89 protein-coding genes, 2 tRNA genes, 1 pseudogene and 1 riboswitch are annotated in these 98,097 nt (G+C 58.9%); of the genes and pseudogenes, 72 read left to right on the forward strand and 20 right to left on the reverse strand.

What is annotated here, in order from left to right; translation table 11 throughout:
- The 21 genes and pseudogenes from B9Z49_RS16720 to B9Z49_RS16815 form a co-directional block, all read left to right on the forward strand.
- A pseudogene (locus tag B9Z49_RS16720) lies at positions 1 to 126 on the forward strand (elongation factor Tu); the annotation flags it as partial.
- A gap of 12 nt (positions 127 to 138) precedes the next feature.
- A tRNA-Trp gene (locus B9Z49_RS16725) sits at positions 139 to 214 on the forward strand.
- 98 nt (positions 215 to 312) lie between these two features.
- Positions 313 to 696, forward strand: a complete 384-nt coding sequence (secE, locus tag B9Z49_RS16730) for a preprotein translocase subunit SecE (protein WP_108354580.1) — start codon at positions 313 to 315, stop codon at positions 694 to 696.
- Positions 696 to 1,277 (forward strand): transcription termination/antitermination protein NusG, encoded by a 582-nt coding sequence (nusG, locus tag B9Z49_RS16735; RefSeq protein WP_108354581.1) that lies wholly within the window; start codon positions 696 to 698, stop codon positions 1,275 to 1,277. Before secE ends, nusG begins: the two co-directional genes overlap by 1 nt.
- A 121-nt stretch (positions 1,278 to 1,398) precedes the next feature.
- On the forward strand, positions 1,399 to 1,830 hold the full coding sequence (gene rplK / locus B9Z49_RS16740; protein WP_100120361.1) for a 50S ribosomal protein L11: 432 nt from the start codon (positions 1,399 to 1,401) through the stop codon (positions 1,828 to 1,830).
- Positions 1,831 to 2,526, forward strand: a complete 696-nt coding sequence (rplA, locus tag B9Z49_RS16745; protein ID WP_108354582.1) for a 50S ribosomal protein L1 — start codon at positions 1,831 to 1,833, stop codon at positions 2,524 to 2,526. It begins immediately after the preceding gene.
- A gap of 258 nt (positions 2,527 to 2,784) precedes the next feature.
- Complete coding sequence (gene rplJ / locus B9Z49_RS16750) at positions 2,785 to 3,291, forward strand: 50S ribosomal protein L10 (protein WP_108354583.1); 507 nt, start codon at positions 2,785 to 2,787, stop codon at positions 3,289 to 3,291.
- Positions 3,292 to 3,331: 40 nt separating this feature from the next.
- The gene (gene rplL, locus B9Z49_RS16755) at positions 3,332 to 3,706 is read left to right on the forward strand and encodes a 50S ribosomal protein L7/L12 (protein ID WP_108354584.1); all 375 of its coding nucleotides are present in this window, start codon (positions 3,332 to 3,334) and stop codon (positions 3,704 to 3,706) included.
- Between the two features lie 252 nt (positions 3,707 to 3,958).
- A complete protein-coding gene (gene rpoB, locus B9Z49_RS16760) occupies positions 3,959 to 8,083 on the forward strand; it encodes a DNA-directed RNA polymerase subunit beta (protein ID WP_108354585.1) in 4,125 nt (1,374 codons plus the stop codon).
- A 23-nt stretch (positions 8,084 to 8,106) separates the two neighbouring features.
- A complete protein-coding gene (gene rpoC / locus B9Z49_RS16765; protein WP_108354586.1) occupies positions 8,107 to 12,321 on the forward strand; it encodes a DNA-directed RNA polymerase subunit beta' in 4,215 nt (1,404 codons plus the stop codon).
- Between the two features lie 101 nt (positions 12,322 to 12,422).
- The gene (locus B9Z49_RS16770; protein ID WP_146188551.1) at positions 12,423 to 12,965 is read left to right on the forward strand and encodes a LemA family protein; all 543 of its coding nucleotides are present in this window, start codon (positions 12,423 to 12,425) and stop codon (positions 12,963 to 12,965) included.
- An 11-nt stretch (positions 12,966 to 12,976) separates the two neighbouring features.
- Positions 12,977 to 14,398 (forward strand): 16S rRNA (cytosine(967)-C(5))-methyltransferase RsmB, encoded by a 1,422-nt coding sequence (gene rsmB, locus B9Z49_RS16775; protein WP_108354588.1) that lies wholly within the window; start codon positions 12,977 to 12,979, stop codon positions 14,396 to 14,398.
- Positions 14,355 to 14,993, forward strand: coding sequence for a DUF4390 domain-containing protein (locus B9Z49_RS16780; RefSeq protein WP_108354589.1), 639 nt, complete (start codon positions 14,355 to 14,357; stop codon positions 14,991 to 14,993). Before rsmB ends, B9Z49_RS16780 begins: the two co-directional genes overlap by 44 nt.
- A 1-nt stretch (position 14,994) precedes the next feature.
- Positions 14,995 to 17,292 carry an ATP-binding protein gene (locus B9Z49_RS16785; RefSeq protein ID WP_108354590.1) on the forward strand — a complete coding sequence of 766 codons (2,298 nt, stop codon included), beginning with the start codon at positions 14,995 to 14,997 and terminating at the stop codon, positions 17,290 to 17,292.
- Between the two features lie 19 nt (positions 17,293 to 17,311).
- Positions 17,312 to 17,974: a response regulator gene (locus B9Z49_RS16790; protein ID WP_108354591.1), complete on the forward strand. Its 663-nt coding sequence runs from the start codon at positions 17,312 to 17,314 to the stop codon at positions 17,972 to 17,974.
- Between the two features lie 136 nt (positions 17,975 to 18,110).
- Positions 18,111 to 18,186, forward strand: a tRNA-Phe gene (locus tag B9Z49_RS16795).
- Positions 18,187 to 18,297: 111 nt separating this feature from the next.
- Complete coding sequence (locus B9Z49_RS16800) at positions 18,298 to 19,590, forward strand: tyrosine-type recombinase/integrase (RefSeq protein ID WP_108354592.1); 1,293 nt, start codon at positions 18,298 to 18,300, stop codon at positions 19,588 to 19,590.
- A gap of 63 nt (positions 19,591 to 19,653) precedes the next feature.
- The gene (locus tag B9Z49_RS21660; RefSeq protein ID WP_146188552.1) at positions 19,654 to 19,950 is read left to right on the forward strand and encodes a hypothetical protein; all 297 of its coding nucleotides are present in this window, start codon (positions 19,654 to 19,656) and stop codon (positions 19,948 to 19,950) included.
- Between the two features lie 12 nt (positions 19,951 to 19,962).
- Complete coding sequence (locus B9Z49_RS16805; protein WP_108354593.1) at positions 19,963 to 20,220, forward strand: hypothetical protein; 258 nt, start codon at positions 19,963 to 19,965, stop codon at positions 20,218 to 20,220.
- Positions 20,221 to 20,274: 54 nt separating this feature from the next.
- Positions 20,275 to 20,886: a hypothetical protein gene (locus B9Z49_RS16810; RefSeq protein ID WP_108354594.1), complete on the forward strand. Its 612-nt coding sequence runs from the start codon at positions 20,275 to 20,277 to the stop codon at positions 20,884 to 20,886.
- A gap of 158 nt (positions 20,887 to 21,044) precedes the next feature.
- A complete protein-coding gene (locus B9Z49_RS16815) occupies positions 21,045 to 21,713 on the forward strand; it encodes a hypothetical protein (RefSeq protein ID WP_146188553.1) in 669 nt (222 codons plus the stop codon).
- Here B9Z49_RS16815 and B9Z49_RS16820 read toward each other — a convergent pair whose 3' ends face one another.
- Entirely contained in the window at positions 21,714 to 22,286 is a 573-nt protein-coding gene (locus B9Z49_RS16820) for a site-specific integrase (protein ID WP_108354596.1), read from the reverse strand.
- Between the two features lie 880 nt (positions 22,287 to 23,166).
- Positions 23,167 to 23,490 (reverse strand): hypothetical protein, encoded by a 324-nt coding sequence (locus tag B9Z49_RS16825; protein WP_108354597.1) that lies wholly within the window; start codon positions 23,488 to 23,490, stop codon positions 23,167 to 23,169.
- A 153-nt stretch (positions 23,491 to 23,643) separates the two neighbouring features.
- Between B9Z49_RS16825 and B9Z49_RS16830 the strand changes: the two genes are divergently transcribed.
- The 9 genes from B9Z49_RS16830 to B9Z49_RS16860 all read left to right on the forward strand — a co-directional run bounded on the left by B9Z49_RS16830 (position 23,644) and on the right by B9Z49_RS16860 (position 31,930).
- On the forward strand, positions 23,644 to 24,084 hold the full coding sequence (locus tag B9Z49_RS16830; protein ID WP_108354598.1) for a DUF6641 family protein: 441 nt from the start codon (positions 23,644 to 23,646) through the stop codon (positions 24,082 to 24,084).
- A gap of 73 nt (positions 24,085 to 24,157) precedes the next feature.
- Positions 24,158 to 24,553, forward strand: a complete 396-nt coding sequence (locus tag B9Z49_RS16835; protein ID WP_233254675.1) for a hypothetical protein — start codon at positions 24,158 to 24,160, stop codon at positions 24,551 to 24,553.
- Between the two features lie 461 nt (positions 24,554 to 25,014).
- Positions 25,015 to 25,539 (forward strand): hypothetical protein, encoded by a 525-nt coding sequence (locus B9Z49_RS22280; RefSeq protein ID WP_233254676.1) that lies wholly within the window; start codon positions 25,015 to 25,017, stop codon positions 25,537 to 25,539.
- 6 nt (positions 25,540 to 25,545) lie between these two features.
- Positions 25,546 to 26,205, forward strand: a complete 660-nt coding sequence (gene xerC / locus B9Z49_RS16840; protein WP_233254677.1) for a tyrosine recombinase XerC — start codon at positions 25,546 to 25,548, stop codon at positions 26,203 to 26,205.
- Between the two features lie 94 nt (positions 26,206 to 26,299).
- Positions 26,300 to 26,632: a hypothetical protein gene (locus tag B9Z49_RS16845; RefSeq protein WP_108354600.1), complete on the forward strand. Its 333-nt coding sequence runs from the start codon at positions 26,300 to 26,302 to the stop codon at positions 26,630 to 26,632.
- 79 nt (positions 26,633 to 26,711) lie between these two features.
- Positions 26,712 to 27,416 (forward strand): hypothetical protein, encoded by a 705-nt coding sequence (locus tag B9Z49_RS21665; RefSeq protein ID WP_146188554.1) that lies wholly within the window; start codon positions 26,712 to 26,714, stop codon positions 27,414 to 27,416.
- Positions 27,417 to 27,586: 170 nt separating this feature from the next.
- Positions 27,587 to 28,795, forward strand: a complete 1,209-nt coding sequence (locus tag B9Z49_RS16850) for an IS256 family transposase (RefSeq protein WP_108354601.1) — start codon at positions 27,587 to 27,589, stop codon at positions 28,793 to 28,795.
- Between the two features lie 458 nt (positions 28,796 to 29,253).
- Positions 29,254 to 30,216 (forward strand): tripartite tricarboxylate transporter substrate binding protein, encoded by a 963-nt coding sequence (locus B9Z49_RS16855; protein ID WP_158273527.1) that lies wholly within the window; start codon positions 29,254 to 29,256, stop codon positions 30,214 to 30,216.
- 4 nt (positions 30,217 to 30,220) lie between these two features.
- The gene (locus tag B9Z49_RS16860; protein ID WP_108354603.1) at positions 30,221 to 31,930 is read left to right on the forward strand and encodes an amidohydrolase family protein; all 1,710 of its coding nucleotides are present in this window, start codon (positions 30,221 to 30,223) and stop codon (positions 31,928 to 31,930) included.
- A 77-nt stretch (positions 31,931 to 32,007) separates the two neighbouring features.
- Here the strand turns inward: B9Z49_RS16860 and B9Z49_RS16865 are convergent, their stop codons facing one another.
- Positions 32,008 to 32,931 carry an MBL fold metallo-hydrolase gene (locus B9Z49_RS16865; RefSeq protein WP_108354604.1) on the reverse strand — a complete coding sequence of 308 codons (924 nt, stop codon included), beginning with the start codon at positions 32,929 to 32,931 and terminating at the stop codon, positions 32,008 to 32,010.
- On the reverse strand, positions 32,928 to 34,613 hold the full coding sequence (locus B9Z49_RS16870; protein ID WP_108354605.1) for an AMP-binding protein: 1,686 nt from the start codon (positions 34,611 to 34,613) through the stop codon (positions 32,928 to 32,930). The genes B9Z49_RS16865 and B9Z49_RS16870 overlap by 4 nt, the downstream gene beginning before the upstream one ends.
- Positions 34,614 to 34,772: 159 nt before the next feature.
- Between B9Z49_RS16870 and B9Z49_RS16875 the strand changes: the two genes are divergently transcribed.
- The 8 genes from B9Z49_RS16875 (at position 34,773) to B9Z49_RS16910 (ending at position 43,569) form a co-directional block, all read left to right on the forward strand.
- Positions 34,773 to 35,525 carry a GNAT family N-acetyltransferase gene (locus tag B9Z49_RS16875; RefSeq protein WP_233254678.1) on the forward strand — a complete coding sequence of 251 codons (753 nt, stop codon included), beginning with the start codon at positions 34,773 to 34,775 and terminating at the stop codon, positions 35,523 to 35,525.
- 83 nt (positions 35,526 to 35,608) lie between these two features.
- Positions 35,609 to 36,535 carry an HlyC/CorC family transporter gene (locus B9Z49_RS16880; RefSeq protein ID WP_108354607.1) on the forward strand — a complete coding sequence of 309 codons (927 nt, stop codon included), beginning with the start codon at positions 35,609 to 35,611 and terminating at the stop codon, positions 36,533 to 36,535.
- Positions 36,532 to 38,112: an apolipoprotein N-acyltransferase gene (lnt, locus tag B9Z49_RS16885; RefSeq protein WP_108354608.1), complete on the forward strand. Its 1,581-nt coding sequence runs from the start codon at positions 36,532 to 36,534 to the stop codon at positions 38,110 to 38,112. The genes B9Z49_RS16880 and lnt overlap by 4 nt, the downstream gene beginning before the upstream one ends.
- 69 nt (positions 38,113 to 38,181) lie before the next feature.
- Positions 38,182 to 39,087, forward strand: a complete 906-nt coding sequence (glyQ, locus tag B9Z49_RS16890) for a glycine--tRNA ligase subunit alpha (RefSeq protein WP_108354609.1) — start codon at positions 38,182 to 38,184, stop codon at positions 39,085 to 39,087.
- Between the two features lie 10 nt (positions 39,088 to 39,097).
- A complete protein-coding gene (glyS, locus tag B9Z49_RS16895; RefSeq protein ID WP_108354610.1) occupies positions 39,098 to 41,230 on the forward strand; it encodes a glycine--tRNA ligase subunit beta in 2,133 nt (710 codons plus the stop codon).
- Positions 41,231 to 41,267: 37 nt separating this feature from the next.
- A complete protein-coding gene (gmhB, locus tag B9Z49_RS16900; protein WP_108354611.1) occupies positions 41,268 to 41,864 on the forward strand; it encodes a D-glycero-beta-D-manno-heptose 1,7-bisphosphate 7-phosphatase in 597 nt (198 codons plus the stop codon).
- On the forward strand, positions 41,861 to 42,610 hold the full coding sequence (locus B9Z49_RS16905) for a 1-acyl-sn-glycerol-3-phosphate acyltransferase (RefSeq protein WP_108354612.1): 750 nt from the start codon (positions 41,861 to 41,863) through the stop codon (positions 42,608 to 42,610). Before gmhB ends, B9Z49_RS16905 begins: the two co-directional genes overlap by 4 nt.
- 17 nt (positions 42,611 to 42,627) lie before the next feature.
- Entirely contained in the window at positions 42,628 to 43,569 is a 942-nt protein-coding gene (locus tag B9Z49_RS16910; RefSeq protein ID WP_108354655.1) for a M48 family metallopeptidase, read from the forward strand.
- On the opposite strand, the gene B9Z49_RS16915 is transcribed toward B9Z49_RS16910, so the two are convergent.
- Positions 43,556 to 44,710 carry an MBL fold metallo-hydrolase gene (locus B9Z49_RS16915; protein WP_108354656.1) on the reverse strand — a complete coding sequence of 385 codons (1,155 nt, stop codon included), beginning with the start codon at positions 44,708 to 44,710 and terminating at the stop codon, positions 43,556 to 43,558. The two genes, B9Z49_RS16910 and B9Z49_RS16915, sit on opposite strands and share 14 nt — an antisense overlap.
- Before the next feature lie 129 nt (positions 44,711 to 44,839).
- Here B9Z49_RS16915 and B9Z49_RS16920 point away from each other — a divergent pair, with 129 nt between their 5' ends.
- From B9Z49_RS16920 to B9Z49_RS16985, 14 genes are all read left to right on the forward strand, one after another.
- Positions 44,840 to 45,244 carry a MerR family DNA-binding transcriptional regulator gene (locus tag B9Z49_RS16920; RefSeq protein ID WP_108354613.1) on the forward strand — a complete coding sequence of 135 codons (405 nt, stop codon included), beginning with the start codon at positions 44,840 to 44,842 and terminating at the stop codon, positions 45,242 to 45,244.
- A gap of 121 nt (positions 45,245 to 45,365) precedes the next feature.
- The gene (locus B9Z49_RS16925; protein WP_108354614.1) at positions 45,366 to 45,800 is read left to right on the forward strand and encodes a PaaI family thioesterase; all 435 of its coding nucleotides are present in this window, start codon (positions 45,366 to 45,368) and stop codon (positions 45,798 to 45,800) included.
- Positions 45,801 to 45,887: 87 nt separating this feature from the next.
- Positions 45,888 to 47,069, forward strand: coding sequence for an isovaleryl-CoA dehydrogenase (locus B9Z49_RS16930; RefSeq protein ID WP_108354615.1), 1,182 nt, complete (start codon positions 45,888 to 45,890; stop codon positions 47,067 to 47,069).
- A gap of 46 nt (positions 47,070 to 47,115) precedes the next feature.
- Positions 47,116 to 47,772: a carbonate dehydratase gene (gene can / locus B9Z49_RS16935; RefSeq protein WP_108354616.1), complete on the forward strand. Its 657-nt coding sequence runs from the start codon at positions 47,116 to 47,118 to the stop codon at positions 47,770 to 47,772.
- A 97-nt stretch (positions 47,773 to 47,869) separates the two neighbouring features.
- Positions 47,870 to 49,051: an acetyl-CoA C-acyltransferase gene (locus B9Z49_RS16940; protein WP_108354657.1), complete on the forward strand. Its 1,182-nt coding sequence runs from the start codon at positions 47,870 to 47,872 to the stop codon at positions 49,049 to 49,051.
- A 3-nt stretch (positions 49,052 to 49,054) separates the two neighbouring features.
- Positions 49,055 to 49,732 carry an SDR family oxidoreductase gene (locus tag B9Z49_RS16945; RefSeq protein ID WP_108354617.1) on the forward strand — a complete coding sequence of 226 codons (678 nt, stop codon included), beginning with the start codon at positions 49,055 to 49,057 and terminating at the stop codon, positions 49,730 to 49,732.
- A gap of 20 nt (positions 49,733 to 49,752) precedes the next feature.
- Positions 49,753 to 50,880, forward strand: a complete 1,128-nt coding sequence (locus tag B9Z49_RS16950; RefSeq protein ID WP_108354618.1) for an acyl-CoA dehydrogenase family protein — start codon at positions 49,753 to 49,755, stop codon at positions 50,878 to 50,880.
- 49 nt (positions 50,881 to 50,929) lie between these two features.
- Positions 50,930 to 52,321: a Trk system potassium transporter TrkA gene (gene trkA / locus B9Z49_RS16955; RefSeq protein WP_108354619.1), complete on the forward strand. Its 1,392-nt coding sequence runs from the start codon at positions 50,930 to 50,932 to the stop codon at positions 52,319 to 52,321.
- Positions 52,322 to 52,323: 2 nt separating this feature from the next.
- Complete coding sequence (locus B9Z49_RS16960; RefSeq protein ID WP_369913764.1) at positions 52,324 to 53,784, forward strand: TrkH family potassium uptake protein; 1,461 nt, start codon at positions 52,324 to 52,326, stop codon at positions 53,782 to 53,784.
- Between the two features lie 45 nt (positions 53,785 to 53,829).
- The gene (locus B9Z49_RS16965) at positions 53,830 to 54,261 is read left to right on the forward strand and encodes a rhodanese-like domain-containing protein (RefSeq protein ID WP_108354621.1); all 432 of its coding nucleotides are present in this window, start codon (positions 53,830 to 53,832) and stop codon (positions 54,259 to 54,261) included.
- Positions 54,262 to 54,354: 93 nt separating this feature from the next.
- Positions 54,355 to 54,747: a YchJ family protein gene (locus tag B9Z49_RS16970; RefSeq protein WP_108354622.1), complete on the forward strand. Its 393-nt coding sequence runs from the start codon at positions 54,355 to 54,357 to the stop codon at positions 54,745 to 54,747.
- Positions 54,748 to 54,794: 47 nt separating this feature from the next.
- On the forward strand, positions 54,795 to 55,442 hold the full coding sequence (locus tag B9Z49_RS16975) for an HAD family phosphatase (protein WP_108354658.1): 648 nt from the start codon (positions 54,795 to 54,797) through the stop codon (positions 55,440 to 55,442).
- A gap of 115 nt (positions 55,443 to 55,557) precedes the next feature.
- Positions 55,558 to 55,830 (forward strand): type II toxin-antitoxin system Phd/YefM family antitoxin, encoded by a 273-nt coding sequence (locus tag B9Z49_RS16980; RefSeq protein ID WP_108354623.1) that lies wholly within the window; start codon positions 55,558 to 55,560, stop codon positions 55,828 to 55,830.
- Complete coding sequence (locus B9Z49_RS16985; protein WP_108354624.1) at positions 55,827 to 56,246, forward strand: putative toxin-antitoxin system toxin component, PIN family; 420 nt, start codon at positions 55,827 to 55,829, stop codon at positions 56,244 to 56,246. The genes B9Z49_RS16980 and B9Z49_RS16985 overlap by 4 nt, the downstream gene beginning before the upstream one ends.
- Positions 56,247 to 56,425: 179 nt before the next feature.
- Here B9Z49_RS16985 and B9Z49_RS16990 read toward each other — a convergent pair whose 3' ends face one another.
- Positions 56,426 to 57,478, reverse strand: a complete 1,053-nt coding sequence (locus B9Z49_RS16990) for an AraC family transcriptional regulator (RefSeq protein ID WP_108354625.1) — start codon at positions 57,476 to 57,478, stop codon at positions 56,426 to 56,428.
- A gap of 132 nt (positions 57,479 to 57,610) precedes the next feature.
- On the opposite strand from B9Z49_RS16990, the gene B9Z49_RS16995 reads away from it, so the two are divergent.
- From B9Z49_RS16995 to B9Z49_RS17045, 11 genes are all read left to right on the forward strand, one after another.
- Positions 57,611 to 59,218, forward strand: coding sequence for a carboxyl transferase domain-containing protein (locus tag B9Z49_RS16995; RefSeq protein WP_108354626.1), 1,608 nt, complete (start codon positions 57,611 to 57,613; stop codon positions 59,216 to 59,218).
- A gap of 44 nt (positions 59,219 to 59,262) precedes the next feature.
- Complete coding sequence (locus B9Z49_RS17000) at positions 59,263 to 59,583, forward strand: type II toxin-antitoxin system VapB family antitoxin (protein WP_108354627.1); 321 nt, start codon at positions 59,263 to 59,265, stop codon at positions 59,581 to 59,583.
- The gene (locus tag B9Z49_RS17005) at positions 59,580 to 59,987 is read left to right on the forward strand and encodes a PIN domain-containing protein (protein ID WP_108354628.1); all 408 of its coding nucleotides are present in this window, start codon (positions 59,580 to 59,582) and stop codon (positions 59,985 to 59,987) included. The genes B9Z49_RS17000 and B9Z49_RS17005 overlap by 4 nt, the downstream gene beginning before the upstream one ends.
- Positions 59,975 to 60,508 carry a DinB family protein gene (locus B9Z49_RS17010; RefSeq protein ID WP_233254679.1) on the forward strand — a complete coding sequence of 178 codons (534 nt, stop codon included), beginning with the start codon at positions 59,975 to 59,977 and terminating at the stop codon, positions 60,506 to 60,508. The genes B9Z49_RS17005 and B9Z49_RS17010 overlap by 13 nt, the downstream gene beginning before the upstream one ends.
- Positions 60,505 to 61,290 carry an enoyl-CoA hydratase/isomerase family protein gene (locus B9Z49_RS17015; RefSeq protein WP_108354630.1) on the forward strand — a complete coding sequence of 262 codons (786 nt, stop codon included), beginning with the start codon at positions 60,505 to 60,507 and terminating at the stop codon, positions 61,288 to 61,290. Before B9Z49_RS17010 ends, B9Z49_RS17015 begins: the two co-directional genes overlap by 4 nt.
- 10 nt (positions 61,291 to 61,300) lie before the next feature.
- The gene (locus B9Z49_RS17020) at positions 61,301 to 62,458 is read left to right on the forward strand and encodes a S9 family peptidase (RefSeq protein ID WP_108354631.1); all 1,158 of its coding nucleotides are present in this window, start codon (positions 61,301 to 61,303) and stop codon (positions 62,456 to 62,458) included.
- Position 62,459: 1 nt separating this feature from the next.
- Entirely contained in the window at positions 62,460 to 64,472 is a 2,013-nt protein-coding gene (locus tag B9Z49_RS17025) for an acetyl/propionyl/methylcrotonyl-CoA carboxylase subunit alpha (RefSeq protein ID WP_108354632.1), read from the forward strand.
- 152 nt (positions 64,473 to 64,624) lie between these two features.
- Complete coding sequence (locus tag B9Z49_RS17030) at positions 64,625 to 65,545, forward strand: glyoxylate/hydroxypyruvate reductase A (protein ID WP_108354633.1); 921 nt, start codon at positions 64,625 to 64,627, stop codon at positions 65,543 to 65,545.
- A 16-nt stretch (positions 65,546 to 65,561) separates the two neighbouring features.
- The gene (locus B9Z49_RS17035; protein ID WP_108354634.1) at positions 65,562 to 66,470 is read left to right on the forward strand and encodes a hydroxymethylglutaryl-CoA lyase; all 909 of its coding nucleotides are present in this window, start codon (positions 65,562 to 65,564) and stop codon (positions 66,468 to 66,470) included.
- Between the two features lie 3 nt (positions 66,471 to 66,473).
- Positions 66,474 to 67,028: a YbaK/EbsC family protein gene (locus B9Z49_RS17040; protein WP_108354635.1), complete on the forward strand. Its 555-nt coding sequence runs from the start codon at positions 66,474 to 66,476 to the stop codon at positions 67,026 to 67,028.
- Entirely contained in the window at positions 67,025 to 67,264 is a 240-nt protein-coding gene (locus B9Z49_RS17045) for a DUF1289 domain-containing protein (protein WP_108354636.1), read from the forward strand. The genes B9Z49_RS17040 and B9Z49_RS17045 overlap by 4 nt, the downstream gene beginning before the upstream one ends.
- Positions 67,265 to 67,323: 59 nt before the next feature.
- Here B9Z49_RS17045 and B9Z49_RS17050 read toward each other — a convergent pair whose 3' ends face one another.
- On the reverse strand, positions 67,324 to 67,779 hold the full coding sequence (locus tag B9Z49_RS17050) for a universal stress protein (protein WP_108354637.1): 456 nt from the start codon (positions 67,777 to 67,779) through the stop codon (positions 67,324 to 67,326).
- Between the two features lie 171 nt (positions 67,780 to 67,950).
- Between B9Z49_RS17050 and B9Z49_RS17055 the strand changes: the two genes are divergently transcribed.
- On the forward strand, positions 67,951 to 68,589 hold the full coding sequence (locus B9Z49_RS17055; protein WP_108354638.1) for a 2-hydroxychromene-2-carboxylate isomerase: 639 nt from the start codon (positions 67,951 to 67,953) through the stop codon (positions 68,587 to 68,589).
- A gap of 104 nt (positions 68,590 to 68,693) precedes the next feature.
- Here B9Z49_RS17055 and B9Z49_RS17060 read toward each other — a convergent pair whose 3' ends face one another.
- From B9Z49_RS17060 to B9Z49_RS17085, 6 genes are all read right to left on the reverse strand, one after another.
- Complete coding sequence (locus B9Z49_RS17060; RefSeq protein ID WP_108354639.1) at positions 68,694 to 70,808, reverse strand: sodium:solute symporter family protein; 2,115 nt, start codon at positions 70,806 to 70,808, stop codon at positions 68,694 to 68,696.
- Positions 70,805 to 71,068: a DUF4212 domain-containing protein gene (locus B9Z49_RS17065; protein ID WP_108354659.1), complete on the reverse strand. Its 264-nt coding sequence runs from the start codon at positions 71,066 to 71,068 to the stop codon at positions 70,805 to 70,807. Before B9Z49_RS17065 ends, B9Z49_RS17060 begins: the two co-directional genes overlap by 4 nt.
- An 83-nt stretch (positions 71,069 to 71,151) precedes the next feature.
- Positions 71,152 to 71,667, reverse strand: coding sequence for a tetratricopeptide repeat protein (locus B9Z49_RS17070; protein ID WP_233254680.1), 516 nt, complete (start codon positions 71,665 to 71,667; stop codon positions 71,152 to 71,154).
- A 92-nt stretch (positions 71,668 to 71,759) separates the two neighbouring features.
- Positions 71,760 to 72,056 (reverse strand): hypothetical protein, encoded by a 297-nt coding sequence (locus tag B9Z49_RS17075; protein WP_108354641.1) that lies wholly within the window; start codon positions 72,054 to 72,056, stop codon positions 71,760 to 71,762.
- 291 nt (positions 72,057 to 72,347) lie between these two features.
- Positions 72,348 to 72,596, reverse strand: a complete 249-nt coding sequence (locus B9Z49_RS17080; protein WP_108354642.1) for a DUF4212 domain-containing protein — start codon at positions 72,594 to 72,596, stop codon at positions 72,348 to 72,350.
- A 13-nt stretch (positions 72,597 to 72,609) separates the two neighbouring features.
- The gene (locus tag B9Z49_RS17085; RefSeq protein ID WP_108354643.1) at positions 72,610 to 74,325 is read right to left on the reverse strand and encodes a GMC family oxidoreductase; all 1,716 of its coding nucleotides are present in this window, start codon (positions 74,323 to 74,325) and stop codon (positions 72,610 to 72,612) included.
- Between the two features lie 351 nt (positions 74,326 to 74,676).
- Here B9Z49_RS17085 and B9Z49_RS17090 point away from each other — a divergent pair, with 351 nt between their 5' ends.
- The 3 genes from B9Z49_RS17090 to B9Z49_RS17100 all read left to right on the forward strand — a co-directional run bounded on the left by B9Z49_RS17090 (position 74,677) and on the right by B9Z49_RS17100 (position 83,308).
- On the forward strand, positions 74,677 to 76,437 hold the full coding sequence (locus tag B9Z49_RS17090; protein ID WP_108354644.1) for an MFS transporter: 1,761 nt from the start codon (positions 74,677 to 74,679) through the stop codon (positions 76,435 to 76,437).
- Positions 76,438 to 76,525: 88 nt separating this feature from the next.
- Positions 76,526 to 76,723: a hypothetical protein gene (locus tag B9Z49_RS17095; protein ID WP_108354660.1), complete on the forward strand. Its 198-nt coding sequence runs from the start codon at positions 76,526 to 76,528 to the stop codon at positions 76,721 to 76,723.
- Between the two features lie 441 nt (positions 76,724 to 77,164).
- Complete coding sequence (locus B9Z49_RS17100) at positions 77,165 to 83,308, forward strand: excinuclease ABC subunit A (RefSeq protein WP_369913766.1); 6,144 nt, start codon at positions 77,165 to 77,167, stop codon at positions 83,306 to 83,308.
- Between the two features lie 63 nt (positions 83,309 to 83,371).
- On the opposite strand, the gene B9Z49_RS17105 is transcribed toward B9Z49_RS17100, so the two are convergent.
- On the reverse strand, positions 83,372 to 84,541 hold the full coding sequence (locus tag B9Z49_RS17105) for a class I SAM-dependent methyltransferase (RefSeq protein ID WP_108354646.1): 1,170 nt from the start codon (positions 84,539 to 84,541) through the stop codon (positions 83,372 to 83,374).
- Positions 84,542 to 84,690: 149 nt separating this feature from the next.
- Here B9Z49_RS17105 and B9Z49_RS17110 point away from each other — a divergent pair, with 149 nt between their 5' ends.
- Both B9Z49_RS17110 and wbaP read left to right on the forward strand, forming a co-directional pair.
- Positions 84,691 to 85,638: a glycosyltransferase family 2 protein gene (locus B9Z49_RS17110; protein WP_199225091.1), complete on the forward strand. Its 948-nt coding sequence runs from the start codon at positions 84,691 to 84,693 to the stop codon at positions 85,636 to 85,638.
- Between the two features lie 5 nt (positions 85,639 to 85,643).
- Positions 85,644 to 87,116, forward strand: a complete 1,473-nt coding sequence (gene wbaP / locus B9Z49_RS17115) for an undecaprenyl-phosphate galactose phosphotransferase WbaP (protein ID WP_233254681.1) — start codon at positions 85,644 to 85,646, stop codon at positions 87,114 to 87,116.
- A gap of 9 nt (positions 87,117 to 87,125) precedes the next feature.
- Here wbaP and B9Z49_RS17120 read toward each other — a convergent pair whose 3' ends face one another.
- The 6 genes from B9Z49_RS17120 to B9Z49_RS17145 all read right to left on the reverse strand — a co-directional run bounded on the left by B9Z49_RS17120 (position 87,126) and on the right by B9Z49_RS17145 (position 93,140).
- The gene (locus tag B9Z49_RS17120) at positions 87,126 to 87,920 is read right to left on the reverse strand and encodes an HAD-IIB family hydrolase (RefSeq protein ID WP_108354648.1); all 795 of its coding nucleotides are present in this window, start codon (positions 87,918 to 87,920) and stop codon (positions 87,126 to 87,128) included.
- Between the two features lie 11 nt (positions 87,921 to 87,931).
- On the reverse strand, positions 87,932 to 88,777 hold the full coding sequence (gene metF / locus B9Z49_RS17125) for a methylenetetrahydrofolate reductase [NAD(P)H] (protein WP_108354662.1): 846 nt from the start codon (positions 88,775 to 88,777) through the stop codon (positions 87,932 to 87,934).
- A gap of 16 nt (positions 88,778 to 88,793) precedes the next feature.
- Entirely contained in the window at positions 88,794 to 89,642 is an 849-nt protein-coding gene (locus B9Z49_RS17130; RefSeq protein ID WP_108354649.1) for a TlyA family RNA methyltransferase, read from the reverse strand.
- A 10-nt stretch (positions 89,643 to 89,652) separates the two neighbouring features.
- The gene (gene ahcY / locus B9Z49_RS17135; protein WP_108354650.1) at positions 89,653 to 91,086 is read right to left on the reverse strand and encodes an adenosylhomocysteinase; all 1,434 of its coding nucleotides are present in this window, start codon (positions 91,084 to 91,086) and stop codon (positions 89,653 to 89,655) included.
- Positions 91,087 to 91,166: 80 nt separating this feature from the next.
- Positions 91,167 to 91,263: riboswitch (S-adenosyl-L-homocysteine riboswitch) on the reverse strand.
- A 60-nt stretch (positions 91,264 to 91,323) separates the two neighbouring features.
- Positions 91,324 to 92,025, reverse strand: coding sequence for a 16S rRNA (uracil(1498)-N(3))-methyltransferase (locus tag B9Z49_RS17140; RefSeq protein ID WP_108354651.1), 702 nt, complete (start codon positions 92,023 to 92,025; stop codon positions 91,324 to 91,326).
- Positions 92,026 to 92,027: 2 nt separating this feature from the next.
- A complete protein-coding gene (locus B9Z49_RS17145; protein ID WP_108354652.1) occupies positions 92,028 to 93,140 on the reverse strand; it encodes an aminoglycoside phosphotransferase family protein in 1,113 nt (370 codons plus the stop codon).
- A 140-nt stretch (positions 93,141 to 93,280) separates the two neighbouring features.
- On the opposite strand from B9Z49_RS17145, the gene B9Z49_RS17150 reads away from it, so the two are divergent.
- Genes B9Z49_RS17150 through rsmA form a run of 3 tightly spaced genes read left to right on the forward strand, consistent with a single transcriptional unit; the run spans position 93,281 to position 97,819 of the window.
- Positions 93,281 to 95,689, forward strand: coding sequence for an LPS-assembly protein LptD (locus B9Z49_RS17150; protein ID WP_233254682.1), 2,409 nt, complete (start codon positions 93,281 to 93,283; stop codon positions 95,687 to 95,689).
- Positions 95,682 to 97,043 (forward strand): peptidylprolyl isomerase, encoded by a 1,362-nt coding sequence (locus tag B9Z49_RS17155; protein WP_108354653.1) that lies wholly within the window; start codon positions 95,682 to 95,684, stop codon positions 97,041 to 97,043. The genes B9Z49_RS17150 and B9Z49_RS17155 overlap by 8 nt, the downstream gene beginning before the upstream one ends.
- On the forward strand, positions 97,040 to 97,819 hold the full coding sequence (gene rsmA / locus B9Z49_RS17160; RefSeq protein ID WP_108354654.1) for a 16S rRNA (adenine(1518)-N(6)/adenine(1519)-N(6))-dimethyltransferase RsmA: 780 nt from the start codon (positions 97,040 to 97,042) through the stop codon (positions 97,817 to 97,819). Before B9Z49_RS17155 ends, rsmA begins: the two co-directional genes overlap by 4 nt.
- Positions 97,820 to 98,097 lie beyond the last annotated feature (278 nt).

Genomic DNA, 98,097 nt, shown 5'->3' on the forward strand with positions numbered 1-98,097 from the left:
GGTGACAACGTGTCGATCACTGTGAAGTTGATCAACCCCATTGCGATGGAAGAGGGCTTGCGCTTTGCCATCCGCGAAGGTGGCCGCACGGTTGGCGCTGGCGTCGTTGCCAAGATCATCGCTTAATCAATTTGCCGTAGGGGTATAGCTCAATTGGCAGAGCGTCGGTCTCCAAAACCGAAGGTTGTAGGTTCGATTCCTACTGCCCCTGCCACCTGAAAAGGTGCATTTTCAAGCCCGCTAGACCCTAGCGGGCTTCCTTGTCTGATCAGGGCCTCTTGAAAACAAGGCTCAACAAAGGTTATCAGCCGTATGGCAACATCTGAAGTTCAAACAGTCGGTACCACTGGCGAGAAAATCCGTTTGGCCCTGGTGGCTGTGCTGGTGATTGCCGGTTTGGCGGCTTACTACATGTTGTCTGCACAAGGCGTGTGGGTGCAGTGGGGTGGTTTGTTGGTTGGCGTCGTGGCCGCAGTGGTGGTTTTTTTCACGGCGGAGTCGGGTCGACAGTTGGTGGCCTTTGGCCGCGACGCTGTGCGCGAAACCAAAAAAGTGGTGTGGCCTGAACGTAAAGAAGCCTTGCAAATCACTTTGTATGTTTTCGCTTTTGTGGTGGTCATGGCCTTGTTCTTGTGGCTGACCGACAAAACTCTGGAATGGGTTTTTTACGATCTGATTCTTGGGTGGAAAAAATAATGAACGATGTTGTTATCAACGCGCCATTGGCGGGCTCTTCGACCAACCCGGACCTGAAATGGTACGTGGTGCATGCTTATTCGGGCATGGAAAAAGCGGTTGAGCGCAACATTATCGAGCGCATTACACGCTTGGGGATGGAATCCAAGTTTGGTCGCATCTTGGTGCCCACCGAAGAAGTGGTGGAAATCAAGAACGGTCAAAAGCGCACGACAGAGCGCAAGTTTTTCCCTGGCTATGTGCTGGTGGAAATGGTCATGGACGACGAGAGCTGGCACCTGGTTAAGCACACCAACAAAGTCACCGGCTTTGTGGGGGGTGCCAAGAACCGTCCAGCCCCCATCTCCGAAGCCGATGTCGCCAAAATCGTCAGCCAGATGCAAGAAGGCACTGACAAACCCCGCCACAAGGTGGAGTTTGAGGTCGGTGAATACATTCGTGTCAAGGAAGGCCCTTTCACCGACTTCAATGGCACGGTGGAAGAAGTCAACTACGAGCGCAACAAGATGCGTGTTTCGGTGACCATTTTTGGTCGCGCCACGCCGGTTGAGTTGGAGTTCGGTCAAGTCGAAAAGACCTGACCTGTACCCGTTTTCTGTTTGGTGCTTACCGACTCGGTGCCAAACAATATTTCAGAGTCGTCAACCCCGGGGAGCTCAAGCGCGATGCGTCTTGAGCGATTGAACCCGAAAGGAGAAAAGCATGGCGAAAAAAATCGTCGGCTTCATCAAGCTGCAAGTGCCAGCTGGTAAAGCCAACCCATCACCACCCATTGGTCCAGCATTGGGCCAGCGTGGTTTGAACATCATGGAATTCTGCAAGGCGTTCAACGCCCAGACCCAAGGCGTCGAGCCAGGTCTGCCATTGCCTGTGGTCATCACAGCGTTTGCAGACAAGTCCTTTACCTTCATCATCAAAACGCCGCCAGCGGCCACTTTGATCAAGAAGTCCTTGAAGCTTGACAAGGCTTCGACCAAGCCAGGGTTGGAAAAAGTGGGCAAGATCACCCGCGCCCAACTGGAAGAAATCGCCAAAACCAAGATGAAAGACCTGACTGCAGCCGACATGGACGCTGCCGTTCGCACCATCGCTGGTACTGCCCGTTCCATGGGCGTGAATGTGGAGGGCGTGTAAATGTCCAAACTCACTAAAAAGCAAAAAGCCTTCGCAGGTAAAGTCGACAGCAACAAGCTGTACGCATTGACCGATGCTTTGACCATGGTCAAAGAGTGCGCAACGGCCAAGTTCGATGAATCCATCGATGTGGCTGTTCAACTCGGCATCGATGCCAAGAAATCTGACCAAGTGGTTCGTGGTGCTGTCGTCCTGCCTAACGGCACTGGCAAAACAGCACGCGTGGCCGTTTTCGCGCAGGGTGCAAAAGCTGAAGAAGCTTTGGCTGCTGGCGCTGACGTGGTCGGCATGGACGATCTGGCTGCACGCGTGAAGGCTGGCGACATGCCCTTCGACGTGGTCATTGCTGCACCCGACGCGATGCGCGTTGTGGGTACTTTGGGTCAGATTTTGGGTCCGCGTGGCCTGATGCCTAATCCCAAAGTTGGCACCGTGACACCCGATGTGGCGACTGCTGTGCGCAATGCCAAAGCCGGTCAAGTTCAATTCCGTGTGGACAAAGCCGGTATCGTGCACGGCACGATCGGTCGCCGCTCGTTCGACACCGACAAGCTGCAGGGCAACCTGGCCGCTTTGGTTGAGGCTTTGGTCAAAGCCAAGCCCGCGACCAGCAAAGGTGTTTACCTGCGCAAAATCGCGGTGTCATCAACCATGGGTGTGGGCGTTCGCGTCGACACACAATCCATCGCAGCTTGATCGCGATAGAAATTTGAGCCATCCGAAAGGCTGGCTCAATGTGGTGGGCTGCAGCCCTTTCCAAAGGACTGCAGGCCATCCAAGACCGTTGGCGCACACACCGCTGTGCTTAATCAACAAACCCACAAGTTCGCTTGAAGGTTTGGGCCAACGCAGATGGCGATCCCGCTGCAGATGGATGAATATCTTGAACAGTTGGTCGCTGCAAATAGGCGTGTTCAAGGGGCAACCCGGACAACACATATAAAGGAGTAGACCTTGAGTCTGAATCGCAGTGAGAAAGAAGCGGTCATTTCCGAAGTGACCGACCTCGCCGGTAAAGCTCAAACGCTTGTGATGGCGGAATACCGTGGAATCACGGTCGCTGACATGACCAACCTGCGTGTCAAAGCTCGCAGCCTCGGCGTATCGCTGACGGTGTTGAAAAACACCTTGGCTCGCCGTGCTGTGACAGGTACGCAGTTTGAAGTTGTCGCCGACCAGATGACCGGTCCGCTGATCTATGGCTTCTCTGTCGATGCTGTTGCCGCCGCTAAGGTGGTGGCTGACTTCGCGAAAACCAACGACAAGTTGGTCATTCGCGCAGGTGCATTTGCAGGCAAAGCTTTAGACGTGAATGGCGTTAAGCAATTGGCAAACATCCCTTCAAAAGAGGTTTTGTTGGCCCAGTTGTGTGGCTTGTTGATGTCGCCCATGTCGCGTACCGCCGTGGTGCTGGGTGCGCTGGCGGCCAAAAAAGGCGAAGGCGAAGCTGTTGCCGCATAAGGCCAGCATTCGTGTTTTAACCAATTGTTAGGAAATAAAAATGGCATTCGATAAAGACGCATTTTTGACCGCGCTGGACAGCATGACGGTCATGGAACTCAACGACCTGGTGAAAGCCATCGAAGAGAAGTTTGGCGTGAGCGCTGCCGCTATGGCCGCTCCTGCTGGCGGTGGTGGTGCTGCTGCTGCTGTTGTGGAAGAGAAGACTGAGTTCAACGTCATGTTGCTCGAAGTCGGCGCCAACAAAGTGTCCGTCATTAAAGCAGTGCGCGAAATCACCGGTCTGGGCTTGAAAGAAGCCAAAGACTTGGTGGACGGCGCTCCTAAGGCGGTCAAAGAAGCTATCCCTAAAGCTGACGCTGAAGCTGCCAAGAAGAAGTTGGAAGAAGCTGGTGCTAAGGCCGAACTGAAGTAATTCGGTTCTGTACCAAGGCTGGAGTGTCCGAAAGGGCCTCCAGCCTTTGGTGCTTGAAGAACACACCGAAAAGTAGATTGACCATAGTCTTCTTTCCAGTGTTTTCTGACCCGACTGCAGAAAACCCTTGGTTCGGGTTGCGTGCAATGCGCAATCGTCCGCCAACGCTGGTAGAGGCCAGCCGCCAAGACCGCTGAACGAGCTACAAACTCGCTCAGCACTCAGTTCTGAAAGATCAAGCCCGGAGATCTCATGGCCTATTCATATACCGAACGCAAGCGCATCCGAAAAAGTTTCGGCAGCCGCGAAAGCGTGCTCGAAGTCCCTTACCTGCTGCAAATGCAAAAAGACGCGTACACGTCCTTCTTGCAGGCGGGTGTGGTTTCATCCAAACGCACACACGAAGGCTTACAAGCCGCATTTGAGTCGGCATTTCCCATCGTGTCCCACAACGGTTTTGTGGAGATGAAATTCATCGAGTACAACCTGGCCAAACCAGCGTTCGACGTTCGTGAGTGTCAAACCCGTGGTTTGACATTTTCTTCGGCTGTTCGCGCACGCGTGCAGCTCATCATTTACGACCGTGACTCTTCGACCTCACAAAACAAAGTGGTCAAGGAAGTGAAAGAGCAAGAAGTCTACATGGGCGAAGTGCCTTTGATGACCGACAAAGGCTCATTCATCATCAACGGTACTGAGCGCGTGATCGTGTCCCAGTTGCACCGTTCTCCTGGCGTGTTCTTTGAACACGACAAGGGCAAGACCCACAGCTCGGGCAAATTGCTGTTTTCTGCCCGCATCATCCCTTATCGCGGCTCTTGGCTCGACTTCGAATTCGACCCCAAAGACATCTTGTATTTCCGCGTCGACCGTCGCCGCAAGATGCCTGTCTCGATCTTGCTCAAGGCCATTGGCCTGAACCCTGAATCGATTCTGGCGAACTTCTTCGTTAACGACAACTTCCGTCTGATGGACAGCGGTGCACAAATGGAATTTGTGGCCGAGCGTCTGCGCGGCGAAGTGGCTCGTTTCGACATCACCGACAAGTCCGGCAAAGTCGTGGTCGCCAAAGACAAGCGCATCACTGTGCGGCACACACGTGAGCTTGAGCAATCGGGCACCACGCACATCAGCGTGCCAGAAGACTACCTCTTGGGTCGTGTGGTCGCTCGCAGCATTGTCGAAGCCGACACGGGCGAGATCATTGCCAAGGCCAACGAAGAGTTGACCGAAGCCTTGCTGAAAAAGCTGCGCACTTCCGGCATTCTGGATTTGCCATGCATCTACACGAACGAACTCGACCAGGGCGCGTACATTTCGCAAACCTTGCGTATCGATGAAACCGTGGACGAATTCGCCGCACGCGTCGCCATCTACCGCATGATGCGCCCAGGCGAGCCGCCAACAGAAGATGCGGTTCAGGCCCTCTTCCAGCGTTTGTTCTACAACCCCGATACGTACGACTTGTCACGCGTGGGTCGCATGAAGTTCAACGCCCGAGTTGGTCGCGGTGAGTCCACGGGTCCGATGGTACTGACCAACGAAGACATCCTGGCTGTGGTCAAAATTCTCGTGGACTTGCGCAACGGCAACGGCGAAGTCGATGACATCGACCACTTGGGCAACCGCCGCGTGCGTTGCGTGGGCGAGTTGGCCGAAAACCAATACCGCACCGGTTTGGCGCGGATCGAAAAGGCCGTGAAAGAGCGTTTGGGCCAAGCTGAGCAAGAGCCGCTCATGCCGCACGACCTGATCAACTCCAAGCCAATTTCTGCGGCTCTGAAAGAGTTCTTTGGTGCATCGCAGCTGTCCCAGTTCATGGACCAGACCAACCCCTTGGCTGAAATCACCCATAAGCGCCGCGTCTCGGCCCTTGGCCCAGGTGGTTTGACCCGCGAGCGTGCTGGCTTTGAAGTGCGTGACGTGCACGTGACCCATTACGGTCGCGTCTGCCCGATTGAAACGCCAGAAGGTCCAAACATCGGCTTGATCAACTCGCTGGCTTTGTACGCCCGCTTGAACGAATACGGTTTCATTGAAACCCCGTACCGTCAAGTGCGCGAGGGCAAAGTCACTATGAACATCGACTACTTATCGGCCATCGAAGAGGGCAAATACGTCATCGCCCAAGCCAATGCCACGTTGGACAAAGAAGGCAAGCTGACCGGTGACTTGGTGTCGGCCCGTGAAAAGGGTGAATCCATCCTGTGCGGTGCCGAACGTATCCAATACATGGATGTGTCACCAGCCCAGATCGTGTCGGTTGCAGCCTCTTTGGTTCCGTTCCTGGAGCACGACGACGCCAACCGCGCTTTGATGGGTGCCAACATGTCGCGTCAGGCCGTGCCTGTACTGCGTCCTGAAAAGCCCATGGTCGGTACCGGCATCGAGCGTGTTGCGGCAGTCGACTCGGGCACCGTGGTGACCGCCACCCGTGGCGGAATCGTGGACTATGTCGATGCCACCCGCATCGTGATCCGCGTGAACGATGCCGAAGCCTTGGCCGGTGAAGTGGGTGTGGACATCTACAAACTGATCAAGTACCAGCGTTCCAACCAGAACACCAACATCCACCAGCGCCCCATCGTCAAGCGTGGCGACAAGCTGGCCAAGGGTGACGTGATTGCCGACGGCGCATCGACCGACCTGGGCGAAATCGCCATCGGTCAGAACATGCTGATCGCCTTCATGCCCTGGAACGGCTACAACTTCGAAGACTCGATTTTGATCTCTGAGCGTGTGGTTTCAGAAGACCGTTACACCTCGATCCACATCGAAGAACTCGTGGTCATGGCCCGTGACACCAAGTTGGGTGCCGAAGAAATTTCTCGCGACATCCCCAATTTGTCCGAGCAGCAGCTGGGCCGTCTGGACGACTCCGGCATCATCTACGTGGGTGCAGAAGTGCAACCTGGCGATGTGCTGGTGGGCAAAGTGACCCCCAAAGGTGAGACCACCCTCACGCCTGAAGAGAAACTGCTGCGCGCCATCTTCGGTGAAAAAGCCAGCGATGTGAAAGACACCTCGCTGCGTGTGGATCAGGGCTCTCAAGGCACCGTGATCGATGTGCAAGTCTTCACCCGTGAAGGCATCGTGCGCGACAAGCGCGCACAGCAGATCATCGACGACGAACTCAAGCGTTTCCGCCTGGACCTGAACGACCAGCTGCGCATCGTGGAAGCCGACGCATTTGACCGTATCGAGAAGTTGCTGATTGGCCGTGTGGCCAATGGCGGCCCGCAAAAGCTGGCCAAAGGCACCAAACTCGACAAGGCGTACATGGAATCCGTGGACAAGTTCCATTGGTTCGATATTCGCCCGGCGGAAGACGAAGTGGCCATGCAACTCGAGTCGATCAAGAACTCTCTGGAGCAAACCCGTCACAGCTTCGACTTGTCTTTTGAAGAAAAGCGCAAGAAGCTCACCCAAGGCGACGAGTTGCCAGCTGGCGTGCTCAAGATGGTCAAGGTCTACTTGGCTGTCAAGCGCCGCTTGCAACCCGGTGACAAGATGGCCGGTCGCCACGGCAACAAAGGTGTGGTCTCCAAGATCGTGCCCGTGGAAGACATGCCCTTCATGGCTGACGGCACACCCGCTGACATCGTGCTCAACCCGCTGGGCGTGCCTTCGCGCATGAACGTGGGTCAGGTGCTCGAAGTTCACCTGGGTTGGGCCGGCAAAGGCATTGGCCAACGCATTGGCAACATGCTGCAAGCCGAAACCCAGCGCATGGAAAAGATTGCCGACCTGCGCAAGCTGTTCGAGCAGTTGTACAACAGCATGGGCCGCAAGGAAGACTTGTCTCAATTGAGCGATGACGAAGTGCTGGACATGGCGGGCAACCTGAAAGAGGGTTTCCCATTCGCCACGCCCGTGTTCGACGGTGCGGCGGAAGAAGAAATCCGCGCCATGCTGCACCTGGCTTACCCAGAAGACCTGGCAAAGGCCAAGGGTCTGACAGCCACTCGCACACAAGCCAACTTGTTTGACGGCCGCACAGGCGACGCCTTTGACCGTCCAACCACCATTGGCTACATGCACTTCTTGAAACTGCACCACTTGGTAGACGACAAGATGCACGCCCGTTCGACAGGTCCTTACAGCTTGGTCACGCAGCAGCCGCTGGGTGGTAAAGCGCAGTTCGGTGGTCAGCGTTTCGGTGAGATGGAAGTGTGGGCGCTGGAAGCGTACGGCGCCTCTTACGTTTTGCAAGAGATGCTCACCGTGAAGTCCGACGACGTGCAGGGCCGTACCAAGGTGTACGAAAGCATTGTCAAAGGCGAACACTCCATCGAAGCGGGCATGCCCGAGTCGTTCAACGTGCTGGTCAAGGAAATCCGTTCGCTGGGCCTTGACATCGAGCTCGAGCGTTCTTAATTCACAGGCAAAGGATTTAAACCATGAAATCACTACTCGACCTGTTCAAGCAGTTCACGCCCGATGACCACTTCGATGCCATCCGCATCGGTTTGGCCTCGCCCGAGAAGATCCGCTCGTGGTCTTTCGGCGAAGTGAAAAAGCCCGAAACCATCAACTACCGCACCTTCAAGCCTGAGCGCGATGGTCTCTTTTGCGCCAAGATTTTTGGCCCTATCAAAGACTACGAATGCCTTTGCGGCAAGTACAAACGCCTCAAGCACCGCGGCGTGATCTGCGAGAAGTGCGGCGTTGAAGTCACTCAGACTAAAGTGCGTCGCGAGCGCATGGGTCACATCGACCTGGCCGCACCTTGCGCCCACATCTGGTTCCTGAAGTCATTGCCATCGCGTTTGGGCCTGGTGCTCGACATGACCTTGCGTGACATCGAACGCGTGCTGTACTTTGAAGCCTACGTCGTGACCGATCCCGGCATGACCCCGCTGAAAAAGTTCGGCATCATGACCGAAGACGACTACGACGCCAAGATCAAGGAATACGGTGACGAATTCACCGCCAAGATGGGCGCCGAAGGCATCAAGGAATTGCTGCAGAGCATCGACATCGAAAGCGAAATCGAGCGCCTGCGCGGTGACTTGACCGGATCCGAACTCAAGGTTAAGAAAAATTCCAAGCGCCTCAAAGTGCTGGAAGCGTTCAAGAAGTCGGGCATCAAGCCCGAGTGGATGGTGCTCGAAGTGCTGCCCGTGTTGCCACCGGACCTGCGTCCCTTGGTGCCGCTGGACGGCGGCCGTTTTGCAACATCCGACCTGAACGACCTGTACCGCCGCGTCATCAACCGCAACAGCCGTCTGCGCCGTTTGCTGGAACTCAAAGCTCCAGAGATCATCGCCCGCAACGAAAAGCGCATGCTGCAAGAGGCCGTGGACAGCTTGCTGGACAACGGGCGCCGCGGCAAGGCCATGACCGGTGCCAACAAGCGCGCCCTCAAGTCGCTGGCCGACATGATCAAAGGCAAGAGCGGTCGTTTCCGTCAGAACTTGCTGGGCAAGCGCGTGGACTACTCGGGTCGTTCCGTGATCACCGTGGGCCCAACCCTCAAGCTGCACCAGTGCGGTTTGCCCAAGCTGATGGCGATTGAGCTGTTCAAGCCTTTCATCTTTGCGCGCCTCGAAGCCATGGGCATCGCGACCACCATCAAGGCCGCCAAGAAAGAAGTCGAAGCCGGCACGCCAGTGGTGTGGGACATCCTGGAAGAGGTCATCAAAGAGCACCCCGTGATGCTCAACCGTGCGCCTACGCTGCACCGTTTGGGCATCCAGGCGTTTGAGCCGCTGTTGATCGAAGGCAAAGCCATTCAGCTACACCCCCTCGTTTGCGCGGCCTTCAACGCCGACTTCGACGGTGACCAGATGGCTGTGCACATTCCACTGTCGGTGGAAGCCCAGATGGAAGCGCGCACTTTGATGCTGGCCTCCAACAACATCTTGTTCCCCGCATCGGGTGAGCCTTCCATCGTGCCTTCTCAAGACGTGGTGTTGGGCCTGTACTACGCCACGCGTGACCGCATCAACGCCAAAGGTGAAGGCCTGATGTTCGCGGACATCGGCGAAGTGCAGCGCGCACTCGATGCAGATGCTGTCGAGTTGGCTGCCAAGATCAACGTGCGCATGACCGAGTGGACCAAGGACAAAGTCACGGGTGAATTCACTTCATCGGTGTCGATGGTCGAAACAACCGTTGGCCGCGCCTTGCTGTCGGAAATCTTGCCCAAGGGCCTGCCTTTCTCGAACCTGAACAAGGCTTTGAAGAAGAAAGAAATTTCCAAGCTGATCAACACCTCGTTCCGCAAGTGCGGTTTGAAAGAGACCGTGGTGTTCGCCGACAAGCTGTTGCAAAACGGATTCCGTCTGGCCACCCGCGCAGGCATCTCGATCGGTATCGATGACATGTTGGTGCCGCCCGAGAAACCCGCCATCATTGAAGCGGCTGAAAAAGAAGTCAAAGACATCGAGCAGCAATACGTCTCCGGTCTCGTGACCGCTGGCGAGCGCTACAACAAGGTCGTTGACATCTGGGGCAAAGCCGGTGATGTCGTGTCAAAGGTGATGATGGACCAATTGCGCAAAGAACGCACCATTGACCGTCACGGCAATGAAGTCGATCAGGAATCGTTCAATTCGATTTACATGATGGCTGACTCTGGTGCGCGCGGATCTGCGGCGCAGATTCGTCAGCTGGCCGGTATGCGTGGCCTGATGGCCAAGCCCGACGGCTCCATCATCGAGACCCCCATCACGGCGAACTTCCGTGAAGGTCTGAACGTGTTGCAGTACTTCATCTCGACACACGGTGCACGTAAAGGCCTGGCTGACACGGCTTTGAAGACCGCCAACTCGGGTTACCTGACCCGCCGTTTGGTGGACGTGACCCAAGACTTGGTCGTGACCGAGCTCGATTGCGGCACCACCGACGGCTCGCTCATGCGCGCCATCGTTGAAGGTGGTGAAGTGATCGAATCGCTGCGAGACCGTATCCTGGGCCGTACCGTCGTCGAAGACGTCCTGCACCCTGAAAACCGTGCGGTGCTGGCCGAAGCGGGCGTCTTGCTTGACGAAGACATGCTCGACGAACTCGAAGCCGCGGGCGTTGACGAAGTCAAAGTGCGCACCGCATTGACTTGCGCCACACGTTTCGGATTGTGCGCCAAGTGCTACGGCCGCGATCTGGGCCGTGGTGGCTTGGTCAATAACGGCGAAGCCGTCGGTGTGATCGCGGCCCAGTCGATTGGCGAGCCCGGTACACAGTTGACCATGCGCACCTTCCACATTGGTGGTGCGGCTTCGCGTGCAGCTGTGGCGTCCAGTGTGGACGCCAAGTCCAACGGCACCATTGGCTTCAATGCCACGATGCGCTATGTGACCAACACCAAAGGCGAGTTGGTGGTGATTTCTCGTTCAGGCGAAATCGTGATCAGTGAACACGGCCGTGAGCGTGAGCGCCACAAGGTTCCCTACGGTGCGATCCTGTCGGTCAAGGCCGACCAGACCATCAAGGCAGGCACCATCTTGGCCAACTGGGATCCGCTGACCCGTCCGATCATCACCGAGTACGCAGGTACCGTGAGGTTCGAGAACGTCGAAGAAGGTCTGACAGTGGCCAAGCAGCTGGACGAAGTGACCGGGTTGTCGACCTTGGTGGTCATTGACCCCAAGCGCCGCGGCGCTGCCAAGGTCATCCGCCCACAGGTCAAGCTGATCGATGCCGCAGGCAAAGAAGTCAAGATCCCCGGTACCGATCACTCGGTGACGATTGGCTTCCAGATTGGCTCTCTGATTCAAGTGCGCGACGGCATGGATGTGGGCCCAGGCGAAGTCTTGGCACGTATCCCGGTCGAAGGTCAAAAGACCCGAGACATCACCGGCGGTTTGCCCCGTGTGGCCGAACTGTTCGAAGCCCGCACACCCAAAGACAAGGGCATGTTGGCCGAAATCACCGGTACGGTGTCGTTTGGTAAAGAGACCAAAGGCAAAGTCCGCTTGCAGATCACCGACCCTGAAGGCAAGGTCTGGGATGAACTGATCCCCAAAGAGAAGAACATCCTGGTGCACGAAGGCCAAGTGGTCAACAAGGGCGAGAGCATTGTGGACGGCCCAGCCGACCCACAAGACATCTTGCGTTTGTTGGGCATCGAAGAGCTGGCCCGCTACATCGTGGACGAAGTGCAGGACGTTTACCGTTTGCAAGGCGTGAAGATCAACGATAAGCACATCGAAGTGATTGTTCGCCAGATGCTGCGCCGCGTGGTGGTCGAGAACATCGGTGAGTCGACTTACATCTCGGGTGAGCAAGTGGAGCGCTCCGAAATGCTCAACACCAACGACGCACTGCAAGCTGAGGGCAAGATCCCTGCGACATTCAGCAACTTGTTGCTGGGTATCACCAAGGCTTCTTTGTCGACCGACTCGTTCATCTCGGCCGCTTCCTTCCAGGAAACGACGCGTGTGTTGACCGAAGCTGCCATCATGGGCAAGCGCGACGAATTGCGTGGTCTGAAAGAAAACGTGATCGTGGGTCGTTTGATTCCTGCAGGAACTGGCTTGGCTTATCACAAAGCCCGTGCTGTGAAGGACGCCATGGACGACGCCGAACGCAAAGCCATTGCCGATGCAGAAGCAGCGGATTTGGCTGGCGACACAGCTGAAGACACCGTCACGGACGCTGGCGAAGCTGCCTGAGCGATGCATTCACCGCCTGCGCGGTGAAGCCCATTCAGCCCCTGTACCGCCATGTGGTCAGGGGCTGTTTTTGTTTGGACGTGACCTGCGAGGAAAGCAACATGGGTGCTCTGGTGGTGGGTGTGGTGCTGGCTTTGTGCCTGTTCTGGTCGGTGGGTGCGCACAACCGCCTGGTGCGCTTGCGCTCTGAAGTCGTGCGCCAATGGAGCAGTGTGGATGCCGTTTGGCTGCGCCTCTTGGTGCGTTTGCAAGGAGGCTTGGCGGCACGCCAAAGCTTGGTCAGCGAGGACGAGGCGTTGGAACTGCAAGCCCTGCAAAATGCCAGCGACCAGATGTTGGAAGCCCTCACGCAGGCCCGAATGCAGCCTTTAGACGAAGTGGTGCAAAAACAGGTGATCAGCCAGCACCTGTTGCTGGTCAGTGAAATCCGTTTGTTGCAGCAACAGGCCAACGAAGCCATACGCCCAGACCTGGACATCGCGCTCAACCGCATGCGCCAGACCCTGCCCGCAGCCATGATTCCTTACCATGTGGCTGTCGGTGCGTACAACGATGCCTTGGTCATGCGACCGGCCTCTTGGCTGGCGCGGCGTTTGAATTTCAAACCCGCTGTGCGCATGGACTTGACCATGGCGTTCAACTGAGATTCGCAGCCATGAGCCACAAGCCCCAAACGCACCAGGCGGGAGCCTCACCACGGCCAGCAGCCGCACGACCTCAAAGCCCAAGAACAGGCGATTCAAGCACTGCCCAGTCCTTGCCGCTGTGGCGGCAGCTGCAGGTCGCGGCTGCGGTGGTCCAGGCGGTGCGGGCCGGGCGCTCCTTGACCGCGGAATTGGCCAGCGTGACGCCCGAGCTGCGGCCGGGGGTTCAAGCCCTCACTTTTCAGGTGATGCGGCAACTGGGCCGGGCCATGGCGTTGCGCGAGAAGTTGGCCAACAAGGCACCGCCCCCTGCTGCCGACGCCTTGTTGTGCACAGCCCTGGCCCTGAGCTGGCAGGGCGACGACGCGCCCTACCCGGTGCACACCTTGGTCAACCAAGCGGTCGAGGCCGCCCGGCAGCAAAGGCAGACGCAGCCACAAAGCGGGTTCATTAACGGCTGTTTGCGGCGTTTCCTCCGCGAACGTGAAACCTTGGTGGCAGAAACGGACAACGACCCACAGGCACGCTGGAACCATCCGCGCTGGTGGGTGACTCGTGTGCAGGACGAATACCCAGAAGACTGGCAAAAACTTCTCGACATGGCGCAACAACCGGCCCCCATGAGTTTGCGCGTGGACACCCGTCACCACAGCGTGGCCGAGTACCAAGCGCAGCTGCTGGTTATTGGGTTGGCCACCCAGGCCGTGGGCGCATCGGGTTTGCAACTCGAGCGCGCGGTGCCCGTGCACCAATTGCCCGGCTTTGCTCAGGGCCATGTGTCGGTGCAGGACGCCGCCGCGCAAGTGGCAGCCCCACTGCTGCTGCAAGGGCGCGAGGCAGGGCAAGCGTGGCGCATTCTGGATGCCTGCGCGGCACCTGGCGGCAAAACAGGTCACTTGCTGGCCTGCTATCCCAACGCACAGGTGTTGGCTCTCGATGTGGACGCAGAGCGGTGTCAACGCATCGCAGAAAATTTGCAGCGCTTGGGTGCACAAAATGAGGCCCGTGCCGAGGTACGCGCCGCCGATGCCGCTCAGCCTGCGCAGTGGTGGGATGGCGTGGCTTTCGACGCAATCTTGCTGGATGCACCCTGCACCGCCTCTGGCATCGTGCGCAGGCACCCCGACGTGCGCTGGCTGCGCCGCCCTGGCGACAGCGCACAACTGGCCCAAACGCAGGCACGGCTGCTCAAGGCCCTGTGGCCCTTGCTATCTCCAGGGGGCCGTTTGCTGTATTGCACTTGCTCAGTTTTTCGATCAGAGGGAGAAGACACCGTACAAGCGTTTCTTCAGCACAACACCGATGCACGAATGCTGCCCTCACCCGGACATTTGATACCCGGCAAAATACCCACAGGCCTTCCTGTCAAGCACAATGCACTGGGTGAACATGACGGTTTTTATTACGCACTGCTGGAGAAGGATCGGGATTGAGCTTGGCGCTTGGTTGGCCCGGGCTTTCGCCATTGCACTGTTGGGCCTAAGCGGTGCCTGGGCTCAAACCTCCAGCGTGGAGCTGACTGAGTTGATTCCGGTGCGCAAGGACAGTGCCCTGATGATCAATGCCCAACTCAAACTGGAGCTGGGTCCGGCCGTAGAAGACGCCCTCATCAAAGGTCTGGCGGTGCACTTTGTGGCCGAAGCCGAAGTGTTTCGCGAGCGCTGGTACTGGACCGATAAAAAAATCGGCGTGGCCAGTCGTTACTACCGTCTGGCTTTTCAGCCGCTGACCCGACGCTGGCGTTTGAATGTTTCCAGCGAACCGATTGCAGGCACCGGCTTGGCGGGGAGTATTTCACAGAACTTTGAAACGCTGGCCGAGGCCCTGAGCGTGATTCGTCGCCAATCGGCCTGGAAAATCGCCGATGCCCAGAACCTGGACCCTGATGCCCGACAACGCCTGCGCTACGAATTCAAGCTGGATGTCTCGCAGCTGCCCCGCCCCTTCCAGATTGCTGCAGGAAACCAGGCCGATTGGAACCTGCAGGTCAACAAGACACTGCGCCTGAGCGAAGAGTTGGTGCGCTGACATGTCGTGGCTCAAAGCCTCCCTTGACCAAATACCCGAGCGACCTTCCCGGACTGGCCAGTGGTTGATACTGGTGGGCGCCGTGAGCTTGGCTGCGATCGGCATTGGCTTGCTGGTGCTCATGACGCAGGCCACGGGCAACCGGGAAAGTTACAACCAGAACTACGAATGGCTGGTGATCATCAATACCGTGGTGGCCAGTGGTTTGTTGATCACCATTTTGTGGGGCATGGTGCGATTGCTGCGCAGCATGTACAAAGGCCAGTTCGGTTCACGCTTGCTGGTCAAACTGGCGGGCATCTTTGCTTTGGTGGGCGTCATTCCCGGTTTGCTCATTTATGTGGTGTCTTACCAGTTTGTCTCGCGTTCGATTGAAAGCTGGTTTGACGTCAAAGTGGAGGCGGCCTTGGTGGCGGGTCTCAACTTGGGGCGGGCGACGCTGGACACCCTCAGTGAAGATCTGAACAAACAAGGCAAGGCAGCCGCCGCCAATTGGGCCGAAGCCAGTGAACTCAACCCCGCTTTGGCGGCTGAAAAAATCCGTACCCAGCTGGGCGCGATTGATGTCGCCATCTGGACCCAGGGCGGGCAAATGGTGGCCAACGCCGGGCCATCGCGCTTTCAATTGAGTGCCGATCGGCCTGCGCCGCAGCAACTGCGTGAGGCCCGTCAAAATGGCTCCATGTCCTGGGTGGAGGGTTTGGACGAAGCCAACCCCGGCGGCGACAAGGGTCGGATCAAGGTCCTGGTGCTGTTTCCCCAATGGAGCCTGGCTTTGGACGAAGAACGGCGCTTGCTCATGGTGACCCAGGACCTGCCCCCCACACTGGTCAACAATGCGCTGGAGGTGCAAGCGGCCTACCGCGAATACCAAGAGCGGGCCCTGGCGCGTGACGGCCTGCGGCGCATGTACATCGGCACCCTGACGCTGAGCCTCTTTCTGGCTGTGTTGGGGGCTATTTTGCTGGCCGTGCTGTTGGGCAAACAGCTGGCCAGACCCTTGCTGTTGCTGGCCCATGGCATGCGCCAAGTGGCGGACGGCGACCTGCGGCCCAAACTGGCGCTGCAAGGCAAAGACGAGCTGGGTGGACTGACCCGATCTTTTGCCGAGATGACCCAGCAACTGGCCGATGCCCGTGTCAGTGGCGAACGCAGCCTGAGCCACCTCGACCAAGCCAGAGGCAAATTGCAAACTATCCTGGACAATCTCACGGCTGGTGTCATGGTGCTTGACGCACAAGGCACCATCGAATCGACCAACCCAGGGGCCACGCGCATTTTGCGCGTGCCGGTCAGCGCGCACGAAGGCAAGGGCCTGCAAGGCCTGCCTGGTCTGCAGGCGTTTGCCCACGAGGTGGATGCCCAATTCAAAGCCTTGCATGCCGGCACAGACGTACACGAATTGGACCACTGGCAAAAATCCTTTGACATCCATGCTGCAGGCCAGGGGCTGAGCCAAACCAGCGTGACCTTGCTCGCGCGCGGAGCTGTCTTGCCAGACGGCAAGCGCTTGTTGGTGTTTGACGATATCTCGGAAATCGTCTCGGCTGAACGCGCCCAGGCCTGGGGGGAAGTGGCCCGAAGGTTGGCGCACGAAATCAAGAACCCCCTCACGCCCATCCAGCTGTCGGCCGAGCGCCTGCAAAGACGCCTGATCGGTAAATTGGAAGCGCAAGACGACGCAGTGCTGACCAAATCTGTCAAGACGATCGTCGACCAGGTGGATGCGATGAAGCGCTTGGTCAATGAGTTTCGCGACTATGCCCGTTTACCATCGGCTGAGCTCAAGCCTCTGCAGCTCAACACACTGATCAGCGATGTGCTGGCCCTGTACGCCAGTGAGCCTCATGACAACGAGACGCGAGCCCAAATCCACACTGAGCTCGATGCAGCATGCCCTGCCATCCTGGGAGACGAACAGCAATTGCGCCAGGTCATCCACAACCTGCTGCAAAACGCTCAAGACGCCTGCGAAACGCGTGGCCACGGGCTGGCTACAGCCCGCGTACACGTGCGCACCGAGTGGCGCGAGCAGCGTCAACGGGTGCGAATGACGGTGACCGACACCGGCCCCGGCTTTGCCCCCAATATCCTGCAACGGGCCTTTGAACCCTACGTCACCACCAAGGCCAAGGGCACGGGCCTTGGCCTGGCCGTGGTCAAAAAAATAGCCGATGAACACGGCGCAAACATCAAGCTGGGTAACGTGTCAGAAGGTGGCGACATTCAAGGTGCGCAAGTCTCGTTATCATTCGCTGTGGCGCAAACCGCACAGGGGCTGGAACAGCCCCCTTCATGAACAGAGACAAAACAGGCATATGGCAAATATTTTGGTGGTGGACGACGAGCTGGGCATACGAGACCTGCTCTCAGAAATCCTCTTTGACGAGGGGCACCAGGTGGAGCTTGCCGAAAACGCCGCGCAAGCGCGTGAGGCTCGCCAGAACATGCGCCCCGACCTCGTGTTGCTCGACATCTGGATGCCCGACACCGATGGCGTGAGCCTGCTCAAGGAATGGGCGGCTACCGGCCTGTTGAACATGCCCGTGATCATGATGAGTGGCCACGCCACCATCGACACTGCGGTTGACGCCGTCAAGATCGGCGCGCATGCCTTTCTGGAAAAGCCCATTACCCTGCAAAAACTGCTCAAGGCGGTTGAACAAGCACTGGCCCGCGATCAAGTGCAGCAAGCCATGCTGGCCGCTACCCCGCCTCCGCCGCCCAGCGTGCTGTCCATGTCCTCGGTGGTCGTGACCAAAAACATTTCGGCCCCCGATGTGCAGCAAAGCTTCGAACTTGACCGACCGCTGCGCGAAGCACGTGATGCCTTTGAAAAAGCCTACTTTGAATTTCACCTGTCCCAAGAAGGTGGATCGATGACCCGAGTGGCCGAAAAAACAGGTCTGGAGCGCACCCACCTTTACCGTAAGCTCAAGCAACTTGGCGTGGACCTCACACGCAGCAAACGCAGCCATTGACTCTGGTGCCAGAGACGCTTGGAGACCAATGGCTGTCCCTGGAACGCAGCGGGCATTGACATCGGTGTTTGACGCAGTATTTTTTTGAGTTTTGCTCTCGGGCGCCCCCAAAAGACCTGCTAGAATTCATGGCTTCGGCCCGGTAGCTCAGTTGGTAGAGCAGCGGATTGAAAATCCGCGTGTCACTGGTTCGATTCCAGTCCAGGCCACCAGTTCTACACCGTAAGTGCGAAAGTGCTTACGGTGTTTTACTTTGTAGTGTTAGCGTAATACATATGCTGCCAACGCTGCCTCAACTTGCCGCACGCAGAGAGGCTTGCTAAATGCAGCAGCCACCGCACTCCACCTTGTATTTAGACAACGAGCGACACGCGGATGGAAAAAAGTCTGCTTTTCAAAAAACCACCCTCCGCAGCACCCTCACAGCCCTCCACGCTGCTCAACCGCAGTCCATCTACTTGCGTGACGGCGAACTTGTCTTGTATCGCCGCAGCCGCAGTCTGCTGTATCAATGTCGCTACCGTTTGGCTGACGGCAGTTGGGTGAGACAAACAACGGGTAAAGCAGCGTTAGAACACGCCATTGTTCGTGCTTGCGACATTTACGACGAAGCCAGATACAGACAAAGGTTGGGATTAGCACACCGCACACACTCTGTAGCACTGATTGCTGCTGTTTGCTGTGCTGACTTGCGGCAGCAGATTGACGGCAAAGGCAAGAAAACGGCGTTGAATGACTATGTCAGCATCATTGAACGCTACTTCGTGCCTTACTTTGGTGAGCGTCAGTTGGAGTCATTGACGCATACGGACATACGAGAGTTTGAACTGTGGCGGGACAGGCAAATGACACGCAAGCCCAAAACCAGCACCCTCAACAACTTCACCAGTGCGTGGAACCGTGTGATTGCCACTGCTGTAGAACAAGGCTACATCTCAGAGCGTGTGCCAGTGCCAAAACTCACAAGCAAGGGCGAGAAGGGTAAAACACGCCCAGCGTTCAGCAAGGAAGAGATAGAACAGTTGTTGGCGTTTGTGGAAACTTGGCAGCACAAAGGGCGAATGGCAGTTGAGCAAGAGATACGCCCCTTGCTGCGTGATTACATTGAGATGTTGCTTTACACGGGTATGCGGCACGGCACAGAGGCAATGGGCATACGCTGGCGGGACTTGGAGTGGCACACAAAGGATGGTGTGCGGTATTTGCGTGTGTGGGTGGATGGCAAAACGGGCGGACGCTGGCTCATTGCCAAGCACAAGGCAGTGGATGTACTGCGTAGGCTACACGCACGGCAGCGAGATATTGCTGATGTGCCGTTTGAGGATGTGCTCACAACACGAGTGCCGCACTTGCTGTTCCGCTTCAGTGACGGACACCAGCCGCACAGTTTGGTGGGAACTTTTAGGCGGCTGATGCGGGACAGCGGCTTGTTAGTGGATAGTGCAGGGCAAACGCGAACCTTGTATTCGCTGCGGCACACCTACGCCACGCTGGCATTGTTGGAGGGTGGGGCTGACATACACACGCTCAGCAAGCAGATGGGCAACTCAGCGGCAATGATTGAGCGGCACTACAGCAAATTGACAGCGACTATGGCAGCAGACAGGTTGGCTTGATGGGGTTGATTATTTTATTGAGATGTTTATGATAAAAGACGGACTACACTGAAAGGAAGTAATATGCGATTTCGAATTATGGGCTTGATGCTTGGTGTTGCGTTGCTAGCAACAGGATGTGCGGCACCAAAATATGATGGTCCTGGAACATTTCAAGACTTTGCGAATGCACGCTATCAATGTGTTCGCGAAACATCTGCCCGAGTCAGTGGTGCCGCAATAAATCAATATGGTGGAGCAGCAAGTAGTTCCGTAATGCCAAGTTGTTCAGCATTCCAAGCCTGCCTAGCATCAAAAGGATACTATGAATCACCAAATGGACGGTTGGATGCCTCATCAATTGGTGTTCGTTGCAATTAAGGAGCAACTGAAATGAGCACACCACAACAACGACTTGAAGAAATCGCAGAACAAGAAAAGAAACTTGCTGAAGAGAAGAAAAAACTGCTGGAAGCAAGTAAAGATGCTGACTTGGAACTGGTGAAGAAGTTGTGCAAGCAACACGGATTTACAGCAACACAACTGCGTGGAAGTTTGAAAGCCAAGGGCAGTAAGAAGACTTCTGCTGCAACTGAAAAGAAGCCTGCAGCAAAGAAGCCTGCAGCGAAGAAAACAGCCAAATCCAAGTAATCTCAACTTGATGTAGCAAGAGCAGCGTGGGCTAACAACTCACGCTGTTTTTTTATGCCCAAACTTGATGGAACACACATACTTGAGCGTTTGACGAAACGCATTGAACAACTGGAAGCGGGTGATGAAATTGCTGACAAAGAAATCCGCAGTCTGCTCAACGATGCACAACGAGCAGAGTTAGATAGTGCTTGGGAACAGCAGCAGCAACTGCGAAAGAACAAAAGAGCAAGAACAGAACAAGAACAGCAAGCACTGGGATGGAAGAGCAAACGACAGGTGCGGATTGAAGTGTTGAAGGCTGCATTGAAAACTGCTTGGGATGGGATTGAAGCAGAGTTTGATAGGTTGAAAGATCAAGCAGAAATACGCGGTGCCAAAATCTACTTTGATACGCTGAACCAAGCATTGAAAGATGGCAAAGATAAGAGTGTTGCTACGAACTTGGCAAACAACGCAATGACACGGGCAGGCTTGCGGCGAATGGATAAGCAACCGATTGGACTGCAGGGGCTGAACAAGCGAGACAGAGAAATAAGAGCGATGGAAGATGCGATACAGCAGAAGGCAGAGAGCGAAATGGATGACTATGAGCGTGAGCAACTTGAATTGCTACGAGAGCACGAAAGGGCTGTGCTTGCGAACAGGAAGAAACAAGGCAGGTAGGCTGGAAGGCAGGTGAATAGGGGCTTTGCAGGCTTTTGGTAGGGTGGAAGGGTATGGTTTATTAAAAAGCACGGTTTTAGTCAGAGTAGGTTTGATGTAGTGAAAAACCGTGCTTTTTGTTAAACCCAGTGTGTCCAGCATAACAAGTGGAGTAAAAAATGGCAGCGGCAGCGAGAACGACAAAAGATATCATTCAAGCATACCGAACGGTGCGGCAAGTTGAAGCATTAGCACAAGCAAAGTTGGATGCGCTGCTTGAGACAAACGCACTCTACAAGTTGTTTGAACCAGATACAAAGCATCCTTACTATGCGTTGGCAAGTGCTGGTAAAAATATGCTTGCTGCTTTTGAATCGAGTATCGCTGGTGTAAGGGAATGGACGATTGGCAGTGGAACAATTAGCGAAGAACTGGACAAAGTCAAAGCACGGCAGATAGTAAATGAAGAAGAAGAAGATGCTGAATTGGATGCATTGCGAATAATTCAGCCAGTTGCAATGACCGAAGCAGAAGTAGCAGATAAATTGATGTCAGCCTACTACTCTGCTTGTGCTGTTTGGATCAAAGTAAAAGAAAGTGTATTAAAAGCAGAATTGTCCGATTTGTATGGCAAAAAGAACATCAATTTGCACAAAGAAAAACCTGAAGTAAAACTAACAAAAGAAGCAAATGCTGCGATTCGTCAAATCTTGAAAATTGCCAAACAACTGAGAGACTATGGAAATGGCAGCAGCACTATTCTAGTAGAACTGGAAAAGAAACAGGTTATGCGTGGATTGTCTGGACAAGGAAAAGATGCGTTGATTGAATTGATGTTGAAGCCGTAATCAAACCAACTCAACTGCACGCCGTTTGACATCGTCATTGACGGTGATGTAGCGTTGTGTAGTTGAAATGCTCTTGTGTCCAGCAAGTGATGCAAGAACGAACACTGAAACGCCTTGACTTGCAAGTGAAGTGAGAAATGTCTTGCGACCACTGTGCGAACTGGCACCACTAACGCCAGCCTTTCGATACAGCCAATAAAAGTGTTGTGCCAGTGTGTTGGGTGAGAAACTGCAGCGTGGTCCGCGATGTGTGGGGAACAAAGGCAATGCTGGGTCTTTGTTGGTGCGTGTAGCAATGTAGTCTGCCAACTCTTGTTGCAAACGGCTGTTGATGTAGATAGTGCGAGCGTGTTGGTGTTTGACACGATGAGCAGCAAGAAAAACCTCACTACGCACACAGCCCTTGCTGTCTAAAACATCACCCAGTGTCAGTCCTGCAACTTCTGAAACACGAAGTCCTGCTGCAACCGTCATCATCAGCATTGCCCTGTTGCGTTTTGCGTAGGGTTGAGTTGATGTGTAAGTGAGCACTCGATCAAGTTCTGCGGGTGTAAGTGATTTTGCTGTTGCCATATGTTGCTCCAAATAATGTGCGTGAAATAAGTGTGCGTTCTTATCGGTGATGAGGACAAGTGAAACCCGATGCTTTGGCGGGTTGATAGCGATCTGTTCAAAAACAAGAGGTTGCGTTGCCGTCCAAGTAGTTTGTGTATTCTGTTATCTCTCAAGTATTTACGCTGCAGCGTGGGTAGTGAGCAACGAAACGAGCAAGAACGCATAAAACGCCCTGCAACGGCGTTTTGACCGCCGCCAGCATCGCAGCGAGCAAGGACGAAAAGATCACCGCGTGTAGGGCTGATTTGAGGTGCTGCTGCGTGTTTGTGCCCAAAAGTCAGTTGCTGCACCAAAAAATCTGCTGCGTAATTTCTGCGTGGTTGCGAGATCTCACCACCTGGTGATTTGCACTAACACGGGTGTTGAACAAGAGTGTGGTCATACTTTCGTTTGACCGATGTTTTGCTGACAGATGAAACAAGGGTGTAGAGCGAACTGGCGTTCGCTGTGCTGTCGTAATGCTCAAGTCGCTTCGCTCCATCGCATTACTCAGCACCACTTGCTTCGCGTTCGGTGTTTGGTATTGACTGGTTTGGGAAAGTTTTGAGCAAACGACGGCTATGTCATCGAAAGATGAACAGAAGCCGCCGTGTCGTTCTGGTCAGTGCAAAGCCCATCGCAGGACGAGATTGAAAGAGTTTGACGCAAGACGAATGTATTGAAACTTGCAAACTGCTTCTGCATTGATTTGCATTGCAGCAACTCTGCGGCTCACTCAATGCAACAAGCCTCCAATCCAACCTGTTGCGAGTGCGGGGTCATTAGCCGTCATATTACAACCCGCGTTTGTTCCCTTTGTTTGAGCAGTGGAGTATCTGCTGTAGTAGTGCCTGAATGTTTAGTGTTGTGCCTGTGCCAAATGTCGGTGCTGTTTGAATAGTTGTCTGTTGATTTTGCTGCTGATGTTGAGAATGGGATTGGCTGCTGTGGGTTTGAGTTTTATTCTTGTGTTCTTGTGTGCCATTTGATGCTGAAATGTTTCCAGTGTCGTGCGTTGATATTGGGTCAGTAGGTTGCTGTGTTGTGTGAGTAGAGCGTGTGCCTGTTGTTGTGCCTGTAGTAGTCGAATGTGCGTAGTGCCAAATGTCTGGACAGCAATGCCGTTGTCTCGCAACCAGTCTGCTGTCAGTCCGTCATCCATAAAGTTCTTGTATTTGTTCATACAAGTATTTAGCAACGACCAAACAATGCCTGTGTAAAAGTGAATGATTGTTTGGTGTGTGTGGCACTTTGACACTGGACGGCATAAAGAGGTTGTCCAGATGTTGGTGATGAAAATAAAGTTAGTTCATTGCTACACAGAAAGGACAACGCAATGACAGCACTGACAGGTTTGAAATTGACGGCGGCACAGAAGCCCACGCAAATGAGCCCCGTTCAACAACGCCGCAACAAGTTGGCAAAACGCTTGTGGGAGCAAGCAGAGTTGGCGAAAGCACAGCAAACGGGTGGCACATTTGCACCCAAAAAGTTCCGCTCGATTACAGATGCGAACACTGGCGAACGCAAGCAAGTGGAAATGAGCAAACGGGTGAAGGCTTGGTGGTTTGTTGGTGATAACGGTAAGTTGGTATTGAGCGTGAGATACGGCACCAAAGTGCTTGAGTTGGCAAAGGGTAAGTGGGCAGTGGAAGTGGGTAGTGAAAAGGATTTGGTGCCCACGCTTGAACTGCTGAAGGGTGCGGTATTGGGTGGTGAGTTGGATGCACAGATTGAAGCAGCGTCCAACAAATTGCGTGAGGGCTTTGGAGGGTAAGGATTGGGGGTAGAGGGTATGGTTTATTGAAAAGCACGGTTTTTGCCACGCTGCTTGGGTAGGGTGAAAAACCGTGCTTATCGATAAACAGGGGCTGTTGATGCAGCAATATGTGGGCACTAAATACTTGATGAACAAATATTTGGTGACCGTGCGTTTAGGTGGGCAGTTGGTGAAAACAGCGGTCTTTGCTAACAGCACCATCCACGCGAGACTGCTGTGTCAATACAAGTATGGGATGAACAGCATTGCTGTCAGTCCTGTGCGTGTAGATGAAGCAGAAGATGACAGCACATTACTTGACAACACCATCAAGCCCAAGCCACCAACGACACCAGCCCAAGCCCGTATCAACTCGCTCAAGCAAGGCGTGGAGCGTAGTAGAGACCAACTACACGCAGAACGCGAGCGACAACGACAGCAGCGTGAAGCAGAACGCAAACGCAAGCAACAACAGCAACGCTTCTAACGCTGCGTAGTGCTGTGCTTGACAGCGTAGTGCAATGCTGAAATGTTGCAAAACGGCGTGAAAACGCTGGTTATGACGGCGAAATGAAGTGATTAAAAATTCTCGGCGACACGGATGAGAGGTATAGTAAAAATGGTGCGAGATACATTGACAGCAGCGTTTTACGAAACGCAGCAAAAACACGCACACCCCACTTTTGTCACGCTGCAAATGCTTGAGCAAATACGGTTTGCAGTTTGGAGAGGTGCGTTGAAAATCCGCGTGTCGATGGTTCGATTCCGTCCCAGGCCACCAGATTCACCCCACAGTTTCGCAAGAGGCTGTGGGGTTTTTCTTTTTCCGAAGCGTAAAACACACGTTGCTGCCTACGCTGTTGGAACTTTACGTTTACGTTGCTGTGACTTTGCCCTATGACGCACAGCACAGACACAGAGGTAGTGACACAGAACACGCGACTCCGCGTGTCAGTTGCCGCACTCGCAGCAGCACAGCCCAACATTTTGTATTTGCGTGACGGTGACGTGGTGTTGTACAGACGCAGCCGCAGTCTGCTGTATCAGTGCCGTTACCGACTTGCTGACGGTACTTGGCACAGAGTCAGCACACGCAAAGCGTCAGTTGAACACGCCGTTACCGTTGCGTGTGATTTGTATGACGAGTCACGCTACAGACAACGGCTGGGTTTAGCACACCGTACACACACAGTCGCACAGATTGCTGCTGTTTGCTGTGCTGAACTGCGTACAAAAATAGACGGCAGCACTGGCAAAACAGCAAGTCACGATTACCTGTCGTGTATTGAACGCTACTTTGTGCCGTACTTTGGCGAAAAATGTCTTGAACAGTTGACGCACACAGACGTGCGTGAGTTTGAGTTGTGGCGTGACAGACAGATGCGACGAAAACCAGCAACGTCAACACTCAACAACTTTACAAGTGCGTGGAACAAGTTGATTGAAACTGCGGTGTCGCGTGGCTACATTTAAGAACGTGTGCCCGTTCCCAAGTTGACAGCACGTGGCGAGAAAGGGCGAACACGTCCAGCATTTACAGAACAAGAAGTTCAACAGTTGCTGACATTTATGGACGTGTGGCAAACGCAGGGACGTATGGAAGTTGAGAAGGAAATACGTCCGTTGCTGCGTGACTACATTGAACTGCTGCTGTTGACAGGAATGCGACACGGCACAGAAGCAATGAACATCTGTTGGCAGCACATTGAGTGGCACACGCACAAAGACGTACGTTACATACGCATATGGGTTGACGGCAAAACTGGCGGACGTTGGCTCATAGCAAAACACCGTGCTGTTGACGTGCTGCTGCGGCTACAGCAACGGCAAGCAGACATTAAACATTTGACGTTGGACACAGTGCTGTCAACACGTGCCACACACAAAATCTTTCGCTTCAGCAACGCCTACCACCCGCACAGTTTTGTGGGCACGTTTAGACGCTTGATGCGTGATTCGGGTTTAGCACGGACAGCAGAGGGTGAAAACAGAACCTTGTACAGCCTACGTCACACCTACGCTACGTTGGAACTGCTGAACAACAGCACAGACATACACACGTTGTCGAAGCAGATGGGCAACTCAGCAGCAATGATTGAGCGGCACTACTCAAAGTTGACGGCAACTATGGCGGCGTAGAGGTTGGCTTGACAAATTTGTTGATTCTTTTTTTGAGATGTATAAGATGACGAACAGACACTAACAAATTCAACCAAACCTACTAAGGAAAAATATGAAAAATCTCATCAAATTGACATTGGCGGCAAGTGCTGTTGCTCTGCTGGCGGGCTGTGCTACGCCGACAGTAACGCAGGTTGTAAAGCCAGGTGATACAGGTCTTACTTGTGCTCAGATGCAAAACGAATTTGCTGATGTGCAGCGATTGAAAAAAGAAGCAGATGCCGAAAAAAGTGTAACAGGTGGAAATGTGGTCCGTGCATTATTTTTCTGGCCCGCAATCATCGGCACTGCTATGAATGCAAATGAAGCGATTGCTGCTGCTGACAACCGTAGCGTTCACTTAAGCAACTTGATGGCGCAAAAGAAATGCGAAGTTCCAAAGTAAAAAATTGAGTGTTGACTATGACAGCGTATGAATAATACACATTTAGAAATACGCTGTTCAACATAATCGAAAGTCAGAAATGAAAAACACAATCAAACTCTTACTCGCAACTGCCAGTGTTACGTTGCTCGCAGCATGTGGAGGTGGTGGCGGTGGAACTCCTGCTCCTGTTGCATCAACATCTACGTTCGATCTTCGAGCAGCCTACGTTGCTTTATACACAACGCCTTCATCAAATCAATTTACTTTGAATGGCACAGTCAATGGAGTAAGTGTCACAGGATCTGGCACGGCAACTTCGGGTGCTGTGACGACAGGAACTTTTGAAGGTTTGCAATCTTTACAACGTTCACAAACAATTTCCGCAACACTCTCAGGTAACGGTCAAACCTTACCATTGACCGTTACATCAACTGACTGGACTGACAGCAACTATGTGCCGCGAGGCTCAACTGGTGATGAATATGAAGTTGTTGTAGGGACACCAACCATTCCAACAACTGCACGTGTAAACGACACAGGTGTTTTGTATACGGCAACCTTGTATCCGGACAGCCGTAAGCAGTATCGAACTGGTAGTGTGGTTGCTTCTTATGTTGTAGAACCTGAAACAGCAACAACGGCAATAGTGAAGTTGATTCGTACATCTCGCGATACAAACTCAACTATTACAGACATCTCAACAGGTTCTTTTAGAATCGATGCGACAAACAGATTTGTTCGGTTGAATGAGTCACTGATTTCTATATCTGATGCATCAACCCTGACCGTGACGTATCGATAATATGTTTACCGCAACTCATTATTGTAGTGAGTTGCGGCTACAGACTTTACAAACATAGGAACTGAAATGGCAACAGAAAAACTTGACCCACGTGCTGCTCTGAGGGTGTCCTAAATTTTGTGTAAACGGTCAAATGGCAGGAAACTGCCGAACATCCAGAAAGATGAACCATGACCGTAAGCAACGAATTGATCGACCAGCTGCTGGCTGGCTACAAAAAGCCTGAAGACCTCATTAGCGAGAACGGCCTGCTCAAGCAGCTGACCAAGCGCCTGGTTGAGCGTGCCTTGGAGGCCGAGATGACCGAGCACCTGGGCCACACCAAGAACGCCAGCGTGGCCAACGCCGCTGGCAACGCCCGCAACGGCAAAAGCAAAAAGACTCTCAAAGGCGACTTTGGCGAACTGCCCATCGACGTCCCCCGTGACCGCCATGCCAGCTTTGAGCCTCAGATCGTGCCCAAGCACCAGACTCGCTGGACGGGCTTTGACGACAAGATCCTGTCCCTGTACGCCCGTGGCATGACCGTTCGGGAGATACAGGGGCATCTGCAAGAGATGTACGGCGCCGAGGTCTCGCCCAGCCTGATCTCCACTGTCACTGATGCCGTGATGGACGAAGCCAAGGCGTGGCAGGGCAGGCCACTGGAGTCGTTGTACCCGATCGTTTATCTGGACTGCATCCATGTCAAAACTCGCGACTCAGGCGCGGTCAGAGCCAAGGCGGTTTACCTGGCGCTGGGCATCAACATTGCGGGCGAGAAGGAAATCCTGGGCCTATGGATCGCCCAAACCGAAGGCGCCAAGTTCTGGCTGCAGGTGGTCACGGAGCTCAAAAACCGGGGGGTGGCCGACATCTTCATCGCCTGCGTGGATGGTTTGGAGGGCTTTCCAGAGGCAATTGAGGCGGTGTATCCGCAAACGGCGGTGCAGCTGTGCGTGGTGCACATGGTGCGCCACAGCCTGAACTATGTGAGCTGGAAAATGCGCAAAGAGGTGGCCGCTGATTTGAAGGCCATCTATAGCGCTGCAACTGCAGACGAAGCGCTGCAGCGGCTGCAAGAGTTCGAGGACCAGTGGGGCCAAGGCTACCCGACCATTGTGAAATCGTGGCGCAGCAACTGGCAGCGGATCGTGCCGTTCTTTGAGTATCCGCCAGAGATTCAGCAAATCATTTACACGACCAACGCCATCGAGTCGGTGAACATGAGCCTGCGCAAGGTGACCAAGAGCCGTAGCTCGTTCCCCAGCGATGAGGCGTTGCTCAAATTGTTTTACTTGGCGCTGAACAACATCAGCAAGAAGTGGACGATGCCGCTCAGAGATTGGAAAGCCGCCTTAACCCGGTTTACCATTCAGTTCGAAGGCAGGATGCCCTAAGACTGATCCCAGCCCCGTTTACACAAAACTCTACACCCTCGCGTGTCAGTGGTTCGATTCCACTCCAGGCCACCAGATTCACCCCACAGTTTCGCAAGAGCTGTGGGGTTTTTCTTTTTGGGTTCACCGTTCTGCACACGAACCCTGCGCAGTTCCAAAGCTACCATCACCCTCAAAACGGGGCTGGGCTTGCTGAATGACACAGCCACAGCAAGCCGACCAATATGGGTACAAAAACGACGCGCGGATGGGAAAAGGCTGCGTTTCCAAAAACCACCCAACCCTCTCTGCCCAGAGCCCGGCAACCTGCCCAACCCACTGTCATTTATGGGTGAGAGGGGAAACTTGCTTTGCTTCTAAATTGATAAAAGCTATAGTATTACTGTGACCATTCACCCTCGAATGCTCGTCCTGTCACCCTGTCCAGCCCTAAAGGAAATCGTCTGATGTCCCTTTCCATGAGATCCGCTCTTGCCGCTGTTGCCATGATGGCGGCGGCTTTTGGTGTCAATGCCCAGTCCGATTGGCCCAACCGTCCGCTCAAGTGGGTGGTTCCTTTCGCCCCTGGCGGGCCAACCGACTCGATCTCCCGGGTGCTGTCTGCTCGTCTGGCTGAATCACTGGGACAGGGCGTGGCGGTGGAAAATCGAGCAGGTGCGTCGGGCGCCATTGGCTCGGAGTTCGTAGCCCGTGCCGCGCCAGACGGTTACACGCTCGTCTTTGGCACACAAAGCACGCACGCGTCGAACCTGATTTTTTTCCCCAACATGGCCTTCGACCCGATTCGTGATTTTCAGCCCTTGACGCTGGTGGGTACCGCCTGCCTGGCGCTGATCGTGCCGCCGAGCGTTCCGGCCACCAACGTGCGTGAACTGGTGGACTGGATTGCGCGGCAATCGGGCGCGGCCAGCTATGGTACAGCCGCTGCAGGCAGTTCACAGCACGTGGCGGCTGAGCTGCTGCTGCGAAACAGCAATGTCAAAGCCATTCATGTGCCTTATAAAGGCAGCGGTGCTGCCATGCCGGACCTGCTTTCGGGCCGGCTGAGTTTCATGTTTGATAACTTGCCTTCGTCCTTGCCTTTGGCGCGCTCTGGCAAGGTGCGGGCGCTGGCCCAGACCTGCGCCAAGCGCTCGCCGGCGGCACCTGACCTGCCGACCATGGTGGAAGCCGGTTTCAAAGACTTTGTGATCGAGGGTTGGTACGGCGTCTTTGCGCCGGCCCGCACGCCGCGCCCCGTTGCTGAGCGTTTGTCGGCAGAAATCAACAAGGCTTTGCGCCATCCTGAATCGATGGAGCGTTGGAAGACCTTGGGTTTTGACCCCATTGGCAGCAGCCCCGACGCACTGGCCGAGCGACAGCGCGGTGATCTCGATTACTGGCGCCGCATGATCGAATTTACCGGCGTGAAGGTGGAATGAAGTCATGCCTGATTTCGACCTGAAAATCACCGGCGGTATGCTGGTGGACGGTACCGGCAGCCCGCGGCGCCGGTGCGATGTGGGCATCAAGGACGGCCGTGTCGTCGCGCTGGGTGAAGGGCTCGGTGCGGCGCACCAGACGTTCGATGCGCAGGGCTTGGTGGTGGCCCCGGGCTTTGTGGACATCCACACCCACTACGATGCTCAAGTGTTGTGGGACCCCGAACTGACGGTCTCACCCTGGCACGGGGTGACCACCGTAGTGATGGGCAACTGCGGCTTTGGGGTGGCACCGACCCGCCCCGAGCACCGCGACCTGATCTTGCGCACGCTGGAGCGTGTCGAGGGCATGAGCCTGTCGGCTCTGGAGGAGGGACTGGGCAGTCCTTGGCCTTTCCAGACCTTTCCTGAATACATGGACTTGCTTGAGCGCACTGCGCTGGGCATCAATGTGGCGGTGATGGTTGGGCACACGCCGGTGCGGCTGTGGGTGATGGGTGACGAAGCCACGACGCGTGCGGCCAGTGCAGCAGAGGTGGCCCAGATGAAAACACTGGTTCGCCAGGCCATGGACGTTGGCGCCGTAGGCTTTGCCACTTCGGTCTCCAAGGTCCATGTGGGCTATGCGGGCAGACCCGTGCCCAGTCGTCTGGCCGATTTCGAAGAAATGCTCGAGCTCGCACGAGCGGTCGGTGAGTCCGGCCACGGATTGATCCATTACAACGTCGGGCGCGAGCCACTCTGGGCGGCCTATGAACAGCTCTACGAGGTCAGCGGCCGGCCCGTGGTGTGGACTTCGCTGTTGGCCGGCTCGCTGGGGCCGGGCTCTCACCGTCTGCAGCTCGAACGCGCCGCGCAGCAACGATTGAAGGGCCTGCCTATTTACGCCCAAGGCGCTTGTCGGCCGATACAGTTTGAGTTTGACTTTAGATCACCTGTGGTGTTTGACACTTGGGCATCTTTCGAGCCGGTGCGCCTGGCGGACGACGAGGCGCAGCGGCGTGCTGTCTACGCAGACCCGGCGTTTCGCGCCCGCCTGAAGCGACAGGTCGCAGGTCGCGGACCGGACGACGCTTGGTTTGCTGGCAAAGAGGCTGAAGGCGACACGCGAAGGGCGTCCTTTCTGGAGATGGTGATTTCTGGGACGAACGATGCCAGCCTGCTCGAGCGCAAGCTGGTCGATCTGGCGCAAGAGCGGCAGGTGGATCCGGTCGACCTGATGCTGGATCTGGCCCTGGCCAGCGATTTGCAAATGCGCTGGCGAATTGCCCTGCTCAATTTTGATGAAAGTGAGGTCGGCGAGATATTGGCCGACGCCCATGTGGTGCTGGGTCTGGGCGACGGCGGCGCGCACATGAGCCAGTTATGCGACGCATGCCATCCCACTTACCTCCTTGGCCATTGGGTTCGTGAACGTGGTGCTTTGAGTCTGGAAGAGGCGGTGCGGCGTCTGACCTCGCACCCTGCCGATGTATTTGGCTTGTATGACCGTGGGCGGGTGGCCTTGGGATTGCCTGCCGATCTGGTGGTCTTCGACCCTGAGCGTGTCGGTGCCGAACCGCTAGAGCGGGTCTATGACCTGCCTGCAGGGCAAGACCGGTTGATCAGCCGGGCCATCGGCGTCGAGGCGGTTTTTGTCAACGGTCACCGCTTGGGGTCGCAGGCTCATGCAGCCGGTCAGCTGCTGCGGCAGCGGTCCCATGCTGTTGTTTGAGTTGGCCAGAGCCCAAACCAGTTCACCACCGACACCCCACAGTTTCGCAAGAGGCTGTGGGTTTTTCTTTGGAGGCCTCAGGCGTTGTGCAAGACCCCATCGAGCTCTTGCATCGCGCCGCTGCGCGCCAGCTCGGCCAGCATCATGTCCAGCCAGTTGCTCAGGCTATGGCCTTGCCCAAAGCGCTGGTGCAGGTCGCACAAGTAAGGCATGTTCATGGCCCAGGCGCTGAATTCGGCTTTGGAGATTTGGCCCCATTCCAGCAGTTTGAACTTGAGTAAGACCTTGCTGCCGTAACGGGCGTGCCGCACGGGGTTTTGCGCAAAGCCTTCAAGCTTGCTGCGGGCCAGCGCCAGTGCGGGGGCCACTTCGGTGAACACGGCGCCGTGGCCCGGGATGATGGTGGCGGGGTCAAGCCGATCGATCAGGTCCAGGGTTTGGGCCACTTCGTCAAAGGCGTCAATGCCCACCAACTCAGGAAACACCACGCCAAAACCGTTTTGCCAGAGCGCATCGGCCGACATCAGCAAACGGTGCTCGGGGGCGAACAAGATGACCGAGTGCGGGTCGTGCCCGGGGGCCGCGTGCACTTGCCAGTCCATGCCGGCCCAGCGGTGGGTGCTGCCCGGTTGCAGCAAGCCGGTAAAAGCAAAGGCAGGGCAGTTCTGCCCTGTGGGTTGGTAGCTCAGTTCGTCTTCGCGCCAATGCTGCACGGCTTGGGACAGGCCCGGCGGAATCCAGGTTTTCAGGGCCGGGTAATGCGCCTGCAAGGCCTGGTTGCCGCCGCAGTGGTCGCTGTGCAGGTGGGTGTTGACCAGCTGGTCCAGCGTGCGGCCTTGCAGGGCCTGCTGCACCAAGGCCAAGGTTTGGGCCTGGTGGGTGACGTAGCCGCTGTCCACCAAGTTGGCGCTGTGTGAGTCCATCAGCAGCACATTGTTGGCCGACAGCCAGCCACGCTCGAACACGCGCACGCCAGGTGGCAGGGCGTTGTTTGGGGTCATTTGGCGCTGCGCAGGTCGCGGCGCAGGATTTTGCCCACGTTGGATTTGGGCAGTTCGTCGCGGAACTCAATGTATTTGGGGCGCTTGTAGCCGGTGAGCTGGTCTTGGCAAAAACGCGACACGACTTCTTCGGTCAGCATCGGGTCGTTACGCACCACAAACACCTTGATGGTTTCGCCTTGCATGCTGTCGGGAATGCCCACGGCCGCGCACTCGACCACGCCGGGGCAGGTCGAAATGACATTTTCCAGCTCACTGGGGAAGACGTTGAAGCCGCTGACGATGATCATGTCCTTTTTGCGGTCCACGATGCGGGTGAATCCTTGATCGTCCATGATGCCGATGTCGCCGGTGCGCATGAAGCCGTCAGCCGTGAAAGTTTTGGCGTTTTCTTCGGGCTGGTTGAAGTAACCGGTCATGACGTTGGGGCCGCGAATACAAATTTCCCCCGAGCTGCCCAAGGGCAGGCTTTCGCCATCGTCGTCCTTGATGGCGATGTCAATGCCCGGCAGGGGCAGTCCGATGTTGCCGCTGAAGGTCTTTTGCGTGACCGGGTTGTTGGTGCCGATCGCGCAGGTCTCGCTCATGCCCCAGCCCTCGATCATGGCGCTGCCCGTGGCCGATTGCCAGTGCCGCGCCGTGCCTTCAGAGGCGGCCATGCCGCCTGCCTGTGTCAGTTTGAGCGACGAAAAATCGATGGTCTTGAACATCGGGTGCTGCATCAACGCGTTGAACAGCGTGTTCACCCCGGGCAGCACATGGAAGGGACGCTGCTTGAGCACGTCGATGAACTTGGCAAAGTCACGCGGATTGGGCACCAGCGTGATGAAGGAGCCTTGGCGCATGGCCAGCAGGCACAAAGTCAGCGCGAAGATGTGGTACAGCGGCAGCGCAGCAATGCTGTTGACTTTGCGCAGATCCCCTATTTCGGCCAAAGCCGGGGAGAACCAACCCTCGGCTTGCAAGATGGACGCGACCACGTTGCCGTGCGTCAACACGGCCCCTTTGGACAAGCCAGTGGTGCCCCCCGTATATTGCAAAAATGCGGTGTCGTCCATGGTCTGTGCTGTGGGCCGCAGGCTCAGGCCGCGGCCTTGGGCGATGGCTTTGTTGAACGGGGTGACGGTGCGACCGGCGCTCAGGGGCAGTTCGAACGGGGGGACCATTTTGGCCAGGTGCCGCACGGCAAAGCTCAACCAGCGACCGTTGATGGGGCCCAGCAAATCGCCGATCGATGCCAGCACCACATGCTGCACAGCGGTGCGCTCGATCACGTCCTGCAAGGTGGCTGCGAAGTTTTCCAGAATCACGATGGTCGTGGCCCCAGAGTCCTTAAGTTGGTGCTCGAGCTCGCGTGCTGTGTAGAGGGGGTTGACGTTCACGCAGGTGTAGCCCGCCCGCAAAATGGCGGCCATGGTCACGGCAAACTGGGGCAGGTTGGGCAGCATGATGGCCACCCGGCTGCCGGCCTCAAGGCCCTTGTTTTGCAGCCAGGCCCCCATGGTGGTGGACAATTCGTCGAGCTGTTTGTAGCTCATCCATCGGTTCATGCAGACCGAAAACGGGCTGTTGCCGTGCTCGCGGAATGCCCGCTCGAGCAAGTCGGTCAGGCTTTTGTACTGAGAGGTGTCGATGTCGTGGGGCACACCGGGCGGGTAATTTTTGAGCCAAATACGGTCCATGCGCTTATCTCCTGTAGGCCTGCATTGTCACCAGCTCCCGCCGGAGCTGACACAGGGCAATTCCTGAGAGGTGGTCTTGGAGGTCTCACAGGCGACAAAACCCGTGAGAGCCGGGGCCAGGCAAAAGGGCGCACAATGGGGTTAACCCTAGGTTCCAACATGAACACCCCCTCTGATTCGCGTACTAAAAAACTCACTTCCATGCTTCGGCAGTTTTGGCGAAGTGGGTTCGGCACAGCCGATGCGGCGCCGTTGGCTCCGACTGGGGTTGCCAGAAAGAGTGCCAGCTGGGTGCCTATCCGCTCGCTGTCGCCGCGCCACAAGCCGCGCATTGCCCGGCAATTGCGGGCCCTGCCCAACGCAGACCGCTACTTGCGCTTTGGCTATGCCGCCACCGACGAGCAAATTGAGCGTTATGTGCAGGGTCTGAATTTTGAGCGGGACGAGATTTTCGGAGTCTTCAACCGCCGCCTCGAGTTGGTGGCCATGGCGCACCTGGCCTATTCGGTCGACCCAAAATGGGCCACTTGCGCCGAGTTTGGCGTCTCGGTGTCACCGCACCAGCGTGGCAAAGGCCTGGGGGCCAAGCTGTTTGCGCATGCGGTGATGCACGCCCGCAACCAGGGGGTGAACCTCTTGTTCATCCATGCGCTGAGCGAGAACGTGGCCATGCTCAAGATTGCACGCCATGCAGGTGCCGTGGTGCAGCGCGATGGCAGCGAAAGCGAGGCTTACCTGTCTATACCAGAAGCTACCCTGGACAGCCAGCTCAATGGGTTGATGCAAGAGCAAATGGCCGAGTTGGACTACCAGCTCAAAATGCAGGCCCACCAGTTTCGCCAGTGGCTGGACACGGTGCAAGAAATCCGCCGCGGCGTGCGAGATGCACGTCACAGCACGCGCGGGCCTTGAGTGGGCCATGAGTGGACCGTTGGTCATCCAAATCCGCTATCCTTGCAGTCTGTTCACTACAGCATGTCCTGCAAGCCTAGACCGTGTCTGACCCTCACCCCGCGCGCCACGCCGAGCGCGAAGACAAGCGGAGTTTTCTGCAAAAACTCGCGGAGTTCATCCACCCTGGACCCGACTCGACCGATGAGCTGATCGAGACCTTGGCCGAGGCCGAGGACAACCAGATCATCAACACCGAGAGCCGTTTGATGCTCGAGGGCGTGATCCGCATGGCCGACATGACCGCCAGCGATGTGATGCTGGCGGCCCCGCGCATGGACTTGCTCAACATCGAAGACCCCGTGGACGAGTTGTTGCACCAGGTGATCGACACCGGGCATTCGCGTTTTCCGGTTTACGAGGGTGAGCGCGACAACATCATCGGCATCTTGTTGGCCAAAGACCTGCTCAAACTGCAGCGTGCGCCCGAGTTGAACATCCGCGCCCTGTTGCGCCCAGCGGTGTTTGTGCCCGAGAGCAAGGGCTTGAACGATCTGCTGCGGCAGTTTCGCGACAACCGCAACCACCTGGCCATCGTGATCGATGAGTACGGGCGGACAGCCGGGCTGATCACCATCGAGGATGTGTTGGAGCAAATTGTGGGCGAGATCGAGGACGAGTTCGACATCGCCGAGGATGCGGGCGATATCTTTGGTTTGCCCGACCGCAGCTTCAGGGTCAGCGGCGACACCGCCATCGAGCGCGTGGACGAGGCTTTTGGCGTGGATTTGAAGCGAGCGCGGCAGGCCGAAGACGAGCACGATTTTGACACCCTGGGTGGGCTGATTGCCCACGAGATGGGCCATGTGCCGCACCGGGGCGAAAGCTTCGAGCTGGCGGGCCTGCGCTTTGTCGTCTTGCACACGCGCGCTGGTGCGGTGCGCTGGTTCAAGGTGGCGCCCTTGCCTGCTGTCGGCAGCGACCAGCCTGCCAGCGCCAGCAACGCGACTGCACCTGGGCCCGCCGCATGAGCGTTTGGCAGCCACGCGAGCGGGGCTGGCAGACTGTTTGGCCTGCTTTGGCAGGTGCTGCGCAGGCCGCGTCCATCGCTTGGCCGGGCAGTGGTCATGCCCTGGGTTGGTTGCAGCTCGTGAGTTTGACCCTCTTGGCGACGGGCTTGGCCCGCATGGCGCGTCTTGCCAGCGGACCCTTCACGCAGGGCCGTGGGGCCCACACCCTCAAAAAGGCGGCTTGGTTTGGCGGCGTGTTTGCCACGGCCTGGTTGGCGGGGAGTTTTTGGTGGTTGTATGTGTCCATGCACCAGGTTGGCGGTTTGCCAGCGCCTTTGGCTGTGCTGGCCGTGTTGGCGTTGGCAGCGGCGCTGGCGCTTTATTACGCCGCTGCTTCGGCCCTGTGGGTGCATCTGGCGCGGGGCCTGGTGACGGTCCGGCCTGGCTTGGCCAGCGCCCTGTTTGCCGCTTTGTGGACTTTGGCAGAGCTCATGCGCGGGCGCTGGCTCACCGGTTTTCCTTGGGGCGCCGGTGGTTATGCGCATGTCGACAGCGCCTTGGTGGCCTTCGCGCCATGGGTCGGCGTGTACGGCATGGGGGCCATCGCGGCTTGGCTGGCCATGCGTCTGGCGTTGACTGGCTGGCGCCTGGGGGCGCTCAGGCCCCTGCTGGGTGTGGGGTTCTTGGCATGGGCTTTGCAGGCTTTCGGACCGGTGTTCACCACCTCCGCAGGACTGGGGCAGGTGCAATTGCTGCAGGCCAATATTTCGCAGACCGACAAGTTCCAGGCCGCCAGTGGCGTGCGCGATGCGCTGCAGTGGTACGACGCTCAGTTGCGCGCCAGCCAGCAAGCCCTTGTCGTGGCCCCGGAGACCGCCATTCCCTTGCTGCCGCAACATTTGCCAGAAGGCTACTGGTCTGGCTTGCAGGCGCATTTCGCCCAGCCGGGCCGACCTGCGGCCTTGGTGGGCCTGCCCTTGGGCAGTCTGGAGCAGGGCTACACCAACTCGGTGGTGGCGCTGGGGCCGCAGGGCGCTGCGCCCTACCGTTATGACAAATCGCACCTGGTGCCCTTTGGCGAGTTCATACCACCGGGTTTCGTCTGGTTCATCCGCATGATGAACATTCCTTTGGGCGATTTCAAATCGGGTGGATGGGACCAACCATCGCTGGCCTGGCAGGGCCAGCGATTGGCCCCCAACGTTTGTTACGAAGACCTGTTTGGCGAAGAGCTGGCCCTGCGTTTCAAAGACCCGGCCACAGCGCCAACAGCCTTGGTGAATGTGAGCAACATCGCCTGGTTTGGCGACACGCTGGCGGTTGACCAGCACCTGAACATCTCGCGCCTGCGGGCCATTGAGCTGGGCCGCCCCATGCTGCGCGCCACCAACACCGGGGCCACCGCCATCATCGATCACACCGGCCGCGTGACCGACCAGTTGCCACGCTTTACCCGGGGCAGCCTGACGGGCACTTTTGAAGGGCGTCATGGCCTCACGCCCTTTGCCCGCTGGGCTGGTGCCTGGGGCTTGGGGCCGCTGTGGGCGTTGTGCTGTGCGGTGGTGGCTTGGGCTTTTTGGAAGCGGCAAAGGCCGTAAAATCAAGGGTTCGCGCAAAACTTGCGCCCATCCAACTCCGGCCAGCTCGCTGCTGGCTCCGCTTCGGCCATGTTGACCTTCCAGCAGATCATTCTCAAATTGCAGCAGTACTGGGACGCCCAGGGCTGCGCCTTGCTTCAGCCCTACGACATGGAAGTCGGCGCTGGCACCAGCCACACCGCCACGTTTTTGCGCGCCATTGGCCCCGAGCCTTGGAAAGCCGCTTATGTGCAACCCAGCCGACGCCCGAAAGACGGCCGCTACGGCGAGAACCCCAACCGCCTGCAGCACTACTACCAATACCAGGTGGTTTTGAAGCCCGCGCCCAGTAACATCCTGGAGCTGTACTTGGGCTCGCTCGAAGCCTTGGGCTTTGACCTCAAGAAAAACGACATCCGCTTCGTTGAAGACGATTGGGAAAACCCCACCCTTGGCGCTTGGGGCTTGGGCTGGGAAGTCTGGCTCAACGGAATGGAAGTCACGCAGTTCACCTACTTCCAGCAAGTGGGCGGCATCGACTGCAAACCGATCACCGGCGAGATCACCTATGGGCTGGAGCGCTTGGCCATGTACCTGCAGGGCGTGGACAACGTCTACAACCTGAAGTGGACCGACACCCTGAGTTATGGCGATGTGTATTTGCAAAACGAGCAAGAGCAGTCGGCTTACAACTTTGAGCATTCGGACGCTGACTTCTTGTTCACCGCTTTCAGTGCGCACGAAAAACAAGCCCAGAACCTGATCGTTCAGCAGCTGGCCTTGCCCGCCTACGAGCAAGTGCTCAAGGCCGCACACACCTTCAACCTGCTGGACGCGCGCGGCGCGATCAGCGTGACCGAGCGCGCCGCCTACATCGGCCGCATCCGCAACCTGGCCCGCAGCGTGGCGCAGAGTTATTACGAGAGCCGCGAACGTCTGGACTTCCCGATGGCCCCGCGTGAATGGGTTGCCCAAATGCCCAAGAAAGCCGCGTGAGGAGCACGACATGACGACACAAAATTTGCTGGTGGAATTGTTTGTGGAAGAGCTGCCGCCGAAGGTGCTCAACAAACTCGGCGCTGCTTTCTCTGGCGTGCTGGCCGAACAACTCAAGGCCCAGGGTTTGGCTGCGGCCGACGCGGTGGTGACGGCTTTTGCATCGCCCCGCCGCTTGGCCGCACATGTGACCAGCGTGCTGGCGCAAGGTGCCGACAAAGCCGTGCAGCAAAAGCTGATGCCCGTGGCCGTGGGCCTGGATGCGGCGGGCAACGCCACCCCCGCTTTGCTCAAAAAACTGCAAGCCCTGGGAGCGGATGTGAGCGACCCAGCCGCTGCCGTGGCTGCGCTCAAGCGTGCGCCAGATGGCAAAGCCGAAGCCCTGTTTTACGACAGCATCGTGAAAGGCGCTTCGCTGCAAGCGGGTCTGCAAAAGGCGCTGGATGAAACGCTGGCCAAGCTGCCGATCCCCAAAGTCATGCAGTATCAGCTTGAAACCGATTGCGAATTACCAGGTTGGAGCAGTGTGAACTTTGTGCGCCCAGCGCACAGCCTGATTGCCTTGCATGGCAGCACCGTGGTACCGGTCAAGGCGCTGGGCCTGACAGCCGGCAACAGCACACAAGGCCACCGCTTTGAGGCCAAGGTCTCGCCCGTCGTGCTGCCGCATGCGGACCAATACGACGAAGTGCTCAAGCGCGATGGCTCGGTCATCGCCAGCTTTGCTGAGCGTCGCGCCGAGATCGTGCACCAGCTGAATGCTGCTGCTGCCAAGGTGGGCAACGGTGCCCGTCCGATCGAAGACGAAGCCCTGCTCGACGAAGTGACCGCCCTGGTCGAGCGCCCCAATGTGCTGACCTGCCAGTTCGAGACCGAGTTCTTGGGGGTCCCGCAAGAGTGCCTGATCCTCACGATGAAGGCCAATCAGAAATACTTTCCCTTGATCGATGCCTCGGGCAAGCTGACGAACCGTTTTTTGGTGGTGAGCAACATCACGCCCGACGACGCTTCGTTGGTGATCGGCGGCAACGAGCGCGTGGTGCGCCCGCGCCTGGCCGATGCCAAATTCTTCTTTGACCAAGACCGCAAGAAAACACTAGAGTCACGCGTCGACGGACTGTCCAAGGTGGTTTATCACAACAAGCTGGGCACTCAGGGCGAGCGCATGGCGCGTGTGTGCGCCATCGCTAAGGCCATCGGCCAGCAAGTGGGCGGCGATGCGCTGGCGGCGCAAGCCGAACAGGCCGCACGCTTGGCCAAGACCGATTTGCTGACCGACATGGTCGGCGAGTTCCCTGAACTGCAGGGCATCATGGGCGGCTATTACGCCCGCCACGATGGCCTGAGTACCGAGGTAGCCGAAGCCATCGAAGACCACTACAAACCCCGCTTTGCCGGTGACGACTTGCCCCGCAACCCAGTGGGCTTGGTGGTCGCTCTGGCCGATAAGCTCGAAACCCTGGTCGGCATGTTCGGCATCGGCAACGCGCCTACCGGTGACAAAGACCCGTTCGCGCTGCGCCGCCATGCTTTGGGCGTGATCCGCATGCTGATCGAAAAAGACGTGGCACTGGGCTTGCCCGAATTGCTGGCGCTGTCTGCCCCCGTGTTTGGCGACAAGATCACGGGCGGCACAGAGGCCTTGATCGACTTCGTTTACGACCGCCTGTCGGGCAGCCTGCGCGAGCAAGGCTTCAGCGCGCAAGAGGTCGATGCCATTATGGCCTTGCGTCCTTCCCGTCTGGGGCAGGTCAACCAGTGCCTTTCGGCCGTGCGCGCCTTTGCCGCCTTGCCCGAGAGCCCTGCCTTGGCTGCGGCCAACAAGCGCATCGGCAACATTCTCAAAAAGGCCGGAGAGGTGGACGCCCACGTCAATCCCGCCTTGCTTCAGGAAGACGCCGAGAAAGGCCTGTTTGCGGTCATGCAACGGCTTCTACCCGAATCCGAATCGCAGTTTAATGCTGGTGACTACACCGCCAGCTTGCAAACCCTGGCCGCACTGCGCGCCCCGGTGGACGCTTTTTTTGACGACGTGATGGTCAACGCCGAAGAAATGGACCTGCGCTTGAACCGCCAGGGCCTGCTCAAGTCGCTGCATGTGGCCATGAACCGCGTGGCAGACTTGTCGCGTCTGGCGGCTTGATCGACCGACCCTAGCAAGTTTCCTTACCCGAGCGCGCATGAGCACCCATTTGAAACTCGTCATCCTCGACCGCGACGGCACCATCAACCGCACGGGTGACGAGTTCGTCAAATCGCCGGACGAGTGGCAGCCTTTACCCGGGGCGCTGGAAGCAATCAGCCGTCTGAACCACGCGGGTTTTCATGTGGTGCTGGCCACCAACGAGTCGGGCCTGGGTCGGGGCCTGTTTGACATGGCCGCCTTCAATGCTGTGCACAGCCACCTGATCAAAAAATTGGCGGCTGTGGGCGGGCGCATCGATGCCTTCTTCTATTGCCCGCATGCGGCCGATGAGGGTTGTGGTTGCCGCAAACCCTGGCCGGGTCTTTTCTCGCAAATTGCCGAGCGCTATGGCGTGGACCTGAACGGTGTGCCCTGCATTGGCAACAGCCTGATCGACATGCAAGTCGCCGAAGTGGTGGGTTGCGTGCCGCACCTGGTGCTGAGTGGCCGTCATCCCGAATGGCTGGGGCAAGCTTTGCCACCGGGTTTTCCGGTCGGCACACAGGTGCATACCGATCTGGCCGCCTGTGTCGATCATTTACTGGGCTCTGAATCGGGCTCGCGCTTACCTTTGACAACGACGCCAACATGAATTTCATCCGCTCTCTGGTCCATGTGTTGTGGATGGCCATCACCGTCATCCCTTGGGCCCTGTTTGTGGTGCTGATCTCTTATTTCGTCAGCAGCACACGCCTGTATTGGTTTTGCGCGGGCTGGTTGCGCCTGGCGGTGAACAGCGGCACCTGGATTTTGGGTATCAAAAACCGCATCCAGGGCATGGAAAACTTGCCCCAGGGCACCAAGGACCCAGCCGTCTTGTTGGTCAAACACCAGTCGACCTGGGAGACCTTTGTGATGCCCGCGATCATGCCGCACCCCTTAGCCTATGTGTTCAAAAAAGAGCTGCTGCACGTCCCGTTCTTTGGCTGGGCCATGGCGCGCATGGACATGATCCACATCGACCGCAAGCAGCGCTCGCGTGCCTTTGCCAAGGTGGTTCAGCAAGGCCGCAGGCTGATGGCCGAGGGGGTTTGGGTCATCATGTTCCCCGAAGGCACACGCATTCCGCGGGGCCAAAAAGGCGAGTACAAAAGCGGCGGTGCGCGCCTGGCCATTGCGGCCGGTGTGCCGGTGATCCCGATTGCCGTCACCTCGGCGCGTTGCTGGCCGACACGGGCCTTCGTCAAAAAACCCGGGGTGGTGGACATCTCGATTGGCCGCGCCATTCCGAGCGAAGGCCGCAGTGCCGACGAGTTGATGCAAGAGGTCGAGACCTGGATCGAATCTGAAATGCACCGCCTTGACCCCGAGGCTTACCCCGCTGTCTCCGGGCAATGATCAGGGCTGGGCGAAGCATGCGCGCGCCTTTGCAGTTTGTGCTGGACTTTTTCACTGGGGGTGACCCGGTGCAGCCCGCACCGCCCGCCTCGGTCGCCCCCACAGCAGATGCGCGTGTGCCGGATGTTTCATCTGCACCTTCTTCGCCTTCTGCGTCAGTCCCCAGCACAGGGGATCAAGAAACGCCTTTGGCTCACCCAGAAAACAGTCCCTGGGGCTTTATCCACCCCGCCGCCAACCGCCACGCCCAGCTGCAGGGCGTCACGGTGTCTTACCGTTTTGAACGCTCGCGCCGCAAGAGCATCGGCTTTCTGGTGGGGGCTGATGGTTTGGTGGTGCGATCGCCCAACTGGGTGACGATGCGCGAGGTGGATGCCGCGGTGCAAGAAAAAGGCGCCTGGATAGTGGCCAAGTTGCAGCAATTCAAAGAGCGGCAGACCGAACAGTTTCATAAAGCCATTGAGTGGCGGCACGGGGCCGAGGTGCCGTTTTTGGGGCGCACCGTGCAGCTGTGTGTGCTTGAGCGCGGTGTAGGGCGCGTGCTGGGTCAAGACATTCCGCCCGAGCAGGTGCTGCCCGTGACGGTGCCGCCCGGTGCCTCGGTGACCCAGGTGCGCGATGCTGCGCAGGCTTGGCTCAAAAAGCAGGCCAAAGTCCTGTTTGAAGAGCGCCTGCACCACTTTGCACCCCTGTTGGGCGTGCGTTGGCAAAAGCTCAGCCTGTCCAGCGCCAGCACGCGTTGGGGAAGCGCCCGCGTCGACGGTCACATCCGCCTGAATTGGCGGCTCATCCACTTGCCCATCAGCCAGATCGACTACGTGGTAGTCCACGAGTTGGCCCACCTGCGCGAGATGAACCACAGCCCCCGATTTTGGGAGACCGTGGGCGAGGTCATGCCCGACTACGCAGAGCGCCGCAAAGCCTTGCGCCAGGCACCGGTGGATCTCAAAGAAGACTGAGGCGTGCCTCGGGTGAAGGCGCGTCTGACGGACTGGTGCTGAACCGCACCACCCCATCGGATCCTCGATCGCGCTGCATTTGACCGGACAGCCACAGCAGGTTCAGGTGGGCCACGGCTTCGCCCAAGGCGAAGGTGGTTTGGTGTACGTCCAAGGGGCGTTTGAAGAGCACGGGCAGCAGTTCGTGGGCGCAGTGCGCTTGCAATGTGCAGGCGCTCAGCAGTTCGGCAAGGCGATCTTGGTGGTGGGTTTGCAGTTGCGCAATGCGCGTGGCTGCGCCTTGAAACGGCCGCCCGTGCGAGGGCAACACCAAGGTGGTGTCCGGCAGGTGCGCCATGCGCTGCAGCGAGCCCAGAAACAGCTGCAGCGGGTTGCTGTCGGGCTCCATCGCATACACACTGACATTGGTGGAAATGGACGGCAGCAGCATGTCACCGCTGATCATCAACTGCTGTTGCGCATCGAGCAAAGCCATGTGTTCGGGCGAGTGACCATAGCCGCTGATGCACTGCCAGATGCGCTCGCCAATGCGCACACGCGCACCGTCCATCAAGCGCACATAAGCGTTGGGGATCTTCGGAACCATGCTGGGGTAATAACCGACACGGGCCTGCACCTGAGCCAGTTCGTCGGGTTGGCTCCAGCCATGCGCGGTGAAAAAAGCCACGGTAGGTGCCCCGCCAAAATTGGACAGTCCGCTGCAAGCGAGCAGCGACGACTGGTATTCGCTGGTGCTCATCCACAAAGGGGCTTGCCAGCGCTCGCACAACCAATGGGCCAGGCCCATGTGGTCGGGGTGCATGTGCGTGACCAGCACGCGCAGGATCGGCAAGCCTTGCAGCGCCTGCGTTTCGATCTGCTGCCAGGCCTCTCGGGTGGCAGGGTTGTCGACGCCGCAGTCCACCGCCGTCCATCCCTCTTGCATCACGCCGGATTGCGTGGGGTGGGGCAGACGGTCACGCAGCAGCCACAGGTTGATGTGGTTGAGGGCAAAGGGAAGGCCCATGCGCAACCAGAACACACCAGGTGCCACTTCGGTGACCGTGCCGGACTGCGGCAGGTGCTCGCCCAGGGGATAAAGCAGCGGCGGCATGGCCGTTCGCAACTCGGGGGCGGGCGGGGCGTGGGACGAATCAGGCATGCGGGGGGTGGTTTCGGTTAGCATTCGGACCATTGACGTTAACGTTAACGTCAAATATGAATCGTTATTCTAGGAGGCAGCTTTTCGCAAGGCTGTCCCCCTTGCGCAAGACGGTGAGGACCCCACGCCATGGCGAACACTTACACGATCAGCGATCTGGCCCAAGAATTTGACCTGACCACCCGTGCCATTCGTTTTTACGAAGACATGGGCTTGCTCGAACCCGAGCGTTCTGGCCCAGGGGGGCGCAACCGCGTGTATTCGGCCCGCGACCGCACCCGTTTGAAACTCACCTTGCGCGCCAAGCGGCTGGGCTTGTCGCTCAACGAAGCCAAGGGACTGATCGACATGTACGACAGTCCTCGCGATACGGTGCCGCAGCTCAAAAAATTCCTCGTGGTGCTGGCCGAACACCGCCAACAGCTGGAGTCGCAATTGGCCGACCTGGAGGCGACGCTGGACGAAGTCAAAACCCACGAAAAAGAGACCCGCAGTTTGCTGAACAAGGCCAATAAGGCCGTTCCAGCCAGCTGATCTCCGCGGTTTGGGCCGTACCGAGACCCCCGTGTTGCGGGCATGCTGGCCACCGGCTATTGGTTGACGTTGACGTAAACGTCAATTACAGTTCGGCTTGACCTTAACCTCCGGATGCGATGTGACCTCAGCCCTGACCCCCCACGAGCGTGTTGCCACGAGCCTGGCCCGTCAGGGCATGATGAACCACTTGGGTGTTCGCCTGTTGTCGGCCTCGGTTGGGCGGGTCGAACTGGCGGTGCCATACAGCGACAAGGTCACGCAGCAACAGGGCGGTTACCACGGTGGTGCCATTGGCGCACTGGCGGACATTGCCGCCGGTTACGCTGCACTGACCGTGTCGCCAGAAGGCATGGAAGTCACCACAGTGGAATACAAGATCAACTTTCTCTCCAACTTTCAAGGCGGAGAGATTCGCGCCACCGGTCGCGTCACCAAGGCGGGCAAACGCATCATCGTGACCACGGCCGAGGTGGTGCACATCGACGACACCGGCAAACGCTCGGACTGCGCGGTGATGCAGTCGACGCTGGTGCCTGTAGCCAAAACTTACTAGTGTGTTCAGCGTTGGGCGTTTTGCGTTCAGCGTGAAAATCAACTGAAACTGCTCAACGCTCAACGCAAAACCCCATTAGGAACCCCCATGAACAACTTGCCTGGCCTCAACTTCCAACTCGGTGAAGACATCGACGCCCTGCGCGACGCCGTACGGGACTTTGCCCAAGCCGAAATCGCCCCCCGCGCTGCCGAAATCGACCGCAGCGACCAGTTCCCGATGGACCTGTGGCGCAAGATGGGCGACCTCGGCGTGCTGGGCATCACTGTGGGCGAGGAGTACGGCGGCGCGAACATGGGCTATCTGGCCCACATGATCGCCATGGAAGAAATTTCCCGTGCCTCGGCCAGCGTGGGCCTGAGCTATGGTGCGCACTCCAATTTGTGCGTCAACCAGATCAAGCGCAACGGCTCGCCCGAGCAGCGCGCCAAATACTTGCCCAAGCTGATCAGTGGCGAGCACGTCGGCGCTTTGGCCATGTCCGAACCCGGCGCGGGCTCGGACGTGCTGAGTATGAAGCTCAAGGCCGAAGACAAGGGCGGCTACTACCTGCTCAATGGCTCCAAGATGTGGATCACCAACGGCCCGGACGCCGACACTTTGGTGGTGTACGCCAAGAGCGAGCCCGAATTGGGCGCACGCGGCGTCACGGCCTTTTTGATCGAAAAAGGCATGAAGGGTTTCAGCATCGCGCAAAAGCTCGACAAGCTGGGCATGCGCGGCAGCCACACGGGCGAGCTGGTGTTCAACAACGTTGAAGTTCCCGCCGAGAACATCCTGGGTGGCCTGAACAACGGGGCTAAAGTGCTGATGAGTGGTCTCGACTACGAACGCGCTGTGCTCACGGGTGGCCCGCTGGGCATCATGCAGGCTGTCATGGACAACGTGATCCCCTACATCCACGACCGCAAGCAGTTTGGCCAGAGCATTGGCGAGTTCCAGCTGATCCAAGGCAAAGTGGCCGACATGTACACGGTGTTGCAGGCTGGTCGCAGTTTCGCCTACACCGTGGCCAAGAACCTCGACTTGTTGGGCGTGGAGCATGTGCGTCAGGTGCGCAAGGACTGCGCCTCGGTCATTCTGTGGACCGCCGAAAAAGCCACCTGGATGGCTGGCGAGGGCGTGCAAATTTTTGGTGGCAACGGCTACATCAATGAATACCCACTGGGCCGTTTGTGGCGCGATGCCAAGCTCTACGAGATCGGCGCGGGCACGAGCGAGATTCGCCGCATGCTGATCGGTCGCGAGCTGTTCGCCGAAACCTGCTGAAGCGGTTCGTCATCCAGCGGCAGGCCAGTCCAGCGACAATCTCACCATGACCACTTCACTGCAACACCTTCTGAACAACAACCGCCAATGGTCGGCGCGCATGGTGCGCGACGACCCGGCTTTTTTCTCACGCCTGGCCAACCAGCAAAACCCCAAGTACTTGTGGATCGGCTGCTCCGACAGCCGCGTGCCCGCCAACCAGATCACCGGCTTGGACCCGGGCGAGGTGTTTGTGCACCGCAACGTGGCCAATGTGGTCGTGCACTCCGACTTGAACGCGCTGTCGGTCATCCAGTACGCGGTCGACGCCCTCAAGGTCGAGCACATCATGGTGGTGGGGCATTACGGCTGCGGCGGCGTGCTGGCCACGCTGCGGGGCATGCGTGTGGGCTTGGCTGACAACTGGCTGCGCCATGTGCACGATGTCAAGGTGCGCCACCGTCGCCGCCTGGATCACCTGACGGTGCCCGAGCAAGAAGACGCCCTGTGCGAGATGAACGTGATCGAGCAGGTGGGCAATGTGGCCCTGACCAATGTGGTGCAAGACGCCTGGACGCGCGGGCAAAAGCTCAGCGTGCACGGTTGGTGTTATGGCCTCAAGGACGGCCTGGCCAAAGACTTGGGCGTCAGCATGAGCGGCAGCCACGAGGTGGTGGACGTGTTCCGCAGCGCTTTCAAGCGTTACCCGCGCGGCGGCCTGTGAAGTCTGGTACGAACAGGCGCGTTATTGACTCTTGGGCTTAATTTGTCGCTGAGTCCGAGCCCTAAAGTTGAGTTTTTTGAATTTTCTGGAGAAAACCATGTCCGATCCCATCGTCATCGTCAGTGCCGCCCGCACCCCCATGGGCAGCTTCCAAGGTGACTTTTCCGCGCTGGCCGCACACGACCTGGGTGGCGCAGCGATCAAAGCCGCCGTCGAGCGCGCAGGCATCAGCCCTGAACTCGTCACCGAAGTGCTGTTTGGCAACTGCCTGATGGCAGGCCAGGGTCAGGCACCAGCGCGGCAGGCTGGCTTCAAAGGCGGTTTGCCCAAGAGCGCGGGCGCGGTCACGCTGTCCAAGATGTGCGGCTCGGGCATGCGCGCGGCCATGTTCGCGCACGACATGCTGGTGGCCGGCACACACGATGTGTTGGTGGCCGGTGGCATGGAAAGCATGACCAACGCGCCTTACCTCATGCTCAAGGGCCGTGGCGGCTACCGCATGGGCCACGACAAAATTTATGACCACATGATGCTCGACGGCCTGGAAGACGCCTACGAAGCCGGTCGCAGCATGGGCACCTTTGGCGAGGACTGCGCCGCCAAGTACAGCTTCACCCGCGCCGAGCAAGACCACTTCGCCACCACCAGCGTCCAGCGCGCCAAAGCCGCCACAGAGTCGGGCGCATTTGCCGCCGAGATCACGCCCGTGACGGTGAAAGACCGCAGCGGCGAACGCGTGGTGTCCATCGACGAAGGCCCCGGCAAAGTCAAGCTCGACAAGATCACCAGCCTCAAGCCCGCCTTCAAGAAAGACGGCACCATCACCGCCGCCAGCAGCTCGTCCATCAACGACGGTGCGGCTGCCATGGTGCTCATGCGCGAGAGCACCGCTGCCAAGCAGGGCTGCAAACCGCTGGCCCGCATCGTGAGCCACGCCACCCACGCCCAAGAGCCCGAGTGGTTTGCCACCGCCCCTGTGGGTGCGACACAAAAAGCCTTGGCCAAAGCCGGCTGGACCGTGCAAGACGTCGACCTGTGGGAAGTCAACGAAGCCTTTGCCGTGGTGCCCATGGCGCTCATGAAAGAGCTGGGCGTGTCGCATGACAAGGTCAACGTTAACGGCGGCGCTTGCGCGCTGGGTCACCCGATTGGCGCATCCGGTGCCCGCATCATGGTCACGCTGATCCACGCGCTGAAAGCCCGTGGCCTCAAGAAGGGTCTGGCCACGTTGTGCATTGGCGGCGGCGAAGGCACGGCTGTGGCGCTGGAACTGGTGTGATGCATGAAAACTGTCCTCCTCATCGGCGCATCGCGCGGCATCGGGTTTGAGCTGGCCAGCCAGTACATCGCAGACGGCTGGCGAGTGATCGCGACAGCCCGAAGCGATGAGGGGCTTGAACGCCTGAAGGCCTTGGGCGCGCAGACCCTGCGCCTGGACGTAGCCAACCCGGCCAGCAACTCTGGGCTGTCTTGGCAGCTTGACGGCGAAAAAATCGACCTGGCCATTTACGTGGCCGGAGCCATGGACCGCGCCGGTGCGAACACGCCGCCTACCCGCGACAGCTTTGATGCAGTGATGCACACCAACGTGATGGGCGCGATGCAGGTCATCCCCCAAATCGTGCCCATGGTGCAAGAGACAAAAGGCGTGATCGCCTGCATCAGCTCGGTCATGGGCAGCCTGCAAGAAACCACCAGCGGCAACGCCGCGCTCTACCGCGTGAGCAAGGCCGCCCTCAACATGGTGGTGCGCTGCACGCAAGCCGAGCAGCCTGATGTGATCGTTCTGGCCATTCACCCCGGCTGGGTGCAGACCGACATGGGTGGGGCGGCCGCGCCCCTCACGCCCGAGCAAAGCGCGAGCAGCCTGCGCCAAACGCTGAATCGTATCCTTGAACAACGCGACCCGACACAGCGTGGCGCATTTTTGAATCACGACGGCCAGACCCTGCTGTGGTGACCCGATAAAGAAAGAGCCCCATGCTGCTGACCCCCGACCAGGAAATGATCCGCGACGCTGTGCGCGATTTTGCACAATGCGAGCTCTGGCCCCATGCGGCCGTGTGGGACAAAAAACACCACTTTCCCAAAGAAGCCCATAAGGGTCTGGCCGAGCTGGGCGCGTACGGCATTTGTGTGCCTGAAGAGCTGGGCGGCGCGGGTCTGGACTATGTGACGCTGGCGCTGGTGCTCGAAGAAATCGCAGCCGGTGACGGCGGCGTCAGCACCACCATCAGCGTGACCAATTGTCCCGTGAATGCCATCTTGATGATGTACGGCAACGCCGCGCAAAAAGCGCAGTGGCTCACCCCTTTGGCCCAAGGCCAGATGCTGGGTGCGTTTTGCCTGACCGAGCCGCATGTGGGCTCGGACGCCTCGGCCCTGCGCACCACGGCCGTCAAAGACAGCGACGATTACGTCATCAACGGCGTCAAGCAGTTCATCACCAGTGGCCAGAACGGCGACGTGGCCATCGTGATCGCGGTGACGGACAAAGCCGCGGGCAAAAAAGGCCTTAGCGCTTTCATCGTGCCCACCCGCACACCGGGCTACGTGGTGGCGCGCCTGGAAGACAAGCTGGGCCAGCACAGCAGCGACACGGCGCAAATCAATTTCGACAACTGCCGCATCCCCGCCGAAAACCTGATTGGCCAAGAGGGCGAGGGCTACAAGATCGCCCTGTCGTCTTTGGAGGGCGGGCGCATCGGCATCGCCGCGCAAAGCCTGGGCATGGCCCGCAGCGCGCTCGATGTGGCGATTGACTATGCCAAGCAGCGCGAGAGTTTTGGCACCGCCATCTTTAACCACCAGGCCGTGGGTTTCCGTTTGGCCGACTGCGCCACCCAACTCGAAGCGGCGCGTCAGCTGATTTGGCACGCGGCCAGCTTGCGAGACGCAGGCCGCCCTTGCCTGAAAGAAGCGGCCATGGCCAAGCTGTTCGCCAGCGAAGCCGCCGAAATGGTGTGCTCCGCCGCCATCCAAACCCTGGGTGGCTACGGCTATGTGAGCGACTTTCCGGTCGAGCGCATTTACCGCGATGTGCGCGTGTGCCAGATTTACGAAGGCACCAGCGACGTGCAGAAAATCATCATCCAGCGCGCGCTTTGAGCACCTGAATGACCGGCTGACGCCGGTCATTGACGTATGATTTCAGCTTATGAACATCATCATCCTCGGCGCTGGCCGCGTGGGCGAAAGCGTCGCTGAAAGCCTGGTTTCCGAGCAAAACGACATCACCGTCATCGACCAGGACCCGGCACGCCTGCGGCTGCTCGAAGAACGACTGGACCTGCGCGGCGTGGTTGGCAATGGCATCCAGCCTTCTGTGTTGCGCGAGGCTGGGGCCAAAGACGCCGACATGATCATTGCCTGCGCGGCGGCCGACGAGTCGAATTTGGTAGTCTGCAAGATCGCCCACGACGTTTTCAATATTCCCACCACCATTGCCCGTTTGCGCTCGCCCGAGTTCAATGAGGGCGACGAGTTGTTGGGCAAATCCGGTTTCGCGGTCGACCATGTGATCTGCCCCGAAGAATCAGTGATGCGCTACATCGAGCAGCTCATCCAGTACCCTGAGGCCTTGCAGGTGTTGGAGTTTGCCGAGGGCCGCGTCAGCCTGATCGTGGTGCGCGCCGCGGCCGACAGCTTGCTGGTCAACCACACCATTGCCGAGTTTCGTGAGCGATTACCCCACGCCGAAATGCGTGTGGTGGCCCTGTACCGCCAAGACACCCAGATCGACGCCACGCCCGAGACGCGCATTCTGCCCGGCGACGAGGTCTTTGTGCTGGCCGACACCAGCAAGATCCGCATCGTGCTGGCGGGCATCCACAAAACCGACAAACCCGTGCAGCGCTTGATGCTGGCCGGGGGCGGCAAAGTCGGTCTGCGTCTGGCGCGCATCTTGGCCAGCCAGTATGACGTGAAGCTGATCGAGCGCGACAAGAAGCGCTGCGAATACCTGGCCAGCCAACTGCCGTCCAGCATGTTGATTTTGAATGGAGACGGCGCTGACGAAGACCTGCTGCACGAAGAGAACGTGGGCGAGATGGATCTGTTTTTGGCCTTGACCAGTGACGACGAGGACAACATCATGTCGGCCATGCTGGCAAAGCGCATGGGCGCAGGTCGCGTGATGGCCCTGATCAACCGCCGCGCCTATGCCGACATGATGCAAGGCAGCACCATCGACATCGCCATATCGCCTGCGCAAACCGTCATTGGTGAGCTGCTGGCGCATTTGCGACGGGGGGATGTGGCTGCGGTGCACAGCCTGCGCCGGGGCGCTGCCGAGGCTCTGGAGGGCATTGCACGAGGCGACATCAAAACCTCTAAGCTGGTGGGGCGGCGCGTCGAAGAAATCAATCTGCCCAAGGGGGTCAGCATGGGCGCGATCGTGCGAGGCGAGGGCAGAACGTCCGAAGTGCTGATGCCGCACCACGACACCTTGATCGAGACCGATGACCACATCATCTTGTTCATCCCCAACAAGCGCGATGTGCGTGCGGTGGAAAAACTCTTTCAGGTCGGTGCGACCTTCTTTGGTTGATGCTGAAAACCTTCTTCCCCGTTTTGGCGGTGATGGCGCGCATCCTGATCGCGTTTTCGGTCACTTTTTTGGTGCCGGGGATCTGGGCCTGGTTTGAAGACCACCACGACCTGCAGTGGATCTGGCTGGCGGGTTTTGGCTTGACGGCAGCGAGCGGTTTGCTGCTGGCGGCCATCACGCAGCGCCACCGCCGTGAACTGCTGGCCAAAGACGGTTTTTTGTTGGTCAACATGGTTTGGTTGGTCTTGCCAGCTTACTCGGCATTGCCCCTCATGTTTTTGGTGCCCGACATCTCCTGGTTCAAGGCCTACTTTGAAGCCATGAGCGCGCTCACGGCCACCGGGGCCACGGCCTTGTCGGGGCTGGAGCACTTGCCTGTGTCGGTGAACATCTGGCGATGTTTTTTACAACTGATCGGCGGCCTGGGCATCATGCTGCTGGTGGTGGCGGTGTTGCCCATGCTGGGCTTGGGCGGCGTGCAGCTCTACAAAGCCGAAACCCCCGGCCCCATGAAAGACACCAAATTCACGCCGCGCATTTCCGAGACGGCGCGCGGCCTGTGGGGCGTGTACTTTGTGTTTTCGGGCGCTTGCTTGCTGGCCTATCGCTGGGCGGGCATGAGCTGGGCCGATGCCTTCATGCACATGTGCACTACCATGGGCTTGGGCGGATTCTCTTCCTACGATGCCAGCTTTGCGCATTTCAACTCACCCTTGATTGAAGGCGTGGCCATCGTCTTCATGACGCTGGCAGGCATCAGCTTTGTGCGTTACTTTGTGGTGTTGCGCACCCTGTCGCTCAAGCCTGTGACCAACGACCATGAAATCCGCACCTACTTTGCTGTGCTGGTCCTGGCCACTGTGCTGCTGACGGGTTTGTTGATGGCCCATGGCGTGTACAGCGACTGGGCCCATGCCCTGCGTGTGAGCGCTTTCCATGTCGTGTCGCTGGCCACCACCACCGGTTACGCGGCTACCGATTACGCGCTGTGGCCCGTGTTTGCGCCAGTCTTGCTGATGTTCTTGGGCTGCTTTGTCTCCTGTGCAGGTTCCACCGGTGGCGGCATCAAGATGGTGCGCATGATCTTGCTGGTCAAGCAGGCCCGACGAGAGCTGGTGCGCATCATCCACCCGCGCGTCATCAACCCGGTCACGCTGGGCGGTGGGATCCTGCCCATGTCGGTCATGACGGCGGTGTTGGGCTTCATGCTCATTTATGGCGGTGCCACTATGGGCCTGAGCATGTTGCTTTTGCTCAGTGGTATGGATATTGTCACCGCGTTTTCTGCGGTGATCGCCACCGTCAACAACATCGGCCCGGGACTTGGCGAAGTGGGGCCCTCGGGCAATTACGGCGGCCTGAACCCCTTTCAGCTGGGCGTGCTGACCTTTGCCATGCTGCTGGGCCGCCTCGAGTTGCTGTCGGTGCTGGTGCTGTTCAGCTCACACTTTTGGCGAAAATAAACCCACCCTCAAGCGACGCTATTTAATACACACAAGGAGACAGACATGCCCATCACCAAAGGATTTCAGGCGCTCGTGGACGAAGCCATGGCCCAGGTCACGACGCACAGCGTGGACGCGGTGCGCGCCCGCTTGAGCGACCCAAACGTTCAGATTGTCGACATCCGTGACCCGCGAGAACTGGAACGCGAAGGCACCGTGCCCGGTGCTTTGCTGGCCCCTCGCGGCATGTTGGAGTTTTGGGTGGACCCTGCTTCGCCTTATTTCAAGCCCGTGTTTGCCGACGAGAGCAAGCAGTTCATCTTGTTTTGCGGCGCAGGCTGGCGCAGCGCCTTGGCCACCAAAACCCTGCAAGACATGGGCATGAACAATGTGGCCCACATCGACGGTGGGTTTACCGCCTGGAAAAAAGCCCAAGCGCCCATGGTCACCATGGACCAACATAAGGCCGAAAGTGCGGCGCGAAAAAGCGCTTGATGCCTGCTCCCCGTAGGTTGGCGGCTGTAGCCCCGACATGTTGGACCACCTCGGTTTTTCGGGGCTGAAGCCACCGACCCGAAATAAAGTCTCATGAATTTGACACCTTGCCTCTGTGGCCGCACCACCGCCAAAGGCCAGCCGCTGGCACTCAATGCATGCTGCGGTCCTTATCACGCAGGCGTAGCCGCCCCCGATGCCGAAAGCCTTATGCGCTCGCGCTACAGCGCTTTTGTGCGGGGCGATGTGCCTTATCTGCTGGCCACTTGGCACAGCAACCAAAGACCCGCTGATTTGACGCTGGAGCCCGGAGCCAAATGGCTAGGGCTGGAGATCAAGCAGTGCCTTAGCACCGAAGAACACAAAGCCGAGGTCGAATTTGTCGCCCGTTTCCGCTTGGGCGGCAAAGCTGTGCGCCAGCACGAACGCAGCCGTTTTGTTCGCGAAGACGGCCGTTGGTTTTATGTGGAGGGTGATGTGCTGTGAAGACGGTGCATGACCGCGCTGCAGGCTCACCCCGTATGATCATTCACATGAACTTTGAAGCCATTCTTTTCGATTGCGACGGCGTGCTGGTCGACAGCGAGGCCATCACCTGCGGCGTGCTGCGTGACATGTTTGAAGCGCAAGGCTGGCGCATGACGCTGGCCGAGTGCATGCAGCGCTTTGTGGGCCACACCGTCAAAAGCCAGCGCAGCGTGATCGAAGCGCACACTGGCCAGCCGCTCACCGAAGCGTGGCTGGAACAGTTTTTTGCCCGCCGCAACGAAAGCCTCACCCAAAGCATCACCGCCATCGAGGGCGTGCACGAGGCGGTGGCCCACCTGAACGAGCACTGCCAGGGCCGTATTGCGGTGGCATCGGGTGCAGACCGGTTCAAGGTCGAGATGATGCTCAAGCAAGTCGGTCTGATGGACTTTTTTGAAGGCCGCATTTTCAGCGGTCACGAAATGCCGCGCAGCAAACCGCACCCCGATGTGTACCTGGCCGCTGCGGCCCATTTGCAAATCGACCCGGCCCGCTGCCTGGTGGTGGAAGACACCACCGTGGGCATCACGGCGGGTGTGGCCGCTGGCGCAACCGTGTGGGCCTATGCCGCGCCCCCAGCTGAACATGCGCCGCTCTTGCAAGCGGGCGCGCAACGGGTCTTCATGGGCATGCACGAGCTGCGTTTGTCTTGATCGCGTGGCTCGGTCCGGGAGCCAGCGACCGAAAAACAGTTTGAAGCCCACGGACAGTCGTACAAATCGCAAGTCAATATAATCAGCATGATCATACTGATCAACGGAGGCTGTCATGTTGGTTCAAACTTCTGCAGTGGCGTTTCGCCAAAACCTAGGCGAGATGCTCAACCAAGTGCAATACAGGCAAGACCACATCGTCATCAGCAAAGACGGCAAGCCCGTGGCCGCCTTGGTGGATGTGAAACTGTACGAGAGAATTCGCAGGCAGCGCAGCCGATTTGAAGCCCTCAGTGAGCGTTTGGCTTTGGGTTTCTCAGCGCTTCCTCCAAGTGATGGCATGGCTGAAATTGAGGACGCTGTTCGCGATCAACGCGCTGCAGCATGAGGGTGGTTCTGGACACCAATGTGTTGCTCAGTGGTTTGGCTTACTCAGCCAGTCTGCCGGGCCGAATTCTTGCCGTTTGGAAGGCTGGGGCTTTGGAGGTGGTTCTCAGTGACTACATATTGGAAGAGCTGCGGCGGGTTTTGCCGCGCCTGCAGTCACGGCACGGTTTGAGCGAGGCCGAGATGAATGATTTGGTGGACTGCCTGAGTTTCGAAGCTGAAATCGTGGTGCCCGACCCAGCACTGGAGCCTCTGCTCACAGACCCGTGGGACCAAGCGGTGCTGGGGACGTGGCGTGCCGCCCAAGCTGAAGCGCCCACCGTGGCTTTGATCACGGGAGATAAGGCACTGTTGGCCTTGGCCAACAAGTACCCTGTGTTTGGCCCTGCTGCTTTTTGGGAGCGGCATGGGGGCTGAATTGGAGTGGTTTTGTCAATGACCACTTTGGCTTGAGCGAAGCGCTGGATTTCTGGCTCATTCGGGTGCCGCTTGTTTGCTTGCAAGTAGCTTGATCAGGCATTCAATCTTGGACAAATTTAAAGACAAGACGGGACGAATATAAATTTTGAGGGCTTTTTCCACAGGTAAAAGTCAATTTAGCTGGGCTGAGATGGCAGATGAGACCTAACCCCCTCGGGCGTCTGTCCCGTCCACCCCTTGAACGCCCGCATGAAGCTCTTTTCGTTCTGAAACCCCACTTCGCTAGCGATCTGTTTGATCGGGCGTTGCGTGCGAAGCAGCAGGTCCATGGCCAGGTCGCGGCGCACGGCGTCTTTGAGTTGCTGCAGGCTGGCGCCTTCTTCCTTGAGTTGCCGGTGCAGGGTGCGGGCCGACAGGTTGAGCCAGGCGGCCAGGTCGTCGGCGTTGCGGCTGTGTTCGGGGTGTTCAGCCAGGGTTTGGCGTACTTTTTCCACCAACAGGCGGTCGCGGCGGTAGGGGCGCACCGTGAGCAGCAGGGCGCGTTGCAGCATGCGTTGCAGAGCGGCTTCGTCGCGGCGCACCGGCAGGCTCAGGTAGCCCGCGTCGAACTGCAGGCTGTGTGTGGGCGCATTGAATTGGGTGGGGCCGTCAAACAGCACGCGGTAACTGTCGGCATGAGGTGGCGGGGCAAAGCGCAGCGTGGTCTGCAGCAAGGGGATGCGCGAATCCGTCAGCCAGCAGGCCACGCCCAAAGCGTTGCGCAGTACCGAGACCACGGCAAATTCCTGCAAAGCGCCCAGCCTGCGTTGCTCGGTCAATTGCAGGCTGGCCACGCCCTGCGACGGACTGACTTGCAGGTGGATGTCGTCGGTCAGCAAGCCGTGGTGGCGGCACCAGCGGGCCAGTGCCACGCCCAGGTTGGGGGCAGTCAGTGAGGCGCGCACCAGCATGCCGTAGCTGCCCCAAGGCAGGCGGCGGCTGAACCAGCCCAGGGCTTCGTCGTCCAGCGCCCGCATGGCGGTGGATGAGAGCCACTCCATTTGCAATGCAGTGATGCGGGCTTCAGGTTCCTGCAGGGCCTCTGGCGCAATTTGTCCCTCGACAAGGGCGGGCAACGGGTCCAGGCCGCGCTGGGAGTAGGCCTGCACAATGGCTTGGACGAAAGCCATGGGTGTCTCGGCGCGGCCGGTGTGGGTCGGTCGAGGTGGGGCAGGCAGGTGCGTATTCATGGGGCTTGAAATTGTGGCACGATTTGCAACCCAATTGACACCCTCTAATCGGGGGCAGGTCGTAAGCTGGCAAGCATTGCCCCTCATGCGCGGTGTTTGCCGTGCACCCGGGGCCACAGCCAAGGAAGATACATGACTGTTTTGCAATCTCAACTGAACCCCCGCTCGGCCGACTTTCAAGCCAATGCTGCCGCCATGCGCAGCTTGGTGGACGACCTGCGCGCTCACCTTGAGCGCGTGGCTTTGGGCGGTGGTGAGGCGCCCCGCGCCAAGCACACCGCCCGTGGCAAGCTGCTGCCGCGTGACCGCGTGCAAATGCTGCTCGACCCCGGCACGCCTTTCCTCGAAGTCGCGCCCTTGGCGGCGCTCAACATGTACAACAACGACGCACCCAGCTCGGGTGTGATCGTGGGCATTGGCCGCGTGAGCGGCGTGGACTGCATGATCGTGTGCAACGACGCCACGGTGAAGGGCGGCACCTATTACCCCCTCACGGTGAAAAAGCATTTGCGCGCGCAAGAGATCGCACAGCAAAACCACCTGCCTTGTATCTATCTGGTGGACTCGGGCGGTGCCAACCTGCCCAACCAGGACGAGGTATTCCCCGACCGCGACCACTTCGGCCGCATCTTTTTCAACCAGGCCAATATGAGCGCGCAAGGCATCGCGCAGATCGCGGTGGTCATGGGCAGCTGCACGGCAGGTGGCGCCTATGTGCCCGCCATGAGTGACGAAACCATCATCGTCAAAAACCAGGGCACCATCTTTCTGGGCGGCCCGCCGCTGGTCAAAGCCGCAACGGGCGAAGTCGTGAGTGCCGAAGATTTGGGCGGTGGTGATGTGCACACGCGCCTGTCGGGTGTGGCCGACCACTTGGCGCAAAACGATGTGCACGCGCTGGCGCTGGCGCGTCAGGCTGTGAAAAACCTGAACGCACAAAAGGCCCCCAACATCGCCACCCACACGCCTGTGTCGCCGCTGTTCGACGCACAAGAGTTGTATGGTGTGATCCCCACGGACACGCGCAAACCCTTTGATGTGCGCGAGATCATCGCCCGCATCGTCGATGGCTCCGAGTTCGACGAATTCAAATCGCGCTTTGGCACCACCTTGATCTGCGGCTTCACCCGCATCGAAGGCATGCCGGTGGGCATCATCGCCAACAACGGCATTTTGTTTTCCGAGTCGGCGCTCAAAGGCGCGCACTTCATCGAACTGTGCTGCCAGCGCAAGATCCCGCTGGTCTTCTTGCAAAACATCACCGGCTTCATGGTGGGCCGCAAATACGAGAATGAAGGCATCGCCCGCAATGGCGCGAAGATGGTCACGGCCGTGGCTACTGCCGCTGTGCCCAAGTTCACCATCATCATTGGCGGCAGCTTTGGCGCGGGCAACTACGGCATGTGCGGCCGCGCTTACAGCCCCCGCTTTTTGTGGATGTGGCCCAACGCCCGCATCTCCGTCATGGGCGGCGAGCAGGCGGCCAGCGTGCTGGCCACCGTCAAGCGCGACGGCATCGAGGGCAAGGGCGGCCAGTGGAGCGCCGACGAAGAGGCCGCGTTCAAGGCCCCCATCAAAGAGCAATACGAGGTGCAGGGTCACCCTTACTACGCCACCGCCCGCCTGTGGGACGACGGCATCATCGACCCGGCCGATACCCGCCGCGTGCTGGCGCTGGGCCTGAGCGCATCGCTCAATGCACCCATTCCCGAGACGAAATTTGGACTTTTTCGCATGTGATGTGTATGATTTTGTGAATTCATACACATTAAGGGGCTGAGCGCATGCGAACCAACATTGAAATTGACGACGACTTGATGGCCGCTGCCATGGCGGCAGGCGGCTTCAAGACCAAAAAGGAAGCGGTCGAAGAGGGCTTGCGTTTACTCAAGCGCAAGAAGGCTTATGCAGCGTTGTTGGCTGCGCGTGGCACTTTGTTTTGGGACGACTCCGACGAAGCCTGGGCCAAGGCGCGCGAAGAGCGGCAACTTGCAGAGACCGCGCAAGAACCTGCTGCTACATATGAGGTCAAGCCCGCTGTTAAAGCTCGAAAATCCCAAGCAGGCGCTCAAACCAAGCTGCGTGGGAAAGGCAAGTCAGCATGATTTTGGTGGACTCCAGCGTGCTGATCGATCACTTTCGAGGCACGATCAACCCACAGACCCAGCAGCTCAAGCACTGGCTTTCCGGGCAAGAAGGGCCGCCTGACATTGGAGTGGCTGATTTGGTTATTTTTGAGGTGGTTCGAGGCTTCTCCACGGCCAGTGCCCAGGCCCGAGTGCGGGACCTGCTGTTGGACTTGGAGGTGGTGGAAATTGGTGGCCTCAACAACGCCTTGCAGGCGGCCACTCTCTATCAACGGTTGCGCCAATCTGGCCGCACCGTGCACAGCCCCATCGACGTGCTTTTAGCCAGCTACTGCATGACCCATGGCCACACGCTGCTGCACCGCGACGCGGATTTTGAATCGCTCAAAACTTTAGGAGGACTGGACACATGGCCACAATGAACACATCGACTTGGCACAGCCACTTCAACATGCAAGCGCGTTACCAGGTCTGGGTCACGCACCGCCTGCTCGAAGCGGTCTCGCGCGTGTCCGATGCAGACTATCGGCGCGACGTGGGCCTGTTCTTCAAAAGTATCCACGGCACGCTGAACCACATGCTGGTGGCCGAGCACTTGCTCTGGTATCCGCGTTTTGCCAAAGGCGCATCACCGGTGCTGGCGCTGGATACCGAGGTTGAGCCCCACCGCGAACGCCTGGCGCAGGCGCTCAAGGGCGGATCGGCCAACTGGACGCCACTGATCGCCAGCTGGAGTGCCGAGCGCTTTGATGGTCACCTGGATTACCGGACCAGCAAGGGTGACCCCCTGTCCTTGCCGTTTGCGGCCACCTTGGCGCATGTCTTCAACCACGCCACCCACCACCGTGGTCAGATCACGGCAGCACTGACCGCGCTTGGCCAGCCTTGCCCGGAGCTGGACATGGTGTATTTCCTTCTCGCAGAACAGGCACCCAAAGCATGAGCAACGCATTGAAAATTTCCACCCAAGGCGGCGTGCACACCATCACGCTGTCGCGCCCCGATGTGCGCAACGCCTTCAACGACGAAGTCATAGCCGAGCTGAAAAACGCTTTTCTGGCAGTGGCCCAAGACGCAGCCGTGCGCTGCGTGGTGCTGGCCGCCGAGGGTCCCGCTTTTTGCGCCGGTGCTGACCTCAACTGGATGCGCCGCATGGCCGACTACACCCAGGGCGAAAATCTGGCCGACGCGGGCGAGCTGGCCGCCATGCTGCGCGCCATTTACGAATGCCCCCAACCCACCATTGCCCGCGTGCAGGGCGACGTGTACGCCGGGGGCATGGGCCTGGTGGCGGCGTGTGACATGGCGGTGAGCGTGGACACGGCGTATTACTGCCTGAGCGAGGTCAAGCTGGGCCTGATCCCGGCGACCATCAGCCCCTATGTGATTCGTGCCATGGGCGCGCGTGCAGCGCACCGTTACTTTTTGACGGCTGAGCGTTTTAGCGCTGCCGAGGCGCACCGAATTGGCCTGGTGCATGAGGTGGTGAGCGCCGACGCGCTGGACGCCAAAGTGGCCGAGCTGACGCACGCCCTCGTCAGCGCCAGTCCCCATGCCGTGCGTGCTTGCAAAAAGCTGGTGCAGGACGTGGCCGAACGCGAGATCAACGACGCGCTGGTGGCGCAGACGGTGGCGGGCATCGCCGACATCCGTGCCAGCAGTGAAGGCAAGGAGGGCGTGCAGTCCTTCTTGCAAAAACGCAAACCCAACTGGCTGCTGTCTTGAGCGCATGGGTATGAAACTGCTTCGTGGTCTGCTGGGGTTCGGTGCTTGCTGGTGGGCGATGTGTGCGCATGCGCAAGCCCCTGCAGAGTTGCCGGTTGCCAAAGACCTGCATGAAGTCGTTCACCGTATTCCGGTTTCGGTGCAGGACCTTTACGGTCGGCGTGAACAGCGCCAAATCCCCGTGACGGTGTTCAAACCCGCAGGGGATGGGCCGTTTCCGATGGTGGTGCTCAACCATGGCCGCGCCACCAGCCGCGAGAAAATGGCCCAACCGACACGCTTTCGGTTTGAGCAACAGGCCCGCTATTTTGTGGGCAAGGGTTTTGTGGTGATGGTGCCCACGCGTGTGGGCTATGGCGAAACCCACGATGGTTTTGACCCGGAAACCAATGGCGGCTGCAGCCAACCTCGCATCGAACCCATGAGCCTTGCCGCATCAGACCAAGTGATCGCGGTGGCCGAATTCGCGCGCAGCTTGCCCTTCGTTGACGCCTCGCGGTGGTGGGTCATGGGCCAATCGGTCGGCGGCTTGACCACGGTAGCGACGGCCTGGCGCAACCCAGCAGGCTTGCAAGGGGCCATCAATTTTGCAGGCGGCACCGGGGGTGATCCGGTGGGCCGTCCAGGCCAATCGTGCGCTGCTACGCAGATTGCACGTCTCTGGAAAGCCCGAGCAGCTCAAGCCCGAGTGCCCATGCTGTGGCTGTATTGGGAAAACGATTTGTTCTGGGGTGTGCAAGCGCCGCGCGACTGGCACCGGGCTTGGCTGGACGGTGGAGGGCAAGCCGAGTTTCGGCAACTCGCTCCCGTGGGCCAGGATGGTCATTCGGGGTTCAGCATCGACATGGACCGTTGGGTGCCTTGGGTGGATGCTTTTCTGGCCAAGGCCGGTTACACCCAGCCCGCATTGCCGCCAGTGCCCACACCGACTGGTTTTGCCCAAGTGGACGAGATCGACAAAGTGCCAGTGGGTGCCGAGACCCGGCAAAACCTGTACACCCGGTTTTTGGCCAGCCCCTCCCCGCGTGCTTTTGCCATCGGCCCAGGTGGCGCGGGCTTTGCCACGGGCGATTGGGCCGTGGGTCGCGCATTGGGTTTTTGCCAGGCACGCCGTGGCATCACCTGTAAGTTGTATGCCGTAGATGACCAAGTGGTTTGGAGAAATTGAAATGTTCAAAAAAATACTGATCGCCAACCGTGGCGAAATCGCCTGCCGAGTGGCCGCTACTGCGCGCCGAATGGGTATCCAGACTGTGGCCGTTTATTCGGACGCTGATGCCGGAGCCAAGCATGTGCAGGCCTGCGACGAAGCGGTGCACATTGGCGGCAGCGCACCCAAAGACAGCTACCTGCGCTGGGAGCGCATCTTGCAAGCCGCGCAAGATACGGGTGCCCAGGCCGTGCACCCGGGCTATGGTTTTTTGAGCGAGAACGAAGACTTCGCCAAGGCCTGCGCCGCAGCGGGCCTGGTGTTCATCGGCCCGCCCGCCTCGGCCATTTTGGCCATGGGCCTCAAGGCCGAATCCAAGCGATTGATGGAATCAGCCGGTGTGCCGCTGGTGCCCGGCTACCACGGCGCTGACCAAGATCCGGCCTTGCTGAAGCGCGAAGCCGACCGCATCGGTTACCCCGCCCTCATCAAGGCCAGCGCTGGCGGCGGCGGCAAAGGCATGCGCGTGGTCGAAAAGTCCGAAGACTTTGCGGCAGCGCTGGCCTCCTGCAAGCGCGAAGCCATCAACAGCTTTGGCAGCGACGCGGTGCTGATTGAAAAGTATGTGCAGCGCCCGCGCCACATCGAGATTCAAGTGTTTGGCGACACGCAGGGTAATTGCGTGTACTTGTTTGAGCGCGACTGCTCGGTGCAGCGTCGTCACCAAAAAGTGCTCGAAGAAGCTCCTGCTCCTGGCATGACCGAAACGCTGCGTGCCCAAATGGGCGCAGCTGCCGTGGCCGCTGCCAAAGCGGTGAATTACGTGGGCGCTGGGACGGTGGAATTCATCGTCGAGCAAACGGCTTATGACCAGCCCGAATCCATGAAATTTTTCTTCATGGAGATGAACACCCGCTTGCAGGTCGAGCACCCCGTGACCGAGGCCATCACGGGTCTTGATCTGGTCGAGTGGCAACTGCGTGTGGCCAGTGGCGAGCCGCTGCCTTTGCGCCAAGACCAATTGCGCATACAAGGCCATGCCATCGAGGCCCGTATCTGTGCCGAGAACCCCGACAACAACTTCTTGCCAGCCACCGGCACTTTGCAGGTTTACCGCAAGCCACAAGCGACCAGCTTTGAAAGAAGTACGGTTCGTATCGACGATGGTGTGCGCGAGGGCGACACCATCAGCCCGTTTTACGACTCCATGGTGGCCAAGGTGATCGTGCATGGTGACACGCGCGAGCAAGCGCTGGCCCGTCTGGACACCGCTTTGGCGCAAACCCATATCGTGGGCCTGAACACCAACGTACAGTTCTTGCGCCATGTGGTGCGCAGCGAGGCCTTTGCCACGGCCAAGCTCGACACCGCGCTCATCCAGCGAGAAGCCGCCGTCTTGTTCAAGCAAGAATCCGTGGGCCTGCCTGCCGCCGTGGCTGCGGTGGTGGCCCACGCCCTGCACGCCGAAAAAGCCCTGCAAGGCGCAGACCCCTTCAGTCGCCGCGATGGCTGGCAGTCGCACGGCTTGGCGCAGCGCCGCTTTGAATTTGTCTGGCAAGACCAGCCCCGCTCGGCTCGTCTGAACTACCTTCACGACGGCGCTCTGAGCCTGTCATTGGAAGGCGATGACGCTGCATCTGGCGTGCTGACATTTGCTGCCCATGGCGAAGGCCTGTGGGTGCAGTGGGGCAGCACCCCCCGCTGCTTCAGTCAGCTCGACTGGCAAGGCGAAACTGCGCACCTCTTCACGCCCCAAGGCGCGACCCGCATCACCGTGCTCGACCCACTGGCGCACGCTGGCGAAGCCGCGCAAGAAGGCGGTCGCCTCACGGCCCCCATGCCGGGCAAGGTGGTGTCCTTTGCCGTCAAGGCGGGCGACAAGGTCAAAGCCGGCCAGCCTTTGGCGGTGATGGAAGCCATGAAGATGGAGCACACCATCAGTGCGCCCCAAGACGGCACCGTGGCCGAGTTGCTGTACGCACCCGGTGACCAAGTCGCTGACGGGGCAGAGCTGCTCAAGCTGGCCGCGTGAGTTCTTGTGGGTCGGAGCTTCAGCTCCGACGATCTGCGATTGGCAACAGCCGCATGTCGGGGCTGAAGCCGTCGACCTACAAAACGGTAAGCCGGCCGTCGTTGTTAGCCGCTGCGACAACGCGGTCATCGGCTTGCTGACAAAATCGCTGCATGAAAATCACCATCTGCTTTGCCACCCTGCCCCCCGAGCCTTGGGTGCAAGCTGTTCAACAAGCTTTCCCTGCCGCCGAGGTGTTCGCCTGGGCCCCGGGCGCGCCCCAAGCTGACCATGCCATCGTTTGGGCCCCGCCCCAGCAGTTCATCGACGAGCAGTCGACCCTGCAGGCCCTGTTCAACATTGGCGCAGGCGTGGACGCCCTGCTGCAGTTGAAGCTGCCACCCAGCTTGAAGGTCGTGCGCCTGGACGATGCGGGCATGTCGGTGCAGATGGCCGAGTTCGTGTGCCATGCGGTGATCCGGCATTTCCGTGAGCTCGACGCATACGAGGCCGATGTGAAAACCGGACGCTGGTCTTACCGCAAACCACAAAGTAGGGCCGACTTTGCCGTGGGTGTGATGGGCTTGGGCGTTCTGGGCGAGCGGGTGGCCAAGGCCTTGCAGGTGTTTGAATTCCCGGTCAACGGCTTCAGTCGCAGCCCCAAAGACCTGCCTGGCATTCGCTGCTTCCATGGGCCGCAAGGCCTGCCCGAATTTTTGGCCGCCACGCGTGTGCTGGTCAACCTGATGCCGCTCACGACTGAGACCGAAAACATCCTGAACCAGAGCACTTTGTCGCAACTGCAACAAGGCGGCTACCTGATCAACGTGGCCAGGGGCAAACATTTGGTCGACGAGGACCTGCTCGCCCTCATCGACAGCGGCCACCTGTCGGGGGCCACATTGGATGTGTTCCGCACCGAGCCACTGCCCGCAGGCCATGTGTTTTGGCAACACCCGAAAATCACCGTCACGCCCCATACCTCGGCCCGCACCCTGCGCGAAGAAAGCATCGCGCAAATCGTGGGCAAAATCCAGGCATTGCAGCGTGGCGAGCCGATCAACGGCGTGGTCGAGCACCATCGCGGCTATTGAACATCCAAAGAACCCCATGAATATTCCCTCACGCGTTCAACTCATCGACGTCGGCCCCCGCGACGGCTTACAAAATGAAAAGCAACCCGTAGCTGCGGCGGTCAAGATCGAACTGGTCCACCGCTTGCAGGCCGCAGGCCTGACCGAGATCGAGGTCACCAGCTTCGTCAGCCCCAAGTGGGTGCCCCAGATGGCTGACAACGCCGAAGTGATGGCCGGCATCCAGCGCCAGGCGGGGGTGCTTTACTCGGTGCTCACGCCCAACATGGTGGGTTTCCAGGCGGCGGTAGCTTCGCGCCCGGATGAGATCGTGGTGTTTGGTGCTGCCAGCCAAGCGTTCAGCCAAAAGAACATCAACTGCTCGATCGAAGAAAGCATGGAACGCTTTGCGCCTGTGGTGCAAGCGGCGTTGGCGGCGGGCATGGCGGTGCGGGGTGCGATGAGTTGTTCAGTAGGTTGCCCTTATGAGGGCGATGTGCCTGCGGCCAGCGTGGCCCATCTGGCCAGTTTGATGAAGCAGATCGGCGTGCAGCGCGTGGACATGGCCGACACCATTGGCACGGGGACGCCGCTCAAGGTGCAAAAGGCCATCGAGGCCACCATGCAACATTTCGATATCGACCACATCTGCGGCCATTTTCACGACACTTACGGTCAGGCACTGGCCAACACGCTGGCGGCGCTGCAAATGGGCGTGTGGAATTTCCAGTCCTCTGTGGCGGGCCTGGGCGGCTGCCCTTACGCCAAGGGGGCCACGGGCAATGTGGCCACCGAAGACGTGGTGTACATGCTGCATGGCATGGGCATTGCCACCGGCATTGACTTGGACAAATTGGTCGATGCGGGAGCCTTCATCAGTGACTTTTTGGGCCGCAAACCCAACTCGAATGTGGCCAAAGCCATCCTCAACAAGCGGGCGGGCTGAGCCATGTGCGGTGCAGAACTTCATGCGCTGCCCGAAGGCGTGCAACGCGTCGCCAGGGCTTTGCAAGATGCCCATCACCCCCATGCACCGGTCATGCTCGATGGGGCGGCCCGAACTGCACAAGAGGCCGCCGATGGCCTGGGTGTGCAGTTGGGCCAGATCGCCAAGAGCGTGATCTTCAAGCGCAAGGAAGACGGTGTGGCTGTGCTGGTGGTCACCTCGGGCGACCGGCGCGTGGACGAGAAAAAAGTCGCCGCCCTGGTCGGTAAGATCGGTCGTGCCGATGCCGATTTCGTCAAGGCCCACACGGGCTTCACGATTGGCGGCGTGTCCCCCGTGGCGCACCTGAGCCCACCTGTGACCTTGCTCGACCAGGACCTGTGGCGCTTCGAAGAAGTCTGGGCCGCTGCCGGACATCCTCACGGCGTGTTTCGCTTGCGACCCCAGGACTTGCCCGATTTGACCCAGGCCAGTCCTGCCGATGTGGTCCAGGGCAGCAGAGATGACAGGGCTCAGGAGAGCCCTGTGCACCTGAGCATGACGAAGGTGGCCCTATGAATGCGCACATCAAGCTGCTGGTTCAGCGCGCTGAGCAGGTGCTGACCCAGCCCCAGCCCAATGTGCCTTCGCCTTGTTTGTCTGTTTGCGTCATGGACCCGCAGACTGAGGTGTGCGCAGGGTGTTGGCGTAGCCTAGAAGAAATCGGTGTTTGGAGCCGCATTTCAGATGAGGCCAAGCGCCAGGTCTGGCAGCGCATACTGCAGCGCCTGACGGGCGTGAGCGGGACGACCTGAACGCGAGCAAAACCGGAAAAGGCGTTCATTCGCCCAACAAATGGGCGCTTGGGCCGTCCTCAGGGTGCCTCTGCCTGGCTTCGGTCCACCACAATCAAGACATTGCAGGGTGATTCTTCCACCAGCGATTTGGCGGTGGAGCCGCTCCACCAGCGGCGCAGCAGGTTGGGTTCATGCTTGTGACCGACCACGATCAGGTCGGCCCCCACACGCTCGGCAAAGCCCGACAACTCGCGGATCACCTCACCCTTGAGCACCTCGCCCTGAACCGTGTAACCCATGGCTTTCAGGGTGTGCACGCCTTGGGCCAGTTGCGCAGCCAGGGTTTCTTCCAGTGGCCCTTGGTTGGCCGAGGCGTAATAGCCCATCTCCATCGAACCCACATCCAGCGGGTTGGGCGCCACCGCCACCAGGGTCAGGCGGGGCTGGCCCCAGTGCGCCAGCTCCTCGAGTTCGAGCAAGGCCTTTTGCCCAGTGATGGAACCGTCATAAGCCAGGATGATGTGTTTGTACATGGGGTCTCCTTGAGGTGCTGCGGGTGACTCTGGCCCAGTGTGGGGGTTTTGGTCACCTGTTCATGCCAATTCATTCTAAGGACAAGATGGCCCGCGCAAGTTGGTGTTGACCCTATAGACTTGGGCCAAAAACAAGGCGTTGAGAGAGACACCCCACACCGGCAGGCCCTTATGAAAACCATCCACTTCTATCTTGACTTCATCTCGCCCTATGCATGGCTTGGGTTTGACGCCCTGCCGCGGGCATTGGAAGGCATCAGCCACCGGGTGGTGCACAAGCCGGTGTTGTTTGCCGCCATGCTCAAGCACCACGGGCAGCTGGGACCGGCGGAAATTGCTGCCAAGCGCGACTGGACGTATCGACAGGTGCTGTGGCAGGCAAGGCAGCAGGGCACGCCTTTGCAGTTGCCGACCCTGCACCCCTTCAACCCGCTGGGCTTGTTGCGACTGGCCACCGCGTGCGATGCCGATGGTCAGCCCAATCGCTACGTGTGCGAGCAGGTGTTTCGCCATGTCTGGTGTGCGGGCGAGGACGCTGCCGACACGCAGCGCCTGGCGCAGTTAGCAGCCCACCTCAGGCCCGCCAGGGACGCAGCCAGCGCCGAGGTCAAGCAGGCCTTGCAGGCACACACCGACGAAGCGCTGGCGCTGGGCGTGTTTGGCGTGCCCAGCTTCCGGGTCGACGACAAATTGTTTTGGGGGCAAGACGCCTTGCCCATGCTGCGCGCTTACTTGCAGGGCGATGCCTGGTTTGACGGCCCAGATTGGCAGGCCCCGGCGCAGTGCGGGGTGGGTGTCAGGCGCGCATGACCTGACCCACTTCGCCAATGAAAAAAACCCGATCGCATGACGCGATCGGGTTTTTAGTTGGAAGGGTTCAGGTTGGCAAGACAGGTCTTGCCAACATAGACCTGTCAGTGCATCGCAGTCCCTTGAGAGGTCGAGCCGTCAAAGCTTGGGAAGCGAACATTCTCGACCATGTCCTGAACTTCTTGGTCGGGTGCTTTGGTCAGCAGCGACACAACGATGATCACTGCAAAGCCCAGGGGCACGCCGAAGATACCGGCCGAGATGGGGGCAATGTCCCACCAGGTGTTGGCCTTCAGGATTTCTGGGGTCAGCGAACCATTGTGGAACAAGCCGTACATCCAGGGATGGGTCTTGGCCATGTAGTAGAACGAGATGCCCAAGCCGGCCACCATGCCCAGCGAAGCGCCCCACTTGTTGGCACGCTTCCAGAAAATGCCCAGGGTCAACGCAGGGAAGAAGGCTGCCGCAGCGAACGAGAAGGCCGCAGACACCAAGAACAAAATGTCCGCCATGCGCAGCGATGCGACATAGGCGGCCGCCAAGGCCACGAACACCAAAATGGCTTTGGACAGCGCCACGCGACGGCTGGCTGAGGCGTTGGGGTCAATCACTTTGTAGTACACGTCGTGCGACAAGGCGTTGGCGATGGTCAGCAGCAGACCATCGGCCGTGGACAAGGCCGCAGCCAAACCACCGGCCGCCACCAAACCAGAAATCACGAACGGCAAGCCGCCGATTTCAGGTGTGGCCAACACGATGATGTCACCACCCAATCGGATTTCCGCCAACTGCAAGATGCCATCTTTGTTGATGTCAGACACCGCCATCAGCGTGGGGTCGACCACGTTCCAGCGTGCAATCCATCCGGGCAACTGGTCAAACGGTGTGCCGACCAAGAGGGTGTAGATGTCGAACTTGACCAACACCGCCAAAGCAGGCGCTGTGAAGTACAACAAAGAGATGAAGAACAGCGACCAGGCCACCGACTCACGCGCTTCACGCACCGAAGGCACGGTGTAAAAGCGCATCAGGATGTGCGGCAGCGCAGCCGTACCGATCATCAAGCAGAAGACCAGAGCCAAGAAGTTCTTACGGGCCACATCTCGAGCGGCATCGTCCTTGCCTGGGAAAGGCTCGGCATGACGCAGGGGTGGGTTGGCACGTGGTGCATTGGCAGCACGCGCAGCTGTATAGGCCGCTTTGGCAGCTGCTTCGTCTTTTGGCAGAGCCGCCAAAGCCGTTTCAGCGGCCTTGATGTCTGCTGCGGGCGCGTTGGCGGTCTTCAGCTCCTCCAGCTTTTTGGTGGCGGCTTCTTTGTCCGCGGCAAGGGCTGCTGGCACATCTTTCAGCTTTTCAGCGGCTGCATCGGCACGTGCTTTGAAGATACCGCGAACTTCGAGTTCTTTGGGGTCTTTCAGCAGTTGCTCTTCTTTGGCACTCACTTTTTCAAGCAGATAGCCATAAGAGATCTGGGGCACTGGGTTGCTGGTGTGTTTCACCGACAGCCAGACCACGGGGATCATGTAAGCCACGATCAAGATCAGGTATTGCGCCACCTGGGTCCAGGTCACTGCGCGCATACCGCCCAAGAACGAGCAGACCAAAATACCGGCCAAACCGACATACACGCCCACATCGAAGGACAGACCGGTTAGGCGGGCTGTGATCAAGCCCACGCCGAAGATCTGCGCCACGACGTATACGAAGGACACCAAGATGGCCGCAAACACGCCAATCAGGCGAGCCATGTTGCCGCCGTAGCGTGCGCCCAAAAAGTCAGGGATGGTGAACTGGCCAAACTTGCGCAGGTAAGGCGCCAGGAACAAAGCCACCAAACAGTAACCGCCTGTCCAGCCCAAGATGAAGGCCAAACCGCCGTAACCGGTCAGGTAGAGCGTTCCGGCCATACCGATGAAGGAAGCCGCCGACATCCAGTCAGAGCCGGTGGCCATGCCGTTATAGATGGCAGGCACACGTCGGCCGGCCACGTAGTACTCGGCTGCGTCGTTGGTCCGGCTGATCACACCAATGCCGCCGTACAAGAGCACGGTGGCTGCCAGGAAGGCGTAGCCGATGTACTCTTTGGGCATGCCCATTTGCTCGAGGATGCCGAGCACGATGACGAAGGCCGCAAAGCCACCGCCGTAGAAAAGGAAGACTTTGTTCAGAGACTTCTGAAACTGGCTTTGGGTTTGCCCCGTTCCGTCAAATACGCTCATGACTCTTCTCCTTCTGCAACGCCATATTCCCTGTCAAGGTTATTCATGTAGCGTGCGTAGTACCAAATGATCAGGCAATAAACGATCAGTGCGCCTTGGGCTGCGACCCAAAACGAAAATGGCCAGCCAAAAAAGCTGAACGTCAAGTCACGCGCAAAGTACAAAAGTACAAACGTGACCAAGAACCACAAGGCCAGCAAAAGCCCCGTGATTCTCAAGTTTTTGCCCCAGTATTCCTGGTGCCTTGCAGTGAGCTGCATCTTCATCTCCTTCTTGTTGAAAAACCAAACTACCGACTGTCACTTCTTTAATGGATGTCCCCCGCTTGTGGGGTGTGCTGAAGTCAAACGGGTCTGTCCAGGTTCAAGCCTGTTTCTCTCACCAGCTGGGCGGCCACCTTGGGCTCGAACCCATTCAAGTGACGAATGACTTCCAGCGCTTTTTCGGGCGCCTGCATTTCCATGTGCACACGGGCCATTTGGTACCAAGCGTAGGGGCTCATGGATTGCAATTCGGTGTTGCGCTTGAAAGCCACCAAAGACTCTTCGAACCGTCGCTGACGCACCAACACCAAGCCCAGGCCATACCAGGCACGGTCCATTTTTTCGTCAATCTGAATGGCCGCTCTGAATGCGTGTTCAGCTTCTTGGCTTCGCCCCAATTCTTCACACACGAACCCCACATTGAAGTGGGCGTTGGCGAGGGTCGGTGTGAGCACCAAGGCGCGTTCAAAAAACCCCAAAGCCTGAACCAAGTGCCGATCGTTCAATTCGTTAAAACCCAAGCTGTTGAGGGCCAACACATCTTGGGGATGGATTTCAAGGATGTCTTGAAACACCGCGTGGGCTTTGCTGCGCATGCCCAAGACCAAAAAAGCTTTGGCTTGAAGACGCAACCAAAAACACCGGCTTCGGCTGGAGGTGTCCGATGGGGCTGATGGAAGATGTGTTTTCACTGACATGCCGCAATGCCCATCTCAAGACAAAGTTCGATCTTCAATTGCACCACCACCACCCAAGCGATCAAAAGCCAGCTGCTGGTGGCCAAGGGGATGTGTCGGTCCAGGATGAGTTTGGGGCTGATTTTGCGAGTGAACCAAAGCGCTGGTTTGGAAGCCACGTCGAGCAATTGGTAAAAAACATTGGTGTCACGGTTGGCGCCCGCCAGCAATCCCAGCAAAAAACGCCCGATGATGAACATGAGCGAAAGTTCGATCAAACTTTTGGCGATGACAATGGCAAGCAACATAGAACTTTATTGACGTGGATCAAAACAAACTTTTGGGATTCTATAAATTGGCTTGTTGTCCACCTAATCAGACTTAAAACCCTTTAAAAAGTGTGTAAATAAAATTTTCCCGCGATGATTTTGGCGCTTCATTCGGAGAAGTTGTTGTACCTGACGGCTACCTTACATTTTTTGCTTGGATTGCAGATGTCGATGTTCCCTAAACACAAGGGAAAACACCGATTAAACAGGGGTCGATTTTTGGGGGTTGACAAACGATCAACCCGGCCCTACAGCGGAAAAGTAGCGCGTTCAGGCTTTGGGGACGGGCCTGCCTGCAGCGGCCTCTTGCGCTTCCCAGTGGTTCATGAGCCATGCGTAAATGACAACGATGCAGATGAACAGCAGGATGGAGCCTTGCGCTGCCATCCAAAAATACAAAGGCCAACCCCCAACCATCACAGTCAGATCACGCGCAAAAAAACTGGGGCCAAAGCTCACCAACAGCCAGACCAGCAAGAGGACCGCAGTCAAAATGCGTTTCTTGTGAATGAACGTCATGACATCAAGACGGCTAATTGTTCACGAAATCTTCACCAATCCACTGCGCCGCTTTCTCGGCAATCATGAGTATTGGGCTGTTGGTGTTGCCACTGGTGATGGTGGGCATCACGCCTGCATCCACCACACGCAAACCCGCAATGCCGCGCACTTGCAGGCGCCCATTGACCACGGCCATCGGGTCGTCATCGCGCCCCATGCGGGTGGTGCCCACCGGGTGGAAGATGGTGCTGGCAATGTCACCGGCCAGTTTGGCCAGTTCTTCATCGGTTTGGTACTGCACGCCGGGCTTGAACTCTTCAGGCGCAAAAGGCTTCATCGCGTCTTGCGCCATGATGCGGCGCGTTACGCGCAGGCTGTCTGCGGCCACCTTGCGGTCTTCGGCAGTGGCCAGATAATTGGGCGCAATAGCCGGTGCGTCCTCAAAATGCGGACTCTTGATGTGCACCGTGCCCCGACTGGTCGGGTTCAGGTTGCACACACTGGCCGTGATGGCCGGAAAACTGTGTAGCGGCTCGCCAAACGCCTCCAGACTCAAGGGCTGCACGTGGTATTGCAAATTGGCGTGCGGCTGCAACGGATCGCTCTTGGTGAAAGCACCTAACTGGCTGGGTGCCATGCTCATGGGGCCGGTGCGTTTGAAGGCGTATTCCAGGCCGATCATCGCCTTGCCCCACAGGCTGTTGGCCAGGGTGTTCAAGGTTTTGGCGTTGTTGACCTTGTAGACCGAGCGGATCTGCAAATGGTCTTGCAGGTTGGCGCCTACACCGGGAAGCTCATGTTGAACTTCAACGCCCACACCTTGCAGTAAAGCCGCAGGTCCGATACCCGATAGCTGCAAAATTTGCGCAGACCCGATGCTGCCCGCACTCAAAATCACCTCTTGCATGGCCTTGACCTCGACCATCTCCAACCCCGTCCAGACCCGAGCGCCCGTGCAGCGCTTTTTGCCGTTGGGCTGAGTTTCGATCAGCAGTTGGCTCACCTGGGCTTTGTTCCACAATTCAAAGTTGGGGCGTGAATAGCAGGTGGGGCGCAAAAAGGCCTTGGCCGTGTTCCAGCGCCAGCCGCTGCGTTGGTTTACATCAAAGTAAGCCACGCCTTCGTTGTCGCCTCGGTTGAAGTCGTCGGTGGCGGGAATGCCCGCTTGCTGTGCGGCTTGCGAAAACGCGTCCAACACGTCCCAGCGCAGACGTTGCTTTTCAATGCGCCATTCGCCACCCGTGTTTCGTCCACGCAAGGTGTGCAAATAACCGCCTTTGGGCAAATCGGTGGGGGCGAGCAGTTCAGACTTGGCCCCTTTGGCCCCGTGAAATTCGTTGGCGCCGTTGTAGTGGTCTTCGTGCAGCTTGAAGTAGGGCAGTGCCTGATCCCAGCGCCACGCGTCGTTGCCGGTGATCTGCGCCCACTGGTCGTAGTCGCGTGATTGGCCCCGCATGTAAATCATGCCGTTGATGCTGGAGCAACCGCCCAATACCTTGCCGCGTGGGTAACGCAGGCTGCGTCCGTTCAGGCCCTCGGTGGCTTCGGTTTGGTACAGCCAATCCGTGCGCGGGTTGCCAATGCAGTACAGGTAGCCCACCGGGATATGGATCCAGTGGTAATCGTCTTTTTTGCCGGCTTCGATCAACAGCACGCGCTTGCTGGCATCGGCACTCAGGCGATTGGCCAGCAGGCATCCTGCGGTTCCGCCGCCAACGATGATGTAGTCAAAGGTGTTGTCGTTCATGATTTTGTTCGTGGGGTCTGCGGATATCTTGAGCGAGGTTCGCTGTGCGTCTGACTGTAATGGATGAGGTGAAGGGTTAGAGCCAGGGGTGACGATCCGAATGAACGGTTCAATTTTGAGGCCGCAACAGGGATTGGCGTCCAAATTGGGTGTCGACGCTCAAGTTGTCGCAGCAAACAGCATTAAGTAATTACCCTTGGAAAGGGCTTTTTCCTGCAATGTGGAAAAAATACCAAGGGTAAACACCCGGTATGTAAGCCCATGTTGGTTGCCCGTCAGACAGGGGCAAGTGCCGGCATTAAGAATCGGCGCACGTTCTCGTGTTGAGGACTCTTTTTTGGAGACAGCTTCATGGCTACAACAGCAGCTCGCCCGATGACAGCGGAAGAGAAGAAGGTGATTTTTGCCTCTTCTCTGGGCACCGTTTTTGAATGGTATGACTTTTACTTGTACGGCTCATTGGCAGCGATCATTGCCAAGCAATTCTTCAGTGGCTTGGACGAAGGCTCTGCTTTCATCTTCGCGCTGTTGGCGTTTGCTGCCGGTTTCATCGTGCGTCCTTTCGGTGCGATCTTCTTCGGCCGTTTGGGCGACATGATTGGCCGCAAGTACACCTTCTTGGTCACGATCCTGATCATGGGTGCATCGACCTTCATCGTGGGCATCTTGCCCAACTACGCCAGCATTGGCGTGGCCGCTCCTGTCATCCTGATCTGCCTGCGCTTGCTGCAAGGCTTGGCTTTGGGTGGTGAGTACGGTGGTGCCGCCACTTATGTGGCCGAGCATGCTCCTCAAGACAAGCGCGGTGCTTACACCGCGTGGATCCAGACCACGGCAACTTTGGGCTTGTTCCTGTCGTTGATGGTGATTTTGGGCACACGAACCATCATCGGCGAAGAAGCTTTTGCTGACTGGGGCTGGCGCGTTCCTTTCCTGGTCTCGATCATCATGTTGATCATCTCGGTCTACATTCGTTTGAGCATGAACGAATCGCCTGCTTTCGTGAAAATGAAAGCCGAAGGCAAGACCTCCAAAGCGCCTCTGTCCGAAGCCTTCGGCCAGTGGAAAAACCTGAAGATCGTGATCTTGGCCCTGATCGGGTTGACCGCGGGTCAAGCGGTGGTTTGGTACTCCGGTCAGTTCTACGCGTTGTTCTTTTTGACACAAGCGTTGAAAGTGGACGGCGCCACCGCCAACATCATGGTCGCGATCTCCTTGATCATCGGCACACCTTTCTTCATCGTGTTCGGTGCCCTGTCTGACAAGATTGGCCGCAAGCCCATCATCTTGGCTGGTTGCTTGTTGGCCGCCTTGACTTACTTCCCTGTGTTCAAGGCATTGACCAAGGCTGCTAACCCAGACTTGTACGCTGCCCAAGCCGCATCGCAAGTGGTGGTGATTGCTGATCCAGCCGAGTGCTCGTTCCAGTTCAACCCCACAGGCACTGTGAAGTTCACATCGTCTTGCGACATTGCCAAGCAACGCCTGGCTGGCGCTTCGGTGAGCTATGTCAATGAAGTGGCACCTGCCGGTACACCCGCCATCATCAAAGTGGGTGAGACCGTGGTGAACGTCAAGTACTCTGCTGCAGACATCGCTGCTGCCAAGGCCAAGGCTGAGGAAAAGCTGGTTGCCCTGAACGCTGCTGAACCCAAAGATGCCAAGGCCATCGAAGCAGCCACCAAGTCCGTCAAAGACCTGGGCACCGAGAAGACTGCCGGTGCCACCTTGCTGGCCTCCAACTTGGGTGCCGCATTGAAGGCTGCCAACTACCCAGTCAAAGCTGACATGGCCAAGTTCGACAAAGTGACCGTCATCGCCATCCTCTCCTACTTGGTGTTGTTGGTGACCATGGTGTACGGTCCTATCGCTGCCATGCTGGTCGAGATGTTCCCCACCCGCATTCGTTACACATCGATGTCCTTGCCCTACCACATTGGTAATGGCTGGTTCGGTGGTCTGTTGCCCACCACCGCTTTCGCGATCGTGGCCCAGACCGGTAACATGTACAACGGCTTGTGGTACCCCATCATCATCGCTGGTGCAACCGTCGTGATCGGTGGTTTGTTCATCAAAGAAACCAAAGACGTCGACATCTACGCTGACGACTGATCTTTCTTGTCAGCATCCCGGGGTGACTCGGGTGCTCAATTTTGGGCCTTCCCTCTGTGGAGGGCCTTCTTAGTTTTGGAGATGAATGATGTGGAAAATTGTTGTGGGTTTCGTGATTTTTGCTGGTTTGGCTTTGTATGTGATCAGCAAAGGCGGCGACAGCCTGGACATGAGCGGTGAAAAGCACGGCGCAGACGCCGTGCATGTGGAGCCCGCCAAAGCAGACGCGTCTGCACCTGCGGCACCTGCTGCTGCACCGGCCTCTGACGCCAGCGCTGCCAAGTAATTGGCCGCTGAGTGCTTGACCCCGGTCAAGTGCCTCAAACCAAAGCCACGCCTGTGCGTGGCTTTTCTTTTGTCCGCGCGTGTTGTCATGTTCTGAGCCCTAGAATGTTTGGCCTCCACCCCAAAAAGCCCGTCCATGTCCCAAGGTCTCATCCGCATCCGTGGTGCCCGTCAGCACAACCTCAAAAACATCGACTTGGACATCCGTACGGGTGAGTTGACCGTGGTCACCGGCCCCAGCGGCTCGGGCAAATCGAGTTTGGTGTTTGACACGCTGTACGCCGAAGGCCAGCGCCGCTATGTAGAGACCTTCAGCGCCTATGCCCGCCAGTTTCTGGACCGCATGGACAAACCGGCGGTGGACAAGGTTGAAGGCGTGCCTCCGGCGATTGCGATCGACCAGACCAACCCGGTGCGCAGTTCGCGCTCCACCGTGGGCACCATGACCGAGCTGAACGACCACCTGAAGTTGTTGTTCGCCCGATTGGGCCAGTTGTTTGACAAAGACACCGCGCAAAGCGTGCGCACCGACAACCCCGACACGGTGTATGCCGAACTGGCGCAGCGTGCCGCACAAGCGGGCGACCCGCGCCTGTACCTGACCTTTCCGGTCGAGCTACCCGCCAACACCAGCGCCGAGCAGGTTGAGCAGTGGCTCTCGGCCAGCGGATTCACCAAAGTGCAGGCCGAACGCGAAGTGGCAACCCCCACCGGCCCGCGCAAAGTGCTGGACGTGATCGCCGACCGCTTTCGCATCGGCACCGCCGAAAAAGCCCGTGTGGTCGAAGCCATCGAAGTGGCCCTCAAACGCGGCGGTCGCCTGAATGTGTATGTGGAGAAATTGGGGTCAGATCCCAATTTCTCCGCTGCTTCCTCCTCTGAGACCGCCTTTGACATCTGGCGCTTTTCGACAGGCTTGCATTGCCCCGACAGCGACCAGCGCTACACCGATCCGATCCCGTCGATGTTCTCGTTCAACTCGGCGGTGGGGGCGTGCGAGACCTGTAGGGGTTTTGGCCGCGTGATCGGCGTGGACTATGGCCTGGTCATTCCCAACCCCAAGCTCACATTGCGGGCCGGGGCCATCAAGACGCTGCAAACGCCCGCCTGGCAAGAAAACCAGGACGACCTGATGCGCCACGCTGAGGCCGCAGGCATTCCGCGCGACACGGCGTGGGACAAGTTGACGAAAGCCCAGCAAGACTGGGTGATCAACGGTTCGCCCGAGTGGAAGGGCCGCTGGAACCACCAGTGGTATGGCGTGAAGCGCTTTTTTGAGTACCTGGAGAGCAAGGCCTACAAGATGCACATTCGGGTGCTCTTGTCCAAGTACCGCAGTTACACCGAGTGCCCCAGTTGCCAAGGGGCGCGTTTGAAGACCGAGAGTTTGCTCTGGCGCATTGGCAGCCACTCCGATGCCGATGGGGTTTTGCCGGTGGCACAGCGTTTCATGCCTGCCGGTGTGAAGTGGACGCGGGCGCAGTTGGAGGCGCTGCCGGGCTTGAGTCTGCACGACATGATGATCATGCCGCTCGATCGTTTGCGTTTGTTTTTTGACCGGGTGTCTGCTTCTGGGCATGCGTCTTTAGGAGCTGGGGAGGCTCCGGCCGGGGATGGGCTGGGCTCCTCATACGGCGGGGGTACACCAAAATCGTCGCCCAGCCCATCCCCGGCCGAAGCCGTGGGGGCCAGCGCAAAAGCGCAAGAGCAGATAGCGACAGCGACAGAGAGGGCACTCAACGCTCGATCAACCACAAGGTCTGCGTCAGAGCGGGGGGCGGGAGACGATTTTGGCGTACCCCCGCCGTATGAGGAGCCCGCCCCCCGCTCTGATGCAGACCGAACCTCAGCAGAAACCACCGAAGCAAAACGCTCTAACGCAGACCGAACCGCCGAAGAAACAACGAAGGCAAACAACCAAGGCCCGAGTGCCGAACAAAAAGCCCTGCAACTCTTGCTGGAAGAAATCACCACCCGCCTCAAATACCTGTGCGACGTGGGCATTGGCTACCTCACCCTCGACCGCCAAAGTCGCACGCTCAGCGGCGGTGAAGTGCAAAGGATCAACCTCACAACCGCCTTGGGCACCAGCCTGGTCAACACCCTGTTTGTGCTCGACGAGCCCAGCATTGGCTTGCACCCACGCGACATGCATCGCATCACCTTGGCCATGCACCGCCTGCGTGACGCGGGCAACACCCTGGTCGTGGTGGAGCACGACCCGGCCGTGATGATGGCGGCCGACCGCATGATCGACATGGGCCCCGGCCCCGGTGAGCGCGGCGGGCAAATCGTGTTCGACGGCACCACGGCCGATCTGCGCAACGCCGACACGCTGACGGGCGCTTATTTGGGAGGCCGCAAACAAGTGGGCCTGGGCTTCAAGCGCATGGTGAGCGACAGCACGCCGCGCTTGATTCTGGAAGGTGCTCGCGAGCACAACCTGCAAAACATCAGCGTGGACTTTCCGCTGCAACGACTGGTCACCGTCACCGGCGTCAGCGGCTCAGGCAAATCGAGTTTGATTCAAGACGTGCTGGCCCCAGCACTCATGCGGCACTTTGGCAAAGCCACTGAAACGCCTGGCGTACACGATCGATTGTTGGGCGCTGACCACCTGAGCGATGTGGTGTTTGTGGACCAGTCGCCGATTGGCAAGACGGCCCGTTCTAACCCGGTGAGCTATGTGGGCGCGTGGGATGCGATCCGGGAGATTTTTGCCACTGCGCCACTGTCGCGCCAGCGCGGTTACACCGCCAGCAAGTTCAGCTTCAACGGTGGCGATGGGCGTTGCCCCACCTGTGGCGGCTCGGGCTTTGAGCACGTTGAGATGCAGTTCTTGAGCGACGTGTATTTGCGTTGCCCTGATTGCGACGGCAAACGTTATCGGCCTGAGATTTTGGAGGTCACCGTTGAGCGGCAAGCCATCGGCGGTGTGGTGCGCCACCTCAATGTGGCCGACATTCTGCAGCTCACCGTGAGCGAAGCCGCCGCCTTGTTCGCGCAAGACCGCGACGTGATCCGTGCCCTGCAACCCATCGTGGATGTGGGTCTGGAATACGTGCGCTTGGGCCAGCCTGTGCCCACCTTGTCGGGCGGCGAAGCCCAGCGCCTCAAGCTGGCGGGCTTTCTGGCCGAGGCCGCCAAGAGTGCCTCCAAGAGCCGCCAGAGTTTGGCGCGCAAGGGCACGCTTTTCATGTTTGACGAGCCGACCACCGGTCTGCACTTTGACGACATCGCCAAGCTCATGCGGGCTTTGCGCAAGCTGCTCGAAGCTGGGCATTCGCTCATCATCATCGAGCACAACCTGGATGTGATCCGCGCCAGCGATTGGCTGATCGATCTGGGGCCGGAGGGTGGTTATGCGGGGGGCCTGATCGTGGCCGAGGGCACGCCCGAAGACGTGCGTCAACACGCGACATCACACACGGGGCTGGCGCTGCGCGACTATGCCGAGTCGATGGGTGAGGTGCATGGTGTGGCTGAGCGTTTGAATGTCTATGGGGGCGAGGCTGCGGTGGCAGAGGGTTCCTCATACGGCGGGGGTACGCCCAAATCGTCACCCTCTGACACCGCAGCCTCGCTCACCAGCGTTCGGGGTGGGGTTGGTGCAAGTTCAATGGCCCCAGTCGCTCGGCGTGCGCCTGTGTTCAACAACAACATCCAGATCGTCAATGCCAAAGAGCACAACCTCAAAAACCTGAGCGTCAACATCCCACGCGGCAAGTTCAACGTGGTCACGGGCGTGAGTGGCTCCGGCAAATCCACGTTGGCGTTTGACATCCTGTTCAACGAAGGCCAACGCCGCTACCTGGAAAGCCTGAACGCCTATGCCCGAAGCATCGTGCAGCCTGCAGGCCGCCCCGAGGTGGATGCGGTGTACGGCATCCCGCCCACCGTGGCGATTGAGCAGCGCTTGTCGCGCGGCGGTCGCAAATCTACCGTGGGCACCACCACTGAGGTCTGGCATTTCTTGCGTTTGCTTTACGTCAAGCTGGGCATCCAGCATTGCGTGCACGACAACACACCGGTGCAGCCACAAACGCCCGACAGCATCGTCGCCCAGCTGATGACGCAGTTCAAGGGTCAGCACATCGGCCTGCTGGCACCGCTGGTCGTCAACCGCAAGGGCGTGTACACCGAGTTGGCCGACTGGGCCCGTCCACGTGGGTACACCCATTTGCGCGTCGATGGCGACTTTTTGCCCACACAAGGCTTTCCGCGCATTGACCGGTTCAAAGAACACAATATCGAGCTGCCCGTGGCCAGCCTAGATGTGTCACCTGCTCATGAATCCGCCTTGCGCCAAGCTTTGACCAAAACACTGGAACACGGCAAAGGCGTGGTGCACGTGCTGAGCGATTTGGACGGCCTGCGCGAAGCCATGTTCAGCGGCGAGTCCACCGCCCGTATTGGGCAGCACCGTGTGTTCTCCACACTGCGGGCTTGCCCGGCGTGCGACACCTCGTATGCCGAGCTGGACCCACGTTTGTTTTCGTACAACAGCAAACACGGATGGTGTCCTGATTGCGTGGGCACGGGGGTCAAGCTGAGCAAAGATGAGCGCCAAGTGTTCGACGACTCGGTGCAAGATGACAAGAACAAGGGCCGCGAGCAAACCTTTGCCGAGCCTGAGATCGAAGACCTGGCCAATGTGGCGTGCACCCGTTGCGAAGGCACCCGCCTGAACGCCACGGCTCGCGCCGTGCGGCTGGGCGCAGCACCGGGCCAAGGTTGGCGAATCACCGACATCGCCAGCTTATCGGTCACCGATGTGCGGCACTGGGTTGACAAGCTGCAGCTCACCGGCCGTGACGCCGACATCGCCCGCGACCTGGTGCCCGAAATTAAAAGCCGTTTGGAGTTTTTGGAAGAGGTGGGCTTGGGTTATCTCACGCTGGATCGGGGTGCGCCCACGTTGTCGGGTGGCGAGGCGCAGCGCATACGCTTGGCCGCGCAGCTGGGCAGTAACTTGCAAGGCGTTTGCTACGTGCTGGACGAGCCCACCATTGGCCTGCACGCGCGCGACAACCGGATTTTGCTCAACGCTTTGCAAAGCTTGAGCGACAAGGGCAACACTTTGGTGGTGGTGGAACACGACGAAGACACCATCCGCCGCGCTGACCACATCATTGACATCGGCCCAAGCGCCGGTAAACGCGGTGGCCGTTTGGTAGCACAAGGCTCGGTGGCCGACATCACGGCATCTGCCGATTCGCAAACGGGTCGCTATTTGTTGCATGCGATGAAGCATCCGATGCAAGTTCGCAGGTCGGTGTCGGTCTCGACACGGGGCAATGGGCCGGACTCCTCATATGGCGGGGGTACGCCAAAATCGTCGCCCAGCCCATCACCCCATGTCGAGACATTGGCGTCGCTGCTGAATCAATTGGGGTCAGATCCCAATTCTTTTCAAACCGCCAACGTCGCAGCCGGCGATACCGCGACCGCATCCACCAAAGTCAAGGGCAAAAAGAAGGCCACCCTGCCAGCGGTGCCGGACGCCACAGAAGTGACCACGACCCAGTGGCTCACCTTGACTGGCGCCAACTTGCACAACCTGCGCCAAGTCGATGTGCAGGTCCCGCTCAAACGGTTGGTCGCCGTCACGGGTGTCAGCGGTTCGGGCAAGTCCACGTTGGCCCGCGATGTGTTGCTGGCCAATGTGCAAGCACTGGTTGGGCAACGCTCCACCTTTGCAGGCCGCACTGCACAAGACGCCGGCCATCGGGTGGCGTTGTCGGCCTGCACGGATGTACAAGGTTTTGAGACGATCGACCGCGTGCTGGAAGTGGACCAAACTCCGATTGGTAAAACACCGCGCTCTTGCCCCGCCACTTACATCGGCTTTTGGGACACAGTTCGCAAACTGTTTGCCGAAACTTTGGAGGCCAAAGCGCGGGGTTATGCCGCCGGGCGTTTCAGCTTCAACACCGGCGAAGGCCGTTGCCCCGGCTGCGAAGGCCAGGGCATGCGCACCATCGAGATGAGCTTTTTGCCCGATGTGAAAGTGCCTTGCGAAACCTGCCGAGGCGCGCGCTTCAACCCAGAAACCTTGGCCGTGACCTGGCGCGGCAAAAGCATCGGCGATGTGCTAAAGATGGAAGTGGACGAAGCGGTGGACTTTTTCGCCAGCATGCCCAGCATCGCGCACCCGCTGCAACTGCTCAAGGATGTGGGTTTGGGCTATCTGACCTTGGGCCAGCCTTCACCTACGCTCAGTGGCGGTGAAGCCCAGCGCATCAAGCTGGTGACCGAGCTGACCAAGGTGCGCGACGAGGTGGGTAAGCGCGGCAACAAAGCGCCGCATACGCTGTATGTGCTGGACGAGCCCACCGTGGGCTTGCACATGGCCGACGTGGACAAACTCATCAGCGTGCTGCACCGCTTGGTCAACGCCGGTCACAGCGTGATCGTGATCGAACACGACCTGGATGTTATCGCTGAAGCCGACTGGGTGATTGACCTGGGACCCGAAGGCGGCAACGCTGGGGGCCGAATTGTGGCGGCCATGACGCCCGAGGCTTTGGTGCTGTTGGGCACGCACACCGGCGTGGCGCTGGGGCCGGTGCTGGCGAGGGTTTGAAGTCGGAGGCGCGGGCTGCAAAGATGGACCCCGGGCTCGCACGGGATCCATGACTGACAGCGCTTACAGAACGCCCAATCGCCAAAGCGATGTGACCTCTGCTGCCCGCGCCGTATGCAGCGGGTCGCTAGGGTCCTGAGCTTTGCCATGAACCGGTTTCACGTCCGTGCGGCCCAGCACCTGCAGACCCGCATCGGCGATCCAGCTCAGCAGTTCTTCGCGTGTGCGCAAACCCAAGTGTTCGGCCAGGTCCGATAAGATCAGCCAGCCTTCGCCGCCTTCAATCAGGTGCGCCTCTAGGCCACCCAGAAAGCCTTTGAGCATCTGACTGCCTTCGTCATATACAGCCTGCTCCAGCAGCGAAGTCGGGCGAGCTGGCAGCCACGGCGGGTTGCAAACCACCAACGCGGCCTGGCCAGGCGGAAACAAATCGGTGTGTAAGAGCTGAACCTGGTTTTGCAGGCCCAGGCGCTGCAGGTTGTCGCGGGCGCATGCCAATGCACGTTCCGACAGGTCGGTGGCGATCACTTGCGCTGCACCTCTGCGAGCCAGCAGGGCCGACAAGACGCCGGTGCCCACCCCAATGTCAAAAGCCACCGAGTGGGTCTTCAAAGCAGCAGGCCATGGGGCTTGGGCCACGAGTTGGACATACTCACCCCGCACTGGCGAAAACACGCCGTAGTGCGGGTGGATGCTCAAGTTTTCTCCCAAAGCGGGCACCTCGACGCCATTTTTGCGCCACTCGAACGCGCCAATGACACCTTGCAAACTGCGCAATGACACCACGCGGTTCTGTCCATCGGCAGGCCCAAAGGCTTGTTGCAAAGCGGTTTGGGCAGCGGGCGCTCGGCGCAGCGCGATGCTGTAATCGGGCTGCAATTCGATCAGGATTTGGCCGAGAACGCGGACGCGTTGAGATTGCGCCTGGCGGTGGGCGTTGAAGGCCGAAGGGGCCGGGTGTGCGCTGTCGCGGTGTTTGGTGGAGGATTTTTTGGGGCGTGCAGGGCGCTCCAGGCGGCGTTTGAGCGCCTGCAGCAACTGGCGGGCATTTTGAAAGTCGCCGCGCCACAGCAAACCCGTGCCTTCACAGGCCAGGCGGTAGGCGGTGTCGGCGTTCAAGGTGTCATCCACCACCATCAGCTTGGCTGGAGGGCGAGCCCCATGGTCAGTCACCCAAAGCGCGCTGCGCGGATGGCCATCTTCTTGCCAAGTGAGGGGAGCCGGTGGGGTCATGAGAAATCTCGGCCCAGTGACCGGTGTGCTGTAGAGGTTGCATCATAGCGGCCGCTGGGCGGGTGGCCGCGAAGACCTGCCTACCCTTCGACATCATGGGTACAGGCAAAATAGCGCTTGTGGATACACCCAACCCGATCAACCCGCCCATGCCATCCCCAAGCCAGCCCTTTCTGTCTTTCTCGGAGATGACGGCTGTGTTGGTGCCCACTTACAATCCTGGCACCTTGTGGGTTGATTTTCTGTCAGGTTTGCAGGCGCAAACGCCGGCACCCGCGCTTTGCTGGGTGCTGGATTCAGAGTCCACCGACGGCAGTTTGGCAAAAACCACGCAGGCCGGCCTGGTGGTCCATACGGTTCAGCGCAAGCAATTCAACCACGGCGGCACCCGCCAATGGGGCGTTGAGCGCTTGCCCGCCGGGGTCGAGTTTGTGGTGTTCCTCACCCAAGATGCGGTTTTGGCCGGCCCTGAGGCGCTCGGGCATTTGTTGTCTGGGTTTGCAGACCCCGAGGTGGCCGCTGTGTATGGACGCCAGACGCCGCATCCGCAGGCCAGCGCGATCGCCGCGCACGCCCGACATTTCAACTACCCGGCGCAATGCCAGACCCGGCGCTGGTCGGACAAGGACCGTCTGGGTCTTAAGGCCTGTTTTTTGTCCAATGCTTTTGCGGCTTACCGCTTGTCGGCACTGCGCGCCGTGGGGGGCTTTTCGCCGCGTGTGATTTTGGGCGAGGACACGCACTTGGCCGCTCGCCTGTTGCAGCAGGGACATGCCATTCGCTATGAGGCGCAGGCGCTCGTTTATCATTCACATAATTACTCTTTGACGAGTGAATTTGCACGCTACTTTGATACGGGCGTGTTCCACCACGATGAAAACTGGATGATCCAGAATTACGGCAAAGCGGGCCGAGAGGGCCTCCGGTTTTTGAAATCGGAAATCCGATTCCTTTTGCACCACGCGCCCTGGCGTTTGCCGGAGGCCTTGGTGCGCACGGCCCTCAAGGTGCTGGCTTACCGATTGGGTCGTTCACACATGCGCTTGCCCGTGGGCTTGAAAAAACAACTGTCCATGCACAAAGGGTTTTGGGTGTGAAGCGGGTGACCCCAAAACAGGGCCAGACTGCCGAGCCTGTGGCGTACCTGAGCCTGTTCAAGATTCGGTTGTCCAAATTGGCCATCATGTTGGGCGATGCCGTGGCCATGGTGGTGGCATTTGTCATATCGTTGCCACTGACCGCCGCGCTGGTGTCGCCGGAGGGCGTGTCGATCAAGTCCTGGTGGGCAGGGCAGGACACGCAGCGCTTCATCGCCTGGGGCCTGATGGGCGTGCTGGGCCTGGTGTTGCTGCTGAGCCGTTACCAGCATTACAGCGACCGCAGGCCTTTGTGGGACGAATTGGGTGATTTTTTCCGCTTGGTGGGCGTGTTGGCCTTGATGGACATGGCGTTGGTGGCTGTAGCCCGTTGGAATGCTTCGCGGTTGTGGTGGCTTGTGTCCTGGGTGCTGGTCTTGCTCATGCTGGTCTTGATGCGCTATGTGACCCGGCAAATCCTCAAAAAGTTTTCGCTTTGGTACCGGCCCACGGTCATCATTGGCATCGGTGCCAACGCAGAAGAAGCGGCGTTGGCCTTGAACAGCCAGCCCGAGCTGGGCTTTTCGGTGCAGGGCTTTGTGGATGCGGGCGGAGGTGGGGGCCGGGCCTCGGACACAACCTACCCGCGATTGCCCGAGTTGGAGATGGCGCAATACGCCAAGCAACCGGGTATTCAGTGGGTCATTGCGCTGGAGCATGCCCAGTCCGATCAACGCGAACAATGGTTGCGCCAGTTGGCCCAATGGGGCGCACCCGACATCAGCGTCATTCCTGCCATGCGTGGCGTGCCTCTGCATGGGACGGACATATCGCATTTTTTTTCGCATGAAGTAGCCTTGCTGCGCATGCGCAACAACTTGCGCCGCTGGCCTGCGCGTTTGACCAAAAGGCTGTTTGACACGGTCGCTGCTTTGGCCTTGTTGCTGGTCCTCAGTCCAGCCTTGTTGCTGATGGCTTGGGCCGTTCGCCGTGATGGGGGGCCGGCTTTGTTTGCCCACCCACGCATTGGCAAAAAAGGCAAGATTTTCAACTGTTACAAGTTCCGCACCATGGTGGTCGATGCCGAAAAACAGCTGGAGCACCTGTTACAGCAGCAACCCGAACTGCGCAAGCAATGGCAGACTGAGCACAAACTCCGTTCAGACCCGCGTGTCAGCCAGGTCGGGCGATTTTTAAGGCGCACCAGTCTGGACGAGTTGCCGCAACTGATCAACGTGATCCGGGGCGAAATGAGTTTGGTGGGGCCGCGCCCAGTGGTGCGCAGTGAGTTGCCCCGTTACGGTGACCAAGTGGGCTATTACCTGATGGTGCGCCCTGGCATGACTGGCCTGTGGCAAGTCAGCGGGCGCAACGACGTGGATTACGACACGCGGGTCTACCTCGACAGCTGGTACGTCAAAAACTGGTCTCTATGGCACGACTTGGTCATTCTGTTCAAAACCATCTCGGTGGTGTTGACCCGTCAGGGCGCTTACTGAAACCCAGACTTAGCTTGACGGAGTTGACTGCAAAATTCGTTGTGCCAACTCGGTGAACCCGGCCCCTCTGGGCGCTTGGGTCACAAACCGTGGCTTGAACTGCAACTGCGACTCAAAGCGCGCGATGTTGGCCACGCCCACACTGTAGGGGAAGTGTTCGAACATCACCTGGTCGTTGGTCGAGTCGCCCACATACACCCATTGCGGCAATTCTTGGTCCAGTGAACGCCCCAGCAGGGCTTGCAAAATCCAGCGTGCACCACTGAGTTTGTGGTGTTCACCGAACCAACCGTTGATGTGGATGCTGCTGACTGTGGCCACCATGGATTCGCTGCGCATGATGCGAACCACCTGGTCGATGGCTTGCGGGGGCAATTGGGTGAATTCGCTGTGGTCAATCGCGACGTCGGTTTCGCGGCCTGCGTTGTCGCGCGCCAAAACAGCTCCGGGCACCTCGCGCAAAATTCGCGCAGCCACGGATTGCATGCGCGCAAAATTCGCAGTGCGTACAGCCTCGTTTTGCTGGTAAATCGCCTGGGGTTTGCCGTGGAGTTGAGGAATCCAGGCGGCGGCCCCGTTTTCGGCCACTACCGCATCCACGGGCCAGCTACGGGCCATGTCGCGGCTCCAGCCCATGGAGCGACCGGTGATGGGAATGACCGTGAGGCCAGCTTGCTTCAGGTCGCGCAGTGCCTGCAATGCGTCGTTGGTGATGGCCCCGTCGGTGGTCAAGGTGTCATCGATGTCGGTGAACACCCCCAGCCAGGGCCGAGGGGGGCGTGGCCAATGCGTCAGGTCCAGCATGGCGCAGCGCGTCAGTGGGCCAGTGCCTTCAGGCGCTGGAGCACCGCCAGCGTGGCCGCACTCTGGTTCATGGTGTAGAAGTGGATGGCGGGCACGCCACCGTTGATGAGTTGCTCGCAAAGGTCACTCACCACATCCAGGCCGAAGGCCTTGATCGAGTCGGTGTCGTCGCCGTAGGCTTGCAAGCGCAGCCGGATCCAGCGCGGGATTTCGGCCCCGCAGGCGTCAGAGAAGCGCAGCAATTGCGTTGAGCTGGTGATGGGCATGATGCCCGGCACCACGGGCACATCGACACCCAGTTTGTAGGCGTCGTCCACAAAGCGGAAATACGCATCGCTGTTGTAGAAGTATTGCGTGATGGCCGAGTTGGCCCCAGCTTTCACCTTGGTGGCAAAGGCTTGTAAATCAGCTTCAGGCGATTTGGCTTGCGGGTGAATTTCGGGGTAGGCGGCCACCTCAATGTGGAATTCGTCGTTGGTTTCGGCGCGAATGAAGGCGACCAGATCGCTGGCGTAATGGAACTCGCCACCTGCGCCATAGCCGCTGGGCAAATCACCGCGCAAGGCCACCAGGCGTTTGACGCCCATGGCCTTGAGCGTGGCCAATTCGTTGCGCACCGAAGCTTTGGTCGCACCAATGCACGAAAAGTGCGAAGCCGCAGCTACCCCTTCGCTCAAGATGGCACCCACTGTGGCAAATGTGCCTTCTTGTGTAGAGCCCCCAGCGCCGTAGGTCACTGAGCAAAACTCGGGCTGCAGGCTGTACAACTGTTCGCGCACGCTGCGCAGTTTGTCTGCGCCTTCGGGTGTTTTGGGCGGGAAAAACTCTAGGCTGATGGGCAGTTTCAAACCAGACATCACTTCAACTTTCAATTCAGTAGTCGTTGGCCTTGGCATACGCCAAGGCGGCCAGATCGGCCTCGTGGGCTTCGCGCGCTTTTTCGCGCGCGGGTGCCACTGCCGCTGGGTCAGGCCAGCAGGCCTGCACAAAAAATTCGTGGTTGCCGTCGCCGCCTTCAATGGGGCTGTCCAGCCACGCGGTGACTTGCATGCCCAGCTCGGACAAAGCCGTGCGCACGCGGTTTTCGATGAACGGAAAATGGGTGTCGTCTTTGACGATGCCGCCCTTGCCCACTTGGCCAGGTTGCAGCTCAAACTGGGGTTTCACCAGCATCAGCAACTGCCCTGTGGGTTTGAGCAAATGAACCACACCGGGCAACACCAAAGTCAGCGAGATGAAGGACACATCGCCCACCACCAGGTCAAAGCCTTCGAGCGCCTCAGGAATGCGCTCGTCGCCCGGCACCAGCTCGCGGGCGTTCACGCCTTCGATGCAGACCACCCGCTCATCTTGACTGATGCGCGAATGCACCTGGGCGTGGCCCACGTCAATGCCTACCACTTCGGCCGCGCCGTGCTGCAGCAAGCAATCGGTGAAACCACCGGTGCTTTGCCCCACATCCAGGCAGCGCAAGCCTTCTACCAGAACACCCGTGGCCTTCAAGGCCCCTTCGAGCTTGAGGCCGCCACGCGACACATAGCGTGACTCGGCGTCGTCCAGCAACTCCAGTGCAGCGCCATCCGGAACCTCGTCGCGGTTTTTAACGATGGCACGCCAACTTCCGTCGGGCTGCTGCCACTTCACGCCTCCAGCAATCAGTCGTTGAGCTTGAGAACGGGAAGCGGCCAAGCCGCGCTCCACGAGAAGTTGGTCAATGCGCATGCGTTGGGTTTCAATAACGGTAAGTGTCGGCTTTGTAAGGACCGTTCTTGGACACGCCGATGTAAGCGGCTTGTTCTTCGCTGAGTTCGGACAGCATGGCGCCGACTTTCTTCAGGTGCAAACGGGCCACTTTTTCATCGAGGTGCTTGGGCAGCACGTAAACCTTGCCGTTTTCGTACTGGTCTTGTTTGGTGAACAGTTCGATCTGGGCGATGGTCTGGTTGGCGAAAGACGATGACATCACGAAGCTGGGGTGGCCGGTGGCGCAACCCAAGTTCACCAAACGGCCCTTGGCCAACAGGGTGATCTTTTTGCCGTCGGGGAAGATGACGTGGTCGACTTGCGGCTTGATCTCGTCCCACTGGCATTTTTCCAGCGAAACAACGTCAATTTCGTTGTCAAAGTGACCGATGTTGCAAACGATGGCTTCGTCTTTCATGGCGGCCATGTGCTCGTAGCGGATCACGTTCTTGTTGCCGGTGGCCGACACAAAAATGTCGCACTTGTCGGCAGCGTATTCCATGGTCACGACCTTGAAGCCTTCCATCGCGGCTTGCAGGGCGTTGATCGGGTCGATCTCGGTCACCCACACTTGGGCGCTCAGGGCACGCAGGGCTTGGGCCGAGCCCTTGCCTACGTCACCGTAACCGGCGACCACGGCCACTTTGCCGGCGATCATGACGTCGGTAGCGCGCTTGATGGAGTCCACCAAGGATTCGCGGCAGCCATACAGGTTGTCGAACTTGCTTTTGGTCACCGAGTCGTTCACGTTGATGGCGCGGAACATCAGGCTGCCTTTGGCGGCCATTTCGTTCAGGCGCAACACGCCGGTGGTGGTCTCTTCGGTCACGCCGATGATCTGCGCACCCTTGCGGCTGTACCAGGTCGGGTCCACGGCCAGCTTGGCCTTGATGGCGTTGAACAGGCAGGTCTCTTCTTCGCTGGTGGGGTTGGCGATCAAGGACGCATCTGTTTCAGCGCGCTTGCCCAGGTGCATGAGCAGCGTGGCGTCGCCGCCGTCGTCCAGAATCATGTTGGGGCCTTCGCCTTCGGTGCCTGCGGCGCCAAAGTCAAAGATGCGGTGGGTGTAGTCCCAGTAGTCGGCCAGGGTTTCGCCCTTGATGGCGAACACGGGCGTGCCCTTGGCGGCAATCGCCGCAGCGGCGTGGTCTTGCGTCGAGAAGATGTTGCAAGAAGCCCAACGCACGTCAGCGCCCAAAGCTTGCAAGGTCTCGATCAGCACAGCCGTCTGAATGGTCATGTGCAGCGAGCCGGTGATGCGCGCGCCCTTCAGGGGCTGTGCCTTGTTGAACTCTTGACGGATGGCCATCAGACCTGGCATTTCGGTCTCGGCGATTCTGATTTCTTTGCGGCCCCAATCGGCCAGGCCGATGTCGGCGATCACGCAGTCGGCGTTAATTGTGGAAGGCATACGTGCATTCATGAGAAAAGCTCCAAGTCATGTGAATGAACCACACGCATGGGAAAAGCACTGATAGGGAAAAACAGGCTCACCGCACGTCGTGTGGATGAGCGTCGTTGCTGTTGAAGTGTTCCGAGCCTCACGCCCCGCTGCCGGCTTTTTTCAAAGCCAGGGGGCGCTGCAACGCTCCTCGGAAGTGCGCATTCTAGCGCAGTTGGCCTGGCCCAGGTCGTTAAAAGGGCATCGCGCAGGCGAATGTCAAACGCACAAGGCCAAAACCGCCAAGGGGGCTGTTTCGGCGCGCAGCACGCGCGGCCCCAGCGACACCGGGGTGAAACCAGCGGCCAATGCGGTGCTTTCTTCGCCAGGGCTCAGGCCGCCTTCGGGGCCGCTCAACACGGTCACCGGCGCTTGGCTGACTTGGCAGGGTACGGGTTGTGTGTCCCCGGACAAGGACAAGACCCAGCGCTCGCCAGGCGAGGACTTTTTCAGCCATTCGGTCAGTGTCACGGCCGGGTGGATGGGGGGCACGCGATTGCGCCCGCACTGCTCGGCCGCGGCCACCGCCACGCCTTGCCAATGCGCCAGTTTCTTCTCGGCCCGCTCGCCTTTGAGCTTGAGCACGCTGCGCTCGGCCACCAGCGGAGTGATGCTGGCCACACCCAGTTCGGTGGCTTTTTCCACCAGCCAGTCCATGCGCTCGTTGGCCGTGATGCCCGCCAGCAAGTGCACCGCTCGGTTGGCTTCGCGCTCGATGGTGTGGTGCGCACCCACATCGACCTCGACATCGCTGCGGCCCATGCGGGTCACGGTGGCGTCAAACTCGCCGCCTTCGCCGTTGAACAAGGTGATGGCATCGCCCGGCTGCAGGCGCAGCACTTGCACATGGCGTGCAGCGCCCGGTGGCAGACTCAGGGCCAAGCCGGTGGCCAAGGGGGAGGGGCAATAAAAGCGGGGCATGCTCACATGCGCCCGTAAGCAAAACCCACTTGTAGGGTGGTGCCCTCGATTTCGTCGATCAGCTTGAGCAGTGGGCCCAGTTCGCGGTAGCGGTCGCAGGTGGTTCGAATGTAATGCAGGAAACGCGGCGCGTCGGCCAGGTATTTGGGCTTGCCGTCGCGCAGGGTCAGGCGGGCAAAGATGCCGGCCACTTTCAGGTGACGCTGAAGTCCCATCCACTCGACGGCGCGGTAAAAAGCGCCAAAGTCGCTGTGCCAGTCTTCATAGTCCATTAGCCCGGCTTTGCGGGCTTTTTCCCAGTAGCGGATGGTGATGTCCAGCACAAAGTCCTCGTCCCAGGTGAGGAACGCGTCCCGCATCAGGCTGGCGATGTCGTAGGTGATGGGGCCGTAGACCGCGTCCTGGAAATCCAGCACACCAAGCTGATCGTTTTGAAACGGCATCATCAGGTTGCGCGGCATGAAGTCGCGGTGGACATACACGTTGGGCGCGGCCAGGTTGCGCGGAACGATGAGGCCGAAGGCACTGTCCAACACGTCGCGGTTTTTGCCTTCAAGTTGAACCCCCCTGTGCTGGGCCAAATACCAGTCCGGAAACAGGCTCAGCTCCCTGTTGAGGAGCGCGGCGTCATACGGCGGCAGTACGCCAGGGCGCGAGGTTAGTTGCCACTGCACCAGCACGTCCACTGCATGCATGTACAGGCTGTGGTTGGCCTGTGGGCGCTCGGTATCGATGGCCGACATCATGGTGGCGTCACCCAAATCAGTCAGCAGCATGAAGCCGTGGGCCTGGTCCCAGTTCAGCACCTCGGGTGCATGCAGCCCAGCGGCTTTCATCAAGGAGGCGATGCGCACGAAGGGCTCGGAATTTTCTTTGTCGGGCGGGGCGTCCATGATGATGCGGCTGCCGCCGTCTACGCTGTTCACCCGCAGGTAGCGGCGAAAGCTGGCGTCGGCCGAGGCCACGCGCAAACTGTCGGGCAAAAGGTTGTGGGAGGCGGCCAAGCCAGACAACCAGCGGTCAAAAACCATTTGCCGGGCCGGATCGGTCCAGCTGACGCTGACGGCTTGGCTTGGGTTGGGGGCTGAATTGGGGGGTTGGGTGAGGTGGCTCATGGATAATCTCATTTTACAAAGCCCGCAACAAGCGCTTTGCCTGTACCTCTCGTGTGTCCAAACTCTGCCCCATCCTTGTGCCCCTTTCCCCTGTCCCTTGTTCGCAGCCCCCATTGGCCCATGTCCTTTTGCGGGAGGTGGTGAGGGCGGTTCTGTTTGTGGTGCACGGTGTCACGCTGGGGGGCGCGATGGGTGTGGCGCAAGCCCAAACCCTCACGTACCCGCAGGCCGCACCCGCAGCCCCTTTGTCGGGTCTGGTCTTGCGCAGCAGTCCCCTGCTGGAAGAAGCCGTCTCGCAGCGCCAAGAGCAAGGGGGAGCGATTTACCTGCAAGGCCAGCGCCTGCGCGTGAGGCCTGACTTGGATATTTTGATCGAGGGTGAGGCCAGCATCCGCAAGCCGGGCGTGAGCATTCAGGCTGGGCAACTGTCCTATGACCAAAGCCAAGACGTGGTCGAGGCCACTGGCCAAGTGCGCTTGAGTCGACCGAGCAGTTTGTTGACCGGCCCCAAGCTCACACTGAAGGTCGACAGTTTCCAAGGCACGCTGACGCAGCCCACTTTTGAACTTTACAAAAGCGGCGCCTACGGTCAGGCGGCGCAGATCGAGTTTGTCGATGAGCAACGCGCCACCGTGCGCGAAGCCAACTACACCACCTGCAGGCGCACACCCGGGCCCGACTGGTTGCCTGCATGGGTGCTCAAGGCCACCCGATTGAACCTGGACGAAGAAGAGTCCACCGTGCAGGCTGAGGGGGTGCAGTTGCGCTTTCAGGACTTTCCGGTGCTGGCCATACCCGCCGTCACCTTCCCGATGACCAGCGAGCGCAAGTCGGGCCTGTTGCCTCCTGTGATGGGCATCACCAGCACCAACGGGGTAGAGCTGGCCCAGCCCTACTACTTTGACATCGCGCCCAACCGCGACGCCAGCGTCACCACCCACCTGATGAGCAAGCGTGGCGTGGCGGTGGACACTGAATTTCGTTACCTGGAGCGCGACTACAGTGGCCAGGCCCGGTTGAACCTGATGCCCAAGGACAGCCTGCGCGATCAGGCCCGCTGGGGCTGGTCCAGCCAGCACAACGGCAGTCTGGATACAGGTCTGGACAGCGTGGGGCGCATCGGTTTGGGCTTGAACCTGAACCGGGTCAGTGACGACAACTATTGGCGAGATTTTCCTCGCTCCGGCCTGGTCTTGACCCAGCGCCTTCTGCCATCTACAGGGGTCTTGAACTGGGGTCGTGGCAACCTGAGCATGAGCGCGCAAGTTCAGCGCTGGCAAACCCTACAAGACTTCAACGCCCCCATCACCCCGCCTTATGACCGTGCGCCCCAAATCGGGCTGCGCTATGGACAGTGGCAGGCCGATGGCCTGGACTGGTCTGTGCAGGCCGACACCACCCGCTTTGAGGCCAGCTACGACCGCATCCCCTTGGCCAGCAGTGCGGTGCGACCCGTGTCCCGCAATGGCGAGCGCAGCTTTGTGCTGGCGCAAGTCAGCCGCCCCTGGATCCGCCCTTGGGGCTTTGTCACGCCCAAACTGCAACTGCATGCCACCCGTTACCAACTTGACCAAGCACTCGATTCGGGGGCGCGTTCTGCCAACCGGGTTTTGCCCACCCTCTCATTGGATTCGGGCTTGGTGTATGAGCGCGAGACTCAGTGGTTTGGTCGGGGCGTCACGCAAACGCTGGAGCCGCGCGCTTTTTATGCGCGCACGCCGTTTCGGGACCAAAGCCTTTTGCCGGTTTACGACACGGGCGCAACCGATTTCAATTTGTCTACCATTTACAGCGAAAACGCCTACGTGGGCCATGACCGCTTGGTGGACAACGACGCCTTGACCCTGGGCGTCACCAGCCGTTTTTTTGACGCCGACAACGGTGCTGAAATGTTGCGTGTGGGCATGGCCCAGCGCATCCGTTTTTCTGACCAGAAAGTGGTGCTGCCCGGCCAGTCCGCTGCAGCTGCGGGTCTGAGTGATTTATTGCTGGGCGCTGGCGTGCGCTGGGATGACCGCTGGGCGCTCGATGCCACGGTGCAGGTCAACAGCCAGACTGACCGCGTCAGCCGCAGTACCTTGCAAGCCCGCTACAGCCCCAGCCCTTACCGGGTGCTGAATGCGGCTTACCGTCTGAACCAGGGTGTCAGTGAGCAGATCGACATGGGTTGGCAATGGCCACTGAGCGACTTGCTGGGACGGCGCGATGCGGCTGTGGAAAGTGCCTGGAGCCGTTCACCCGGTCAGGGTCTGGGCCCGGACCGGTGGTACAGCGTCGGCCGCCTGAACTTCAGTCTGACCGAAGGCCGCATGGTCGACAGCCTTTTGGGTCTGGAATACGATGGCGGCTGTTGGATCGGGCGCATCGCTTTCGAGCGCATCCAGAGCACGGTGAGCACAGCGACCAGCCGTTTGCTGTTTCAGCTTGAATTCATTGGGCTGGCCCGTGTTGGGGCCAGCCCACTTAATGCCCTGCGCAACAACATCCCCCGTTACCAAAACTTGCGAGATTCCACCGTTGAACCAAGCCGTTTCCAGCACTATGAATAAACACCTGTTTCCTGTTCGCGCCTTGTGGCTCGCCAGCGCCTCGGTCTGTCTGGCCTCAACGTGGCTGACCCTGAATGTGTCTGCCCAAACCCCGGCCTCCGCTGCGTCGCGTCCTGCGGCTATACGCTCGGCCGACTTCATTGTCGCTGTGGTCAACTCCGAACCCATCACCAATCAGGAGGTGCAGACCCTGGGGCAGCGCCTTCAGCGCGAAGCGCAGGCCCAAGGCCGGTCTGTCGATGGCCCTGAGGCCAAGCAATTGGCGTTGGAGCAACTCATCAACGACAAAGCCCAGCTCCAGCAAGCCCGAGACGCGGGCATTGTGGTCGACGAAGACGCTTTGGACCAAGCCGAGGCTGGCGTGGCCAGCAACAACCAGCTCACGCGCGAAGCCCTGCGCCAGCGTTTGCAACAAGATGGCGTGACCCTGACCACTTTTCGCGAACAGCTGCGCAACCAGCTGCTGCTGAGCCGCGTGCGCGAGCGCGAAGTAGAAGCGCGTATCCGAATCAGCGACATCGAGGTTGAGAAGTTTTTGCAAGAACAGATCAAGGCCCAGGCCGCACGCGCCCCAGCTGAGCTGAATTTGGCCATGATCCTGATCGTTGTGCCGGAAAACAGCGCAGAAGAACAAATCAAGCCGTTGGAGGCCCAAGCGCGTGATGTGGCCCGGCGCGCACGCAGTGGCGAGAACTTTGCCGAGTTGGCCCAGACCTTCTCGCAAACGGCCGACCGCGGGGCCAATGGCGGGGCATTGGGCTTGCGCCCGGCCGACCGTTATCCTGAGCTGTTTATGCAGGCCGTTGCGGCATTGCCTGTGGGCGGTGTGTCCGAGGTGTTGCGCTCGGGGGCAGGTTTCCATGTGCTCAAAGTGCTGGAGCGCCAGCAGTCCCCCGCCACCTTGATGGCGACGCAAACCCGTGCGCGGCACATTTTGTTGCGCTTGACGCCACAGCTGACCCAGGCCCAAGCGCTGGCGCAGCTGAGCGCCTTGCGCCAGGACATTGTCTCGGGCAAGGCCGATTTCGCGGAATCGGCCAAACGCCTGTCGCAAGACGGCAGCGCGGCCCAGGGGGGTGATTTGGGCTGGGCCAGCCCCGGTATGTTTGTGCCCGAGTTTGAGCAGACCATGAACCGCCTGCGCCCCGGCCAGGTGGCTGAGCCGCTGGCCTCGCGCTTTGGGGTGCACCTGATCGAGGTGACCGATCGGCGCGATGCGCCCATGAGCGAAGCCGAGCAAGGCGCGCTGGCGCGCAATGTCTTGCGTGACAAGAAACTCGACGAAGCCTATGTCGCTTGGGCCGAGGATGTGCGTGGCCGCGCCTACGTCGAATTGCGCGAGCCTGTCCAATGAGGCACATCGCCCGCAAACGCTTTGGCCAGCATTTTCTGACGGACGGCGGCATCATCGATGCCATTGTGGACGCGATTGCCCCGGTGGCCGGTCAGCCCATGGTCGAAATCGGCCCCGGTCTGGCTGCGCTGACGCAGCCTCTGGTCGAGCGCTTGGGCCATCTGACGGTGATTGAGCTCGACCGTGACTTGGCCGTGCGTCTGCGCGAACACCCGCAACTGTCGGTGGTGGAGTCTGATGTGCTGAAGGTCGACTTTCGGACCTTGGCGGCGCAAATGCTGGCCAAGGCCACGGCGGCCCCTTTGAGCAAAATACGGGTGGTTGGCAATTTGCCCTACAACATTTCCACGCCCATCTTGTTCCATTTGCTGGCGCAGATCGACGTGATCGAAGACCAGCACTTCATGCTGCAAAAAGAAGTGATTGACCGCATGGTGGCCCAGCCTTCTACTTCGGACTACAGCCGCTTGTCGGTCATGCTGCAGTGGCGTTATGACATGGCCAATGTGCTGTTTGTGCCACCCGAGAGTTTTGATCCACCCCCACGCGTGGACAGCGCCGTGGTGCGCATGGTGCCCCTGGCCCAGCCGCCCGATGTCCATGTCAAAACGCTGGAAACCCTGGTGCAGGTGGCCTTCAGCCAGCGCCGCAAGATTTTGCGCAACACCCTGGGCAAGTGGTTGGATGAAAAGGGTTTTGCCGGGCAGTTTGATTTGCAGCGCCGCGCCGAAGAAGTACCCGTGGCCGAGTTCGTGGCCTTGGCCCAGAAGGTCTGAACACTGAAAAAGATCTGTCACCCCGCACTGGATGCGGAGCCCATGTTTGTTTTGTCTGCCGAGCTGAAAATCTTGGATTCCAACTCGGGGGCCGGGGTGACAGAGGACGATGCACTGCCATGAAAAAGCCCCGCACTGCGGGGCTTTTGTCATTGTGCGCCCAGCATGGGCGCACACCTGCGGGTGCAAGTCCCGCTGCGAGCTGGTCACAGTGAGCAAAGTGAAACGCAACTGCGTGAGGGTGACCGAACGTGGGAAGGAAGCGTGGATCGTAAATC

Source organism: Limnohabitans sp. 2KL-51, assembly GCF_003063645.1.
Taxonomy (GTDB): Bacteria; Pseudomonadota; Gammaproteobacteria; order Burkholderiales; family Burkholderiaceae_C; genus Limnohabitans_A.

Coding starts and splice junctions, on each gene's coding strand:
- secE (WP_108354580.1), top strand. CDS start 313: ATGGCAACATCTGAAGTTCAAACAGTCGGTACCACTGGCGAGAAAATC.
- nusG (WP_108354581.1), top strand. CDS start 696: ATGAACGATGTTGTTATCAACGCGCCATTGGCGGGCTCTTCGACCAAC.
- rplK (WP_100120361.1), top strand. CDS start 1,399: ATGGCGAAAAAAATCGTCGGCTTCATCAAGCTGCAAGTGCCAGCTGGT.
- rplA (WP_108354582.1), top strand. CDS start 1,831: ATGTCCAAACTCACTAAAAAGCAAAAAGCCTTCGCAGGTAAAGTCGAC.
- rplL (WP_108354584.1), top strand. CDS start 3,332: ATGGCATTCGATAAAGACGCATTTTTGACCGCGCTGGACAGCATGACG.
- rpoB (WP_108354585.1), top strand. CDS start 3,959: ATGGCCTATTCATATACCGAACGCAAGCGCATCCGAAAAAGTTTCGGC.
- rpoC (WP_108354586.1), top strand. CDS start 8,107: ATGAAATCACTACTCGACCTGTTCAAGCAGTTCACGCCCGATGACCAC.
- B9Z49_RS16770 (WP_146188551.1), top strand. CDS start 12,423: ATGGGTGCTCTGGTGGTGGGTGTGGTGCTGGCTTTGTGCCTGTTCTGG.
- rsmB (WP_108354588.1), top strand. CDS start 12,977: ATGAGCCACAAGCCCCAAACGCACCAGGCGGGAGCCTCACCACGGCCA.
- B9Z49_RS16780 (WP_108354589.1), top strand. CDS start 14,355: ATGACGGTTTTTATTACGCACTGCTGGAGAAGGATCGGGATTGAGCTT.
- B9Z49_RS16785 (WP_108354590.1), top strand. CDS start 14,995: ATGTCGTGGCTCAAAGCCTCCCTTGACCAAATACCCGAGCGACCTTCC.
- B9Z49_RS16790 (WP_108354591.1), top strand. CDS start 17,312: ATGGCAAATATTTTGGTGGTGGACGACGAGCTGGGCATACGAGACCTG.
- B9Z49_RS16800 (WP_108354592.1), top strand. CDS start 18,298: ATGCAGCAGCCACCGCACTCCACCTTGTATTTAGACAACGAGCGACAC.
- B9Z49_RS21660 (WP_146188552.1), top strand. CDS start 19,654: ATGCGATTTCGAATTATGGGCTTGATGCTTGGTGTTGCGTTGCTAGCA.
- B9Z49_RS16805 (WP_108354593.1), top strand. CDS start 19,963: ATGAGCACACCACAACAACGACTTGAAGAAATCGCAGAACAAGAAAAG.
- B9Z49_RS16810 (WP_108354594.1), top strand. CDS start 20,275: ATGCCCAAACTTGATGGAACACACATACTTGAGCGTTTGACGAAACGC.
- B9Z49_RS16815 (WP_146188553.1), top strand. CDS start 21,045: ATGGCAGCGGCAGCGAGAACGACAAAAGATATCATTCAAGCATACCGA.
- B9Z49_RS16820 (WP_108354596.1), bottom strand. CDS start 22,286: ATGGCAACAGCAAAATCACTTACACCCGCAGAACTTGATCGAGTGCTC.
- B9Z49_RS16825 (WP_108354597.1), bottom strand. CDS start 23,490: ATGAACAAATACAAGAACTTTATGGATGACGGACTGACAGCAGACTGG.
- B9Z49_RS16830 (WP_108354598.1), top strand. CDS start 23,644: ATGACAGCACTGACAGGTTTGAAATTGACGGCGGCACAGAAGCCCACG.
- B9Z49_RS16845 (WP_108354600.1), top strand. CDS start 26,300: ATGAAAAATCTCATCAAATTGACATTGGCGGCAAGTGCTGTTGCTCTG.
- B9Z49_RS21665 (WP_146188554.1), top strand. CDS start 26,712: ATGAAAAACACAATCAAACTCTTACTCGCAACTGCCAGTGTTACGTTG.
- B9Z49_RS16850 (WP_108354601.1), top strand. CDS start 27,587: ATGACCGTAAGCAACGAATTGATCGACCAGCTGCTGGCTGGCTACAAA.
- B9Z49_RS16855 (WP_158273527.1), top strand. CDS start 29,254: ATGAGATCCGCTCTTGCCGCTGTTGCCATGATGGCGGCGGCTTTTGGT.
- B9Z49_RS16860 (WP_108354603.1), top strand. CDS start 30,221: ATGCCTGATTTCGACCTGAAAATCACCGGCGGTATGCTGGTGGACGGT.
- B9Z49_RS16865 (WP_108354604.1), bottom strand. CDS start 32,931: ATGACCCCAAACAACGCCCTGCCACCTGGCGTGCGCGTGTTCGAGCGT.
- B9Z49_RS16870 (WP_108354605.1), bottom strand. CDS start 34,613: ATGGACCGTATTTGGCTCAAAAATTACCCGCCCGGTGTGCCCCACGAC.
- B9Z49_RS16875 (WP_233254678.1), top strand. CDS start 34,773: ATGAACACCCCCTCTGATTCGCGTACTAAAAAACTCACTTCCATGCTT.
- lnt (WP_108354608.1), top strand. CDS start 36,532: ATGAGCGTTTGGCAGCCACGCGAGCGGGGCTGGCAGACTGTTTGGCCT.
- glyQ (WP_108354609.1), top strand. CDS start 38,182: ATGTTGACCTTCCAGCAGATCATTCTCAAATTGCAGCAGTACTGGGAC.
- glyS (WP_108354610.1), top strand. CDS start 39,098: ATGACGACACAAAATTTGCTGGTGGAATTGTTTGTGGAAGAGCTGCCG.
- gmhB (WP_108354611.1), top strand. CDS start 41,268: ATGAGCACCCATTTGAAACTCGTCATCCTCGACCGCGACGGCACCATC.
- B9Z49_RS16905 (WP_108354612.1), top strand. CDS start 41,861: ATGAATTTCATCCGCTCTCTGGTCCATGTGTTGTGGATGGCCATCACC.
- B9Z49_RS16910 (WP_108354655.1), top strand. CDS start 42,628: ATGCGCGCGCCTTTGCAGTTTGTGCTGGACTTTTTCACTGGGGGTGAC.
- B9Z49_RS16915 (WP_108354656.1), bottom strand. CDS start 44,710: ATGCCTGATTCGTCCCACGCCCCGCCCGCCCCCGAGTTGCGAACGGCC.
- B9Z49_RS16920 (WP_108354613.1), top strand. CDS start 44,840: ATGGCGAACACTTACACGATCAGCGATCTGGCCCAAGAATTTGACCTG.
- B9Z49_RS16930 (WP_108354615.1), top strand. CDS start 45,888: ATGAACAACTTGCCTGGCCTCAACTTCCAACTCGGTGAAGACATCGAC.
- can (WP_108354616.1), top strand. CDS start 47,116: ATGACCACTTCACTGCAACACCTTCTGAACAACAACCGCCAATGGTCG.
- B9Z49_RS16940 (WP_108354657.1), top strand. CDS start 47,870: ATGTCCGATCCCATCGTCATCGTCAGTGCCGCCCGCACCCCCATGGGC.
- B9Z49_RS16945 (WP_108354617.1), top strand. CDS start 49,055: ATGAAAACTGTCCTCCTCATCGGCGCATCGCGCGGCATCGGGTTTGAG.
- B9Z49_RS16950 (WP_108354618.1), top strand. CDS start 49,753: ATGCTGCTGACCCCCGACCAGGAAATGATCCGCGACGCTGTGCGCGAT.
- trkA (WP_108354619.1), top strand. CDS start 50,930: ATGAACATCATCATCCTCGGCGCTGGCCGCGTGGGCGAAAGCGTCGCT.
- B9Z49_RS16965 (WP_108354621.1), top strand. CDS start 53,830: ATGCCCATCACCAAAGGATTTCAGGCGCTCGTGGACGAAGCCATGGCC.
- B9Z49_RS16970 (WP_108354622.1), top strand. CDS start 54,355: ATGAATTTGACACCTTGCCTCTGTGGCCGCACCACCGCCAAAGGCCAG.
- B9Z49_RS16975 (WP_108354658.1), top strand. CDS start 54,795: ATGAACTTTGAAGCCATTCTTTTCGATTGCGACGGCGTGCTGGTCGAC.
- B9Z49_RS16980 (WP_108354623.1), top strand. CDS start 55,558: ATGTTGGTTCAAACTTCTGCAGTGGCGTTTCGCCAAAACCTAGGCGAG.
- B9Z49_RS16985 (WP_108354624.1), top strand. CDS start 55,827: ATGAGGGTGGTTCTGGACACCAATGTGTTGCTCAGTGGTTTGGCTTAC.
- B9Z49_RS16990 (WP_108354625.1), bottom strand. CDS start 57,478: ATGAATACGCACCTGCCTGCCCCACCTCGACCGACCCACACCGGCCGC.
- B9Z49_RS16995 (WP_108354626.1), top strand. CDS start 57,611: ATGACTGTTTTGCAATCTCAACTGAACCCCCGCTCGGCCGACTTTCAA.
- B9Z49_RS17000 (WP_108354627.1), top strand. CDS start 59,263: ATGCGAACCAACATTGAAATTGACGACGACTTGATGGCCGCTGCCATG.
- B9Z49_RS17005 (WP_108354628.1), top strand. CDS start 59,580: ATGATTTTGGTGGACTCCAGCGTGCTGATCGATCACTTTCGAGGCACG.
- B9Z49_RS17010 (WP_233254679.1), top strand. CDS start 59,975: ATGGCCACAATGAACACATCGACTTGGCACAGCCACTTCAACATGCAA.
- B9Z49_RS17015 (WP_108354630.1), top strand. CDS start 60,505: ATGAGCAACGCATTGAAAATTTCCACCCAAGGCGGCGTGCACACCATC.
- B9Z49_RS17020 (WP_108354631.1), top strand. CDS start 61,301: ATGAAACTGCTTCGTGGTCTGCTGGGGTTCGGTGCTTGCTGGTGGGCG.
- B9Z49_RS17025 (WP_108354632.1), top strand. CDS start 62,460: ATGTTCAAAAAAATACTGATCGCCAACCGTGGCGAAATCGCCTGCCGA.
- B9Z49_RS17030 (WP_108354633.1), top strand. CDS start 64,625: ATGAAAATCACCATCTGCTTTGCCACCCTGCCCCCCGAGCCTTGGGTG.
- B9Z49_RS17035 (WP_108354634.1), top strand. CDS start 65,562: ATGAATATTCCCTCACGCGTTCAACTCATCGACGTCGGCCCCCGCGAC.
- B9Z49_RS17040 (WP_108354635.1), top strand. CDS start 66,474: ATGTGCGGTGCAGAACTTCATGCGCTGCCCGAAGGCGTGCAACGCGTC.
- B9Z49_RS17045 (WP_108354636.1), top strand. CDS start 67,025: ATGAATGCGCACATCAAGCTGCTGGTTCAGCGCGCTGAGCAGGTGCTG.
- B9Z49_RS17050 (WP_108354637.1), bottom strand. CDS start 67,779: ATGTACAAACACATCATCCTGGCTTATGACGGTTCCATCACTGGGCAA.
- B9Z49_RS17055 (WP_108354638.1), top strand. CDS start 67,951: ATGAAAACCATCCACTTCTATCTTGACTTCATCTCGCCCTATGCATGG.
- B9Z49_RS17060 (WP_108354639.1), bottom strand. CDS start 70,808: ATGAGCGTATTTGACGGAACGGGGCAAACCCAAAGCCAGTTTCAGAAG.
- B9Z49_RS17065 (WP_108354659.1), bottom strand. CDS start 71,068: ATGCAGCTCACTGCAAGGCACCAGGAATACTGGGGCAAAAACTTGAGA.
- B9Z49_RS17070 (WP_233254680.1), bottom strand. CDS start 71,667: ATGCGCAGCAAAGCCCACGCGGTGTTTCAAGACATCCTTGAAATCCAT.
- B9Z49_RS17075 (WP_108354641.1), bottom strand. CDS start 72,056: ATGTTGCTTGCCATTGTCATCGCCAAAAGTTTGATCGAACTTTCGCTC.
- B9Z49_RS17080 (WP_108354642.1), bottom strand. CDS start 72,596: ATGACGTTCATTCACAAGAAACGCATTTTGACTGCGGTCCTCTTGCTG.
- B9Z49_RS17085 (WP_108354643.1), bottom strand. CDS start 74,325: ATGAACGACAACACCTTTGACTACATCATCGTTGGCGGCGGAACCGCA.
- B9Z49_RS17090 (WP_108354644.1), top strand. CDS start 74,677: ATGGCTACAACAGCAGCTCGCCCGATGACAGCGGAAGAGAAGAAGGTG.
- B9Z49_RS17095 (WP_108354660.1), top strand. CDS start 76,526: ATGTGGAAAATTGTTGTGGGTTTCGTGATTTTTGCTGGTTTGGCTTTG.
- B9Z49_RS17100 (WP_369913766.1), top strand. CDS start 77,165: ATGACCGAGCTGAACGACCACCTGAAGTTGTTGTTCGCCCGATTGGGC.
- B9Z49_RS17105 (WP_108354646.1), bottom strand. CDS start 84,541: ATGACCCCACCGGCTCCCCTCACTTGGCAAGAAGATGGCCATCCGCGC.
- B9Z49_RS17110 (WP_199225091.1), top strand. CDS start 84,691: ATGCCATCCCCAAGCCAGCCCTTTCTGTCTTTCTCGGAGATGACGGCT.
- B9Z49_RS17120 (WP_108354648.1), bottom strand. CDS start 87,920: ATGCTGGACCTGACGCATTGGCCACGCCCCCCTCGGCCCTGGCTGGGG.
- metF (WP_108354662.1), bottom strand. CDS start 88,777: ATGTCTGGTTTGAAACTGCCCATCAGCCTAGAGTTTTTCCCGCCCAAA.
- B9Z49_RS17130 (WP_108354649.1), bottom strand. CDS start 89,642: ATGCGCATTGACCAACTTCTCGTGGAGCGCGGCTTGGCCGCTTCCCGT.
- ahcY (WP_108354650.1), bottom strand. CDS start 91,086: ATGAATGCACGTATGCCTTCCACAATTAACGCCGACTGCGTGATCGCC.
- B9Z49_RS17140 (WP_108354651.1), bottom strand. CDS start 92,025: ATGCCCCGCTTTTATTGCCCCTCCCCCTTGGCCACCGGCTTGGCCCTG.
- B9Z49_RS17145 (WP_108354652.1), bottom strand. CDS start 93,140: ATGAGCCACCTCACCCAACCCCCCAATTCAGCCCCCAACCCAAGCCAA.
- B9Z49_RS17155 (WP_108354653.1), top strand. CDS start 95,682: ATGAATAAACACCTGTTTCCTGTTCGCGCCTTGTGGCTCGCCAGCGCC.
- rsmA (WP_108354654.1), top strand. CDS start 97,040: ATGAGGCACATCGCCCGCAAACGCTTTGGCCAGCATTTTCTGACGGAC.